Here is a 115,026-nt window from a genome sequence, read left to right as displayed (position 1 = left end):
GGATGGCCTGGCGCACTGCATAGCGGCTCAATCCCCATTTGGCGCACAGCTCCGCCTCGGTGGGCAGCAACTCTCCTATCGCAAAGCGGCCGTCACAGATGTCTTGCATGAGCGTGCGGGCGAGATCGAGGTGGCGCGGTTGTGGCGCATCCAGAATGTGCGGCTCGGGCGAATCGGAGAAGTTCGGCATGGCAGAGGCCCTGAAGGCAGAGCGCGTCGTTCGCGAGGGTCACGGAGATGGTAGCCAATATAGCGCAGTTTCGAATGTTCGAAGATTCGTCTTGCTCTCCGATCTTGTTTGCTCGCGAAACAGGGTATTTACGAATGTTCGAACATTTGAATATTTCATAAAGTACGTCTCACGAACCGGACCAGAGCCGGATCATCCCGATCCTTGGAGAAGCCTGCATGTACCCGATTGATTATCTGTGGCGCGCCGCGCACCGTCACCCCGACCGCACGGCCATTGTCAGCCCCGCCGGCGAGCTCAGCTTCAGCGCGCTTGCGCGGGATGTCCTTGCGCGTGCGGCCGCACTCGCGAGCCTGGACCCGACGCGACGCAGCCGCGTGTGCGTGGGCGCGGCCAACAGCGTCGAACATCTGGTCGCCATCCTTGCGATTCTGGCCGCGGGCAAGGTGTGGGTGCCGCTCAATCCTCGAAACGGCGATCCCGAGTTGCGGCGCATCGTCGATTTCGTCGAGCCTTCTCTGGTGCTGGCGGATGACGCGATGCTTGCGCGTCTCGCCGGCGTGGCTGCGCCGGTACGTCCGCTGGACGATCTGTGCCGTCTCCATGGAGATATCGGTGCTGTCGAATTCGGACCCTGCACGAGTGCCACGGTCGATCTGGGCGACGCGCAAGCGATCAAGTTCACGGGCGGCACGACCGGCTTTCCGAAGGGCGTGATCCAGCCTTTGCGTGCATGGAACGCGAACATCGCCACGCAGATCCATGAACTCGGTCTTACGCCCGACGACCGCTATCTGGTCGCGGCACCGATCACGCACGGAACGTCGACATATATGCTCCCGCTGCTCGGCGCGGGCGGCGCGCTCGTCTTTCCGGAGTACCCTAAGCCGTCCGCTCTGCTCGATGCCGCAAGCAGGCATCACGTGACGATCTTCTTCGCGCCACCCACCCTGGTTTCGGCACTCGCGGACGAGCAGCGGCGCTCGCCGCGCACGCTCCCGAGTCTTCGGTACCTCGTCTACGGCGGCGCGCCGATGCGCCCCGAGCAGATCCGGGCCGCGCAATCGGCGTTCGGGCCGGTGCTCTGCACGTCGTTCGGTCAAACCGAGGCACCGCAGATCATCACGTTCTTGCCGCCCGGGGACATGGTCGGGGAAAACCTCGCGTCGGTCGGCAAGCCGACATTGCTCACGCGCGTTGCGATTCTCGACAAGGAGGGCCGCCATCTGCCGTCCGGCGAAGAAGGGGAAATCGCCGTGCATGGCGATCTCGTGATGTCGGGTTACCTGAAGGCCGAAGAGGAAACGCGCAAAACGCTCGTGGACGGATGGTTACGCACGGGCGACGCGGGCATCCTCGATGATCGCGGCTACCTGTTTCTGCGCGACCGCATCCGCGATGTGATCATCACGGGCGGCTTCAACGTCTATCCCGGCGATGTCGAAGTCGTGCTGTCGAGTCATCCCGCGGTTGCGGAGTGTTCGGTCGTGGGGGTGCCCGACGACAAGTGGGGCGAGGCAGTGCACGCGGCCGTGCAAGTACGTGCCGGGATGGATGTGGACTGTGACGAACTGATGGCACTCGTCAGACGCGAACTCGGCGCCGTCAAGACGCCCAAGCATGTGCACCTGTTCGAATCGCTGCCGCGCAGCGCCGTAGGCAAGGTGCTCAAGCCGGCAATACGCGAAGTCATCCTCAACGCGCGGAGCAAGTGATGAAACAGCCAGGAGGATCGGGCGCGCCGCATACGAACCTTTGCCACTATACGACCGATTCGGTCTACTACGGCAGCGACGATCTCGTGTGCGATCTGGTCGGCAAGACGAGCTTCGTGGACGTGTTCATGAAGCAGACATTCGGCCGGACGATTTCGGAGGCCGAGCGACGCATCGTGGACGCGGTGCTTGTCACGCTGATGGAGCATGGCATGACGCCGAGCGCCATCGCGACACGCATGATCTATTCGAGCTCCCCGGAAAACCTGCAGGCGGGCGTCGCCGCCGGACTGCTCGCCGTTGCGAGCCGGTTCGTCGGCACGATGGAGCCCGCCGCGCAGTTGCTGGCGCGAATCGTCGCTGCCGGTTCCCAGGACGACGAGGCACGCGCCATCGCCCGGGATTTTCGCGCTCGCCGTGAGGCGGTGCCGGGGTTCGGCCATCACCTGCATCGCCCCGACGACCCGCGCGCAATCGCGCTGCTCGCGCTCGCCCGGGAAGCCGGCACCTATGGCGCCCATTGCGCGGCGCTCGAGCGTCTTGCCGCGCAGCTGGACGAAGCAGCGGGCCGTCACATCACTATCAATGCGACCGGGGCAATCGCGGCCCTGCTCGGCGACATCGGGATTCCAGCGGAACTGATGCGCGGCTTCGCCGTTCTGAGCCGCGCGGCGGGACTGATTGCACACATCGCGGAGGAGCAACGCGATCCATCGGGTCGGTTCATCTGGAAACTGGTCGACGAAGCCATGACGCTCGAGCCGCTTGCCCGTTGATCAACCCGTCACCGTGCACGACGAGGCTACCTGTCGTGCGGCGGTTCTCACATTCCTGGAGGAGACAACTCATGACTGAAGCACACGAAGCCATCATGCGGCACCATCACATCACCTTGTGCGTGGGGACGGCGCAGCAGGACTACGATTTTCATACGAAGGTGCTTTCGCTGAAGAGCGTGAAAAAGACCTTGATCTACGATGGAGTCGCTCCGTTCTATCACCTGTATTACGGCAATGACATCGGCGAGGAAAGCACGCTCATCACCTGCTTCCCGGTGGGGCATTTTGGCCGCAAGGGGCATCGCGGTGCAGGGCAGGTCGGCAGCCTGGCCCTCTCTGTGCCGGAATCGTCCATTGTCTTTTGGGAGAAGCGTCTTGTCGATCACGGCTTCGAGGTGCGACGGACCGAGCGCTTCGGCGAGCCGGTGCTCGCCTTTGCGCATCCCTGCGGTGTGCCGTATGAACTCATCGGCATTGCCGATGACGCTCGCGAACCCTATTCGAACGGCGAGGTGCCCGCCGAACTCGCGATTCGCGGACTGCATACGATCGGTGTCAACGTGCGCGAGCTCGAACCGTCGCAGGCGTTCATGCAAGAGGGATGGACCGCGCGCGAAGTTGCGCGCGACGGGCAGGCCGCCCGCTTCGCTTTCGGGGAGGGTGGCTCGGGCAAGCTGGTCGACTTCATTCTGACACCGGAGCTGCCGCAGGCGAGCTGGACTTATGGGGAGGGGATCGTTCATCACTGCGCATTCCAGGTGAAGGATCGCAGCGCGCAAGACAAGGTGAAAGCGAACCTCGAAGGCCTCGGCTTCACCGACACGTCCGAACGCAAGGATCGCGGTTACTTCGAATCGATCTACGTGCGCACGCCCGCGGGCGCAATGTTCGAAGCGACCGTCTCGAAGCCGGAGGGTTTCCTGATCGATGAGCCCTATGAAGAGATGGGCTCCCGCGTTCAGATTGCGCCGCAGTTCGAAAGCCAGCGCGCGACGATCATGGAATCGCTCGAAACGCTCGATTTCTGACACCGACGTACTGGAGCCGGCATGATGGCGGAAAACCCACATCTGAGCATTCCACCGCGCGAATACGGGTGCGCGGCGGGCGATGCCACCCTTGCGGTGATCCTCGTACATGGCAGAGGTCAGTCGCCTGAGTGGATGCATGACGCCGTGGTGCGTCGTTTGGCCCGATCGGATATTGCGTGGCACGCCCCGGCGGCTGCGGAGGCGTCGTGGTATCCGGAACGCTTCGTCGCGCCGCTCGAAGCGAACGAGCCGAACCTGACGCATGCGCTCGATGCTCTCGACGCGGTCTCCGATGGCTTGCGGGCACAGGGCATTCCATACGCATCCCAGGTATTGATGGGTTTCTCGCAGGGCGCGTGCCTGTGCAGCGAGTTCGTCTGGCGGCGCAGGCGCCGCTATCGGGCGTTGGTCGCGTTCACCGGCGGACTGATAGGCCCCCCGGGGATCCAGCGTGATATCGATACGCACGCGCTCGATGGCGTTCCCGTTTTGCTATCGACATGGGTCGACGACCCTCATGTACCCGCCGACAGCGTCCGCGAGACGGCGCTGCTCTTCGCACGCGCGGGCGCCAGCGTGACGCTCAAGGTCGAGCATGGTATCGAACATCGCATCCGGGATCAGGAAATCGACTATGCGCGTGCCTTGCTGTCCGAGCGTCGTTCATCGACTCCGTAGGCCGCGAACCTGCTCAAGAGAACCTTCGAATATGCAACCCTTTGTACATGAAACACGCGCGTCCCGTGTCGTGTTCGGCAGCGGCACGCGCAACACGCTGGAACGCGAACTCGATCAGCTTGATATCCGGCGGGCGCTCGTGATCACCACACCCGAGCAGATCGAGCTCGGCAACGAGATTGCGGCGACGCTCGGTGAGCGATGCGCCGGCGTGCATGGCCAGGCAGTCATGCACGTTCCTGTCGAGGTTGTCCGTGCCTCGATCGACACGGCGCGGCGGCTCGGGGTGGATGGATTCGTTGCCGTCGGCGGCGGCTCGACGCTCGGTCTTGCCAAGGCACTCGCGCTCGAATCGGGCCTGCCGATCGTCGCGTTGCCGACCACGTACGCCGGATCCGAAATGACGCCGCTCTATGGTCTCACCGATGCGGACGTGAAGAAAACCGGTCGCGACTGGCGAGTGCTGCCACGCACGGTGATCTATGACCCGGACCTGACGCTGACCCTCCCCGTCGAGATAAGCATGACGAGCGGCATGAACGCGATGGCCCACGCCGCTGAAGGCCTGTATGGCGCGAACAGCACGCCAGTCTATGACTCGATGGCCGAAGCGGGCATTCGTGCGCTGGCGCGGGCACTGCCTCGTCTGCGGATGGAGGCTTGCGATCTCGATGCGAGGGGCGACGCGCTTTACGGCGCATGGATGTGCGGCGCAGTCCTCGGCAATGTCCAGATGGGACTGCACCACAAGCTGTGCCATACGCTCGGCGGAAGCTTCAATTTGCCGCATGCGGAGGTCCATACGGTCATATTGCCTTACGCGCTGGCTTACAACGCGTCCAGTGCGCCTCGCGCGATGAGGCGTATCGCGAGCGCGCTCGGTGGTGAGAACGCCGTAAGCGGATTGCTCGATCTGAGCCGGACGCTGGGCGTGCCCCGCTCGCTGAAAGACATCGGCATGCCGGCGCATGGCGTCGATCGGGCAGTGGAACTGGTCATCGAGACGCCTTATCCCAACCCGCGGCCGATCGAGCGCGCCTCTGTCCGCGAGTTGCTGGCGCGGGCGTTCGAAGGTGCCGACCCGCTCTGAGATGGCATCGAGGTCACGAAATTCATGGAGGATTGTGATTCATGTTGATCGAGCATCGCGCTTACACCCTTCGCCCCGGTACTTCCGAGTTGTTCTGGGAGGCTCAGCGCGAACGCGGTGAGCATGGTCTGCAAGCAATACTGGCGCGCCTGATCGGGGCATTTTCGACCCGAACCGGCGTGAACGATCAGATTGTCAGTCTGTATCGCTATGACGATTTCGATGACTGGCAGTCGCGACTCTTGGGGTTATACGGACGGAAAGAACTGTTGCCTTATTTCGCTGCCGTGAGGCCGCTCATCGTGCGTCAGGAAAGCAGCTTCCTGACGCCGGCACCGCTATCCGGATGGACGCCGCATTGGGGTAACGGTCAGGACTGGCTTGGCGATCGTGGGCGTCGCATCATGTCGCGTCGCGGTTCCGGCGTGGTCGAAGAATTCACGCTGACCTTTTCGGCGGGCGGCGTCCAGATGTGCTGGGAAGCAATGGGCCGACATCGGGTCATCGACGATTCCGGCATTGCGGCCGGTCTGATCGGCGCGTTCAGCACGATCGCCGGTGAGTTGAACCGGGTCCTGTTTTACTGGCATTTCCCGGATCTCCATGCCTGGTCGGATCATTGCAATAGCCGACAGACGTCGGAACGATGGACCGGCTTCCTTCGGGAGCTGGGTTCACACACGCTGGCTGCCGGGAGCAGGCTGCTCGATCCTTCTCGCGTAGCGGATATGTCGCCGTTCTTCGATTTCGGCTGAGATCCCCGCCGCTCGATCACCTGGGCGATGAGGAAGTGGATAAAGATTCTCGCGTAATCGTTTTTCATTAATTTAGGCATGCGAAAAGAAGACAAAGGACAACGCAATGGAAATCAAGGTCATGAATGACGAACAACGAAAGGCGATCGCAATCGAGTATTTCAAGCGTATGGACAGAGGTGAAAGCATCTTCGATCTTTTCGACGAGCACGCGGAGGTGTACTTCCCGAAGTGGGGCATTGCACGAGGAAAACGCGAAATCGAGCGACTGTTCGGCGATCTGATGGGCATCCTGTCGGGCGTGTCGCACGACATCTCGTATGCCAATTTCATTCAGCAGGGAGACCTGGTGGTGGTCGAGGGTCTTTCCAGCGGAGCGTTGCGGAGCGGCGTCGCATGGCGTGCGGGCACCACCCATGCCGGAAGATGGTGTGATGTCTTCGAGATCCGTGACTTTCGCATTCAACGCTGTCATGTCTATCTCGATCCTGACTATGCCGGTGCGGACATCAAGCGTTACCCGTGGCTGGAGTCGGACCGCGCGCCTCGCTACTAGGCCACGCGTGGCCGACGCGACACACAGCGCCAGCGGCGTTCATATCAACGCGACATCAGTGGCACGGTTGAAGTCACGGGTAAGGAGAATGCGGGATGCAAAGACGATGGAGGAGCAGCGTCGGGATTGTGACGTGCGTGGCCGGCGTGCTTGCGGTTGATCAGGCATATGCGCAAAGCAGTGTCACCCTGTTCGGGGTGATCGATGCCGGATTGCTTTATACGAGCAAGACCCCTGATCCGGTAACCGGCCAGAATGCCGGCAAGCAATTCTCGCTGATCGATGGCGGAGCCTATTATTCGCAATTCGGGCTCGTGGGAACAGAGGATCTGGGCGGGGGATTCAAGGCGAAGTTCAGGCTGGTGAGCGGGGTCAGCATCGCAAATGGAGGACTTGCTCACTGCAACGGCAACTTCTTCGGTTGCGAGGCGTGGGTCGCCGTGAACGGACCGCCTGGCGAAGTGAAGCTGGGCATGCAGTTCTCTCCTTTTTTCCTGGCGGTATACGATTCCGATCCGCGCAGCCTGTCCTTGTTCGGCAGCGGTGGGATTCCTTTGGTCGACCATGTGCTTGGAACCGGAATCTTCAATGCCAACGCGGTCTCGTATACCACCCCGAGCATGGCCGGTTTCAAAGCAAGCGTCATGTATGCGTTCGGTGGAGAGGCCGGCAATTTCCAGGCAGGCCGTCAATATTCCGCCAGCCTGAAGTACCATATCGGCGAACTTACCATCGACGCGGCCCTCTACAACGGCAACAGCGGCGGTACGGTCGACACGCCCATTCCGACGACGCTGCAGTACGAGGGACGCATGATCGGCGCAGGCTACCGTTTTGGCGCTCTTACGGTGAAGGCTTCCTTCGTCAACTACAAGGTCGCGGGATCGTTCAATAGCCATGTCTATGGCGGCGGTATCGACTGGTTCGTGATGCCGACGCTGGACATCAACGGCGGTCTCTGGGTGACGAGCGATCGCAATGACACCGCCAATCACTCGATACTGGCGGCGTTGGGGACCAACTATTACTTGTCGAAGGCAACGACGCTCTATGCGCAAGCGGGCTTCGTCAACAATCACGGTGCGATGAACACGGGCTTGTCGATGACCGGTGCCTTGTATGAGGTTGCCGGCACGACGGTCGGTGCGGTGCTGGGCATCCGCCATACATTCTGATGTCCGAAGAAGTGGGGCGCAGACAAGAGAGATCAAAATGAACAGCAAGTGTTTATTCGCTGCGGTGAGCGCAATGCTCGTCTGGAACGGGGGCTCCGTCTGTGCCGACGATCGTGTCAATGCGCCGCAGGCACCCGCGCCGGCGAGCAGCATGTCGAAGAAAGCGTCGAGGGCGGAGAATCGCAGACTCGAGAAATCAGTGACGCATAGCTTGTCCGGTACCAGAGGGCTCGATGCGACCAATATAGTCGTTGTCGCGAGAGGAGGGCGGGTAACGCTGGCCGGATCCGTACCCGAGGCATCGCAAGCCGGACTTGCAGTCTCGGTGGCGAAGGGCGTTGCGGGCGTGATCGCTGTGAACGATTTGTTGACAGTCCGCCCTGAAGGCCTCTAGCCTCGACTCGGGCCAATAAGATCGGTCGCCTGGCGTCCATGGAAGTAAAGGGGAAATGGACAGGGCAAGCTGGTTCAGAGAGACCGACCGGGACGATGAGCAGGCTGCCGGGGCAGGCCAATGTCGAGAATGGCGATTCGCTCTTCGAACAGTTGACTTCTCGAGCGCCGATGTGCCCTCATTGCTTGCTATCACCTAAATTGCGACGACCGTTGCTCGCTCGAGAGCTGCCACTCAGACGGTCGGTGAACGGCGGAAGAGGGTCGACTCGTGCCCGACGCGGCCGATCGACGGCCGACCACGCCGGCCTTTCTATGTCAGCCCGGGTTCGGCCATAAAAGGACGTTCATCCGCTTTTACGACTAGACATTGGAACGACTGGTCGACCCTCAGAAGCTGCCCGCTGAACGAAGCTGTGGAGACGGCACCTAAAGCGCGGTCAAGCTTCATACGCGGCGTTCAACGTTGCTTAAATGCAAGAGCCATTGCTTCCGAGGTATCCCTCGTCGCGTCGAACGTTTGCGCGTAGCTGAGCTGCCGAAACTGTTCGATTACGAAGTCGATGAACGCGCGCGTTTTCCCCGGCAGAAGTCGCCGCGAGGCGTAGTAAAGCGAAATGGTGCCTGCGTCTGCATGCCATTCGGGCACCAGACGCACGAGCTTGCCATCGGCAAGATCCGGAAGTACATCGGGAAGCGCCAGCATTGCGACACCCAGCCCGAGCCTGGCGGCGTCGCGCATCGACGCGGGATCATTCATCACGATGTCTTCGTTGAGGGCAGCCGTGGCTTCTTCGCCATTCGGTCCTTGCAACGTCCATTTTCGGATGCGACCGGTGGCCGTGCCGCGCATCACCACACCGCGCAGGATCCCGAGATCATCTGGATGCGCAGGCAGCGCAACATCGCGCATATAAGCAGGCGATGCCACCGCGACGATATGTGCAGGCGCGAGCGCCCGTGCAACGATCCCCGGTGCAAGTTCGAAGCCGCCGCCTATCGCGAGATCGTAGCCTTCACGCACGAGATCGACTTGTCGTATTTCGAAATGCCACTCCGGCCGCACGCGCGGATACCGCCGCAGGAACTCCGGCAGCAGCGGAAGGATATAAGCGGGTCCGACCGTGGGACTCAAGCTGACTTTCAGCACGCCCGCTGGCTCTGCCGCGCCGGACGATGTCTCTTCGATGGCCGATTGCAGCGTATCCAGGCTCGCGCCAATGGAATCGAGGAAGCGCTCTCCGGCTTCCGTCAGCGTGATGCGACGCGTCGAGCGCTGCAGTAGCCGCACGCCAAGATTGCGTTCGAGCATCGCGACGTTGCGGCTGACGGCGGCGGGCGTCAGGCCGAGCCGACGGGCGGCTTCGGAGAAGCTCTGCAACTCCGCGCTCTTCACGAAGCTTTCCAGGTTGGCGAGCGTTTCCATCGTTTTCAACGATTGATTGAAGATGGATCAAGTCTAAACCATCTAATCAGTGCGCAATCTCCGGTTTATCGTTGACCCATGCAATCAACCAACCGGAGCAAAACCATGAACACCCAGACTCTTCCTCTTGCTGGCAAGGCCGCACTCGTGACGGGTGGATCGCGTGGCATCGGCGCGGCGATCGTGCGGCGCCTGGCCCGCGATGGCGCTGCCGTAGCCTTCAGCTACGCGGCATCGGCAGATCGTGCCAACGCGCTGGTCGCCGAAATTGAAGCGAACGGCGGCCGCGCTGTCGCGTTCAAGGCCGATCAGGCCGTCACGCACGAAGTTCGGGCGCTCGTCACGCAGGCGCATGCCGCGCTTGGCCGGCTCGATATCCTCGTTAATTCGGCGGGCGTCTTCGTCACCGGACTGGTCGGCGACGCATCGGCCGACGCGAGCGCCTTTGATCGCCAGCTGGACGTTAACGTGAAGGGTGTCGCGACCGCTGTGCGCACCGCGGCGCCGCTACTGAGCGATGGCGGCCGGATCGTTTCCATCGGAACCACCGGCGCGGTGCATATTCCATTCGCGGGCGTCTCGGATTACGTAGCCAGCAAGGCGGCCGTCGCCGCGTACACGCGCGGCTGGTCGCGCGATCTCGGCCCGCGCAACATCACCGTCAACATCATTCAGCCCGGCGCGATCAACACGGAGATGAATCCCGACGACGGCCCGTTCGCCGAAACGCTGAAGGGCATGGCTTCGCTCGGCCGCTATGGTCAGCCGGGCGAAATCGCCGCCGCCGTGGCGTTTCTGGTCGGCCCGGACGCGTCCTACATCACCGGCGCGACGCTGAACGTCGACGGCGGTCAAGCCGCCTAAGGGGACGACCATGGCACACGTTATCCGCATGCGTGAGGTCGGCGCGCCGGACGTTCTGCGCGTCGAACGCGAGGACGTCGGGATGCCCGGTCCGGGTCAGGTTCGCCTGGCTCAGGACGCGATTGGTGTGAATTTCGTCGATACGATGGTGCGATCCGGCCGCTACCCGGTCACGCTGCCCGCCATTCCAGGCTTCGAAGGCGCGGGGACGGTCACGCATATCGGCGCAGACGTGAACGGCTTCGCGCCCGGCGACCGCGTCGCGTATTTTTTCGCAGCGGGCGCCTACGCCAGCGAACGCCTGATTTCTGCCGATTCGCTCGTCAAACTGCCGCCTGACATTTGCACCTTCCATGCGGCGACGTTTCTCGCCAAGGGACTGACGTCGTGGATGGCCTTACGTGCGCTGCGTCCGCTGCGAGCGGGCGAGACGGCGCTGGTCATCGGCGCGTCGGGCGCGGTGGGCGGAATCGTCTCGCGATGGGCGAAGTCGCTGGGCGCGACGGTGCTGGGCGTGGCCGGTTCGCGCGACAAGATGGCAAAGGTGCGCGCCGGCGTGCATCACGCGTTCCATGCGGGCGATCCGGCCATAACGCAGAAGATTCGCGCCCTTGCGCCCGATGGCGTCGACGTGGTCTTCGATCTCGTCGGCGCAGCCACGTCGGCACTCGCCTCGCAATCCGTACGGAACGGCGGCGACATCGTTGCGATCGGCGCGGCCTCCGGCAACGCGCTCGATGCGCCCGACGAAGCTGCGCGGCGCGATGTTCGCATCATGCGCGGCGGCACGCCTCAGTTCGTCAATGCGGGGACCATCGATGCCGCATCTGCAGAACTGTTCTCGCTAATGCGCGCCGGCACCTTCGACGATCTCGATGTCGTGCACTTCGAACTGGCGGATGCGGTCTCGGCGCATCGTGCTATCGAAGCGCGATCGCTGTCCGGCATTCCGCTTCTCGTGCCCGGTGTCGTCTCTTGCTGATGCGAACCGGCGCAACTCCACGCTTCGTTTCAATGAAGGATGTTTCGATCATGTCGTCTGATCCCACTCACATCGCGCTGGAATTCTTCGGTCACTGGAGTGCCAACCGTATCGATGAAGCGCTCGCCATGCTCGCCGACGACGTGCTCTACGATAATGTTCCGTTTCCCGACATCGTCGGACGCGAGAACGTCAGGGCATTCCACGCCGACTTCGGCATCGGCCGAATCTTCACAGTCGATTGGCAAGTTACGCAGATGGCGGCATCCGGCGATGTCGTTCTGAACGAGCGCGTGGATATCTTCCGTCATGAAAATGGTGGTGAGATAAAACTGCCGGTGATGGGAACGATCACAGTCAAGGACGAAAAGATCATCGTCTGGCGCGACTATTTCGACCCGGCTGACTTTGATCGACAATTAGCCGCAGCGATAGCTAGAAGCAAATAGTAGTGGGCTCAGTTCATACCACTATGGGGCACGGCGGCATCCGCTTCGTCGCCCGCAGTGTTGGGCGGTCTCCGGCCACAAAGAGCCATTCGCTACTTGCCGCACAGGCACTCGCGCGACTTCCACACTTTGTGAGCGGACGTTCGCGTGCCCTCGGACACAACGAACGTTATGTTGCTACCGCTGCATACGGCATCACGCCGGAGCGTCAAGGTTGGCTATCGAACGTCTCCACACCATCCAGCAGAGACACCCAAGCGAATCGGCGCTGCGCCCAGATTTGCCTGACTGGTGTGCCGAGTTCGAAGCGCTGTTTCAGCGCACCTACGCGCAACGAGTAATGCGTGGGATCGACTTCCGCCGATGAATAGATAGGGCCGCCGCAGTTCTCGCAAAATGCGTGTATCCGTCGCGCACCGCTCGGCGCCACTTTGATATACCGTTTGGGAGTACCCCGGAGCAATCGAAAGGTATGTGCCGGCGCGGGAATGTTTGCCCGAAATGCCGATCCCGACTGCATCTGACAGTCAGCGCAATGGCAGACGACAACGGTTCCAGGTTGCACCTCGGCTTCGTACTGGATCGCACCACAGTGACAGCTTCCCTCCACCTTCATGTGCACCTCCCGGAATGTCGCGGTCACTCAGGATACCGGAACCGGATAGCCGCATTTCTCCGCGCGTTATGATCGCTTGGCCACGCTCGCCAGGTGCGCCTCGAGTGCGCTGCGCGCACGTGATGCTGCCTCCGCGCTGACACGGTCGGCCAGCACCTCCGTGAGATCGCGCAGGTGGTGCTCGCTCAGACCGACGTTCATCCCGATCCGCATATGCGCCTGCAGTTGAGAATCCAGACCTGGCAACGCAGACAGCATCCCGATCGTTGCCAGTTCGCGGCTTTGCCAGTCGAGATTGTCGCGCTCGAAGATATCGCCAAAAAGATGCGTCTTCAGATAGACGTCTATAGCAGGTGCAAACTCGAATAGCGCACCTTTGACCGGTCCGCCCGAAAGGCGGGTCTGGTTCGCGGTGCCGGCCTGGAGCAGGGCATCCCCGGTTGGCGCCACGTGGCTGGGCAAGCTGCCGCCGGCATCCTGAATGCCGCGAGCCTTGCGAGTTTCCAACATCTTCATCAGTTCGCCAAGCGCGTTGAGGCTGCGGGGAAAGCCTGCATACGCGTAGAGCTGAACGAGAATCTCCTTGGCGTCGTTTACGGTCAAACCCGCGTCCAAGCCTTCGTTCAGTGCCTCGCTCAGGTCTCCAATGCGCCCAGCGCTGGCGAATGCTGCAATAGGGATGATTGCCCGCTGCCGTTCGTCGAGGGTTGACGCGTCGCCGGGGGCGATCGTAGAGGATGCGTTCATATTTCTGCTCTCAGTCGTTGAAGAATGCGCCGATGCGGCGTCGATACACATCGCCAGCGCGACCACAGCCATCTGGCATCGCACCGGTCTTCGCTTAACGTCGGCCGTACTCTTCATCGGTGACTTTCTCCATCCAGTCTACATTCTTGCCTTTGAGCGTCCCGGTCACAGCAAGATGCGTCATCGCTGTGTTCGCCGTGGCGCCATGCCAGTGCTTGACACCCGGTGGGCACCAGACAACATCGCCTGGGTGAAGGATCTGGACGGGCTTGCCCCATTCCTGTGTCAGCCCCATGCCGGACAAAACAACGAGGCGCTGCCCTGCAGGATGGGTATGCCATGCCGATCGTGCTCCCGGTTCGAAGCTCACGTTCGCGCCTGATGCGGTGATTTCCTTGCTCGAAGGCCAGACGGGCTCTACGCGCACGCGTCCGGTGAAATACTCGGCGGAGCCTTCGCTGATGGCCTGGGTTCCTGCCCGCGAAATCTGTTGCACGTCAATGGGCGCACCGGCCGCGGCGGGCGTCGCCTCTGTGATACTCATCGGCAGAAAGCCGGCGGCGAAGCAAAGCTTGCAAAACGTTCTCATGGCGAATCTCGTTGCGATGGTTGGCTGTATGGACTCAAATTTACTGCCGCGACCATTAGATGAGAAGATCGGCAAATCCGCATACACTGGTGCATGTAACTCACCAATGACGATGGAAAATCTCAACGATCTGCAACTGTTCGTCACCGTCGCAAGAGAACGTAGTTTTACGCGGGCGGCGGCGCAAGCAGGCCTGTCGCGCTCGGCGCTGAGTCACGCCATTTCGGCATTGGAAGCGAGGCTGGGCGTGCGCCTGCTGACACGCACTACTCGCAGCGTGTCGCCCACCGACGCCGGCGAGCACCTGCTGAACGTGCTGGCACCACGGCTCGGCGAGATTGAAACCGAGCTTGCATCGCTTTCGCGCCTGCGCAATGCGCCGGCCGGCACCGTTCGCATCACCGCCCATGACCATTCGATCTCCACCATCCTGTGGCCGAAACTGCTGCCCCTCTTGCGCAAGTACCCTGACATTCACATCGAGTTCAGCGTGGACTATGCAATGACCGACATCGCGGCGGACCGCTTCGATGCCGGCATACGCAACGGCGATCGCGTGGACAAGGACATGGTCGCGGTCCGGATTGCGCCCGATCTGTGCATGGCAGTGGCCGCATCGCCCGCTTATCTGGAAGGAAGGGAGCTTCCCGCCACTCCGCATGACCTGACCATGCACCGTTGCATCAACCTTCGGTTGCCCACGCACGGCGGGCTGTATGCGTGGGAGTTCAAGAAGGGACGGAAGTCGCTCAGCGTGCGTGTGGAAGGACAGACGACCTTCAACAATACCTTGCTGATGCTGCAGGCGGCACTCGATGGTAACGGCCTCGCCTATGTACCATTCGATCTTGTACAGCCCTATATCAAGCAAGGCCTGCTGCTGCCCGTGCTGCAGGACTGGTGGTGCACTTTCCCCGGCTATCACCTTTACTACGCCAGCCGGAAGCAGATTTCGCCCGCCTTGAGACTTGTCATCGACGCTCTGCGCGCTCGCCCGGACGAGATGACAGCAATCCGGAAGTAGCCGCGCGCGGCATTGGATGGATCGTCATGCTTCTTTTCATCACAGTCAGGCGGTGTCACCCCTTGCGCGCGCTACAGGTCGAACGCGTTTCAACGACTGCAAAGCTTTGAGAACCGCCACCGGCCGATAGCCAGCGACTGTCCGGGAGGGGTCGAGTACTGAAGTCAGCGCGGCGGTCGCATCCGGTAGGGGGCACCCGTAATGCGAACTTCGGTAGCCGGCCATAAAGGGACGCTCGCTGTCACGCGCAACATGTCGCTCAACGACCGCTTCGCCGTTGGAAGCGACCATTGGGGCGTTATGGATTTCGATCACCCGAGTTGGGTCGCAGGCTGGCGCTGCGAGGACTGTGGCTTGTGTGCATTATCCGCAAACCAGATGAGAGGGCCACGCAAAAAATCCGACTCGTGAAGGAACACACGAATTCGGATGGGCGCTCTCATGCCGGTACCCTTCTGGTTTGTTCAGACGCATCAAGTGCTTTCCCGCGAGAAGGGAAGGCCACCAGCAACAGAGCCGCTCCGGCCAGAAGAACGATCCCTAGCCCGATCAGCCCGTACTCCGCGTTGCCTGTCTGGGCCTTCACCCAGCCGACGAAAGCCGGGCTGATAAATCCACCTGTTCCGCCGAGGCTCGTGATCATCGCAATACCTCCGGCTGCGGATGATCGCGGCAAGAACGTCTGCGGGATGGTCCAGAACACGACGAAGGCGCCATATGAGGCGGCGGCCGCGAGCGCGAGCAGGCCGATGCCCAGCGGCACGTTGTGACCCGCCAGCGGCAACAGAGCGAAAGCCAGTGCCGTGACCGCCGCGCTCGCAGCCACATGCCAGCGACGTTCCATGGTGCGGTCCGAGTGTGAACCGACGACATACGTTCCCAGCGCAGCCGCGACGAACACGAGCGACGAAAGCAGACCGACATCCAGCAGGTTCGTCACGCCCAGATCGCGAATGACCGTGGGCGCCCAGAAGCCGATGGCGTTGAACGGCATCATCACCGCGAAGTACACGAGCGCCGCGAGGTAGACGCGCGGGTTGGCGAGCGCGCCGCGCAAACCGTCGAGATGGCCAGTATGCTTCGACTTTTCTTCGGCGAGCAATTCTCCCCTGACGAGCGCCTTCTCATTATCGGTGAGCCAGTGAACGTCCGAAGGTGCATCGCCGAGCGCAAAGTACACGATGAAGCCGAGCATTACGGCCGGAATACCTTCGAGCAGGAAGAGCCATTGCCAGCCGGGAAGGTCGGCCAGGCCGGCGAGGCGCGTCATGATGAAGCCCGATACCGGGCCGCCGACGATGCCCGCGACAGCCGTCGCCATCATGAAGAACGCGGTGACGCGTGCACGCCGCGCGCCGGGAAACCAGCACGCCAGATAGAAGATGATGCCCGGAAAAAAGCCAGCCTCCGTCACGCCGAGCAGGAAGCGCATGACGTAAAACTGCGTCGGCGTGCGCACGAACATCATGAGGCTGGACATCACGCCCCACGCGAGCATGATGCGCAAAAGCGTGCGGCGCGCGCCAATGCGCTGCATCCAGAGATTGCTCGGCACCTCGAAGAGCACGTAGCCGATGAAGAACAGTCCCGCACCCAAGCCGTAAGTCGCCTCGGAAAACCCGAGATCGTGCATGAACTGCAGTTTCGCGAAGCTGATGTTGACGCGGTCGATGTAGCTCACGACGTAACAAAGAAACAGCAGCGGTATGAGCCGGAAGAAGATCTTGCGGTATGTGCGCTCGACTTCGCCGGGAGAAAGCTCACTCTCGGTCCGCGTGTCAGTGAAGGAAGGGTCGTGCATGATCGGATCGTCTCGCGGAAATTGGCCGGAATCGAAAATCGAAAAGGCGCGTCATCGTCCGCGCCTGCGGAAACAGCGAGGCGTGGCCTCACTATCCATCCATGGCTGCGCTTGCGCAATGCTCGTCTTCACTCGCGTCTCCGGCTCGCGCATACGCCTGATGCTTCGGCCGTGCAAGTGCATCGCCGGCGCGCACGCCCTGTCCTTGCGGCAGCACGAAGAGCGGATTGATGTCGAGTTCGCTCAGGCTGTCTTCCAGATCGAGCGCCATGTCTGACAGCGCGACGATCGTATCGGCGAGCGCATCGATGTCGGCGGCGGGTTTGCCCCGCACACCCTTCAGGATCGAGTAGGCGCGCAGCTCGCGGATCATCGCATGTGCTTCATCGCGCGTGACGGGCGCCAGACGAAAGGCCACGTCCTTGAGCACTTCGGCATAGATGCCGCCGAGGCCGCACATCACGGCCGGCCCGAACGACGGATCGTTCTCGATGCCAACGATGATCTCCACCGCATCTCGAATCTCTTCCTGCAGCAACACGCCCTCGATGCGCGCGCCGGGCACATGATGCCGCGCGCTGGCGAGAATCGCGTCATGGGATTCGACGAGCATCGCTTCGTCGCGAATGCCGATGCGCACGGCGCCCGCTTCGGTCTTGTGCGCAATGTCGGGCGACTGCACTTTGATGACGAGCGGAAAGCCGATCGAACGGGCAGCAACGCGTGCTTCGTCACGATCGCGGGCGAGCGCGCTTTTCGGTGCATCGATGCCATACGCGCGAAGGAGGTCTTGCGCGGCGTGCTCGGTCAGATCGCTGCTGCTTTGCCGAAGAAGGGCGCGTGCGTGAGGCACGAAGCGGGGCGCACGCCGGAGCGAATGGTGCCGAGTGCCGTGCTCGCGTTTGGCTTGCGCATACGCGGACAATGCGGCGAGCGCGCGGGCGCAGCGCACGGGCGTCAGAAAGAGCGGCACGCCGGCGGCGTCGAGCACGCCGTATGCATCGTTTGCCATTTCGCGCCGCGCGTTCCACGAGACGATCAGCGGTTTGGTCGTCGCACCATTCACGCGCGCGATCGCCTTGGCCATTGCGTGGGCGACGTCGCCGCTCGCAGCGGCCGCCATGATCGCGATGGAATCGATGTTCGGATCGTCCGCGATGATCTGCAGCGTATCGGCGAAGATGCGCGGATCGGCGAGAATGCCCGCCGTCAGATCGATGGGGTTGTTGAGCGACGCGAACGCCGGCACGAGCGGACGCAGACGTTCGAGCGTGTCGCATGCGAGCGATGGCAGCGACATGGCGTTCTGCACGCACACGTCCGTTGCGAGAATACCGGCGCCGCCCGACAGCGTCACGACGGCGACACGCCCGCCACGCGGCAGACGCCGCATGCCAAAGGCCTTCGCGTAGTCGCCGAGATCGGCTACGTCGCTCACTTCGATCACGCCCGCCTGACGAAACGCCGTCCGGTACAGCGCCGACGCGCCGCCGAGATTCGCCGTGTGCGAAGCCGCCGCTTTAGCGCCATCGGTTGTGTTGCCTACTTTCCATGCGAAGATCGGCTTGCCGGCGTCGAGTGCGCGCCGGGCCACGTCGACGAGACGCCGCGCGTCCTTGAGGCCCTCGATGTAAGCGGCGATCAGCGAAGTGTGCGGATCGTCGATGCACGCATCGACGAGATCGAGCAGGCTGACATCGGCTTCATTGCCGGTCGTAATGAAATGGCGCAGGCCGATGCCGAGCTCGTCGGCCATCAGCAGCAGCGCACAGCCGAAGCCGCCGCTCTGCGAGATCAGCGAAAGATTGCCGCTGCGGTACGGCACGCCGAAGGGCGCGCCAAATCCCGCATACACAGGCCCGCTCGTGCTGACCAGTCCCTGACAGTTCGGGCCGATCACGCGCATGCCGAAGCGCTTCGCGATATCCGCGCATTCCTGCTGCAGGGCCGCGCCAGCGTCGCCCGCTTCGGCGAATCCCGAGCTGTAGACGATCGCGTATGGAATGCCGCGCTCGCCGCATTCGCGCAGCATCTGCGGCACGCGTTTCGCCGCGACGAGAATCAGCGCGAGATCAGGCGTGTCCGGCAGCGCGGCGATGCTCGGGCTGCATGCGACACCATCGATTTCCGCGTACTTCGGATTGACGGGGAAGAGCGTGCCGCGGTACCCGTGTTGCATGAGAAAGCGCATCGGCTGGCCGCTGATCGAGCGGGCGTCGTTCGATGCACCGACGATGGCGATCGAGTGCGGATTCACGAGACGTTCGATCGAGAGTTTCGGACTGTGGTTCATGGCGGCTCCCTTCACGCGACGCAGGCGGCATCGTTTCCGACGCGCTCGTCCCGCGCCGACGCGGCACGCTTCAGCGTGATCTTCGCGATGTTCAGCTGGTGTATCTGTGTCGTGCCTTCATAGATGCGAAATGCCCGCACGTCGCGGTAAAAGCGTTCCACCGCATTGCCCGACAGATAAGCTCGGCCGCCCAGCATCTGCACCGCGCGGTCCGCCACGCGGCCGCACATCTCCGAGGCGAACATCTTGCACATCGAGGCTTCCAGCGTGACGTCCTCGCCGGCGTCGCGCTTGCGTGCGGCGGCCAGAATCATTGAGCGGGCCGCAAAGATTTCCGTCTGCGACTCGGCGATGAGTGCCTGAATGAGCTGAAACTCGGCGATGGGCCTGCCGAACTGCTCGCGCGTCATCGTGTAGGCGACGGCTTCCTCGAGCATGCGCATGGCCGGCCCCGTGCAGAGCGCCGCAAGATGAATGCGCTGCTTGTTGAGCACCTTCATGGCCGTGCGAAAACCCTGTCCTTCCACACCGCCGATGAGGTTCGCTGCAGGCACGCGACACTCGCGCAGGTAGACATCGCCCACGGGCGAGCCAGCCTGACCCATTTTCTCGTAGGGCTCGCTCGTCGAAACACCAGACATCGAGCGCTCGACGATGAACGCCGAAATGCCCGCCGCGCCGGGCTTCGACGAGTCCGTGCGCGCCATCACCGTGAACGCGTCCGCAATCGGCGCATTGGTGATGAAGCACTTGCTGCCGTTCAGGATGTAATTGTCGCCGTCGCGACGAGCGGTCGTGGCAAGCGCCGTGGCATCGGATCCGGCCTTCGGCTCGGTGAGCGCGAACGCACCCGTCATTTCGCCAGACGCGAGACGCGGCAGATAGCGGCGCTTCTGATCGCTCGTGCCGTCGGCGACGAGCGCTTCCGAGCCGATGCCCGTGTTCGTGCCGACGCGCGCGCGGAACGCGACCGAAGCCTGCGACAACACCATCGCGCCGCGCACCAATTGTTCGGTCGTGAGGCCGGCGCCGCCGAATTCGCGAGGAATGCTCCAGCCGAAATAGCCGAGCGCGCGCATCCGCTCGACGAGATCGGCCGGGACTTCATTCGTCTTTTCGACTTCGTTTTCGCGCGGCATCGCCTCGTCCCGCACGAAGCGTTCGACGCCCGCGAGCAGTGCGTCGAAAGTTGAATCGTTCTGCGTCATCTGTGTCTCCGACATGTGGATCGATGTGTGTAGACACTATCGGATAGAGCGCGCAGCGAAAGCGGGTTTGTTCGACTATGCTGAACGGAGTTTGGATATGCGGAACGACTTGGGCACAATCGCTCTACGAGTTGAGGAGAAACCTGGATATGTCCCGCAATGCGTCAGACACGCCCCCGCCGATCGGCGACTATGCCGACTCGAAAGTCCGTTACGAACCCGACGATTTCGAAGGCGATCGCCAGTTCGCGACGACACTCGCGCGCGGGCTCGACATCCTGCAGTGCTTCACGCCGCGCGAATCGCAGCTCGGCAACGCGGAGCTGGCCGCGCGCACAGGCATGACCAAGGCCACGATTTCGCGCTTCACTTACACGCTCACTCGGCTCGGCTATCTGCGCGTGAATCGTCTCAACAACAAGTTTCAGCTCGGCTCGGCCGTGCTCTCGCTCGGCTATCCGCTGCTTGCGAGTCTCACAGTCCGGCAGATCGCGCGGCCTTCGATGCGGGAACTCGCCGATCAGGTGCGCGGTTCCGTTTCGCTCGGCATGCGCGACCGGTTGAACGTCGTGTATCTGGAAAGCAGCCGCAGTGCGACGCCGCTCGGGCTGCCCGCGGATATCGGCCTGAGCTATCCGATCGTGCGCACGGCAATGGGGCGGGCGCTGCTCGCGGCCATGCCGCTCGAGCGGCGCGAGGCGGTGTGCAACGAGATTTCCGTCAAGACGTCCGGGGAATGGATGACATTTCGCGATCGTGTCATGACGAGCATCGAATCATTTCACCAGCGCGGATTTTGTGCATCGTACGGTGATCTGCGGCGCGAAGTGCATGCGGTCGCGGTGCCGATGAAGCCTGCCGCCGATGGCGAGATACTCGTCTTCAATTGTGGCGTGCCGTCGTATCTCCTGAAAGAAGGGCAACTGGAGGGAGATATCGGGCCACGCCTCGTTTCGATGGTTCGCGCGCTCGAGGGTGCGATGGGGATTTTCTAGTTTGAGCGTTGGGGTCCCACCCTCGAGCAATGATTCAGTTGCCTTCAGATCGGCGATAGAACTCCATCGTTGCCGCGATGTCGGCGTCGCCCAGACCACGCGACACGAGCCACCGATTCAGGTCCGCTGCGAGGCTCGTGAAGGGCAACGGTAGCCCGACCGATCGGCCGAGATCTTGCGCATTTTGCATATCCTTGAGCATGTTTGCGATTCGGCCCGTTGGCGTGTAGTCCCGATTAGCAAACTTGGCGAAGAATTCCCGGAAGATCACGGAGTCAGCACGGCCGCCAGTCAGCGCCTCGACCACGCGCTGCGGATCAAGATTCGCAGCGCCGGCAAGCGACGCTGACTCGGACAATGCGAACAGTCCAATGCCGACCAAAACCTGGTTGATGATCTTGACCGTCTGACCCGAGCCCGCCGGACCGAGGTGCGTCATACGGTTCGAAATGCTCGACAAGACACCTTCCGCTTGTTCAACATGCGCGGTTTCGCCGCCAAGAAACAGCGTAAGGCGGCCTTCCCGTGCGGCAGGCTCACCACCGGACAGCGGCGCGTCGACCCAACCTATACCCAGTTCTGCCGCACGCGCAGCGAATGCGACGGTCTGATCTGGCGCGATCGTGGACATGTCGATGATGAGCATTCCGCGTCTGCCCGCCGCAGCCAGCCCGTTTTCGCCAAACGCGATGCTCTCCACTTGCGACGCATTGTTCGCGCTCACGATCACAATGTCACAGTCTGCCGCGATGCTCGCCGGCGATTCAGCCCACTGTGCTCCCGCTTCAAGCAAAGCGGACGCGGCCGAAGGACGGCGCGACGTGACCGCCACCGTATGCCCACTTTGCAACAGACGCATCGCGATCGCTGTTCCCATTACACCCAGCCCGCTTACGCCGATACGTTGATTCGTCAGTTTGATTTGTGCCATTTGAATATGCATTTTTGAGTTGGTACGAAGTTGACGTCGTTGCGCGCACAATCATCTGGCGCGCCGCGTATCAGGTTCGATCGCTTCCGCGTCTCGAAGCCCAATAATCGCCTCGTAGAAATATCGCAAGACGCGCTGAATAAAGATGCAATCGCGTTGATCGGCGTCCGCAGCTCTAGGCCCAGTTTGCTGTTGGCAGTCGTGCGCGACGGTTCACGCGAACAACCGGGTGGCTGGCCGCGCGACCCGCTTGCTGAACTGGCACAGTCAGCGCTTTGATTGTTAAGAATTTCGATAGTTGCAATGAACGAGGTCGACATTTCCGTGCGCGCAAGAAACCTGAAAGGGTTACCATGCCTAGGCAGTTTGGGTAACACCGATAGCCGAATAAACCCCAAACCTGAAGTATCCGCGAGTTGCGAAGAACTGACCTGCCCATTTGCGAGTGAATAGCTTCCGGCGCATCAGCCGGAACAGGAGAGCGCCGTGAATGTTTCCGAGGTAGCCGTTGTTCATGTCATCGATGATGACGCGTCCATGCGTGCCGCACTGACGCGGCTTCTTACGCTTGCCGGCTTCGAAGTGAGGACATACGCTTCGGCCGGCGAATTTCTTGTGTGCGAGCCTGATTCGCGCTCGGGTTGCATTCTGCTCGATTTGGAACTTGGCGGCCCCGGCGGACTGGAAGTGCAACAGGCGGTGCTGCGCCATTCACGTGCTTTACCTATCGTGTTTATGAGCGCCTACAGCGACGTGCCTCGCACGGTCAAAGCAATGAAGGCCGGCGCGGTCGATTTTCTTTTGAAGCCGTTTGACCGCCAAACGCTTGTCGACGTGCTGAGTAACGCGATCGAGGCCTCGGGCAACGACCCCGTTTCCGCACCTCCCTCCGAGCTGGCATTGCTTAGCGAGCGGGAGCAGGCCGTATTAAGTGGCATCTCCGGGGGGTTGCGGAACAAGCAGATCGCCGCGGAGCTCAAGTTATCCGAAAGGACCATCAAGAGTTGTCGCGCGCAACTGATGCGAAAGCTCAAGGCGCAGTCTCTCGCACAATTGCTGCGGCAGGCGGACCAGTACGGAATAGGGCGCGGGGAACAGCGAGCGCCGGACAGTCGATACGCCGCCGATACGGGTGAAGAACGGATCAGTGCCTCAGTGCTCACACACTAATGCGCGTGGGCGTTATACGGGCGCAGTCAGGACGAAATAATCAGACAGCTACTCATAAAAGGAATATGCCTTGGGCCCAGAAGGCAAGGAAGAGAGTTTCGACCATCTGTTTTAATCAGAAACTGAGCGCGATGCCCAGTGATGCGCCCGTGACATCTTTACCAAACGCATAGCGCGCGACGATGCGCAGCCGCGAGAACAGACGGGTCACCGCGCCCAGCGATGTCAAATGATTGAAGCCCAGAATAGTCGCCTGGCTGCCGAGATACGTGGGATGGGACAGTTCGAGCTCGTAACGCAACGGCCGATCGAGTACGACCGCCCCGGTGGGCGCACGCCAGCGTGCATACAGGTTGGTCGATTGCGCTTCGGCCGAGCCGCGCACTGCACTTGACGAACGAAAGCTTTGCAGATGGCTATTCGTGTATCGAAGTTCTAGATCGAACTCGTACGGCTTGCGGCGCGGATACCATCCCAGCATCAGTGACCCGCCAAGCCCGTAGGCGCTGAGCGACCCGTTCCTGATGAAGGCAACGTTGCTGTCCGTTTTACGATTGACCGGAAACTGCGCAGCGCTCGCATCGCTGAATACTTCTCCAAGCGAGAAGTTGAAGATTGGCCGTATCACCAGGTCACCGCTCGCATTAAGGGGGAAATCCCAGCCAATACCGCCGGTTGCCGCGAGGCTCGTCCAGCGGGTAGGGATCGCCCGTTGTTCCTGACCGTCCGATGCGACAAACGTGGGGTCATAGCGCGAAGCGCCCAATGCACCTTCGAGATACAGTGGGAAGCTGCGACTAATGTAAAGCGCCGCCAAACTGAGTCATACTTAGGGACGGATTTCCGGTCTCGCCGTTTCTTATGCCCAGTGAGCTGGCGGAAAGATCTGGCGTCACGCTGAACGACAGGAGTGCGAGCACGGCATTCGCGCGCTTCTGGACATCCGGGCCGGTGATCACGGCGCTCGAGGAATCGCCCGGTGCGGCGACGGCCTCAGGCATGAGCGATTGACAGGCCGTCGTCAGGAGCGCGACTCCGAGCGAGATTGCTCGCAGGGATTGACGGAAGACACGTGTTGCCTGCATGGGGCGCGACGCCTTTGCAGGTTACGGCGGAGGAAGCGGACCAAAAAAAATCCTCTTCAGCCTGTCTCTGCCGAACGCACGGGCCAGTTCCGCGATGACGCAGTAGTTGAAGATCAGCGTGACGAGCAAAATCTGGATCGCCCAGAAGCGCGGCCAGTTGATCTCCGTCCATAGATCGTGATTCGCTGCGATGATATTGGGCGCTTCCTTCCAGTAGTCGTAGAGGCGCTCGAGAAAATGAACTATCAGCGCGACGACGGCATACATGAGTGTCTTCCAGGAGACGTTCCAGATCAGCGGCTTGTCGGGAAACCGGTTGATGAACGGAAGCATGTCTGCGACAAGCACCGACTTGCCCAGTATGAGTGATGCGAGCAGCACCGACGCCGACGAGGGAAGCGAGATGCCCGTGCCACGGACCATCAGCGCCCGAATGAGCGCGACGATGTGTAGGATCACGAAAAAGAAGATCGTCGGCGGCAGCGCCTTGATGATCTCGTGCTTGATCTTGCCGACCAGCGTGCTCATGATGCGGTCCTCGTGATCGACGTTTGCCTGAGTGGGGCGCCCGGTCGCGGGGCGCCTCGCAGCGCAGCGTGCGGAAGCGCATCTGGACGCTTTCGACAGTCACCGCGCATCAATACGGCGCGTTGACGACAATGTATTGACTGCCTTGAGGTTGATACCACGTGCTGCCACATCGCTGATAGATCATGCCGCCATAGTTCACCGGGGCGCAGTTCGGGGGAACCGAATTGACGATGGAGCCGACGATGGCCGACGTGACGCCCACGGCCGCGGTCACGGCGGCTGCAGTTGCCACCGGGTGATAGTCGTCATCCCATCCGCCGCGATGGTCGACATTCACATTGACATTTCGGTTGATATTTGTATTGCGGTTCACGTTGTTCACGCTCGTATTGCGCACATTGCGTGTGCGCGCGTCCGCCCGCGAGTTGTTCAACTGGCCGCCGTGCGGGCCATGCGCCATGCCGCCGCCACCTCGCTGCACATGACCGCCGCCGCCGCGTCCCACGGCATACGTCGACTCTGCCGGGACCGACAGGCACGCGACAAACGCCAATCCCATCAGGAGCGCTCGATTCCCTTTGCGTGGAATGTTCATGAGTCACTCCTTCGTCTTGATCGGGATGATGTCGATCTTCTTTGTACCCGCCGGTGGTTTGAAGGTGAACACGGCGTTGGTGAAAGCGGGCGAGACGTTCCAGTCGATAATCGAAGACGACTGAGGACGTGCGTCGTCATCCCGGCGCGTGATCACGAGCTTGCGCGGCAGTGGACTGGCGCCCGCCTTGATCCAGATCTGCCAGTCGAGGTCCTGCTGCCGGAACGCATAGTGATCGCACACGTCGGAACCGATGTAATCCTGGCCGGCATACATGGCTGACTCGAACTGGTCGATCGGCGCATCCGGGGTCCCCCAGACGAAGAGGTCCGCGAGTGGAAATTCCACCCCGAAGCGAATCCGGAATTGTTCGACCAACGCCTTGAGATTGCCGTCGAAGGGCACGGTCGAGTAGTACTTCTGTGCTGGCGTGTATAGCCAGACGGTGGTTCCGTTATAAAAGACCTCGCGCTCGCTGCGCGCGCTTCGCATCACGACGCGAATCTTGTTCGGTCGATCGACTTCGAGATCGGCGGTAGCGGTGTGTTGCAGTTTCTGACCATCTTCGAGCACGCGCTCGCCCGTCAGGTCCGTCGAGACGCTGAAGCGTTTCATCGACTGAAGATGCGCGCCCATTTTCTGAAGCGCCTGCACGGCCATGGGGTCCACGGCAGGCGCGGCGCTGGCGGCAACGGCCGCGGATGCTTCCTGTGCCTGGAGTTGAGGCGCAGACACTGTCCCGATGAGCAAAGCTGCGGCCAATATCTTTCGCCTCATGGTGCTCTCCCAGTGAGTGACAGAGTTATCGCCGGGCGTCCTCGAAAAGCGTTCGCCTGGGCGGCTGTCTCGGTGGCGCTTGCCCAGCAACGTTAATTTAGTAACCGATGTTAGGAAAGGGAAGCCCTTTTCATGCGATTGCCCCAAAGGGCAATTCGTTGCCCGAAACACCTATGGAAACAGGTGCGGACGTGTACAACAATTCGGGCAACGGCGAGGTCGTCTGGCATGAATGAGATCCCGAAACTGATCGTAATCATCGAAGACGACTTCGGCCTGCGGCGCGCTGTGGAGCGGCTGGTACGGCTGGCAGGATATGACGCCCGCGTGTTTGCCGACGGGGAAGATGCCGACGCGTTTGCCTTCGCATCGTCTGCTGCGTGTCTGGTGCTCGATGTCCAGCTACCGGGTCTCAGCGGACCGGCCTTCTACTCGACATTGCCCATCCCTCGGCCGCCTGTCGTCTTCATCACGGCGTTTGATACAGCAGGGACGCGCAACGAGTTGACGCGTGTTGGCCCACATCGGATGTTGAAGAAGCCGTTTCTCGGAACCGAACTCCTCGATGAACTGGCCCGCGCGATCAACCCGCAGGCTCAGGACGGCGCGCAATGAAAGCACTATGCCAACTGCCTCTCGACACGATATCGGTACGGAAACGTGAAATGCGGCTCATGAGCCTCGATCGATTGAGGCTCATGAGCGGGTCGTCGATATGAAGCTTCGATTGCTGAAGGTGATCTGGCATGCAACGTGGAGAGGTTGAGGTCGCAGGCTTCGGCTCCAGGAATATCCTTGTAACGCTGGCTGGCGCGAGCTTCGGGCTCGGCGCGCTGCTGACTGTGGTCGTATTCGCGCGTGCGACATGGACCGAGTTCCGCTGGCTGTGCCCCATCGCGGCGGCGGCGTTGAACGTCGGCCTCGTCGCGCTCGGCGCACAACGCTCGAGCGCGCCGGCGCGGCATCGCGCAAGCGCGACCGGGCAGGCCATCACCTGGACGCTTCTGCGTCCCACTTCCTGGCGCGCAGCCATTGCTCTCGCTGGCAAAAGGCTGCGCATGATCCGGGGTTGGCCCTGGCTCGTGATCCTCTGCGGAGCGCTTACGCTGCTTCTGTGCGTGGCAACCTGGATCGTATTCGAACGGCGTCCGCCCGCCGTTAGCCCGAACGCGCGCACGGTCGTCACGCTCGCATGCGGCGCGGCGCTCGCGCTCGCCTTCGTCACGCTGATCGCCGAGCGTTTCTTCGCCGCCGAAGCTTCCCGGAGCGCGGCGGGCGTGCCGCTCGCCGTCGCGTTGCGCGCCTTGCTCTTCGTCACGCTCGCGGGCGCCGCCAGCGCCGCGCTCTTTGCGTGGAGTCGCGCCGACGCGCGCTGGCTCGCGCTCGTGGCCGCGCTGCTGCCCGCTGCCATCGCCTGTGAGTTCGTGCTGCGCGCCGTGCTCATGTGGTTTTCACCGCCCGGCGTCGGCTCTGCGCCGCTCGATGTGGTGAATAGCGCGATCGGCAGGCTGCTGATGCGGCCGCTCGCGTCATCGGGCACGCTCGGCGAGACGATGCGCCATCGCTTCGGTATCGACCTGCGGCAAAGCTGGGTCATCCGCAGCACGTTGCGCATGGCGCCGGTGGCGTGCGTGACGCTCGTCGTCGTCGCGTGGCTTTTGAGCGGCGTAAGCGTATTGCAGCCCGATCAACGCGCCGTGTACGAGCGCTTCGGCGCGCCCGCGGCCGTCTGGCAACCAGGGCCGCATGTGGGGCTGCCTTGGCCGTTCGGACGCGCCCGGCTGCTCGAGAATGGCGCCGTGCATCAGGTCGTGGTGTCGAGCGCGGGCGGCGACGCCGGAGTCGCCAATGTGGCAGCGCCGCTCATTCACGCCGACGCCCGCACGCCCGAACAGCTCGACCGCCTGTGGGACGTCGCGCATCCGTGGGAAACGACGCAGGTGATCGCGGGCGGCAACGGCAAGCGGCAGAACTTCGAGATCGTCAGCGCGGATGTCCGTCTCGACTATCGCATCCGTCAGGACGATGCCGCCGCTCGTGCGTCGCAGTACCGCTTCGCGGATGCGCCCGCGCTCATCCGCGCCATCGCGAGTCGCGAGGTGGTGCGCTACCTCGCCTCGCATGCGCTCGACGCGCTCGTGCAGACGCGTCAGACCGTCATCGCCGACGCCATCCGCCAGTCCGTGCAGCAGCAGTTCGATACGCTCGGCAGCGGCATCGAGGTCGTCGCGGTGGTGATCGAAAGCGTGCATCCGCCGGCGGGTGCGTCGTCGGCGTGGCACAACGTGCAGGCCGCGCAGATTCGCGCGGCGGCGAGCGTCGCGCAGGCGCGCGGCCTCGCGGCGACGGTCGTGGGCAGCGCGCAGGAAACGGCCGCCGCGAGCATCGACACGGCCAGCGCCGCCGCCGCGGAGACCTTGTCGGCGGCTCAAGCGAGGCAGACCACTTTCACCGCCGACGTCGCCGCCCGGCAGGCGGGCGGGCCGGCATTCCCGTTCGAGTACTACCTGCATGCGCTGCAAAAGGGACTGCAGAACGCCAACCTCACGGTGATCGACGACCGTCTGGTGGGCGGCAACCGCGCGACCATCGATCTGCGTGCCTACAACACGGGCGATGCGGCGGGAGCGAAACGTCTGTATTGAGCAAGCGAGACGCGCCGCAGACACGTGGCATCGCAACATTCACGACGGAGCGAATCTTGAGCGCTTCACATAGTCATTCACACGGACATGGCGGCGGGCACGCCGACCATCACCATCATCACGGTGACGCACCCGCGGCAGGCGGAGGCCGTGGCTTCGCTTGGCGCGTGCTGCTGGCGCTCCTGTGCGTCGCCGTCGCCGCGCTGGTGGCAAGCGGCGTGCAGGTCCACGAGGGCGAAGCCGCCGTCGTCACGCGCTTCGGCGAGCCGGTGCGCGTGGCGCTCGATCCGGGTCTCGCGTGGCGCCTGCCCGCGCCCATCGAGGCGACCGTGCCGGTCGATCTGCGTCTGCACACGACGTCGAGCGGACTGCAGGACGTCGGCACCCGCGACGGTTTGCGCATTCTCGTGCAGGCCTATGTCGCCTGGCGCGTGCCGGGCGATGCCACCGACGTGAGCCGCTTCGTGCGCGCCGTGCGCAACGAGCCCGACGAAGCGGCGCGCCAGATTCGCTCGCTCGTCGGATCGGCGTTGCAGACCACAACGTCCGGCTTCGATCTCGCCGCGCTCGTCAACACCGATCCGTCCCAAGTGAGACTCGCGGCCTTCGAAGACGATCTGCGCCGTCAGGTCGACGCCCAACTCTACGCGACGTATGGCGTGCATGCCGTGCAAGTGGGCATCGAGCGCTTGACGCTGCCCGCCGCGACGCTCGCCGCCACCGTCGAGCGCATGCGCGCCGAGCGCGAGACCGTGGCCGCGCAGCGCACCGCCGAAGGCAAGCGCGAAGCCGCGCAGATCCGCTCGGACGCGGATCGCGACGCGCGCATCGCGGTCGCCGACGCGAGCGCGAAGGCGGCAGAGATCGAGGCGCAATCGCGCCGCGACGCCGCCGCGATCTACGGCAAGAGTTACGCGGACGATCCGCGGCTCTATACGATGCTGCGCTCGCTCGACACGCTCGCGGGCGTCGTCAACGCCAACACGAGCCTGATCCTGCGCACGGACGCCGCGCCGTTCCGCGCCCTCGTGCAGGGCCCGGCTGGACTCGACTCCGCCGACGCCGCCGCGCACGCGAGCATCCAGGCCCCGCGCACGCGCCGCTCGCCATGAACAGCGCCACGCTCGCTTCGCGACATTCCGCCGCCGCTCAGGCCGCGCGCGCGGCCTGGTGGTTCGGGGTCGCGCTCGCCGTCGTCGCGGCGCTCGTCTGGAGTGGCTCCAATATTCAGCGCGTGCCGCCGGACAGTCAGGCGGCCGTCATGCGCTTCGGCAAGCTCGTGCGCGTCCAGCGTGCCGGGCTGTTGCTGGCGTGGCCCCGGCCATTCGAAACGGTGACGTTGCTGCCTGGCCCGGCGCGCGTGCTCGAACAGGTCATCGCCACGCTCGTGCGCGATCCGCGTGCGCGCGCGCTCGACCCGACCGCTGCTGCGCCGCCGGCGGACACGACGCTGCCGTTCAACGACATGTCGTCTTGGGGGTTTCACCCGGATGCGGCGACGGGCGCGGGCGGCACGCCGTTCTCCGATGCGCTCGCGGGCTCCGGCTACGTGCTCACGGGCGACGCCGCTGTCGTGCAGCTCGCCGCCACGCTCTATTACCGTGTGAGCTCGCCCATCGACTATGTGCTGCAGCAGCCGCTGCTCTCTGCGGCACTCGATCGCATCACGGCGGCGGCCGTGGCGGAGGCGGGCGCCGCGCGCGATCTCGATGCGATTATCGTCGCGCGTCCCGAGCTGATCGCCGCCGATGCGCAGATGGCCGCGCGCCGCGAACGTCTGCGCGAGGACGTCGCGCGCGGGGTCGAGCGCCGCCTGCGCGCGCTGGACGCGGCCCATGCGGGACTCGGCGTCGAGGTCGCGCGCGTGGATGTGCAGGCGAACGTGCCCGCCGCCGCCGTCGATGCCTTCAATTCGGTGCTGAGCTCGCTGCAAACCGCCGAGCGCAATACAGCCGATGCGCGCACCGCGGCGGAGACGGCGCGCCAGGCGGCCCAGCAGCGCGCCGACCAGATCATTCAGGAAGCCGAGGCGGGCGCGACCGAGCGCGTGACGACGGCGCAAGCCGAAACGCAGACCATCCTGCAACTCGAATCCGCTCTTCATGCGAACAGCGACCGCGGCCTGCTCGCGCGCGCCTATCGCGACCGCATCACGCAGATTCTTTCCAAAGCGGGACACGTCACGACGATCGATCCGTACGACACATCGAGTCTCGTACTTCCGGGGAAGGCACCTTGAGCACGCAGGCAGAATCCATCGGTCATACCGGTCTCACACACGATGCCAGCGAGGCGGCCGCGTCGATGCCATCCACGACGGGAGTCTCGCCAGGCATGGTGCTGGCGCCGGCCGAGCGCGGCGCGATCACGCGCCGCATCGCGCTCGCGCTCGCGGCGGGCGGCCTGCTGGCGCTGTCGCTTGCCTGGCGCTTCGTGCCGTCGCAAGGTCCGGCGCTCGCGAGCGTGCTCGCCGGTCTCGCTTCGCTGCTCGTCGCGGGGCCGGTGTTCGCCAATGCGTGGCACAGCCTGCGCGCCCCAAGCCTGCACGGCGTGACCGACCGGCTGATCGCGCTGGCGATGCTAGCCGCGTGGGCCACCGGCGATATGACGACGGCGGCGCTGCTGCCCATCGTGATGACCTTCGGCCATGCGCTCGAAGAGCGCAGCGTGCTCGGCTCGCAAGAGGCGATCCGCGCGCTCGCCCGGCTCGCCGCCACGCGCGCGCGCCGCATCAGGCAGGATGGCTCGGTCGAGGACGTGCCCACGGAGGCGCTCGCGCGCGGCGATCTGCTCGAAGTGCCGGCCGGCGCGCGTATTCCCGCCGACGGCATCGTGAAGAGCGGACGCTCTGCCGTCGACAACAGTCCGATCACCGGCGAGTCGCTGCCGCAGGACGTCGCTGCCGACATGCCGGTCTATGGCGGCGCGATGAATCTCGACGGCGCGCTGCGCATCGAGGTCACGCACGTGGGCGAACAGTCGACGCTCGGGCGCATCGTCGAGTTGCTGGAGCACGCGGAGCGCGTCAAGCCGCCGGTGACTGAAGCGCTGGAGCGCTACATGGGCGGCTATCTCGCGCTCGTGCTGCTGGTCGCCGCGCTGGTCTGGTTCGTGAGCGTGGATGCTTCGACGATGCTGGCCATGATCGTCGCGGCATGCCCATGCGCGCTGGTGCTCGCCGCGCCCGCCACGGCCATCGCCGGCATTGCGCTCGGCGCGCGCCACGGCCTGCTGCTGCGTAACGCGGCGTTTCTCGACCGCGTCGCCGATCTCGACTCGCTCGTGATCGACAAGACCGGCACGCTCACGCACGGCGAGCTGCGCGTGGTGGAGCTCGCGCTGGAGCCGGACGCGGACGAAGCGCGCGTGCTGGTGCTGGCCGCGACGCTCTGCGCGGGCAGCGCGCATCCGGTTAGCCGCGCGGTGCAGCGCTACGCGCTCGAGCGCGGTTATCGCGCAGCGGATCACGAAGCGGTGCGCGAGGTGCGCGGGCGCGGGGTGATGGCCGACACCGCGCAGGGGCGCGCCGTGCTCGGCCGCGAAAGCCTGCTGCGCGACTACGCGCCGGTGCTGGGCGCTCCTCTGGCGCATCACGACGGTCCGCTCGCCGGCCTCCTGCTGGAGGGGCGCGTGCTCGCATGGTTCGCATTCGCCGACACCCTGCGTCCCGAAGCGGCGGCCACGCTCGCCGAGTTGCGCGCGCTTGGCTTCGCGCATCAGACCTTGCTGACCGGCGATCGCGAAGGCGTCGCGCACGACGTCGCGAAGCAGGTCGGCATCGAACGCGTGATCTCGGACGCGCTGCCGCAGGACAAGCTCGCCTTCGTCGAAGCGGAGCTCGCGGCCGGCCGCCATCCGCTCGTGGTCGGTGATGGCGTGAACGATGTCCTCGCGATCAAGGCCGGCGCGACGAGCGTGGCGATCGGCGGGCGCGGCGTGGATATCGCCGTGGCGTCCGCCGATGTGGTGCTGCTCGGCGACGATCTGCGCCGGCTCACCGCGTGCGTGAAGCTCGGCCGCCGCTGCCGCCGTACCGCGGCGGTCAATGCGGCGATCGGTGTGGCATGGACCGCCGCGATCATCGCCGTTGCGGCGCTCGGCGTGCTGGGCGCGGTGTGGATCGCCGTGCTGCATAACATCGGCACGTTCATCGTGCTTGCAAACGCGGGAAGACTGCTGCGCGTGGCCGAGCCAGGCTTCATTCAGGAGGCTGCGCGCGACGAGCCACACCGGAACCTGGTCTGATATTTGGAAAAATAATCTGTTTGGAATGCGAAGCACAGGAAATGTTGAACAGTAGCCACCACCAAGTGAGGATGCCATGAAAGCCCGCTTTATTTTGCCGCTCGTCGCTGTCCCGCTGTGCGTCGGTGCGACGCTCGCCGCCGAATCCACCAAGGACGCCACGCCTGCCACGCAGCAGGCCAATGCCGACCTGCTCAAGACCTTGCCGATGAGCGACCGGCAGGATTACGAGGATGCGAAGCGGGGCTTCATCGCGACGCTGCCCGACATCAACATCAAGACTCCCGACGGCAAGGTGGTCTGGACACTCAACGGGTACCAGTTCCTGCAGGCCCAGGACGCGCCGCCTACGGTCAATCCGAGCCTGTACCGCAACTCTCAGTTGAACATGAACAACGGCTTGTACAAAGTCACCGACGGGATCTACCAGATTCGTGGCTTCGACTTGTCCGTCATGTCCATCGTCGAGACCAACAACGGCATCATCGTGATCGACCCGCTCATCTCGACCGAGGTCGCGAAGGCGGGGCTCGATCTGTACTATCAACACAGGCCGAAGAAGCCGGTGGTCGCCGTGATCTACACGCACAGTCACGTCGATCACTACGGCGGCGTAAAGGGCGTCGTGAACGAAGCCGATGTGAAATCCGGCAAGGTGAAGATCTTTGCGCCGGAGGGTTTCCTAGAAGAAGCCGTGAGCGAAAACGTATTCGCGGGCAATGCGATGAGCCGTCGCGCGATCTATATGTACGGCTCGCTGCTGCCACGCAGCGCGCAGGGCCAGGTCGACGGCGGCCTCGGCAAGACGACCTCGAACGGCACGGTGACGCTCATACCACCTACCGACATCATCACGAAGACCGGGGAGAAGCGCACGATCGACGGCCTCGACGTGGTGTTCCAAATGGCGCCCGGCACCGAGGCGCCGGCGGAAATGCTGTTCTACTTCCCCAAGTACCACGCGCTGTGCGCGGCCGAAGACGCCACGCATACGCTGCACAACCTCTACACGCTGCGCGGTGCGCAAGTGCGCGACGCCAACAAGTGGTGGCAGGCGCTCAACACCACGATCGATATGTTCGGACCTCAGGTGCAGGTGGTCTTCGCGTCTCACCACTGGCCGATGTGGGATAACGCGCGCGTCAACGACTATCTGGCGAAGCAGCGCGATACCTACAAGTACGTTCATGACCAGTCGCTGCGCCTGCTCAATATGGGCTACACGATGGACGAGATCGGCGACATGGTGAAGCTGCCGCCGAGCCTCGACAAGGAGTGGTACAACCACGGCTACTACGGCACGGTCGTCCATGATGCGAAAGCGGTGTATCAGCGTTATATGGGCTGGTACAGCGGCAATCCGGCGGACCTGCATCCACTGCCGCCGGTGGAAACCGCCAAGCGCACGATGGACTTCATGGGGGGCGTGCCCGCCGTCATGAAGAAGGCGCAGGATGCCTATGCGAAGGGCGATTACCGCTGGGTCGCGCAGGTGATGAACATGGCCGTCTACGCCGAGCCCGACAATCAGGACGCGAAGAACCTGGAGGCAGATGCGCTCGAGCAACTGGGGTATCAGTCCGAGTCGGGCCCGTGGCGCGACGTGTATCTGATGGGCGCCTATGAGTTGCGCAACGGCATTCCGAAGGTGCCAGCAGTGCAGACCGCGAGCCCCGACACGATTCGCGCGATGACACCTGAAATGGCGCTTCAGTTCCTGTCGATGCACATCGACGGCGACAAGGCCGATGGCAAGAAAATATCCGTCAACTGGATCTTTCCGGATATCAAGAAGCAGTATTCGGTGCGTCTCGAGAACTCGGTTCTGGTCTACAACGAAGGCAAGCAGATGCAAAACGCCGACGTGACGCTGACATTGCCGAAGTCGAGCCTCGACAACATCATGCTTCACCAGACCAATCTCGACAAAGAGGTGGAGGCTGGCCGCGCGAAAGTGGATGGTGATCGCGGCAAGATCTCCGAGCTGCTTTCGTTGACGGACACCTTTAATCCACTGTTCCCGATCGTGACGCCACGCCCGCCCGCGCAGTAAGTTTTGAACCGGCGCTCAGCGCAGGCTGCGCGCCGGATAATCTTCTACGCGACGGAGGTTCATGTGGCGAGTTTTGTCAATCACCCGGCTGTTCTGTTTATTGTGCTGCTCGTGGTTTTCGTCGCGTGTGTGGTGTTCGGCGCTTTCGTCCTCCGAAGGATTGTCGCCTTGCCGGCGGACGAGCGGGACGACTTCGCAATGGTCCAGACATCGACGTTGACTTTGCTTGCGCTTCTTGTTGGATTCAGCCTGTCGATGGCGGTCGGTCGTTACGATCTGCGAAAGACGCTGGAAGAGAGTGAAGCGAACGCCATCGGCACCGAGTATGCACGGGCGGACCTGGTCGATGCGCAGACCGGGAGTGCGATGAAGGCAGCCCTGGCTCGCTACGCTCGGCTGCGGCAGATCGAATATCAGACACGTGACAAAAACGAGCTCGCTCAGATCGACAAGGAAATAGCCGATCTTCAAGCGCAATTGTGGCGTCTTGCCGTCCGTGTGGGCGATGACAAGCCAAATCCGATCGGCGCGCTGGTCGTAAACGGGATGAACGATGTTCTCAACTCACAGGACTACTCGGAGGCAGCACGAATCAACCACATCCCGGTCGGCGTATGGGTGCTGATGATCGCAATCGCGATGTTCGGCTGTACGGTGCAGGGCTATGGTGTCAAAGGAAAGCTGCGAAGAGGGTTCCTCGTCATCGTCCTGCCCACAACGATGGCGCTGTCACTGGCTCTCATAGCAGACATCGACAGTCCGCGTGGAGGCCTGATTCGCGTACAGCCTCAGAACCTGAGCAGACTTATCCTCTTATTGGAGAAATGATGTGCGGCGCGCTCCGATCAGAGTTCGTGACGCGGAGCACGCGCACTGAAGGCCGACCATGCACGCGGAGCGCGTTCCGTGCGCGCTGCGGGCAGCCATACGATAAAGACACTGCCTCCCCCTGACCGTGATTCCGCCGTGACCGTGCCACCATGACTTTCGACGATCGTGCGCACGATGGACAGTCCAAGCCCCATTCCGTTCGACTTGGTGGTGTAAAAGGATTCGAAGACCTTCTTCGCATTTTTTGGAACGCCATGTCCTCGATCGGCCACGCTCAGTTCGACGCCATCCTGCATTTCCCTCGTGGCGATGTTGATCTGTCGAATCTCGGGCTCGACGCCGTCCATTGCATCCATCGCGTTCATGGCCAGATTCAAGAGCACTTGTTGTAGCTGGATGCGGTCGCCAACGATCGGAGCACAACCCGCGCTCAGGTTCGCAGTGATCGGAATACCGCGACGCCTGCTTTCTGGCGCAAGAAGCGCGAGCGTTTCGTCAAGAACACCGTTGAGATCGAGTTGCGTGAATTCGACGGGCTGGCGTTGTAACAACGCGCGCAAGCGCTGAACGACCTGACTCGCGCGCACTGCGTCGCGCCTGATGTCAGCGAGGATGTGCTGGAGTTCCCCGACCTCGGGCTCGCGCTGGTCGAGCACCATCCCGGCTGCATCGGCATTGCTCAGAATGGCGCCGAGTGGCTGGCCCACCTCGTGCGCGATGGAAGCGCTCAGTTCTCCGGCGGACGCGAAACGTGCCGCGCGGGCAAGTTCACTTGCTCTGAGCCCGGCGGCTTCTTCAGCGATATGTCTTCTGCGGCGGTGCCAGAGCAGGCAGGCGATGGTGACTGCCTGAAGCATCACGACCGCGACTGCGACGAGGACGGTCCAGCGATACTGATTCCAGAGTGATTGAGGCACGTTGATTTGCTCACACTGACTGGGGATCAGAGCGGCGGAGACTTTGAGCCGGTCGAGCTGTGCCCGATCCACCGTGCAGCGGGATGGTTCTTTGGGCAGCGTTGCGCCATCGGCCGTCACCTTTCCCTGCAGGATCGATGCGGCCAGCTCACCCGCTCGTCGACCATTGGTTTCGTAGTCGATGACGGCGCCGCCTGCGAGGCCGTGGCCGAGATAGGTCGGATACCAGCCGTAGATGGGAACCGTCGACGCCTGGGTCATCGGCGCGACCGGCTCGAATGGAAAGTATGTGCGGGCATCACGGTCACGGTACATCGTCGTATAGATGACCGCCGTGTTTTGGTCGAGCTTCGCAAGCCGCTCCTTTAGCTCCGGCAGCGTCAGCCCGACCCATTCATCGGTCGTCCACTTTCGCGACGTTCTCGCGCGCGCTGCTTGCCTGGCGAGATCCGACGTGAAGCGATCGAAATTGCTGTTCCCGGAAACCACCACGAGCCGCCGCGCGTGTGGCTGCAACGCTTCGGCCAAAGCAATCGTGCCGTCTGCGTCGAAGTGCCATGTTAAATAGGCGAAGTTGGGCGGAATGTTAGGCACCCGGCTCTCATCGATACTTGTGATGAGGACGGGAACGTTCGGCCAGATTTCATCGTGATACCGTCTTGTGAATTCGAGGGAAAAGTCCGCAATCCCGATGACGATATCGACGTGGTTGCGTTCGTACTTCTTTTTCATCAACGCAAGAAACTCAGGAATCAGCTCGGTATTGTCGAAACGTAATTGATCGAGCGAATCCGTATAAAATTCGACACCGTTCGGTGCAACGGCGCTCAACGCGCTGCGAATGGCCCGAATCTGCAGCGCGACGGCGGGCTGCGTGGGATCCGCGCCGGGCAGAATAACAACACGCCAGCGATCCGCTCCGAGTGTGGAGATCGAAAATAGAAAAAGCGCCATCCCAAGCCATCGCCTCGCTCGAGGTCGAGTTGGTTTATTTTTTGATTGGAACCATTCGCTCATCGTTCTCGCCCACATCTCGACCCCTGTTTGTGATTCGGTTTCGGACGCGCTTAGATTCTTCACCGGTTAGAAATATCACAAATCCTTGGTTGTCGATTCAAGTCACCTCGAAGGCCGAACCGGCGTCGAACGAAGACGCTATGTCGAAACTCCGACCGAACAACTCCATCGAGCCGTTGTCACAACCGATTGAAGCTCCAATCGAAACCGACCGAAACAGTCCGGTTCGTCGCCGACGCCAGTATCTGTGCTCTCGCCGTCGTGGTCAGCGCCGGGGTGCTCACGGCAGGCGACGCGAGTGGAGGGCGCCGCTTCCTAAAGGTAGACGTCACGGAGACTTCTTCGGCGTGAGCCTAGTGTGAATCCGCGGGCTGCACCACGCCTCAGCGGTCAGAGCGCTCCCGGACGGCGTCGCTGACTTACGGAAACCGAGAGCACTGGGCGATGCCGGGTCAAGGGCGGCTATACCTTGTGACCGGTCGTTGCGGTAGCTTGAGTTCGAACGGCGGCTCAGGGTCGCCTGCAGCAGTCCGCGCCAGGTCCTCGGAGCGACGTAGCACTTGACCCGTCTATCTCGGTACTCAGCCATGAGGCGACGCCCAAGATCAATGCCTGTAAGACGTCGGCCTGTCTGCTCCATTGCCATTACCAGCCGTCCACCGAATCAGCTTCCGCAGGGGGCCAACCTAGCGGCGTGGTTTCTTTTTCCCTGCGTGCCACAGTTGAGAGAGCAATCGAGTTCCTCCCGGGTTCTTCCGGCAACTGATGCTGCAAACGCTTATTGAGATACGACGGCCGGTTGTCGGCTCATTCGTCCGCCTCTCAATCAGGGGCTTCCGCTTCTCAGCGCCTTTGCCGTGCAGCCGCACTAGCTGCTTGGCGGCAACTCGGCATTTCCGTTCCACGAACCGTTCGAACGGTGCGCGGAGCAATCGATCCGCGATTTCACTTTCAAAAAACAATAAACGTGTATTGCAACATGCAAAAATCTCGACTAGACTCCGGTCCATGGAGTCGAGCTAATCCATTGATTTCACAGACATTTAAGGGTTTTCACTTAGATCATGAGACGCCCCGTTGACCGCGCCCCCGCAGACGACCAGACGAACGGATGGAGCGGTCTGTTGCTTTCTCGTACGCCGCAGCCGTCCCTCTCTGGCGAACAGGTGTTCGATTACGTTGTCGTGGGTGCCGGCTACGCCGGTCTTGCCGCTGCTCGCGCACTTGCGTTGAAAAGTCCGAAGGCGTCTGTCGCTGTCATCGAAGCGGGCGTCGTGGGTGAAAATGCGTCAGGCCGCAACTCTGGCTTCGCCATCGACCTGCCGCATGCTTCCGGCATGACGGCGAAGTCCGTCGAGGAAGGCCGTGCTGCTATCCGTATCGGCCGCTACGCGTTGGACGAGTTGAACGCCCTTATCCAGCGGCACGGCATCTCGTGCGACTGGGAGCGTCGTGGTCGCTACCACGCAGCCGTCACTCAGGAAGTCGCCGACAGCGCGCTCAAGGTCTACGCATCGAATCTCGAAGCGTGGAACGAGCCCTTCGAATGGTTCAAGCGCAGCGAACTCGAAGAGCGCCTCGGCACCCGCTATTACGGCGACGCGATTTTCACGCCGGGCACCTATCTGCTGAATCCGGCCGCCTTGGTGCGGGGGCTTGCCGATAGCTTGCCGTCGAACGTGACGTTGTTTGAACGCTCGCCCGTAACGGAAGTTGAGTTCGACGGTTCGTCACCGTATGTAAAGACGGCACAGGGCCGGGCCCGCTTCGGAAAGCTGATCCTCGCTGTGAATGCGTTCTCGCAGTCGTTCGGCGTGTACAAAGAGCGGCAGATTCCCGTGCTGCTGTTTGCCAGCCTGACGAAACCGCTTTCGGACGAGCAAATCGCGAAGTTGGGTTCCGAAAAGTCGTGGGGCATCACGCCGGCTCATGGGGTCGCCGGCTCGACACTGCGCTTGACGCGTGACAGACGTTTGATGATTCGGCAAGGCTTTGAGTATTCGCCGACGTTGCGAACGACTGAGTCGCATCGAGAGGAAGCGCGGCACACGCATCAGCAACTGCTGGATCGCCGCTTTCCCCAGCTAGAAGCACTTGAGATGGAGCACTTCTGGATGGGCTGGCTCGCGGTGTCGCAAAACCACGCGCCCGCTTTCGGCCAGGTCAACGAGAACGTGTACGCAACGTCCTGCTGCAACGGCTCAGGCATCGTGCGTCATACGGCGTCCGGCATGCTCATCGCCGACCTTGCTCTCGGTAACGAAAACCCGCTCATCGATGACTTTCTGGTGCAAGGCACCGCCAACTACATTCCGCCGCGGCCCATTCGCGACGTAGGCGTAAGACTCACGATCTCTTGGGATACATGGAGAGGGAGGGGCGAACGGTAGTATCCAGCGCGAATCCGCAGTAAATCAATTGAATCAGTTCATTAGCATTGCTACAGGAGACACACGTGAAAAGCATCAGAATTATCGAAGGAAAGGACATTAAGACCGCTGATCGCGGCGGTGCAACGAACGGCGTGGCTGAAATCTCGTGGGCGATTGGCGACAAAGAAGGCGCTGCACTGCCGTGTGGATTCGGAACTTGGGACGAAGCGGTGTGCGAGCCGAAGACGTTGGGCTACGACGAAGTCATCCTCGTCCTCGAAGGCACATTCGGCGTCGAGTCCAGCGACGGCAAGCGCGTTGAAGGCCGGCCAGGCGACGTCATTGAGTTGACGAAGGGCACGACCGTCAAATATTTCGGCAGCAAAGCGAAGCTGTTCTTCGTGACCAACTAAGGGGAGACACCATCATGCACAGCGCCTCTTCGTCAGGACATCTTCAGCGCCGGCTGAAGAACCGTCACATTCAGCTCATCGCGCTTGGCGGGACCATCGGCACCGGCCTGTTCCTCGGCTCGGCTGGCATCATCGAACTGGCAGGTCCGGGCGTCATCCTCGGTTACGCCATCGGCGGTGCGATCATTTTCTTCATCATGCGTTTCCTTGGCGAAATGCTCGTCGAAGAACCGACGGCCGGCTCATTCAGTCACTTCGCCAATCGCTACGTCTCCCCCTTCGCCGGCTTCATGTCGGGATGGAACTGTATCGCGCTGTACGTCCTCGTTGGGATGCTCGAACTCACCGCAGTCGGAAAGTTTATCCAGTTCTGGTGGCCCGAGATACCAACATGGGTGACGTGCGCAGTATTCTTCGTGCTGATCAACGCGGTCAACTTCATTAACGTCAAGATCTACGGCGAGTTCGAGTTCTGGTTTGCGCTGATCAAGATCGTTGCGGTGTTGGCGATGATTGCGGTCGGTGCCTATCTCCTCGTGACGACTCACAATCCGACGCAAACCGTCAGCAACCTGTGGTCGCACGGCGGCTTCCTGCCGAACGGCATCTCAGGGCTCGGTATGTCTTTCGCGTTCATCATGTTTGCGTTCGGTGGCGTGGAGATGCTGGGCTTCGCCGCGGCCGAAACCGACGAACCGCGCAAGGTGATCCCGAAAGCGATCAACCAACTGGTCTATCGCGTGCTGGTGTTCTATATCGGCTCGATGGTAGTCCTGCTGTCGCTGACGCCGTGGAATACGCTCGTCGCCCAACTCAAGGCAGGCGGTGGTACGTACAGCAGCAGCCCGTTCGTACTCGTGTTCTCTGCTATTGGCGCGAACTACGCCGCACATATCCTGAACTTCGTGATTCTGACGGCCACGCTGTCGGTCTATAACAGCATGGTCTATAGCAGCAGCCGCTTGCTGTACGGCATGGCGCTCGAAGGCAACGCTCCGAAGTCGCTCATGCAGGTCAACAAGCGCGGCGTGCCGGTGCGTGCCATCGTCTATCCCGGCATCGTCACGGCGTTCTGCATCGTCCTGAACTATGTAGCGCCCGCTGGCGTAATCGAACTGCTGATGTCTCTGATCGTTGCTGCACTCGTCATTACGTGGGTTGTCGTGATCGTGGCGCATCTCGGCTTCCGCAAGACCAGCAAAGCGAACGGCGTCGCAGCACGGTTTCCCGCACCCTTTGCGCCGGTCTCGAACTACGTGTGTTTGCTGGCGATGGCAGTGGTTGTCATCGTCATGCTGATGACCCCGGCCATTCGCGTGTCCGCCTTCGCGATCCCTGTTTGGATAGCCATCGTCTACGTGTCGTACCGAATCGTCGCACCGAAGACGCTGCAGGTTACCGTCGACCTCTCTTGATCCTGAATCTGCAAAAGGAAAAATCATGACCGATCTTTTCGATAATCCGATGGGCTTGATGGGCTTCGAGTTCGTCGAGTTCGCGTCACCTGTCCCGAACGTTCTTGAACCGATGCTGGAAAAGCTCGGGTTCACGCTGGTCGCCAAGCATCGCTCGAAGGACGTCGTGCTGTATCGCCAAGGCGACATCAACTTCATCGTCAATCGCGAACCGAACAGCCCGGCAGCATATTTCGCGGCCGAACACGGTCCGTCGGCCTGCGGCCTCGCGTTCCGCGTGAAGGATTCGCACAAGGCTTATGCTCGTGCGCTCGAACTCGGGGCTCAGCCGTTGGAAACCCCTACGGGGCCGATGGAGCTTCGCCTTCCGGCGATCAAGGGCATTGGCGGCGCACCGCTTTATCTCATCGATCGCTTCGAAGACGGTCAGTCTATCTACGACATCGATTTCGAATTCCTGCCGGGAGTCGATCGTCGCCCCAACGGACACGGTCTCAAACTGATCGACCACCTCACGCACAACGTGTATCGCGGACGCATGACGCATTGGGCCGGCTTCTACGAGAAGCTCTTTAATTTCCGCGAGATCCGTTACTTCGACATCTCCGGTGAATACACCGGGCTGACGTCCAAGGCGATGACCGCTCCGGACGGCAAGATTCGCATCCCGCTGAACGAAGAGTCGGCTAAGGGCGGCGGACAGATCGAAGAGTTCCTGATGGCATTCAGCGGCGAAGGCATCCAGCACGTCGCGCTGCTGACGGACGATCTCCTCTCGACCGTTGACAACTTGCAAATGGCCGGCGTTCCGTTGATGACTGCGCCAAACGAGTACTACTACGAGGGGGTTGAAGCGCGCTTGCCGGGGCACGGTCAGCCTATCCCGGAACTCCAGGCGCGCGGCATTTTGCTCGACGGTTCCACGCAAGGCGGCCACAAACGCCTGCTGCTCCAGATCTTTTCGCAGCCGACGTTCGGTCCGGTCTTCTTCGAATTCATCCAGCGCGCGGGTGACGAAGGCTTTGGCGAAGGCAATTTCAAGGCGCTGTTCGAATCGCTGGAGCGTGACCAAATCCAGCGTGGCGCGTTGAAGGTGGAGGACGCGCAATGAAAATCGACCGCATACATCACGTCGCGTATCGCTGCCGCGAAGCCAAGGAAACCGTCCTTTGGTACAACCAGATGCTGAAGATGGACTTCGTGCTGGCGATCGCCGAGGACCAAGTCCCTTCGACCAAAGAGCCCGATCCGTATATGCACGTATTCCTTGATGCGGGCAACGGCAACGTGCTGGCGTTCTTTGAGCTTCCGACGAGGCCGCCGATGGGTCGCGATCCCAACACGCCCGAGTGGGTGCAGCACATCGCATTCCGCGTGAAGAGTCGGGAAGAACTGCTTGAATTCAAGGCTCACTTGCAAAGCAACGGCGTCGAGGTGCTCGGTGTCACAGACCACGGGGCGTTCCATTCGATCTATTTCTTCGATCCCAATGGGCATCGTGTGGAACTGGCTTGCCCGGACCCGCAAGAGGAGGAAATGATCCGCAAGCTCGACTCGGTCAAGTGGGCGATGCTCGAAGATTGGTCGAAGACAAAGCGCGCGCCGCAACATGCTGCGTTCCTTCATGATCGGGAGTTCAAAAAGTGATTGCCGCCACGGATGAAACACACGACCCGGCGCTGAAAAGCTGGGTGACTTCTGCGAACACGGACGGGAGCGATTTCCCCATCCAGAATCTGCCGTTCGGCTCGTTCCGTCGCAGTGGCACAGACGAACCTTATCGCATCGGCGTAGCTATCGGCGATCAGGTGCTTGATCTGCGGCTCGCGTCGGAACGCGCTGGGTGGCCGGATGAAGTCGCAGCGCTTCTTAAGCCGTTGGCCGCTGGCGATCTGAATGCTTTTATGACGTCTGGCCCACAGGCGCGCAGTATTGTGCGCCGCGCGCTGTCTGCAGCGCTCGCGCAAGGCAGCGCGCAACAGGCGGCGTTGATCGAATGTCTGGTCCCGCAGGCAGACGTGGAATTGGCGCTGCCGTGTCGCATCGGTGACTACACCGACTTTTACATCAGCGTTCATCACGCAACGACGATCGGCAAACAGTTCCGCCCCGACAACCCGCTGCTGCCGAACTACAAGTGGGTGCCTATCGGGTATCACGGCCGCGCATCCTCGATTCAGCCGAGCGGCAAGTCTTTCCATCGTCCGGTCGGGCAGACGAAGGCGCCGGACGCTGACGCGCCCGCGTTCGGCCCGAGCAAGCGGCTGGACTATGAACTGGAAATGGGCATCGTGATGGCGCGCCCTAATGAGCAAGGCGAGCCGGTGTCGATCGAGCAGGCCGAGGACCACGTTTTCGGCTTGACCTTGTTCAACGACTGGAGTGCGCGCGACATTCAGGGCTGGGAGTATCAGCCGCTTGGACCATTTCTCTCGAAGAACTTCGCCTCGACCCTTTCGCCGTGGATCGTAACGATGGAAGCGCTCGCGCCGTTTCGCCGCGCATTCAATCGGCCGGAAGGCGATCCGCAGCCTCTGCCTTATCTTGATTCGCCTGAGAACAGAGAAGCGGGTGCGATCGACGTAAAACTCGAAGTATGGCTTCAGACCGAAGCGATGCGCCAAGCCGGCCATCCAGGGGATTTGCTATCGACATCGAACCTCGCTGAAGCCTATTGGAGCATCGCCCAACTCGTCGCCCATCACACCGTCAACGGTTGCAATCTCAACGCCGGCGACTTGCTGGGCACAGGGACGCTGTCAGGGCCGAAGCCGGAACAGGCGGCATCGTTGATGGAACTGACATCGAACGGCAAACAGCCCATCAAGCTGTCGAGCGGGGAAGAGCGCGGCTTTTTGAATGACGGTGACAGCATCATCCTGAAGGGATTCTGCGAACGCGCGGGACGACAGCGCATTGGGTTCGGGGAGTGCCGAGGCACGGTCTTGCCAGCCCGCGGCACTCGGACGAACTGATATCGACGCTGACGTGATGAGGGAGGCTCAATGGGCAAGACCTGTAATGTGAGCGATGCGGTCGCTTCCATTCCGGACGAGGCGACGCTGATGATCGGCGGGTTCATGGGCGTCGGTACGCCGCGGCGGCTGATCGACGAACTGGTGAGGCAGGAACGTCGCGGATTGACCGTCATCGCCAACGACACGGCACGACCGGGCGTTGGTATCGGCCGACTGATTTCTGCGCGCCTCGTCAAGCGTCTCATCACCAGCCATATCGGCACCAATCCCGAGACGCAGCAGCAGATGCTTGCGCATCAGATCGATGTTGAACTCGTGCCTCAGGGGACGCTTGCTGAAAAAATCCGCGCCGGTGGACACGGCCTCGGCGGGGTGCTGACGCCCACGGGCGTCGGGACGGTTGTGCAGGATGGAAAGCAAACGCTCGAACTCGACGGACGCGTCTTTCTCGTAGAAGGGCCGCTGCGTGCTGATTTCGCGCTCGTCAATGCGTGGCGCGCCGATCATATCGGCAATTTGACTTACGCGATGACTGCCCGGAATTTCAACCCGCTGATGGCGTTGGCTGCCGATGTCGTCATTGCCGAGTCAAAAGAGATCGTCCCCACGGGAGTAATCGCCCCCGACGATGTCATGACGCCTGCCGTGATCGTAGATCGCCTGATCGGCAAGGAGCGGAACGATGGATGACAAGAAGCTGATCGCAACTCGCGTTGCAGGGGAGTTGCGTCCCGGATACCTCGTGAACTTGGGTATCGGTCTTCCTACGTTGGTTGCCGCGATGGTGCCGAAGGACGCCGATATTTTCTTTCAGTCGGAAAACGGCATCATCGGTATGCATGCCATCCCCGAAGAGGGTCTCGAAGCGGAAGACCTGACCGATGCCGGGGGAAGCCCCATTAGCGCGCTGCCCGGAGCGGCGACGTTCGATAGCGCAATGTCTTTCGGACTGATCCGTGGCGGTCACTTGGACGTGACCGTGCTCGGTGGACTTCAGGTCGATCGACTCGGCAGGCTTGCGAACTGGATGGTTCCGGGACACATGGTCCCGGGAATGGGCGGAGCGATGGATTTGGTCACGGGTGCTCGACGCGTCATCGTCGCCATGACCCATACCGCGAAGGGCAAGCCCAAGATCGTCGAGGAAAGCACGTTGCCGCTGACCTCACAGAGAAGAGTCGACCTGATCGTGACGGAACTAGCGGTCATCAGGCCTTCGGAAGATGGATTGGTCTTGCAGGAGCTAGCGCCGGGCGTCGATGTGTCGGCCGTCCAGCGGGCGACGGACGCGCGCCTGATTGTTCCCAAGGAAATTCCAACGATGCGCCTCGACGGAATGTAGTCACCCGGCGCCTGCCCGTCAGTGTCGGCCAGAGAACCGCGACTTAGGCAAGTGTCTCTCGCAACGCTGAACGCGTCGCGCTGGCTTTCCCCGCGTCAACGATCATCTGGGTGACAACGTCGAGCTGCAGCAACGTTGCCTTTTCATCAACACCGAAGATCCGCATGACAGACAGCCCCCTGAGCGCGGCAAAGACCACTGCCGCGAAGTGTTCGGGTTCGGGATGAGCCTCGGCGATTTCCGGGAAGACAGTCACAAAATGTTGAAAGAACAGCGGGTCATTCTTCGTCCGGTGTTCGTTTATACGGTTGAACAATTGAGGAGACGTTCTGCATCCAAAAAACAGACTCCAGGCGGCGACATAACTCGGTGGTGCATAGACCTTTTCCCACGCCGCGTGGACAAACCGACTCGCACGTTCTTCGAGCGCCACGTGAGCGGCGTTTTCCGGCCAGACCGATCCAAGTTCGCCCAGCGGTTTCATGACCTCGTCGACAACATGCTCCATGAGCGCAGTTCGGTTTCCAAACTGGTGCTGCACTGCGCCAAGCGTGACCTTTGCGCCGCGCGCGATGTCTTGCAGATTGGTCTCTTGGAATCCGACTTTTTGGAGCAGCCGGATCGCTGAAGCGATGATCTTTCGTTGAGTGGTCTCGCTTCGCTCCGATTGCGTGCGCCGTTTCGGCAAGGACTTTCTTGCCGGCGTTTTTGGCTCCTTCATGACGCTTCCTCGCAAGTTGCGATACACGATTAATGTTGATTGGATTTTACACAGTTGCGAGTCAGGAAGCAGGCGTTCTGATGGCAGGCGAACCGAACACCCATCGAACGTCCCATCGAACCACCCGTCAGGGCGCGGTCCAGCATGGTGTAGCAGACACGATTGCGTCAGGCGGTTCCAGTTCCAGATGAGCCGTTCCTAAGTTTTCTTTGTGCATCACATAGCCTATAGATAGGACAACACATGAAGGTAAAAACCTTGGCAGTAGCTTGTTTGGCTCTGTGCTGCAGTTCAGCGTTCGCTCAGTCATCCGTGACGCTCTACGGGCTGATGGATGCCGGCATCACCTATACCAACAACGTGGTGACACCTACAGGGCACGGTTCGAATGTGCAGTTCGTCTCGGGATCTTCCCAAGGCGATCGTTGGGGACTTAAGGGAAGCGCAGACCTCGGCGGCGGCATCAAGGCGATATTCGTTCTTGAGAACGGCTATCAGCTCGGCACGGGCGCACTCGGCCAGGGCGGACTGATGTTCGGGCGTCAGGCATACGTCGGATTGACCAGCCCGTGGGGAACCTTGACGTTCGGTCGGCAATACGACTTTATCGGCGACGACTTCTGGGCCTATGCAATGGGCGCGATGTCCCCGGCAGGTCTTCTCGCGTGGAGCTTGCCCGTATACGCTGCGGGCGGATACACCCTCGACAATCGTGTTTGGGGCGACGAGGTCAACAACTCGGTCAAGTATCAGTCCCCGACGATCGGCGGATTCACGTTCGGCGCAATGTTCGGATTCGGTAACGTGGCTGGCTCTGTGGGAACCAACAGTTCCAGCAACTTCATGATTAGCTACGGGAATGGCCCGTTCAGCGCCGCGATCGCCTACATGTCGATTCACAACGCGACACCGTCGGCAAATTCGACTGAGTATGCGGGTGGCGCGTCGTACGTCATCGGAAAAGCGACCCTTTTCGGTAACGTCACCGATGTCCAGCTGTCCGGCGGTGACAAGCCACGCGCCACGACCTTCGATGCTGGCGCGAGCTACATGCTGTTTCCCGACCTGCAACTTGCGGCAGCGTTTCAATACCAGAAGCGCAACAACGATCTCGGCAGCGCAAACCAAGTGATCGCGAGCGCGGACTATCTGCTCTCGAAGCGAACCGATGTCTATGTGGTCGGCGCACTGGGCCACGATCACGCTTTTGGCGCACAGATTCAGGCGGCCTATGGTGCTCCTTCTAGCTCAGACGTTCAGACCGGCGTCCGAGTCGGCCTTCGTCACCGATTCTAAATCGCGCCCCTTTGACAACGATACCAACGTATGGCTAACGACCTTACCCTTTACGACTATTTCAGAAGCTCCGCTTCGTTTCGAGTGCGGATCGCACTGAACCTGAAAGGCTTGACGTACGCGCAGGTCCCAGTGCATCTCCTGAGAGACGGCGGCGAGCAGTTCAGCGCGGCATACCGCGCGATCAATCCGGCGCAAGCGGTCCCCACGCTGATGATCGGCTCTGGCAGCGAGGCGATTCCAATCGCGCAGTCGCTTGCGATCATTGAGTATCTTGAGGAGGTGTATCCGCAACCGTCTTTGCTGCCCACGTCCCCAGAAGACCGGGCTTACGTGCGCTCCGTTGCTTACCAGATCGCCTGCGACATCCATCCGATCAACAACCTCAGGGTGCTGAAGTATCTTCAGGCAACATTCGGTGCGAACGAGGATCAGAAGAAAATCTGGATCGGAAACTGGATCACCACCGGGTTTTCTGCGCTTGAGGAAATGTTTTCAACGAATTCCCGGACCGGCAAATTTGTGTTCGGGGACGAGCCATCGCTCGCGGACATCTGCTTGGTGCCGCAGGTGTGGAACGCAAGGCGCTACGGCGTTCCGTTGGATGCGTACCCAACGCTCTTGCGTATCGCTGACGACGCCGGCGCACGGAAGGCTTTTGCTGACGCTGATCCATCTGTCGAGCCAAGACGCCGGATGCAAGGGTGACGGGATGGAAATCTGCCTTCGATGAGACGACGCAATGCCTGACTGCACGAAGGCTGGAGGCAATCCGAGTGGCGTTCCTCCTTTACCGTTGATGAAGGCGTCTTTATTCTGGGAGCTTCTGCTTCGTTTCGTCGGGCGCTTTTGCTGGAAACCCGGGCCAGCAGTTGGCTGCTCCGCCCCGGGAACCGGACGTCCAGGGTGAGAGACAGTGGAGGTCGGCTGTGGGTCGAAGATTGACCATTCCGCAAAGCGCACAATCGATCTCCCTTCGTTGAAGAGGAGATTGTCATGGAAACGCTTAATTCTTCCGGCGCTCGTCGGGTGCCATGGAATAAGGGAAGGCTAACCGGCCAGAAGCCTCCGCTGAAGCTCCGTGAAATCTGGGCGATTCGAACAAGGCTGCAGATGTTGTCCAACGCTCGCGAGTTGGCGATGTTCAACCTTGCGATCGACAGTAAGCTTCGAGCGTGCGATTTGACGCGCTTGCAAGTGCAGGACGTCTACATGGGAGGTCATGTCTTGGCTCGCGCGACTTTCATGCAACAGAAAACGCATCGACCAGTGCAGTTCGAAATCACGGAGCAGACTCGTCAAAGTGTCTCTGCCTGGATTTCGGCGCGGGGATTGAAGCCTGCCGACTATTTGTTTCCAAGTCGACTGCATGCCTCAGCGCACGTGTCGACGCGCCAGTATGCGCGCATCGTTCATCGTTGGGTCGCGTCGATCGGGCTCGATGACACCGCGTACGGTACGCACACCATGCGACGAACGAAAGCGTCGTTGATCTATCGGCGCACCAAGAACTTGCGCGCGGTTCAATTGCTCTTGGGCCATACAAAAATTGAAAGCACCGTGCGATACCTCGGGATCGAGGTAGACGATGCTCTCGAAATGGCTGAGCAAACCGAAGTGTGATCGCCGGTGGCCGGCGAGCGTGCGCTTGTCGGCCATCTTCCGTCGTTCGGTAAGAAGGCAGTCGAGACATTTGAGCGTCGCGCTATCTCCGAGAGGCGACATTCGTCAAGAAATCAGTGGACGGCCCGTCGACGCATTTGCTTTCGACGGAACGGCGCATGGGACGAGGCGAGCGCTTGGCGGATCCGTGGCTTACGCAGCATCCAGTGCTTTGGACGCACCGAGGGCTGACAGTCATCCTTCAAGCGAATGAAGCAATCGCGTCAAATTCTGTGGCTGCACCTTGATGATCCCACCGCGCGGGCTGTCGATGTCAGCGATCAAGGCTAACGACAGCGATACGGTGAAGGGCAAGATCGTGATGAGCAATCCTCGACGAAGCCTGCCCTTCGCACCGTAGCCCTGAACGACGCATCCGAAGAGCGCGATCAGTATCATCAGAACCCAGGTACCGGTTGGGACATGGTTGATTCGCGCGGCTTCCGAATAATCCTGCGAGTTGAGTGCATCATTCATTCCGGCAACGACCAACGCGCCGATCGGTGTTGGCTTTTCTTCGCTCGCTTGGACGGCAAGGCGCCAAAGTTCGGCTTGTGTCAGGCTGGTATCGTGGTTGATGCGCGCAAGCGCCTCAGGATCGCGCGTCTCGAACTCAGCGAGCCTGAGTTTTGTGTAGCGGATTAGCGCGGCCTTCATTGGCTGCCCCAATTGGGGCGATACCAGGTCGGCTCGCGCGTACTCAGTGCCGATCGCGTTGGCCTCCTCTTCTTCGAGACTTTTCCGTTGATCGTAACGACCGACGGCCATCGATAAGGTGAAGCCGATCAATAACGCCAAAAGGGTGAGGGTGGAGGTCTGAATGAGGTTGAAGTCTTCCCGTTCAGCTTCGGGCAGCGCGACGTGGCGGCGGAGGATAAATGCGCCAAACGCGACTGCGGCGACGAAAAGCGCGACGAGCACAACGAAAAGAATCGCAGGATGATCCACGAATGCTGGCATTCAGAGCTCCGCCAAGGCCCGATGGAGAGGTTCGACCTCGTTTCAAGTTTTCAAGTGACGGCGAGCGGTGGTTCCAAACGGATCCCGCCACCGTCGCTCTTGCTACTGGGTAATACGCTTGAGGTCGTCAGGTTTCCATGTCTGATCAAAGAATGCCTGCTTGGGGCTATACAGGCGCAGGATGATGAAATAGCCCTTGTCAGGTACCGTCTGAACCCAGTTCGCCTCTTTGCCAGACGGTGCCTTGGGTCCAAAGTAGAGGTCGTACGAACCATCTGCATTCGGCGCTGGCTTGTCCATCGAATTAAGCGACGGAAGTGGCTGGCCATTGTCCAGCCCGGACGCCGTGATCGGGTCATAGACGGTCACTGACCAGAAGTTTGCCGCTGGGATATTCGGCGGCAGGTGGAGTTGATACGACGAACCGCCCTGCAGGAGATTTCCGTCCGAGTCGCGCCATGTCGATGGATACTTGGCGCCTTTCTCGACCATGTCCACGACCATCCCCGGACTGGCAGCGTAAGCCGTCGTGAAATAGGCGTCGCGCTGTATCAGGTTCGTGAAGGTGCCGCTTGCCTGGAAATTCGGATTCTGTCCTGCAAACACATTTTCCCATTGCCGATCAGAATAGTACTTTCCGCCCGGCTGAGTGCTCAGACCGTCCCAGATCTCCGTCTTGCTCATCTTGAACGCTGTTTTTGCGGCCTTGTCCAGAAGCTCCCTTTGTCGCGCAGTCGGCTGAAAAGGCTTTCCCTTCTGAATGCCGATCGCCGCCATCATGCCGCGCCAGTCCATGTCCGCGGGGTCGACGGTCTCCTGTTCGACAAACTTCGCAAGCATGTCGAAGTAGGCGCCGTCGTGGGGAAACAGCATGTTCGCGGGATCCGTCGAACCGTTGGGGAATTGCATCGGCACGGCGGACGCGCGTTTGCCGTACGGATAGATGTGTGCAGCGGCGACCAGATCGTTCGCGGGTTTCAGATCTTTCGGGTCGGTGAAAAAGACCCGGAAGAAGACGAGCACGTTGTTGGTCCGAGACCGGTAGACGTAGTAACCCTTCGGCGTCGGACGATCGTAGTTCCACGGCACGATCAGATATTTGCCGCCTTTTCCGGCGTCGGGACCTACGAAGCCAAAGTCACCGCTGTACGCCTTGCCGCCAATGGTGGGGCCGGTGAGCGGGCGCTGGAAGAAGTCGTCCAGAATCCCCTGCGTCTTGGGTGGCACCTCGACCACGATCGGTCCGTCCTTGGCGAGGTTCACATAGCCCATTGCATACAGGCAATCGGAGTTCGGTGTGGTCACCTTCGTCTTTGCGTTCAACCGCTGTTTCCAGACGGGCAACACGTTATAGCCCGCGCCGTAAGTCTTCTCCGATCCTTCCTTCATGGCGAATAGGTTCACGGCCGGCAGCGACCACAGGTAGACCTGTACGGCACGCTGAAAATACAGCTCTTCGCTGAGCGCTTTGGCCGATTCCGCTGTAGGAAAGTCGCCGGAGAACGGTGCGTTGGCCAGCGCGTCGCGGCTGGACTCGAGCGTCTGCTCGAGCGTGCTTTGGGCGAACGCGTTACCAGCGTAGATGGCAGCGCCCGACATGAGGATCGCAATGGTGTACGGCAAGAGACGCGACGAGCGTTTCAGCTTGTTCGGATTCATTCTGTCACCTCTTCGGAGCGCAGATTACTGCGCTGTTGTCGTCATCACAGTTGCTCGGTGTTGCCCAGCCGTTGGCCCCGGAGCAGTACTCATCGAACTCTGGCTGCCGATGAATGGCGGCGGAGGGCGCCACGTGCTTCATCGCGCAAGCGGATAGGTCATTTCACGAATCAACCTCTCAAGCAAGCTCGAAATCGTTCAGCTTGAACGACTTGGTGTTGATCGCTTCGGTTGGACCGTAAAGGCGCATGGCGGGCAGTGGGCGCCTTCCTGCAGTCGGAATCCAGTTAGACTCCAACCCCTCAGGTGCTTTGGGACCGACGTACAACGTCACACCGCCGTCCGCATTTTTCTTCATGGCGTCGAGATCGTACGACGAGAGCGTTGTGCGATTGGACTCGCTGTAGATGAACGCATTCGTGGCGCGGTCGTACACGGTGAGCGCCCAGAATTGCTTGACTGGCATCTGCGCCGGAACATCGAGCTTGTATAGTTTTCCGGCTTCGAGCAGATTGCCTTTGCTGTCCGCCACGGCCATCAGATACTGGGTTGCGGGATCGGCGCTCAGGACCCTGGGCATGTACGTGCACCAGAAGTATTCGGCCGCGCGATTGATCAGGTCGATTCTGTCGTCGTATACGAAAGTGAAGGTCTTGTTGTCGTCGGCCTGAAGAAGCGAGGCGTAGTGTCGGTCCGGCCAGAACAGCTTTTCCCGCGGAAAATGGTCGTACCAGTATTGGAGATAGAACCACGCATCGATCGCCGCCTGACGCATGGCCTTTTTTGTTGTTTCATCCGGTGTGAAAGGCTTGCCTTTTTCGATTCCGAGCGACATCAGCATGCCCATCATGATCTTGTCATGCGGGTTGACCGGCTCGACGCTCATGATGGCGTGCATATCGTCGAAGTGACGTTCATCGAAGAAGGGAAGCGTCGGATAGCGATCGTGAATGGGATCGATGAAGCGCTGCTTCGGCGGATTCGCGGCCTCGGACAGGTAGTACATTCGGAGCCGCTGCGCGTAGTGATAGGCGTCCGTTGCGCTTTTGCCGGGCGCACGGACGGAGCGGAATGCCAGCGCGATCCTGAAGTTGGGCGAGGCGACGTGGAGATAGCCCTTGGGAACGGAGCTCTTGTAACCGGGCGCCGTGAAGAGAAATTTCGCACCTTTGCCCTTGTCCAGGCCCGAGGGCCCGACATCTGCGATCGTGAACTGCCAGGCATCGACGACCTGACCGTAGACGCTTCCATCGGCGCTTGCGGCGGGGACCTCCAGCACAACGGGCCCTTTACGCAGATCGGTAAATGCCGTGATGTACGGTGTTGTGCTATTGGCGGTGATCGCCTCGAGCTTGGGTGTGGCCGGCGCGGAGTACGAGATGATGTCGTTGTCTTTGACCCCTAGATTGTCAAAGGCCGCGCGCCGAAAACTGTAGATGGCGATCGCGGGCATGTTCCAGAGAACCGCTTCGAACGCGCGCTGGTACTTGATCTGGTAGTCAAAATCCTTGATCGAAGAGGACGAGCCGGCCGGAGGCTGGCCACCTAGCGGCTCCATGGGACTACCTGCGCCCGACGCCAAGGGCGTCGACGCCTCCTCGGCGGAGACGTCCGGAATACTCGCAGCGGCCGCACATGCCCCCACTACGGCGAGACTCAAGCGGTGAAAGTCTCTACGTGAAACTGTCATTGTCCTGCCTCCGCGAATGTCATCAACCTTACGTGCTTTAACGATACTGAAGAACACTCCGTATTGCGGCAATCGGATGCTCACGGACGAGTTTTGACCGACAGGCTCAAAAAGTTAATGTCTCGTGCAACTCCTCATTGGCATCATAAATATCAGAAGTCTCGATTTGAGACAACGGACCGCTGGCTGCGGCAAATTTTCAGCAATTGCGTCACCCAATTGATTTACATCAGTCGCCCAGGGCTATGCGAAAAGCAAGAGAGGCGCGCCAGCGATGGTAGCTTGGCGAACAGTGCAAGCTTCTTTCTCTCGCCCCAAAAAGCCGACGCGTTTTGCGGACGTCGCGCAATCTGATCACGAGCGAGCCAAGACACCTTCCAGTTGTTTTCTAGCGCCGTCGGCGCGATGGCAACGATCGCAATCCGCCACATTGACGACGCATACCCAATTAGCCAACCGAAACGTTCGACGAATCAGGAATGGTTCAGATTGTGGTGGCCCGAGGACCATCTTCTCCATTGCGTTGAGCGTCTCGCGTTTAGTAGCAGGATCTGGTGAGAGCTGACTTCACGACGGAACTTGTCGCGGCTCCCACCGCGGGTTCAGCCTCCGAAAGAACTTGCAGGCGCGCAAGATGGTGAGCCGGGGTTCGTGGCATCTGGAATGCCGTCGGCGCTGCATGAATCATTCAGCATCGGAGCAGTTTCAGATCCATTACGCCTGCAAGGCGTTAATCGTGCCATGCTCGCGCAGCCAGTCGGCCCGTCGCCGGAAAAGTCCGGGGACCACTCGATTAACCTGCGCAATCGCGTCTCTTAGGTCCCCCGATAAGAGTTGGCCGTTGTCCACAAGTACTTTCCCACCTACCATGGTCATGTCGACATCGCCTCCCTGAACCGCATGCACCAGGTTGTGATGGAGGTTCCCTTCGACACCACTGATCAAGGGCGTCATGCGAGGCGTATCCGTTCGCAATGCGATCAGGTCGGCTATCTTTCCGGCCTCGATGGAACCAATGTCGGCATCCAGACCGAGCGCACGCGCACCGCCAATCGTTGCCATGCGGCAGACCGACCAGGCATCAAGCGCTGCGGCATCGAGCGCGGTCAGCTTGGCAAGCAGCGACGCTGTCTTCATTTCCTCGAAGAGGTCGAGATTGTTGTTCTCTTTCTCGCCGTCCGTGCCCAGGCCAACGTTGATCCCGCGTGCGAGCATCGTCTCCACCGGGGCGGCGCCGCTTGCAAGCTTCATATTGCTGACCGGGTTATGGGCCACGCCAACGCCTCGGCGCGCCAGGATCTCCAGTTCCGCCTCGTCGGTCCAGACACAGTGCGCCAAGAGTACACGGTGGGCGTCAAGCAGACCGAACGCCTCCAGCGCCTGGATGGGCCGCAGGCCATGGCGCCGCAACGTTTCCTCCACGTCGAAGCGGCTCTCGTTGCTATGTGTATGAAATCCAACCGCGTGACGCCGGCTGATTTCCGTGCAACGTTGCCATGCGTCGGGCGTCGCGTAGAACATATGTTCCAGCCCGACCCAGACATGGACGCGACCGTCCGCTCCGCCGTGCCAGCGTTCGATCAATGCCTCGTTGATATCCAGTGTCTCGAAGTAGTTGTGTTCGGGATGTTCGGCCACGTACGGGACGAGCACTGCCCGCACCCCCAGTGAGTCGGCCGCTCGCGCGCTACCGTCCATGTGTCGCCACATATCGACGATCGTGGTAGTGCCAGACAGTAGCGCTTCGGCATAGCAGAGGCGCGACGCGATCTCCGCCTCTTCCGCACTGAGGACACGGTGCATCGGATCGATATGCTGCTGCAGCCACTCCCAGACTGGCAGCCCCTCTGCCGTGCCCCGAAGCAAGCCCGAGTGGCAGTGGGTGTTGACCAGTCCAGGCATGAGCAGCCGGTTACGCAACCGACGAACCGGACGTTCACGGTAGATGGGGTCGAGCTCCGCAATAGGACCAACCCAGGCGATACGGCCGTCGTCGTCGACAACCACCGCACCATCGTCGATAACGGAACTTGCGTCATCCATCGTGATGACGTGGTCAGCGTGCAGGATCTGTGTGTTCATGGTGATGTGTCTGTGGAGAAAATCAGGATGTAGTGTTCGGCAATTCACGCGTCGGCCAGGGCAGCATGACGAGCAGCGTCGGCATTCGCCTCGTCGCTCGAACGGACGCCATTGAAGAGCAGGTTCAGCGCAATGGCCGTCACGGTCGTGAGGATGATGCCGCTGTCGGTGACAACGCGGGTCCAAGGTGGAAGTTGCCCGAAGAACGTGTGCGAGAGCAGCGGGATCATGCCGACACCGATGCTGACCGCGGCAACCAGCGCGTTTCCACGTCCCCTTTCGAAATCGACGGTCGCCAGGATTCGGACACCCATGATCGCCACCATGCCGAACATCACCAGCGCAGCGGCGCCGAGAACGAACGGCGGCATCGCCGCAACGATATACGCCATCTTTGGAAACAGACCGAGCAAGATCAGGATCACACCGGCGGCGGCACAGACATAACGGCTCTTGACTCCGGTGAGCGTGACAAGGCCGATGTTCTGGGAGAACGATGTATAGGGAAACGCGTTGAAGACACCGCCTACCACGGCGCCGAGTCCGTCAGCCCGCAAGCCACGAACCAGGCGGCGCGGCGTCGTCGGTCTCTCGACGATCTGACCGAGCGCGAGGAACATCCCGGTGGATTCGACCAGTGTCACGACCATGACAAGACACATCGAGGCAATCGCCAGCGGATCGAAAACAGGCCAGCCAAACGCGAACGGCCGGATGGCGGCGACCCACGAAGCCGCTCCCAAGCCGCCAAGATCGACCTCCCCACACAGCCACGCGGCACCGAAGCCAGCTGTCACGCCGAGCAGCACCGCGACGTTGGCGAAGAAACCCTTTCCGTAGCGCGAGATCAGAAGGATTAGCGCCATGACGCCCAGCGAAATGCCGAGATACAGCGGACTGCCATATCGGGGATTGGGGCTGCCATCCGGCAGGGTGGGGTGACCGCCGGCGGACCACTCGATGCCGACTTTCATCAGGCTGATCCCTATCACCAGCAAGACCGAGCCCGTCACGACGGCAGGGAAGAACCGCAGGAAGCGCCCCATCAACGGCGCAGCCAAAATGCCGAAGATGCCCGACGCGATGATCGCGCCGTATACGCCAGGTAACCCCAGCGACGGCGTCGTGCCGATGGCGATCATCGGCGTGACGGCTGTGAACGTGACACCCATCATGACCGGCATTCGCATACCAAACCCGAAAAACCCAAGCGACTGCACCAACGACGCAATGCCGGCCGCGAACAGATCGGCGTTGATGATCAGCACGAGTTGCTCGCGTGCAAGACCCAGCGCAGCGCCGAGTATCAACGGCACGACGATACACGCGGAATACATCACGAGGACATGCTGGAAGCCGAGCAGGGCTGTGCGCCCGGCAGGAAGCCGCCTGTCGACTTCGTCAATGCTAGTGGCGTGTGAGTCCATGTCTTCCTCCCTGTTTTAGCATTGCCCGAGACCACGTATCGCGGCCGACATCCGGGGTTGAGCGCATTGTCACCAAGCGGCTGGCCGGTGTAAAAATGGGACCTATCAGGAATCGAGATGGATCGGCACCAGGGGACGAATTCGAATGCATTTATCGCTGGAACATGTGACGATCTTTGTGGCTGCAGCGCGCGGGAAATCGTTCTCCGAGACAGGTCGGCGGCTAGGCAAGACGCAGTCAGCCATCAGCACGGCCATTGCGGAACTCGAAATCGACCTCGGCGTGACGTTGTTCAGCCGGGACGGAAGGTACCCTGTCCTGACGCCGGCCGGAGAGGCACTGCTGGACGAAGCGGACGCGATCCTTTCGCGTTGCGTAAGCCTGCGCGAGCGCGCCGGCGCGCTGACCGGGGAAGCGGAAACGGCGCTCGCCATTGCGATCGAGGATGCATTCCCGTACGCCGAGCTTGCACCGGTCTTTGACCGGCTCAACGACAGGTATCCAGGATTGAGGCTGGACCTCCTTCAGCCGTCGACCTCCCAGTTACTGGAACTCGTTCTTTCCGGTAGCGCCGTACTGGGTCTCGGATGCGCACGGCCCAACTATCCGCCGGGCATTGGCTTCTGCAGGCTAGGGCATATCACGCTGGTCGATGTCGCCCACCACGAGCATCCACTCGCGAAAACACCAGGCGTGCGCTTCGCGCAGCTCGCCGATCACCTGCAGTTGATGCTGCCCGCGCAGACCTCGCATCTGCTGACGACCGAGTACCTGAAATCTCCACGAAGGTGGCATATTCAGAGCGAGGTCGCCCTGATCGAGTTGCTCAAGAGCGGAATCGGCTGGGCGGTCGTGCCGCGACGCCTCATTGAGGCAGAGCTGGAAAACGGAGAACTCAGGGAGCTGCAGTTGCAGTCCTACCCGTTTACAGAGTGGACGATTGGACTTGATCTGATCTGGCGCTCCGACGTCAAACCCGGCGTGATTGCCACGTGGCTGAAATCCGAGATCGCCAGAACGCCAATCTTTGCCTGATTAAGGGATTGACAGGTCGTCGCGTGCAGCATGACGGGGGGACACCCGCCGGACTACCTCTCATGTCGATGCGCGCGCGTCCGCAATTGATCGTTGCCGCCCCTGGACCTGTATGGCGGCCTCGACGAAAGGGGTGCTATGGATTGGAGCGGGGACTTTCGTATTGTGAGCACCGAACTTGTTGTTCCGGTGCTCACAGCCACGCCAGAGACGGTACGCTTCCCCCTGGACTACGGCAAGCTTGCCAGTATCTATCACCAGCTTCGGGTGACTTCAATATCGCGACATGTCGAGACTCGTTGGGCGAGCAATGCCGCGTCGATTGCAGCCATAGCGCCGACTTGTCCCATGAATGGCGACGTCGTTCAAACGGCAGGATAGCCGACTCGAACTGCGAATGTCCGCTGGCCGTTGGAATACGGCCGGCGGAGTATTGGCGGCCGTATGACCGTTCGGGGTCGCCTACTGCCCGACATGGTCGATCGCGGCCGCCGGTATAGGTCGAACCGGGGGCCGGCCATTTTCGGCCGATCGCGAATCTTCATAGAACGGCTGGATCGGTCGCGAAATCGGCCGTTCGACAAACCCGCTTAAGTTGGCGTGACTCTCGAGCCCCCAATACGGACCAGTTGCAGACTTGAGTCGGGTGTGGCGAACGCGAGTGCGTTTGCTTACGCTCGCTTCGTCACTCATCACGCGTTCGACCACCCCGAATGAGCGATGACCCTTGTTCGCTACGGAAAATCAAAAGGCTAAGCGCCGCAAGGATCCATGCACCGATTCCCCCATAAAGCATCGTCCACCCGAAGCCACAATTGAGAGCCTTACGCAGGACCGTCGCCGACGATCCCAGGGAGTCGAGCGCGGGCATCCCTGCACGAAGCGCGTCGACATTTCCAGCAACGATGTTCTCCACGAGCGGGCGAAGAACCGGCTCGGCAACCGCTGCCGGAAGAAGTGCTCTTAGCTCGCTCAGGATTCCGGTCGTCAGAATCGCGCCCATAAGCGAGATATTGATCGCCAGTGTGAGCATCCGCGTGGTCATATCGATGCCTGACGCCATGCCCGCACGGTCGGCAGAGACGGCCCCGGTAGTCGTGTTGGTGACCGGCGTATTCGTCAGGCCAAGGCCAGCTCCTGCGAGTGCGCAACCTGGCAACATCGTCAGCGCACTTGGATGCGACGCGATGCTCCCAAGCTTCATCAAGAAGAAGCCAAGCCCGATCGTGAACAGCCCTACAGGAATGGCAACGGCCGGACCCATACGCACGACGATGCGCTCGCCTAGCGGCGGGAAAATCAACGTAGGCACAGTGTAGGCGAGCAGAGCCACACCTGCGGTCGCCGGATCATAGCCGAGCGCAACTTGGAAGTAGATCGGGATATAGATCATGAACGGCCAGAAGCTGAAATTCATGCCGATCGAACCCATCAGCGCACCGGAAAATCTCGGCAGTTTCAGGAGGGAGAAATCAAATGCAGGGTGATGACTCACTTTTTCGGCGCCGACGAAAGCAGCGAAGGCCAGGGACGCGCAGGCAATGATCGACAACGTATAGCCGCTCGTAAATCCTTTTTCTGGCCCTCGCGTGATGGCATACACCAGCCCGAAGACCCCGAGTGAGAGCGCAAGGATGCCAAAAACGTCGAGTTTATGCGTGGCGGAGTTTTGTGTTTTTTCGACCCCAAACCATAGAAGCAGAAACGTAGGCATTGCGAGGAGAGCATGGATCAGGAACACCCATTCCCAGCCCATCATGTCGACAAGAACGCCGCCGATTGTCGGCCCGAAACCAAGTCCGATTCCAAGGAAAATGCCCCATGCGCTAAAAGCGCGTGCGCGTTTGCGTCCGACGTGGAACTGACCGGAGAGCACGGCGACCTGGCTGATCAGCATCGCCCCACCGCTTGCCCCTTGTAGTGCGCGTCCGACAATCAAAGTCGGAACGTCTTGAGCTAGGCCGCAGAGTAACGAGGTGAGCCCGAAGAGAGCAAGACTGCAGAGGAATACGACGCGCCTTCCAAAGCGATCGACGAGCGTGCCGACAGCCATGAGGATGGTCGAAACCGCGAGCGTGTAGGCGTTCACGATCCATTGCATGTCGCCAAAGCTACCTTTGAATAAATGCTGAATGATGGGTAGCGTCACCGGTACACTCGAAATCTCGAGGCCAAACATCAATGATGTGAGGCAGATGGCGACCAACGCAAAATTATTCTTGCCCAAGGAGCGACGTACGGAGACGGCTCCGCACTCCGGAGGTTCTGCTGATACCATGATCTATCCTTCAACGTTCACTGTGAAAAGGTCGCCAGAGTGATGCATGTGGAGACTCGTCTGGCGATCCATGCACCCCTCGCGGATTTTCCAAGACTGATCGCGTCTCCGAGCTCGTCGGGCTCAAACAGGTCCTGAGCGAGGCGTGGACGGCCGCGAGTAACTGCGTACGCACGCGGCTAACAAGATTGAGTCGGAGCGGACTCGGCACTGCGCCAGTGATTCCAACCCGCAATTGCCGCGAATCCGATACCCGCGACACAAACGCCCAGCCATCCGAAGTGGGCCCATACCACGGTCGCCGCCGCCGATCCGAGCGCACCTCCAAGGAAGTACGCGGTCATATAAATGGTGTTGATTCGACTACGCGCCTCTGGCTTTAAACCATAGATGCGAGATTGATTGGCGATTTGGCCGGCCTGAACGCCCACGTCCAGCACGACTACGCCAATGACAAGACCAGTCACGCTTCGTCCTGAGAATGCGAGGACGATGTGAGACACCACGACCAGGCAAATCGCAACGGAGATCACCGAGTATGTTCCGCGACGATCTGCGAATCGCCCGGCGATGGGAGCCACCAGTACGCCAGCTGCGCCGACTAGTCCGAAAAGGCCGGCGACTTGTGGCCCATAGTTGAACGGTGCATCTGACAAGAGGAACGCGAGCACTGACCAAAAAGCACTGAAGCTCGCAAATAGGGCCGCACCGGTAACGGCGCTTTCTCGTAATTCACGCAGCTCCACTGACAGGTGCCACAGCGAAGTGAGGAGCCGCTTATAGGAAAGTTCAGAACTCGGTTGACTCTTTGGCAGCCGCGCCACAATAAGAGCGCTGAGCAGAAGCAACGAAATCACCGACGCTCCGAACACGCTGCGCCAACCGAAGTACTCCGCAACCAGACCTGCTGCCGTGCGCGCCAGGAGGATGCCGAGAAACAGTCCGCTCATGACAGTACCGACAGCGCGGCCTCGCTCAGAGGAGGGCGAAAGCTCGGCTGCAAATGGCAGCGCATGCTGAGGGATGTGCCCGATGACGCCCATCGCAAGACTTGCGAAAATCAGTACCACCAGGTTGGGCGCCGTGGCGGCGACGATCAGGGTCGCGCACATTGCAATGACTTGTCCCAACATCAACTTCCGCCGGTCGTATCGATCGCCCAAGGGAGCAAGGAGTAGCATCCCGAGTGCGAAACCCAGCTGCGTCAGCGCTGGCACCAATCCTACCCATGAGGCTTGCGCGGGAAAAGAACGTCGAAAAGCATCCAGCAAAGGCTGGTTGTAGTAGATATTTGCGGCGGTAACCCCGGCGATGGTCGCTAGCAGCAACAACGTGCCACGAAGGGCACGGGCTGCGGAGGTAGTATCTGAGTTCAGCATCGTTCGAAAAGGCGGGTCTGCTTGCGATGTTGCAAAGTGCGAGCGCAATGAAAGCGCGAAAGGAGTTGATCGAATTGGTTGCCATTCTTCGGCAATACAAGAACAAGCTCAGCGAAGCGTTAAGCGTCGCAACAATCGTCAATCTGGATTTTCGATGCGCAGCGCCTGGATCATGGAGAACGCGTGGTGGGGCGTCCATACATCGGCGCCTCCAAGTCGGTCGGTCCAGAGCCGGCCGTCCGATGTGGGCGTAGAAAGCATTTCGTTCGTCGCTTCCTTGATGGCTTCCTCAAGATACCCGTCCATCAGCGCCCAAACATTCTCAGTGCCCGTTTGTGCGGCAATGTCTTCGATACGCACGGATGCCAAAGCTTTGAGCGACGCGGCGCGCAGTTGGTACACATATTCGCGTTGCGCCTCGACGTCAGCGCGCGTGCCGTAGCGCGTGAGGTGACCGCAGACGATTAGGTCGAAGTCGTATGACAGCAGGGTATCGTGCGCACGGAGATATTCGTGAACGTCATTGGCGACGGCCAGATGCCTGAATGGAACCCACCCGGGAAAAACAACATCAACAAGCATGAGGACTTTTTTATGAGGCTCGTAGATGAAGATGTTGCCAGGCTGATGAATGTTTCCGTGATATCGAAGCTCAAGCCGTGTCTCGCCTAGTTCAAGCACGTATTCGTCGTCGAAGGTGATGGTTGGAACGGGGCGTCGCGAGTCGGCGTAGTCTCGAAGTTTGTCTGCCGTACTCCGATGGGCGATTCGAATCACTCCCGGCGGAAAAATGTCGGCGGCACCTATATGATCAAAGTGAGTGTGGCTGTAGATGACGTGTGTGACCGGCTCGGCAGTGACGGACGCGATGGCGGGCAGCAAGGCATCACGCAAAGCAGGAGGGGCGTCGGCGACAATCACACCTTTGCCCGTGACGATGAACATTGCATCGTATCCGCCGGCACTGATCCAAAAGACGCCGGGCTTTATGTTCTCTAGTTGGTATCCCTCTGGCCCCGGTTGTTGACCGAGCGAAGACTTGGGTACGGCGGCAAACGCTCCTTCACAACGAACGAGTTTGTAACGAGGCGACAAACTCAGGGGGTGTTCTCCGCTATTTGCATCATTGGCGTCGTTAGTCATGGGATCTCCGTTGGATATTGAACAGGGCAGTTCGATGCGTTGGTAAAACAGTAATACTGCAGCCGTATACAAGGTCATCAACCGAATTGATGACCTGTACGATTACTTCACGGGCAAATAGTCGAAGGGGCCTTTAGACGTGACGAAGAAGATGCACTCTGTCTGGGAAATGCATTTTGTGACATGTTGTTCGCCCCCTTTCTGATACCAGTAAGAGCCAGGCGCAAGCGGATGATCTTGTTTGGACGCAGGCGGTTCGTTCGCGACCACGCCAGCGATGACGACACCGTAGTAGGAGTAGGTATGGGTGTGGACACCGCTCGCCGTGCCGCCCGCCATCTTGATGTAGTTGCTATGGGCACTTGCCGCCGGGTCACCCCATCCGTTTGCGATGGTGAGCCCTTCGTAAGCGGCTCGGCAACTCACCTTGAATGTAGCTGAAACAGTTGGGAGTATCGTGTCCACTAAAGCGAATAAGCGGACACGTGAACACTATCGAAGAAGAGGCGTTGCCGACGCGTCGCCGTCGTCGGCGCTACACCGAAGAATTCAAGGCGCGCGTTGTCGCCGCTTGCCAAGGCACCGGCGTGTCAGTGTCGGCCGTGGCGCTGGAACATCGGCTCAACGCGAATCTATTGCGCCGCTGGCTTGATCAGGCAGAAGGCAAACTTCCAAAGCGTTTGTCTGAAGGCCCGGCAGAAGCTCAATCGACACCCCTACCAGCGTTCGTCCCTGTTGCTATGGGAGTAAAGGAGGTAGCCTCGCCGGAGATCCGTGTCGAAGTTCGCCGGGGCAGTCAGTCGATAACCGTGAGCTGGCCGGTCTCCGAAGCCGCGCAATGCGCGACGTGGCTGCGCGAGTGGCTGCGGTGATTCGTGTCGACGAGATCTGGCTAGCAGTCGATCCGCTGGACATGCGGGCCGGCTTCGACACGGCGTTGGGGCGCGTGGTGAAGGTGTTCGGCGCCGCGCATCCGCACCACGCCTATCTGTTCACCAACCGCCGCGCCAACCGACTGAAGGTTCTCGTCCACGATGGCATCGGCATCTGGTTGGCAGCGCGCCGGCTGAACGAGGGGCGGTTCGTCTGGCCGCACGCTGGCAGCGAACCCAAGCAGCAGTTGCTCACGCACGAGCAACTGGCGGGCTTGGTGCTCGGGCTGCCGTGGCAGCGCATCGGCCAAGATGGCGTGATACGCATAATCTGACGCGTTAAGGGCGACGTATACAGTTCTGCTTCTCGCGTTTGCGGGGTTCTGGCAGACTGGTCTGCATGAACCCGCCGGCCGACCTCGACGACCTCAATCCAGAGCAGTTGCGCGCCCTCGCAGCGCAACTGCTCGCCGAGGTCCACGCCAAGGATCTGGAGGTAACGGAGAAACGGCGAGAGCTCGGTGAGCTAGAACGGGAGCTGCATTACCGACAAACTCGCATCGACCAACTGACTCACGAGATCTCCGTGCTCAGGCGCCAGCAGTTTGGCCGGCGCAGCGAACAGCTCAACAGCGAGCAAATGAGCCTGCTTGACGAGGCGATTGATGGCGACCTGGCTGCCATTGAGATAGAGCTCGAAGAGCTCGAGCCTTCACGCAAGCGCCAACACGAACCGTCCAAGCGCGCACCCTTGCCGCCGCAGTTGCCGCGTGTCGACATCCGTCACGAACCGGACAACACGGTGTGCCAATGCGGATGCGAACGTGTTCGTATCGGCGAAGACATCAGCGAGAAGTTAGATTACGCGCCGGGCGTGTTCAAGGTGGAGCGACACATTCGCGGTAAATGGGTATGTCGCCACTGTGAGACGCTAATCCAGGCACCCGTGCCCGCGCACGTCATCGACAAGGGCATCCCAACCACCGGACTTCTAGCGTCGGTACTGGTCAACAAATTCGCAGATCACTTGCCGCTGTACCGTCAGGAGCAGATCTTTGCTCGGGCGGGCCTGGCGATACCGAGATCCACGCTGGGAGCGTGGGTGGGCACATGTGGCGCGCAGTTGCAGCCACTGGTCGACGCCCTTCGTCGAGAGATCTTGCAGCAAGGCGTGTTGCACGCCGACGAAACGCCGGTGCAGATGCTCAGCCCCGGCAAGGGAAGACGCATCGGGCTTATCTGTGGGCATATACGTCCACGCAATTCAGTCACCTTCGCGCGGTGGTGTACGACTTCGCGGGCAGCCGAGCTGGAGAGCATGCCCGTACGTTCTTAGACGGCTGGCGTGGCAAGCTGGTGTGTGATGACTACGGCGGTTACAAGGCCTCATTTCTTCAGGGCATCACCGAAATCGGCTGCGCAGCTCACGCGAGGCGCAAATTCTTCGAACTGCACGCCAATCACAGCAGCCAGCTTGCTGAGCAGGCGCTACCGTTCTTCACCGAGCTCTATGACATCGAGCGCGATGCCGCGACCTTGGATGTCGAAGCTCGACGCCAACTTCGTAAAAGCCGAGCCAAGCCCGTGTGCGACGCGCTCTATGAATGGCTTGTCACACAGCGGAAACTCGTTTCTGACGGATCGGCCATTGCGAAGGCTTTGGATTACAGCCTGAAGCGCTGGGAGGCGCTGACGCGCTACCTCGATGACGGGCACGTACCAATCGACAACAATTGGGTCGAAAATCAAATACGCCCATGGGCCATCGGCAGGACCAATTGGTTGTTTGCGGGGTCGCTTCGCGCAGGCCAACGTGGGGCTGTGATCATGAGCCTCATTCGCTCAGCGCAACTGAACGGGCACGAACCCCACGCGTATCTGAAAGACATCCTGACACGCTTGCCGACCCACAAAGCGTGCGATATCGCATCTTTGCTGCCTCATAACTGGCAGCCTCTCACGTCTGTCGCGTAGCCCTTCGCCCGTCAAGACGGGTTCGCTGGCCGCTTACAGCCCTTCCTTGTTTTGATAGAACTGCAGTTCCGTGACCGGGGCAACTTTTGAGCTGTCGGAATAGAGATCTGCTTTCTCGCCCGCTGCTGCGAATACGGGCAGTACCGTGAGAAGCGCAGTCGCGGCTGCGATGCGTTTTGCTTTGTTTACGAATGACATTTTGAGTTCCTATGTGTAACAGGTTTGTCTGAAATTCCTTGTCCCGAAGACGAGGAATTGATAAGTCAATGTTTGCTGAGAGGGGACTTTCGTCTTGAGCTCAGCGGAGGTAGTCGGATCAAGACGAACTCTGATCTAATGTCCCTTTCCACGGCGATCGGTCGGATGTAGGGATCATGGGGTTGCTCCCCCTGAGAGCACGTCGGGCGTCAGGCCGCTTTTGTCCCCTGGCCATACAACTGTTTGCGATGCGCATCTGTTAAATCGGAAGGACGTACCGCTTCGCCGAGCGCATATGCACGCTGCACGGCGGGTCGGGTCCCGACACGATCAAGCCACTCGGCGACATGCGGGAACTCGTCGAGGGAGATACCCTGCGCGGTGTGCTGTGAAACCCATGGAAAGGTTGCCATGTCGGCGATCGAATATCCGGTCGCGATGTAGTCACGATCAGCTAGCCGCGTATTGAGAACCGTGTAGAGGCGCTTCGATTCTCTTGCGAAGCGTTCAATCGCGAGTGGCTGTTTTTCTGACGCGTAGTTCTGAAAAAATACGGTCTGCCCTAAAATCGGTCCCAGCCCCGCTACCTGCCAGAACAACCACTGGAGAACTTCGGCGCGACCGTGTGGGTTATCCGGGATGAATTGTCGGGACTTGTCGGCTAAGTAGAGGAGGATCGCGCCGGATTCGAACACGGAGATACCGAGCTGGCGGTCGACGATCGCGGGCATCCGGTTGTTCGGGGACAGCTTTTCGAAATCGGCCGTGAACTGGACGCCTTTACCAATATCGACTGGTTTAACCTTATAACTCACGTGCGCTTCTTCGAGGAAAATGGCCACCTTTTGACCATTCGGCGTCGGCCAGTAGTGGAAGTCGATGTCGGCGGATGATTGATTGGATGCTGTGTTCATGAGGGTCGTCTTCGCTAGTTCCGGTTCGGTGCGGGTGTCTCTTTGATGGATCCCAGTATGTGCCGTCAAGGAAACCTCAGAAACAAGGCACGGCAGAAAGCATCTTTCGCGAAACGCGAAAGCTGGGGATATGGACCGATGGAACGGAGAGGAAATCGACCTCGACTCGGACAGCGCAGCATCGAGGAATTCGGAAGGGAGAGCGTCAAATCATCTGAGAAAAGGTGCACCGCCCAATCAGCGTGCTTTTCACAAGAGCTTTCAGGTGAACCACAACGTTTTATCGGCTCTGAGTATCTCGACGGCGAGATCAACGAACACGCGTACTTTTTGATTGACGTGCCGACCTTCGCGATGCACAACGTGAATCGGCACCGTGGCGAGTTCATGCTTGGGCAAAACGACCCGTAGCTTGCCATGCGCTAGCGCTGATGCGACTTGGCAAGACAGCAAGCAGACAATTCCAAGCCCCGCTACGGCAGCCGACATCGCCGAATCGTTTGTCGTAGTAATCAGGCGCGGTTGAATCGGGACGACAATCGGCTTGTTTTCCGAGCGAAACCGCCATTCTGGGAAAGGCGTGGCGGGCGTGGCCTGAATCGTAACGTGCGACGCGAGATCTTCCAGGTCTTTCGGCTCGCCTCGCGCTTGTAGATAAGCGGGTGACGCGCACAGAAGGCTCCGTACTTTGCCGACCGCGATCGCTTGAAGTGATGAACTGGGCAGTTCTCCAATGCGCACGGCAACGTCGACTCCTTCGTCAACCAGATTCACGGGGCGGTCGAGGAACCAGCAACTGACATTGACGTCCGGGTATCTCGCCAGGAATTCCTGTACAAGCGGCGTGACGTGAGTGTTCCCAAGAACGATTGGTGCGGTAATGGTCAATTGCCCGCGAGGCGTATTGTGCGCGCCCGCTGCGGCCAGCTCAGCTGCTTCGATTGTCGCGAGCACGCGGCGACACTCCTCGAAGAATGTGGCGCCGGCTTCCGTCGTTCGTACAATGCGAGTTGTACGATTCAAGAGGCGCACGCCGAGGTGCTCCTCAAGTTCATTGACCAGACGGCTTATCACGGACGTGGAGACCTGAAGCTTGCGCGCCGCGGCCGAGAAGCCTTGCGTTTCGACGACCGTTATGTAGGTCGCCATAGCCTGTAGTTTGTCCATGTACGAAGCGATCGAAGGAGTCTACGTTCTGGCGGTTGCTTCACGGCAACGAGTCGATCGAGACAAACCGGGACCATTCATCCCGACTCAGCCCAAGACGGTAGAGATTGCCGCTGATGCGAGCTTACAGGAGTAATTCGCGTTGCGTTGTACATACCCGTCGTTGGATCAACGGTAGCGACCGCTCGCGCGGTCGACAAACTGGATGGCGTTCTGAATCGCGTGATGGTTGGACATTGACCTGTGGTTGGAACATATAAACCGTGGCACAGGCATAAGGTCATCCGGTAGCCGGAACTTATTCGACAAGATGTTCAATCGCATTTCGCACGTTGCTGCGTCGAATGACCGGTGTACCTCCAATCGCTGCCCCATCTTTCGGCCCATCCGGTCGGCTGCAATGGGTCGAAGTTTGACCATTCCGCAAAGCGCACAATCGATCTCCCTTCGTTGAAGAGGAGATTGTCATGGAAACGCTGAATTCTTCCGGCGCTCGTCGGGTGCCGTGGAATAAGGGAAGGCTTACCGGCCAAAAAGCCTCCGCTGAAGCTGCGGGAAATCTGGGCGATTCGAACAAGGCTGCAGATGTCGTCCAACGCTCGCGAGTTGGCGATGTTCAACCTTGCGATCGACAGTAAGCTTCGAGCGTGCGATTTGACGCGCTTGCAAGTGCAGGACGTCTACATGGGAGGTCATGTCGTAGCTCGCGCGACTTTCATGCAGCAGAAAACGCATCGACCAGTGCAGTTCGAAGTCACGGAGCAGACTCGTCAAAGTGTCTCTGCCTGGATCTCGGCGCGGGGATTGAAGCCTGCCGACCATTTGTTTCCAAGTCGACTGCATGCCTCAGCGCACGTGTCGACGCGCCAGTATGCGCGCATCGTTCATCGTTGGGTCGCGTCGATCGGGCTCGATGACACCGCGTACGGTACACACACCATGCGACGAACGAAAGCGTCGTTGATCTATCGACGCACCAAGAACTTGCGCGCGGTTCAATTGCTCTTGGGCCATACAAAAATCGAAAGCACCGTGCGATACCTCGGGATCGAGGTAGACGATGCGCTTGAAATGGCCGAGCAAACCGAAGTGTGATCGCTGGTGGCCGGCGAGCGTGCGCTTGTCGGCCACTGGCTGCCGTTCGTCGGGACCGTCGCACCGTCAATCAAGCGGCTGCTGTGCTCCAACCAGCGGTCTTCCAACCCGAATGCCTGCTCCTACGCGTTTGACCAAGCGTGGCAACCGCCGCCGCCGAGAATGCAATCGCGCTCTTGGCGAGGGGATCGGCGCTTAGCCAGCTCCCCGCGTCGCCGTAGCCACCTCAGAATCGAATTCTGGTTCCCGATCGGCTAACGCCTCTCCCGTGGGTTCGCACTCGTTTCGCAAGTGAGCCTCCGCGTAGTCAGCGAAAAGGCGGGTCTCTCGAAGCAAGTGGCGGCGCGCCGGACGGACAATGAACAGCTCCGTGTGTGGCTCATCAACAGAAAAGGCCGGCAGCAGGCGAACGAGGCGACCCGCCTCAATATCTGAGCGCGCCAGTGCGCGCGGAAGAATTGCGAACCCCACGCCGGCGAGCGTTGCGAGACGGGCAAGCTCCGCATCAGAAACCGAAAACGCCGGCGCAAGCCTGACGTCCGCCACCGCGCCGGTCGCATGGCGGAACGTCCAGACTTCTTCGCGCATCTCGTCTTGCAAGCAAATGCATGGAAGGTCTTGAAGATCGACGGGGGCCATAGGCGCGTCGTGCCTAATCAGAAACGCAGGCGTCGCCACGGCCAGAGACGCAAGCACCCCCAGAACGTGCCCCTCAAGCTCGGGGCCTTCCGGCTTGCCAATGAGAATTCCGACGTCGTGAGCATTCCCGTCGAAGTCGGCGCGCCGACCGGCAAGCGTCAGGCGAACCTCGATGGTCGGATGAAGCTTGTGGAAGTCGTCGATTAGCTGGGTCAAACTGAGCGCCGACACGCTTGACGACGCCACGACTCGCACCGTACCGCCCGGCGCATCGTCCAAAGCTACAACGGCCGTTTCTAGCCGATCAAGGTGCTGGAGAAACGCACGGCAGCCCTCTATGTACCGCACGCCGGAAACTGTCAGCGAGACCGCGCGAGTCGTGCGATTAAGCAGTCGAACGCCCAGGTGCCTTTCCAACAGGGCGATCGCGCGAGTGACCAGCGCGTTGGAGAAGCCAAGCTCCCGCGCGACGCCGCGGAAGCTCCTTGCATCCGCAACTTTCAAGAAAACGCGCATCGCATCGACAAGATTCGTATTCATGCGTTCCGTCCAAGCCGTTCAACCCGGTGCGGACCCGCACCCGGATTGACGGGTTTCTGGGCTCGCCACCATAGCCTACAGTGGCGGCAGTTGCGAGTGCCCCGGCGGTCGGCTGTGGAAAACTGTCTTGGCCACAATGCCGTCATCGAGCGACGACGTCTCAAGGCTCTCGGCCGCGTGCGCAAACACTCGCGCTCGCTCCGCCTCCACGATGACTCGTTTTTTGCTTAGCGAACGGCCAGCTGAGCCGTAGCCCATCACCGCGACGAATTCCTTGGGCCGGTGACGCTTGTACCTTCTGAAGAAGTCATCTCCTGGCAGTCCGTTGTCGAGCGCCATCAGGCAACCGTAGTCGAGCGCGGCACAGTCGCTCAAGAGCGAGATCGCATCTTCCAACGCCTGGTATCGCAAGCCGAGCGGTTCGCCCGCTGCGAACAGCCTGTGTATTTGCTGATACGGTACAACGCCATGTTTCGCCGCAGCGTTTCGCAAAAGAACGGCTATTGCGTTCGTTCGTTCGATACCGGACATGTGACCCCCCGGAACTGTGCAGGTTTTACCGGGCGGCTGAACGACTGAACGTGGAGGACAAGGCTATGCCGCCGAGTATCAAAATACGGATATACGGACGGAGATAAGTCGTCAAGTTAGCTTACATTTACCGCGGCCGCGGTCGCCTGCGCAAGTTTCCATGAGACTGCGTTCATTGCGGCGACACCTCAAGCTCGGTGGCGTGGAGGCGCTTTGCGGCGATCTGGCCGAGCCGTAGCCGCTCGGCAGGACTCCGCATCGAAGGGAAGCCGACGATGTTTAATGCAAAAGTGGGTCCGAAACTACGGAGACGAAAGAACGTCCGAAAGCGTTCGGAATCACGCACCGACAGTCGGATAACCGGAGCGGCGGTTGTGCGTTAGCGGCGTCTCGCCCCGAAGCTGGAGGTGGAAGGGGTGCCCCATGCCCACACTCAGTTGGTCGGGTTAGCACTGTTCACGGCGTAAAGACGGCAAAAGTCTGATTTAAAAGCGCGCTCCGGAACCGTAAGAAATTATAAAGTTTTCGCCTGGACGAAACCTAGACGGGTAATATTGGCCGCTCGCTTCAGTCCACTTTGTTAGAAAGAATAGACCGTCCGCCGCATGCGGTTATCTACGCAACGCCGTTTAGCACCAACGGCATCGACGAGTGCCGGGACGAACTTAATCTGAGAGAAAACATGATCATCTATCACGGAGGAGCGGCGTTCGAGCCGAACGCCACGCGTGACGGTAAGACATTCGTGGCAACGGCTTCGATTCTTGAAGAAGACGGGCATGCCACGTCGCTTGGGAAGTGGGGCTTTTTCGCAAACGAAGATTGCGCGATGCATTTCGCAATTCGATCTGCGACGGCCTTTATTGAGGGCGATGATTTGCCGGTGCCGCCGGTAAGGTTATCAGCGTAGCCGTTCACTTCAGCCGGGCGGCAGCGATCAGTATTCGGTCTATTGCCAGTAGTCCGTTCGCAGCCGAGCCCATGGCTCGTTCGCTGCTGGTCTTCCCGGCACTCGCCGAGGCGCCGATCGTGACGCCTGAGTCGGCGCCCTTGCCGCGGGCGGCGTCCGTGCTTATCGGTACACGCGTTGATGCGGCGTGGCCGGTGTTCTTGAAGCGGTCGCCGACTGAACGAGTGGAAGCGCGGTATAGCGTGCGGCGAAGGGCGGTTCGACCTGATCGACGCCATGTGCGAGCGACAGCAGCACGCCACGGAGTCTCAAGCGATGCCACAGCTCGTCGCGCGGCAGGTCAAGGAGAAATTCGGCGGGCTGCGCTTATACGTGCAGGCGGGTTCCGACGTCCAGCGAGGGATGATTACGCTCGCTGAGGCCATGAGCCATCGTATCTGTGACCTATACGGCGGGCCCGCGAAGCTTTTCGGCCCAATGCCCCCCCGGACACGCTGCGATCAGCACGCGGATGCCCTGCAACGATAGAACGCCGTCGGCGAGCCCGGAAAGTTATCTCTTCAGAGCTAATTGCGGTCGGCCGGCCCCCCGCGCGTCACTCGTCCAGGCGCGATACCTTCGTCCCTTCGAGAGAAGCGTCGGCCATGAGACCGGCGTTCGTCAACACAAACGCCTGGACCGGCTTGCTCGCGGTGGTCGTGTCGATTTTGCCATTCGCGCCCATCCTGACGAGTGCGACGGATGCGTCCGCGCCCGCCGACCAGCCACTTGAATTTCGGAATTTTGCGAGCGAGTCCTGGGTCATGAACAGGAAGATCAGCGCTTTCGATTGTGCGCCTGCTGTCAGGCCGAACGAGCCGGAGGTGGTGCTGTAGTAGCCCACGGTTTGGCCGCTTACCCGCAAAGAGCCTTTGCCGTATTGTGCGCCAACAACGAAGCCCGCTTGAATGACGTTGGGAAATACGAGCACTCCGCTCGCTTTCGCGACCAACTCGCGGGAGCCACTCACCGTGACATATAAGCGCTGAAGGGTGCCGTCAACGTCGGCGTCGATAGAGCGATGCAGATCGGCGGCGCCGGCAGCCTGCTCTTTTCCCGCGTTCCTATTGGTCGTGCAGCCCGCGAATGTGAGGCTACCCAGTGCCAGTACGGCTGTCGACTGCAGCATGAAGTTCCGTCGTTGCATCGATGTTCTCCAACGTGGATTCAAGGAAAACTCCCTTTAGAGCACTAGCGAGATGCACGCGAAGTTATAGCACAGCGAGCGAAGCCGTGACCAAATTCGACGAACAGGTGAGGCGCACGCGCATACGAAAAAAAACCCGCCGAAGCGGGCGAACACGATGGAGATCGCCTCCTTGAGGCAGGGGGAGGCAGGGGTAAGGGTAGGTCAGAATCCGAAAAATACAAGACCATGGCCTGTCATTGAAGTGTGCGTGCGTTCGTAGGCAAGCGTTTAGGGAAACTGAGCGTTATGCGGGTCGCAACGCAAGATTCGACGTCTGCGCTGTTGCGATTGAGCGACAGGCGCCGCCCGCAAGTAGCTTCGGATGCCGAATAGAAGTTATCGTTTTACGGACGACAGTAACTTCTCCGCAGAGAGGACGTGACGAAGCGTTTAAAGAAAATCAGCCTTCGAACCCTGGGAGTTACGAATGAAGAAAACCCTGATAGTCGGCGCGGCGCTAGCTACCTTGGCCGGCGCCGCGCAAGCGCAAAGCAACGTGACGCTTTACGGTCTGATCGACGCGGGCATCACCTACACGAACAGCCAAGTAACCGGCGGAGCGGGTGGTCACAGCAACTGGCAAATGACCAGCGGAGGCGTTCAGTACAGTCGCTGGGGGCTGCGTGGAGCGGAAGATTTGGGCGGCGGATTGCAGGCTATCTTCACTTTGGAAAACGGCTTCAACGTGAACAATGGCCAGTTGTCGTCGGCCAACCGCATCTTCAACCGCTTGGCCTACGTCGGGGTGTCCAGCCGTGACTTCGGCGCTCTGACGTTGGGTCGTCAAACCGACGGGATGGTTGACTTCGTAGGGCCGCTGTCGTTGACCGGAACGCAGTATGGCGGTACCCACTTCGCACATCCGTTTGACGTCGACAATCTGAACGATTCGTTCCAGATTAACAATTCGGTCAAGTACCAGAGCCCGGATTTCGCCGGCTTCAAGCTCGGCGCCCTCTATGGCTTCTCTAACCAAGCCGGCGGCTTCGCGAACAACCGTGCGTACAGTGTCGGCGCTTCCTACAACTGGGGTCCGCTGAAGTTCGGCGCGGGGTATCTGCACCTGAACAACTCGGCCGCCACCCTGGCACAGCTCAACACGGGCGGCGCCGTCACCGACACGTTGGGGACCTCGCTGTCAGGCGCCCTTACTCCGACCGCAGTGCCGTTGGGTGCACTCGCTCGCCGGCAGCAGACGTGGGGCGGTGGCGTCAACTATGCGTTCGGTCCGTTGGTGGCGGGCATCGTATATACCCAAACGAACCTGACCGAACTCTTTCTGACGGGCTTCAACACCCACTTCCAGAACTACGAAGGAAACATCCGATTTGCGCTGACGCCGGCCGTTATGTTGGCGGCAGCGTACACCTACTCGCGTGCCGGTGGAAATGCCGGTGGCGGCGCTCCGCACTGGAACCAGGTGAGCTCGCTTGCGAACTATGCCTTCTCGAAACGCACGGACGTCTATATCCAAAGCACCTATCAGAGCGTGAGCGCGCGTGCCGGCAATCCGCTGGGTGTGGCCTGGATCAACGGTGTGAGTTCACCGGCGTCGACGTCCAACCAGATCGAGGCCACCGTGGGCGTGCGTCACCGTTTCTGATTTGAAGCTGGAATCCGGAGAGGGCGCTACGAGCCGGGGGGCGGGAAGCACCGACCTACGGCTAAGCCGTTATAGCGGTCGGCGCGCCTTCCCCGCACCAGCCATCGGTGACGACAAGGTCCGTGCACTTGGTTGCGATCGAATGGCGATTCGAACAACCGGCGCGCACGGTGACGCTCGAAGTCAATCCTCGGAAAGGCGAAGTGGTTTTTGGTGCCTCTCGCCTCGGCAGCCTGTCACTCGCGCTGCGCAGCTTTGCCACGGTTACGCGCGAACCCGCCGTAGCTGAAGCGGCCGCTTCACAGCCCGTGGGCTGGGGACGTTTCTCGCGTGGCGCGCGATCTTCCCGAAAAGCACGCGCTCCAAGGCGTCGCTACGAATTAGCCCGTACGCGCTTCGCAGACCATCCATGCTTGCAGCGGTGCTCTGGACCTTCGCGACGCCGGTTGCGCGCCGACAAAGCCTTCATCCATAAAGCGAAGAAACCCGGCGGTAAGTATGGAGTGATTCAGTGCTCATGCTCCCGCCGCTTTTTGGCGATCTCGCAAGGACAATTCGATCGAGCAGTTCCAACAGAGGACGTTTATTTTTATTCGAATGGTTGTCCGACACTTGGGCCGACCACCGACCGACCGGCCGAACGTCCGAAGTATCTTCGCAAGCGGTCAGCCAAGCGAGCGCGGGCCGGACGGCTGAATTGGGTCGCAGAGCGACATTCGACTTCACAGCACGAACCGGTCATCGCCGTAAATCTGACCAGCTCGCCACAAATCGAACCAACAAGGCGGAGCAGCACAACGCCGAAGTTCGGCCGCCGATAAGCAGCATCCCAAGAAGCACCGAAGCGGCACACGCTCCCAAGCAGGCTCTTCCGATTCCAAGCCCGCTTCACTCAACCCGACATCACCGAAGACGGCACCAGCACGAACCCTTCCATCAGCCGTCGCGCGCTGCGGCTCATAACCGCCTTCGTGACCATCCACACCCCATCCCTCATCTCCGCTTCCGCGCCGACCTGAAGACTCCCCGACGGATGCCCAAAGCACACCGATCCCTTCGACTCCGCCACGAGCCGATTCACCACGGTGCCCGGAATGACCGCTGCGACAGCGATCGCCACCGCGCCGGTGCCGGTCATCGCGTGATGCAGCTTGCCCATCGAGAAGATGCGCGCATTGATGTCGAGCGTGCTTGCCTCGATTGCCTTCCCGCTCGACGCCACATAGCTCGCGGGCTTGGACACGAACGCCAGTTTCGGTGTGTGCGGGCGCAAGCGCGTCGCGTCTTCGGCGGTTGCGGCGAGCCCCATGCGCACGGACGCATGCGAACGGATCGCCTCGGCTTTCTGAAGCAAAGCGCTGTCGCCGTTCACGTCGCGCTGCAATTCGCTGCCGTGCAATCCGAGCGATGCCGCGTCGATGAAAATCGCCGGATTGCCCGCGTTGATCATCGTCATTTCGATGGGACCGACGCCGGGTACGTCGAGCACGTCGATGGCATTGCCGGTCGGGAACATCGCGCCGCCGGCATCGTCGCCATCGCCGCCCGGATCGAGAAACTCGATCCTGATTTCCGCAGCCGGGAACGTCACGCCGTCGAGCTCGAAATCGCCTTCCTCGACGACTTCGCCGCTTTTCATCGGCACATGCGCGATGATCTTCGCGCCGATATTCGCCTGCCAGATGCGCACGATGGCGACTCCGTCGCGCGGCGCATCGACGAGCCCTTGCGCGATGGCGAACGGGCCGACGGCCGCCGTGAGATTGCCGCAGTTGCCGGACCAGTCGACCACGGGCTTGTCGATGGCGACCTGCCCGAAGCGATAGTCCACATCGCAATCCTCACGCGACGAAGGCCCGACGATCACCACCTTGCTCGTGCTCGACGTCGCGCCGCCCATGCCGTCGATATGTTGGCCGTACGGATCGGGACTGCCGATCACGCGCATCAGAATGCGGTCGCGCACGGCGGGATCGGCGGGCAGCCAGTCGTCGCGAAAGAACACGCCTTTGCTGGTGCCGCCGCGCATATAGACGGCCTGAATTTTCGATTGACTCACACGACTCTCCAATGATGTCCCGATTCACTACGACGTCTTGCCGAGCGCCGTCCACAAGACGACTGTCGCCTTGCGGAACGCGGCGAGGTCGGGCGCGTTCCTTCCCGAGCGGCGCAGAAATACGATCAGCCCCTGCCAATGCGAATAAATCAGCGCGCCCCTGATGCGGCATTCGTCCGCAGCCAGATGCGGATTGATTTGCGCGACGAGTCCGCTGAATAGCGTCTGATATTTCGCGCTCACTTCTTCCATCACTTCGCGCACCGAAGGGTGATGTTCGGCCAGGCACCAGCATTCGAGCGCGAACGGACTGATGAGATTGCCTGGCTGAGTCAGCGTGTTGAAGGTCTCATCGAGCACGGCGTGAAGGCGCGATTCAGGCGTCAGACGGGCATCGTCTCCCAGCTCATGAAAGCGGCGCAGATAGCGTTGCGCCAGTTCCTCGATGGTCGCCTTGAGCAGTGAATCGCGGGTTCCGAAATAGTGCTGAAGCGTAGCGAGCCTGATGTTCGCCGCCGCCGCGACGCCTCGCTGCGTGAATCCGCCGTTTCCTTCGGCCGCAAACACGCTGATCGCGGCCTCGAGAATTTCCGGCACGCGCGTTTCGCGTCGCCCGCGTAGCGATGCCTTCTTCTCCGTGCCCGCCACGTCGGATAGTGCGATCGTCAGATTTTTCATGGCTCGGTCTCGTAACGTCGCCCGCTGTCTTACCGTGCACGCGACCTAGATAATTTAGTCATATGACCAATTCAATCGAATCTTATACCGCGTCGGCTCCATACGTGAAGGAACTCATGGTAAACGCCTAAAAGAAATGTCCTTGTTTATTGGTCAGCTGACCACTAGTATTTGGTCATGGGACCAATAAACAGCCGGTCCGGGAGTCGCGAAATGAACGATAGGTCGATGACGTTACGTGAGCTGGTCGAGAAATGGCTGGCGCCCTACCTTGCGGCTCCTGCGCGCGTCGCGCGGCTCGCGCGTGACGAAGCCGGTTCGCATCGCTGCGTGCGCGTGGAGGTCAGTCGCGCGTCGCGCAATCTGTCGATGCTTTTCTTTCGCCATGACGATGGCTCCTGGCAGGTCTATCCCCCGCAAAAGGCGCGTCCCTTCATCAACGCGTGGGGTGCTGCGGCGGCCCTTTGATCGTCGCTAGATTTTTCGTCTCAATGGATCGGAAAAACGTATTGGTCGCCTCATGCGTCGGCGCATAAGCTACCGGCAGACAAACGTATCCGGACAGACCGACCAGCGCGGCGCGCGCCAAGCGTCGCGCATGACCTTCAGCGAGCCAATCTGAACGCAGGGACCCCGAACTTTGTTTCGTGGCCCCGGGGCTTCGTCGTCTTCGCGATCCGCGCGAAGCCGGCAAGACCTCGTCTCGCGCCGCGCTGTCGAGCCCGTCCGACGTTTGCGCCATGCCGCCACGAAGAAGCGGTAAAGACAGTCGACAGTGCCCGATCACTCTCATTGGTGAGGAGACGATGCAAACCAATCCAGTCGCGCAAGGCGCCGAACGGTCCGACAGACACGCCGCCATCGAGCGGAAGATCTTCCTGAAGGTGACGCTGCGGATCATTCCGATCCTCATACTGTGTTTCTTCATCAACTATATCGATCGCGCCAATCTCGGCGTGCTGTTCTCGCCAATCTCCAAGGAACTCCATCTCACAGCATCCGCATTCGGTTTCGCGGCAGGCGTCTTCTTTCTCGGCTACCTCGTGTTCGAAGTGCCCTCGAACATGGCCATCGTGCGTTTCGGCGCACGGCGCTGGATCGCGCGGATCATGATCAGCTGGGGCATCGTGACATGCCTTCTCGCGGCAACGCACAGCGTTCCCATGCTCTACACGCTGCGCTTCTTGCTCGGTGTCGCGGAGGCGGGCTTCTTTCCCGGCGTGCTGTTCTATCTGACGTTCTGGTATCCGCGGCATCTGCTCGGTCAGGCGTATCTGACGCTCGAACTGAGCGTGCCGATATCGCTCGCGCTCGGCTCGGTCGTCACGGCCGCGCTGTTGTTGATGGACGGCGTAGCAGGCATCGCGGGATGGCGCTGGGCCTTTGCGCTCGAAGGCATTCCGGCCGTGCTGATGGGTATCCTCGTGCTGTTCATTCTTCCCGATGGCCCGAGGGAGGCGCGGTGGCTCACAGACGAAGAGCGCGACTATCTGCTTGCCAAGACCGCGTCGGGTCATGGGCATTCGAAGGCGAGTCTGGGCGAGCTCAAGGCCGTCGTATGCGATTCGCTGACCTGGCTCTATATCGGTCTCGAGTTCTGCATCATCATCGGCTTCTGGGCGGTCACCTACTTTCTGCCGAAGATCGTGCAGGAACGCTTTCACGTCGATGCCGTCGCAGCGGGCCTGATCTCTTCGATTCCGTGGCTGGCGGCGGTCTTCGGCATCGCGCTCGTCGCATGGACGTCGCGCAAGACCGGCGACCGGAAATGGCATCTGCTGATCGTCCTGCTGCTATCCGCGATCGGCCTGTGCATCACGGCGCGCGTCGAATCGCCCGTCATCGGCCTGATTGGCTTGTGCATCAGCGCAGCGGGCGTACAGGCTGCCGTGCCGCTCTTCTGGACCATCCCCGCAATGTCGTTCAGCGGCGCGCGGGCGGCGATCGCGATTGCCTTCATCAACTCGGTCGCGAGCACCGCGGGACTTGTCGGGCCGTGGATTCTCGGCATATCGCATGATCTGACGGGAACGAGCCGCACAGGACTCTACGTGATGTCCGGCTTCTTCCTCGTATCGGCGTTTCTCGCCTTTCATGTCAGCCAGTCGCGCTCGAAGGCGGATGCCGGCCGCAGCACGCTCGACGTGCCGGCGACGGGCAATGTCGGCCTGGAATGAAGGCTTCGAATCGAGGAGAACTACGCGTGCAAAACGATGCAGACGTGATGGCTCAGGATCGCGCCGAGCCAGCATTCCCCTTCGGGCGTCCGGACGCGCCGCTCAGTCCGCCGGCCGAATATGCGTGCCTGCGCGCGAATCAGCCGCTCAGCAAGGTCAGGCTGTGGGATGGCTCCATGGCCTGGATCGCGACGCGCTGGGAGGGCGTGCGCGCCATCCTCGGCAGTCCGTTCTTCAGCGTCGATCCGTTTCGGCCGGGCTATCCGTCCGTTTCACCCGCACGGGCCGTACAGGCGCGCTCGCGTCAGGCGTTCATCAACATGGACGACCCGGATCATGCGCGTTTTCGGCGGATGCTCACGAAAGACTTCATGCAGAAGCGCATGAGCGACTTGCGCCCGATGGTCCGGCAGTTCGTCGATGAACTCATCGACAGGATGATCGAGCACGGACCGCCGCTCGACTTCATCGCGCACTTTTCGCAGCCGCTGCCGTCGATGGTCATCTCCGCGCTGCTCGGCGTGCCCTACGAGGACCACGCGCGACTCGGCGAATGGAGCACGACGCGTAACGATCACACCGCTGCGCCCGAGATCGTGCAGGAAGCCGTGCGCAAGATGGAGGCGCATCTCGGCCGCATCGTCGCTCAAAAGGAAACCGATCCCGGCGATGGCCGCGACATGCTGAGCCGTCTCGTCATCGAACAGATTCATCCCGGACACGTGACGCGCGAGGAAGTCGTGCGGATCGCTTCGCTGCTGTACTCGGCGGGACATGGCACGACCGGCAGCCAGATCGGTCTCGGCACCCTGTCGCTGCTGATGAACCCCGATCAGCGCGCGGAACTCGACGCCGACCCTTCACTGCTCGCGGGCGCGGTCGAAGAGATGCTGCGCTTTCATACCATCGCGCATTTCAATTCGGCGCGCGTGGCGACGGCGGACGTGACGATCGGCGGACAGCTTATTCACGCCGGAGAAGGCGTCTATCCGCTGATCTTCGCGGCCAATCGCGATCCCGACGTGTTCCCGCAACCGGATACGTTCGACATCCATCGCAATCCGCAAGAGCATGTCGCGTTCGCCTACGGCGTTCATCAGTGCCTCGGGCAACCGCTCGCGCGTCTCGAACTCCATACCGTGTTCAGCATGCTCTTCAAGCGCCTGCCGGATTTGCGGCTCGCGGTGCCGGTCGAGTCGCTCGCGTTCAACAGCACATCGCAGGTTTATCGGCTGGAAGCGTTGCCCGTCACATGGTGAACGTGCCCGCCATGCCGTCTTTCTCCGGCAAGGTCGCGCTGATCACCGGTGGCGCGTCGGGCATCGGCCGGGCGACGTCGGCGTGGTTCGCGCGTGAGGGCGCGCGCGTCGTGATCGCGGACCGGAGCCGCGAGGAGGGCGAGGCGCTCGCATCACGTCTGCGTCGCGATCACGGCGATGCCCTGTTCATCGAGACCGATGTCACCCGCCGGGACTCCATCGAAGCGATGATCGCGCGCACGCTGCGCGAATACGGCCGCATCGATTGCGCCGTCAACAACGCAGGCTTGTCCGAGACGCCGATCGATCTGACCGACGCCACGCCCGAACACTGGACGCGTCTCATGTCGGTCAACCTGCGCGGCGTATTTCTGTCGATGCAGCACGAGATCCGGGCCATGCTGGAAAGCGGCGGTGCGATCGTCAACGTGTCGTCGCGCACCGGGCTGGTCGGCAAGCCTCGGCACGCGATCTACACGGCGGGCAAGCATGGTGTGCTCGGACTGACGCGTTCTGCTGCCGTCGATTACGCGCGGCACGGCATACGCATCAACGCCGTGTGTCCGGGGCTCGTGCGCACACCGTTCGTCGAACGGAAATTCGGCGTTGGTCTGCCCGCGCTGGCGGCGACGATGAATCCGCTGGGACGCATCGGCGAGCCCGAGGAGATCGCCGAATGCATCGCGTGGCTGTGTTCGGACGCGGCGAGCTTCGTCACAGGCATCGCCTTGCCCGTGGATGGCGGCGCGGCGGCATGAGCGCACCGCGCCGGCCGCTCATCGCTCACTGCGTTGGCGCGCGCATCGACCGGCACAGCTCGCCGAGACTCGCGGTGAGCCGTTCGACGGGCAAAGCATCGAGCGCCATCACCACGTCCGTCATCTCGCGCGCCGCGCGCTGAAGTGCTTCCGGGCCTTCGCCTGCCGCATCGAGCCCGGCCATCACGCCGAACTTGCCGCGGATCTGCGCATCGGAAAAGCGTGTCGCGTCGGTCCACGGGTCGCCCGTCGCATTATCGGCCGTGGCGCTGAAGACGGTGCCGCGCGCATGAATATCGACGCCGCCGGGCACGCCGCGCCATTGTCCGCCCGTCATCCATTCGGCAATGTTCGACGAGGACGGCTCGGCGGTCACCGTCACGCGTTCGCGGAACGCCGCGATGCGCGGGTCGTTCATGGTTGTCGCGTCGTACCAGCGCGGGCCCGGCGGAACGGCGTGGGCGAGGGCGGCGAGCGCGTGCGCATGGCTGAACTCGGCGCTCAGCAGATCGCGCGGCTGCTGTTCACGGAAGATGGGCGTGAGCGCGAACGGATTCGCTCGCACCACGACACGCGTGATGTCATCGGGCCGCAGCGCGTGCCGATCCAGCAGTTGCGCGAATGCGGTCAGCGGATGATGAATCCAGCGGCAGCAAGGCCAGGGCTTGTAGGTGGTATTCAGAATCTGCCAGTCTTGCCCGAGGCCGGCGAGCAGCGCGTGATCGTCGTGGCCGGGCGAGCCGTAGAACTTCCAGAAGGCATGCTCGCCGTCGAGTATGTCCTTGAAGCCGGTGCTGCCGAGCCGCGCGAGCAACGCCGACGATACGCCGATCTCCGCGCACCAGCCGGCATCGGCGTATTTGTACATCGGCTGCTCGACGGATTCCGCCCATTTGCGCAGCGTGGGTTGCGGCGAGTTGCTTGCGCCGATGCCGAACGCGTGATTGGCCTGCCCGCCATCGAGACGCGCGATGTTCACCGACGCGCCGATTGCCGCCCAGGCGATGGTCGCGGCCGGTCCGCCGAGTTCGTTCCAGCCGATCACCTTGCCGTTCTCGATCTGCATCGGCGCGCCCATCCAGCTTCCGATGCGTGCGCCGACATCGAAGCCCACCGCGATCGCGCCGAGTAGATCGCGGCCGTTGCGCCCATCGAGCTCGGCCAGCGCCAGCGCGGAAAACACCGTGGCATTGCCGAAGTGCGTCGATGTGGGAAAGGTGTCGTCGGCGTCGAGCACGTTGGCGAGCCGCGCGTTGGCATACGCGGCCGCCGTCGCGGAGCTGCGCCGCGACGCGCCGACGACGCTCGCATGCGGCGCGCCGCCGAGCATATCGACATAGTCGAGCGCGATTTTTCCGCTTGGCGTATCGACCGCGCCGAGCGCGCAGCCGATCGTGTCCAGCAGCAGGCGTTTCGTTTCATGCACGACGGGCGCGGGAAGATCGTCGAAGCGCGTCTCCACGGTGAAATCGGCCAATGTCTGCGTGAGCGAGGTCATGCGGCAAACTCCTGAATGGGCATTGAATGAGCGCGCGTCATAGCGCGTCGTGCAGTTGCGGTAGCGCTTCGAAGAGATCGCCGACGAGGCCGTAGTCCGCTACCTGGAAGATCGGCGCATCGGCATCCTTGTTGATGGCGACGATCACCTTCGAGTCTTTCATCCCTGCGAGATGCTGTATCGCGCCCGAGATGCCGACGGCCACATACAGTTGCGGCGCGACGATCTTGCCTGTCTGTCCGACCTGCAGATCGTTCGGCGCGAAGCCGGCATCGACGGCGGCACGCGACGCGCCCACCGCGGCGCCGAGCCTGTCGGCGAGCGGGTAGAGCAGCTCGAACTGCTCCGCGCTGCGCATGCCGCGCCCGCCGCTCACGACGATTTGCGCCGCGCCGAGGTCCGGACGGTCGGAGCGCGCCATCTTTTCGCCGACGAACATCGACGTGCCGCTATCCACCGCGCTCGCGACGGGCACGATGCCGGCGTTTCCACCGTCCGCATCGACAGGCGCGAACGCGGTCGCGCGCACGGTTGCGCACTTGATCGCCGCGCCCGAGCGCACCGTCGCGATCGCGTTGCCCGCATAAATGGGGCGCTTGAACGTGTCGGCGGAAACGACCGCGACGATATCGGAAACGGGGTCCGTGTCGAGCAGCGCGGCGATGCGCGGCAGCACGTTCTTACCGTGCGAACTCGAAGCACACAGGATGTGGCTAAAGTCCGCCGCCAGCGACACGACGAGCGGCGCGAGATTTTCGGGCAACGGGTGCGCATACTCGGCGTGATCGGCGACCAGCACCGTGTTCACGTGCGCAATGCGGCGCGCTTGTTCCGCCACGTCCTGTACATGCTGCCCGGCCACGAGCAGCGCGATATCGCCGCCGATCTCCCGGGCCGCCGCGACCGTGTTCAACGTGGCCGCGCCGAGCGCGCCGTTCGAATGTTCCGCGATGACGAGAATGGCCATCAGATCACCTTTGCTTCGTTCTTGAGCTTGTCGACGAGTTGCGCGACGGACGTCACTTTCACGCCGCCCTTGCGCTCGGCGGGCGGTTCGACACGCAGTGTTTCGAGGGAAGTCTCGACGGCCACGCCCAACGCGCTTGCCGCGAGCGATTCGAGCGGCTTCTTCTTCGCCTTCATGATGCTGGGCAGCGTCGTGTAGCGCGGCTCGTTCAGACGCAAATCGGCCGTGACGACGGCGGGCAGCCGCAGCGATACGGTCTGCAGGCCGCCGTCCACTTCGCGGGTTACGGCTACGCGTTGCGCCGCGACATCGACGTCGGCGCCGGAAGCGAACGTGCCTTGCGGCCAGTTCAACAGCGCGGCGAGCATCTGGCCGGTCTGGTTGTTGTCGCTGTCGATCGCCTGCTTGCCGAGCAGCACGAGTTGCGGCGCTTCCCGTTCGACGACGGCCTTCAACAGCTTGGCGACCGCGAGCGCGCCGGGCGTCGCGGACGTCTCGACCAGAATCGCGCGGTCCGCGCCAATCGCGAGCGCCGTGCGCAACTGCTCCTGCGCGGCGGCGGGCCCGACCGACACCGCGACGATTTCCGTCGCGATGCCTTTTTCCTTCAGACGCACGGCCTCCTCGACGGCGATTTCGCAGAACGGATTGATCGACATCTTCACGTTGTCGAGTTCGACGCCGCTGTGATCCGATTTGACGCGCACCTTCACGTTGTGATCGACGACGCGTTTGACCGTAACCAGTACCTTCATGCTGACGACCTCATTGCCTGACTCCTGTTTGAAAAATCGCCGCTAGTGCGTGAGCTGCGGGCTATTGACTTCCACGTAGCCTTCGTCGCGCGTTTCGGCGTTGAAGCGTTCGAGTTCGGCATGCGCGGCCGCTTCGCCCTGCAACAGCGAACGGCTCGCGAACAGCAGCGCGCCGATCGACACCGGCAGCACGCCGATGGCGAGAAGGATCGCGAGCCGCAGATCGCCGGATGCATCGCTGACGATGCCGACGAAGTACGGCCCGAGCCCCAGGCCGAAGATGTTCGGCCCGAGCGAAAACGCGGCGAACGCCGTGCCGCGCAGACGCGGAATGACGAGGTCCTGCGTGGTGGCTTGAAGCGGGCCGAACCACATCGGCACGAAGAACGTCGCGACCGCATACGCGCAATAGAACATCGTGACGTCTTGCGTGAGGTACTGCACGACGCTTGCCGCGCTGAAGGCCGTGGCGGTCACGCAGACGAAATAGAGACGGCCGAAGGCGTGCTTGCGCTTGGCCCAGTCGCACAGGTAGCCGCTCACGCTGATGCCCGCGCCGCCCGCAATGATCGCGATGATGCCGAGATGCAGACCGGCGCTCGCGGTCAGGCCGAGCGTGCGGCTCGCGTAGACGAACACGAAGGCGTTGACGGCATTCATCGCGAAGGCGAGGAATGCGCCCGCGACGGTGACGGCCGCGAAGGTCCGCGATCCGGTGATGAGGCGGTGCGCGTAGGCATCGCCGAGCCGCGTCGCCTGATACCAGTTGGAGCACACGTAGAACGCGACCGCGATGGCGATCCACTGCACGAGGTTGCTCGTGATGTCGACGCCGCCGACCGTCGCGATCACCGCCTTGCGCCCCGCCGAGAGCACCTGGTTCGTGCCCCACGTGGCCACGATCACGAGCGCGACGGACACGAGCAGATAGACGAAGTTGCGCGCGTACTCGCGGCGCGGCGCGCCGAGCGCCTGCAGCCGCAGCCAGCTCCACGGCGGCACCATCGAGCCGAGATCGCGCAACGCGCTCGCGAACGGATGCGGGTCCTTTTTCGCGGGCACGGTGTCGAGCCGGCCGCGCACCGGCTCGCGCACCGTGAGGATCACGATCAGCGCGAACAGCATGCCCGGCACGCCGACGCCGATGAACGACGCCTGCCAGCCCGTCAGTCCGAGCGGTGCGTTGCCGTTCGCGAAGGCGCGCTCCCACGCCGACACGATCGAGCCGCCGATTGCAAGCGATGCGCCCGCGCCGACATACACGCCGACGGAATAGAGCGCGAGCACCGTGCCGCGCCGCGCGCGCTCGAAGTAGTCGCCGAGCAGCGAGACGGCGGCGGGCGTCGCGCTCGCCTCGCCGATTCCGACGCCGATGCGCGCCGTACCCAGTTGCACGAAGTTGCGCGACAGGCCGGAGAGCGCCGTCATCAGCGACCAGAACGAGAGCCCGAGCGCGAGCGTGCGCACGCGGCTCCATCCATCGGCGAGACGCGCGAGCGGAATACCGAACACGCAGTAGAACAGCGCGAAGGACGTGCCGTAGAGCAGGCCGAGCTGCGCGTCGGACACGCCCAGATCCTTCTTCAGATACGGCGCGAGGATGGTCACGATTTGCCGGTCGACGTAACTGAAGGCGTAGATCAGCGTCAGGATGAACAGCACATACCAGCGATACCAGGGACGTTCATGGGTGGTCATGGTGAACCTTCGGAAGGCGGCGCCGCGAAAACCGAACAAATGCGGCGCGGAAGCGAATCGACGGCCGTGCGAGCGGACTCGCCGGTCTGAATGAAGAGCGGCTGCGAGGCGGAATCAACCGCTGCGGATCGTGGGCATGGCGTCGTGTCTCCTGATCTTGTCTTTTGTCGGCTGCCGGGGCGTCTCGGCCCGTCGGCTGTTTCACAGGATAGCCATGCCTGTCGGCCTGAAACCAATACGTTTTTCCGATCCATTGAGAGGAAGAAACTTGCGTGCGTATCAGAGGGAAATCCTCTGAATTCCTCTGCAAACAGTATTGGTCGAGGCGCGGGGGTGCTTGCTAGAGTGGCTTCACATCGAGGTGCCGCCGTCGCAAGGCCGGGCGGTGCGACGTAGGTTCTAACGACACGTGGAGCATGATGGAGCATTCAGCTATGGCGCAAATCGAAGCGAGCGGGCACGCCCCGGTCGTCATTATCGGAGCGGGGCCGGTCGGCCTTTCCCTTGCGGGCGATCTCGGCTGGCGAGGCATACCCTGCGTGCTCGTCGAGCGCGGCGACGGCATGGTATTCCAGCCCAAGATGGACATGGTCGGCATTCGAACGATGGAGTTCTGCCGCCGCTGGGGCATCGTCGACGATGTCGAAAACGCGGGCTATAACCGCGACTATCCGCAGGATTACGCCTGGGTCTCGCAACTGGCCGGCGGCTACGAATTCGGCCGTGAGCGCTTTCCGAGCGTGCGCGATGAAGCGCGCCCCGAGCAGAGCCCGCAAAAGCGCGAGCGCTGCCCGCAGAATTTCTTCGACCCCGTGCTGACGCGCTTCGCGAAGAAGACCGGCAAGGTGCAGATTCGCTACAGCACCGAATACGTGTCGCATGAAGAGCGTGACGACGGGGTTTCGGTCACCGTGCGCGATCTCGCATCGGGCAGGGAAGAGACGATCGAGTGCCAGTATCTCGTCGGTTGCGATGGCGGCGCGAGCCGCGTGAAGGAGACGCTCGGCATCCGCATGACGGGGACGCCCGCGCTGACCTATACGACCAACGCGATCATCGAGTGCAAGGGGCTCGAAGCGCTGCACGACAAGAAGCCCGGCTATCGCTATATCTTCATCGGACCGGAAGGCACGTGGAGCACCGTGGTCGCGATCAACGGACGCGACTGGTGGCGCTTTTCCATCGTCGGCGACGGCGAGATGCGCACGCTTTCCGAAGACGACGTGGCCGCGGCGTTCCGGCGCGCGGTGGGCCGCGACGATGTCGAGTTCAGGATCATCTCCGTGATGCCGTGGATTCGCCGCCAGCTCGTCGCCGACGACTACGGCACAGCGCGCGTGAAGATCGCGGGCGACGCCGCGCATCTGACCTCGCCGACGGGCGGCTTCGGCATGAACATGGGCATTCAGGATGCCGTCGATCTCGGCTGGAAACTGCAGGCGATGGTCGAGGGCTGGGGCGGCACGCATCTGCTCGACACGTACGAGTTCGAGCGCCGTCCGGTGGCGATCCGCAACGTGAACGAGGCGACCAGCAATCTCAAGCTGATGCTCACGCCGCGCAAGAACCTGAGCGCCGCCGTGTTCGAGCCGGGCGAAGCGGGCGACGAAGCGCGCCGCGTGTTCGGCGACGCCTACACCGCGATGATGAAGCGCGAGTGGTACACCATCGGCATTCATCTGGGCTTCCGCTACGAAGGGTCGTCGATCGTGGTTCCCGATGGCACGCCAGAGCCCGAGGACACGGTCAGCACCTATGCGCAGACTTCGCGCCCCGGCCATCGCGCGCCGCATGTGTGGCTCGCGCCGGGCCGCTCCACGCTCGATCTGTTCGGCCGGGACTTCGTGCTGCTGCGCTTCGACGCATCGCTCGACGTGGACGCGCTGCGCGACGCTGCGCAACGCGCGGGCGTGCCCTTCGCGGTCGTCGATATCGGCAATGACGCGGCACGCGCCGCATACGAGCGCGCACTCGTGCTCGTGCGTCCGGATGGCCACGTGGCATGGCGTGCCGACGCGGCGCCCGAAGAGTCGCAGGCATTGATCGACGTGATTCGCGGCGTGTATCCCGTCAGGCCGGAAGCGGTCGTGACCGAAGAGGTGGCCACGCGATGAAACTCGTCACATTCGATCGAGGCCGTATCGGGATGGTGGAGGGCGAGCGCGTCATCGATATCACCGATCTCGCGGGCGCGCAGCCGGGCACCTGGCCGCCCGTCGGCATGGTGCGTCTGATCGCGGACTGGCAGGCGCGCGGCCCCGCGCTGCGCGATGCGCTGACACGGCTCGACAGCAGGCCGCTCGCCGACGTGCGCCTCGAAGCGCCCGTGCAATGGCCGAACAAGATCATCGCGTTTCCGGCGAACTATCACGCGCATATCGACGAGATGAAGCACGGCGCGGGCAGCGGCGTGATCTCGACGTACAAGGCGAGCGGCCAAGGCTTCTTCCTGAAGGCGAATTCGAGCCTGAGCGGACCGGCGGACGACATCGTTCTGCCGCCGCTCGCGGGCCGCGAGATTCATCACGAATGCGAGCTCGGCATCGTGATCGGCAAGCGGGGGCGCGGCGTCGCGCGGGCCGATGCGCGCGACTACGTATTCGGCTTCACGTGCCTGCTCGACATGGTCGTGCGCGGCAAGGAAGAGCGCGTAATGCGCAAGTCCTTCGATACGTTCTGCCCGACCGGGCCGTGGATCACGACCGCCGATGAAATCGCCGATTTCGACAACATCGAGATGCGTCTCTTCGTGAACGGCGAGGAGCGTCAGTCCGCATCGACGCGCAATCTGATCGTCGATATTCCCGAGATGATCGCGATGTCGTCGGCCGTGATGACGCTCGAACCGGGTGACATCATCGCGAGCGGCACGCCGGCCGGCGTCGGTCCCGTCGAGGACGGCGACGTGCTGGAGATCGTGATCGACGGCGTCGGCGCGATGACGCTCCAGGTGCGTCAGGGCGAACTCGGCGCGCACGCCGTGTGGGACGAGGCGAAAGCCGGTCTCGCGGTGTAACGCGCGCCGCTTCGCATGCAGACAAACGAACAGGAAACCGCGATGTCGCACACCGTCACGCAGGCGCCCACCGCGCCCGAAGGTTACTTCGATGACTTGCAGGCCCGCGCGCTCTCGCCGGGCTGGGCGAAGAAAACGCCGCAGATGTGGCCGGCGCCGCGCCCGCGTTTCGTGCCCGCCGTGTGGCGCTATGCCGATGCCCGCGCCGCGCTCGATGCCGCGTGCGCTTTCGTCTCGCCCGAGCAGGCCGAACGGCGCAATCTGATCATGGTCGATCCGATCGCCGACAACATCTACCCGACCTGCCGCAATCTGGTGGCCGCGTATCAGCTCGTGCTGCCCGGCGAGACCGCGCGCTCGCACCGGCATTCGCCCAACGCGCTGCGTCTGATTCTCGATGCGGGCGAGCGCACCTTCACGATCGTCAACGGCGTGCAGATCGACGTCGCGCCGGGCGATGTGGTGCTCACGCCGTCGTGGCACTGGCACGGTCACAGCAACTTCGGCGACGAGCCCGCGTTCTGGATCGACTTTCTCGATGTGCCCTTGGTGCAGAACCTCGAATGCATGTTCTTCGAGGATCACCCGCAACGCAACGAACCGGTGACATCGCACGAACCGGATTCGCCGATGCGTCACAAGCGCGCCGACCTGGAGCGCGGTGCGCGCGAGCACGGCACGTTCGATCTCGCCGCCGAGTGTCTGAAGACCATCGGCGTGCAGTCGATCGGCCTCGCGCGTGGTTCGCGAAAGGAAGCGCGTCCGCGCATCGACAACAACCTCTACACGGTGATGAATGGCCGCGTGCGGTTCACGGTCGAGCCGCTCGGCGCCGTCGAGCTCACGCGCGGCGATGTGATCGCCATTCCTTGCTGGCATGCGTTCGCGATCGAAAGTCTGTCGGAACAGGCGCAACTGATTCGCGTAAGCGACGAGCCCGCGATGCGCGCGCTCGGCTTTCGCGACGTGACGCTGCCCTGACGCGGCGCATAGAGGAGAACACGGTGAAATTCAGCGAAGAACAGGCAATGCTGCGCGACATGGTGCGCAGGGTCGCCAACGAACAGGTGCGCCCGCTCGTCGCGGCGATGGAGGAGACGCGCGATTTTCCGGATGCGCTCGTCGAGGTGTTCGGCGATCTCGGCCTCTTGCAGATGTGGGTGCCGGAGGAATACGGCGGACCGGGCGGCGATCTGACCTCGGTGTGCATCGCGAAGGAGGAGATCGGCCGGGTGTCGCTGGCCGCATCGACGCTGTGCGCGAACAACTCGATCGGTCTCATTCTGCCACTGCTGCACTTCGGCACGGACGCGCAAAAGGCGCGCTATCTGCCGGAAGCCGCGAAGGGCCGCACAATCTCGTCGGTCGCGATCACGGAGCCGGAAGCCGGTTCCGACGTTTCCGCGATCCGCACGACGGCCCGCCGCGACGGCGATTCGTATGTGATCGACGGACAGAAGAGCTGGATCACATGGGCCGCGCAAGCCCACTTCATGCTCGTTTTCGCGCGCACATCCGAAGGGCGCGGGCACGAGGGCATCAGCGTGTTTCTCGTCGATACGAAGACGCCCGGCCTCAAGGTGGGCCGCAAGGAAACGAAGATGGGCCGTCACGGCTCGCCGACCTATCAGGTGTTCTTCGAGAACATGCGCGTCGATGCCGATTGCCTGCTCGGCGAGGAAGGCCAGGGCTTCAAGGCCTGTATGCGGATTCTCGATCTCAACCGGCCTTCGGTCGCGGCGTCGTCGCTCGGGCTTGCGCAGGCCGCGCTCGACGAATCCGTGCAGTACGCGAAGGACCGACGCCAGTTCGGCAAGCGCATCGGCGACTTTCAGGCGATCCAGTTCAAGCTCGCCGACATGGCGATGAAGATCGAGGCCGCGCGCACGCTGCTCTACACGAGCACGCAGGAAATCGACGCGGGCGACACGAGCCGCCTCACGCTGCTTTCGTCGATGGCGAAGTGCTATGTCACCGATGTCGCGATGGAAGCCGCGCTCGAAGCGGTGCAGGTGCACGGCTCGTACGGCTACTCGACCGAATATCCCGTCGAGCGTTTCATGCGCGACGCGAAGCTGAACCAGATTCTCGAAGGCACCAACGAGATTCATCGGCTGATCATCGCGCGGCAACTGCTCGGCAAGTGATGCGGGACAACGACATTGACCACGAAGGACACTGACATGACGACGAGTTTTCATCCGGCGCTGGGTGAGGCGGCCCGCGACTTCCTTTCGCGCGAGCACGGACTGCTGATCGACGGCCGCATGATGCCATCCGATGGCGGCAAACGCACCGATATCCTCGATCCCGCGACGGGCGACGTGATCGCGACGGTCGCCGAAGCGACGGCCACCGATGTGGATCGCGCCGTCGAAGCCGCGCGCCGCGCATTGGAAGGACCGTGGCGCAAGGTCACGCCGTCGGAACGCACGCGCATGATGCTGCGCTTCGCCGATCTGATCGAAGCGCGCGGCGACGAACTCGCGCAACTCGAATGCGTCAACAGCGGCAAGCCGCTGCCGTTCTGCCGCAACGGCGACGTGCCGGGCATCGTCGAGATGCTGCGCTACATGGCCGGCTGGACGACGAAGATGGGCGGCGAAACGCCGAACGTATCGCTCGCGGGCGAATGGCACGCGTACACGTTGCGCGAGCCGGTGGGCGTGGTCGGGCAGATCATCCCGTGGAATTTCCCGCTCAACATGGCGATGTGGAAGATCGCGCCCGCGCTCGCGGCGGGTTGCGCGGTCGTCATGAAGCCCTCGGAGCAGACGCCGCTCACGGCGCTCAGGCTCGGCGAACTCGCGCTGGAAGCGGGCATTCCGCCCGGCGTGCTGAACATCGTGACGGGCTTCGGCAATCCTGTCGGCTCCGCGATGGCAGCGCATCCGGGCATCGACAAGGTCGCGTTCACCGGCTCCGGCGAAACGGGGCGGCGCATCCTGCAGGCGGCGAGCGGCAACCTCAAGCGCGTCTCGCTGGAACTGGGCGGTAAGTCGCCCGTGATCGTCTTTCCCGACGCGAATCTCGAAGCCGCGGCCGCGGGCGTGTGCTCGTCGATCTTCTTTCATGCCGGGCAGATTTGCGCGGCGGGCTCGCGCCTCTATGTCCACGAACGCGCGTTCGAGCCGATGCTCGAACTCATCGCGAAGCGCGCGAACGGCATGAAGATGGGCCACGGTCTCGACGCCGGCACGGACATGGGGCCGGTCATCTCGCGCAGGCAACTCGATCGCGTCGCGAGCTACATCCACAGCGGACAGGAAGAGGGCGCGACGCTCTATGCGGGCGGCGGCTCGTCGGGCGAGCACGGCTACTTCGTGCAGCCGACCGTGCTGACCGGCGTTACGCCCGGCATGAAGGTTCACGACGAAGAAATCTTCGGACCGGTGCTCTGCGCGATGTCCTTCGCCGACGACGACCTCGACCGCATCGCCGCGACCGCGAATGCATCGACCTACGGGCTCGCGGCGAGCATCTGGACGAAGGACATCGGCCGCGCGCACAAGATGGCGCGCCGCATGCAGGCGGGCATCGTTAACGTGAACGCGTTGTCGTCGCCGGATGCGACTTTGCCTTACGGCGGCTACAAGCAATCGGGCTGGGGCCGCGAGCGCGGCTTCGAGGCGATCGAGCTCTACACCGAAGTCAAGGCGGTCGCGATCAATCTGAACAACTGACGCGTCGCGCACAGGACAGGAGAACACGCATGACAGGCAGCATCGAATACGTCGCGAAGGACGGCCGGGCTTACATCACGATCGATCGCCCGGAGAAGAAGAACGCGATGACGAGCGCCATGCTCGATCAACTGATGGACGGCTACGACCGCGCCGAAGCCGACGACGACGTGCGCGTGGTCGTGCTGCAAGGCGCGGGCGAAGACTTCACGACCGGCCACGATCTGGCCGAAGTCGGCACGGAATACGGCGAGACCACGTTCGACGACAAGGGCCGTCCGCGCAAGCCGAGCCAGCGTGCGCGCCTGTTGCACGACAAGCGGTATATCGAACGCTTCGAGCGCATCTTCAAGTTTCTCAAGCCGACGCTCTCGCTGGTGAAAGGCTATTGCCTCGGCGGCGGCCTGTATCTCGCCGAAGCGTCGGATCTCGTCATCGCGGCCGACACCGCGAAGATGGGGCATCCGGAGCAGAAGCTCGGGCTGTCCGGCGCGGCCTACTTCGCCGCCTGGGAAATGATGACGCTCGGCCCGCGCAAGGCGCGCGAGCTGCTGCTGATGGCCGACGTCTGGGACGCGCAGACCTGTCTCGCGAACGGGCTCGTCAACAAGGTCGTGCCGCGCGCGTCGCTTGCCGAGGCGGGCGAGGAATGGGCGGAGCGGATCGTGCGTTTGCCGCGCGACGGCATCGTGATGGGCAAGGCCGCGACCAATCTCGCGATGAACGCGCTCGGCATCGACGCGCAATTCTCGTACGGACACGTTCTGCATGCGCTCGCCACCAACGTGCGCTACGAGTCCGACGAATACAACTTCATGAAGCAGCGCCGGGACAAGGGCGTGCGCGCATCGAACCATGAACGCGAAGCGTTCTACACCGAAAAGGACAAGGCATGAAGACGGCGCTGCAGGGCCTGAAAGTGCTGGACTTCACGCAGATGATGACCGGCCCGTTCGCGACGATGATGCTCGGCGATTGCGGCGCGGACGTCATCAAGGTCGAGCAGCCGGAAGGCGATCCGTTCCGCCGCTCCGGCGAGACGACGCTCAACGGCGACGGCGCGTTTTTTCTCGGCGTGAACCGCAACAAGCGCGGCATCGTGCTCGATCTGAAAACGGAAGCAGGACAGGCCGCCGCGCGCGCGCTTGCCGCCGAGGCCGACGTGCTCGTCGAAAACTTCAGGCCGGGTTTCACGGAGCGTGTCGGGATCGGTTATGAAGCGCTGCGAGAACTGAATCCGCGCTTGGTCTATTGCTCGATCTCCGGCTTCGATCGAAACGGTCCCGACCGCAATCGCCCGGCGCTCGACATGATCATTCAGGCGATCTCGGGCGTGATGCAGGTCACGGGCACGGAAGAATCCGGACCGCTCAAGACGGGCTTTCCGTTCTCGGATCTCGTCACGGCGCTGCTCGCGGCGATCGGCATGCTGACCGCCTTGCAGGCGCGCGAGCGCACGGGCGAAGGGCAGCGCGTCGATCTGTCGATGCTCGATGCGAGCATCTTCAGCCAGGTGCCGCGCGACGTGTATTTCGATCTGACTGCGAAGACGCCCGTGCGCATGGGCAACCAGCACTGGGACATCGTGCCGAACAACACGTACGCGACGTCCGATGGCCGCGACATCATGATCATCACGATCAACGACAAGTTCTGGCAGGTGCTGTGCGATGCACTCGACGCGCCCGAGCTGAAAACGGACGAGCGTTTCGCGACGAAAGCCGCGCGCCTGGCGAACCGCGATCTCGTGAACGAACGGCTGGCCGCGATCTTCGCGACCCGCGATCTCGACGCATGGGAAGCGCGCCTCTCGGCGGCGGGCGCGATCTACGGCGCGGTGCGGACGTGGCCCGAAGTGTTCAGCGATCGGCATGTCGTCGACAAGCTGTTGAAGACGCTGCCGCATCCGAAGGGCGGCGAATTCAAGATCGTCAATAACCCGCTGACCTTCTCCGCGACGCCGACGCGCATCGACCGTTCGCCGCCGATGCTCGGCGAGCACAACGACGAAGTGCTGACGCGGCAGGGCGGCACGTGGCCCGCCCCGACGCAATGAGAAGGCAATGAGAAGGCAAGGAGAGATATCGTGGAGCGGACCTGCATCATCGTCGGCGCGAGCCATGCGGCGGCGCAACTCGCGCCCAGCCTTCGACAGGAAGGCTGGGAAGGCCGCATCGTCGTGATCGGCGACGAGCCGCATTTGCCGTATCACCGGCCGCCCTTGTCGAAAGCGTATCTGCTCGGCGAGAAGACAAGCGACGACCTGCACATCCGCACGGCCGATGCCTACGGGAAGTTCGGCATCGAGTTTCGTCTCGGCGAGCGGGTGGTCGCGATCGATCGCGAGCGCAAGCTGGTGACATTGAGCGATGGCGCATCGCTCGTCTACGACAAGCTTGCGCTGTGCACCGGCACGCGCGTGCGCACCGTCGCGCTGCCGGGCGCACAACTGGAAGGCGTGCACTATCTGCGCGGCATCGGCGACATCGACCGCATCAGGCGGCATGTGCAGCCGGGCGCGCACGCGGCGATCGTCGGCGGCGGCTATATCGGCCTCGAAACGGCGGCCGTGCTCAATCGGCTCGGCATGCAGGTGAGCGTGCTCGAAATGGCGCCGCGCGTGCTCGCGCGCGTTACGGCGCCGGAGGTGTCGGCGTTCTTCGAGCGCGTGCATCGGGAAGAGGGCGTCGATATCCGTACGGGCGTCACGTTGAGTCGTTTCGAAGGCGGCGCGCGTGTCGAGCGGATCGTGCTTGGCGACGGCACGGCGTTGCCCGCGAGTCTCGTCGTGATCGGCGTGGGTGTGGTGCCGAATGTCGAACTGGCGCAATCGGCCGGGCTCGATGTCGAGAACGGCATCGTCGTGGATGCATGCGCGCGGAGCTCGGACCCGGATATCGTCGCGGCGGGCGACTGCACGATGCATCCGTCGCCGTACTACGGGCGCATCCGGCTCGAATCGGTGCCCAATGCGACGGAGCAGGCGAAGGCCGCGGCCGCGGCGCTCTGCGGCAAGGACAAGCCCTACCGCGCGTTGCCGTGGTTCTGGTCCGATCAATACGACATCAAGCTGCAGATCGCGGGCCTGAACGCAGGTTACGACCAGGTGATCGTGCGCGGCGCGCGCGAAACGGGCCGCAGTTTCAGCGCGTTCTATCTGAAGGACGGCCGGCTCGTCGCGGCGGACTGCGTGAACCGCGCGCAGGAATTCATACTCAGCAAGCGGCTGATCGCGGAAGACATCGCGCTCGATGCAACGCGTCTGGCCGACGAAACGTTTTCATTGAAGTCGTTGTTCGAAACGGCACAACAGCAGTCCGATTGATTCAGCCAGAGAGAGGTGTGCAATGCCAGTCGTCAAATATGTGCAGGTGAGCGGCGAGACCACGGAAGTCGATGTGCCGCTCGGCAGTTCCGTGATGCAGGGCGCCGTCGACAACATGATCGCAGGCATCGTCGCCGAATGCGGCGGCGCGTGCAGTTGCGCGACCTGCGAAGTCTATGTCGATGATGCGTGGATGGGCGCGGTCGGCGAAGCGTGCGATATCGAGCGCGACATGCTCGAAGGTCTCGGCGAGCCGCGCAGCAACAGCCGCCTGAGTTGCCAGATCGAGATCACGCCGGAACTGGACGGCCTCGTCGTCGCGATTCCCGGCTGATGGTGAGTGATGGTGAGTGATCTGCTGGCGATCCTGCGCGTGCGCGAGACGAGCCGTCATGTTTTCATGGGCGAATCGCTCGTCGATGGCGTGCGGCGCATCTACGGCGGGCAACTGCTCGCCCAGTCGATCATGGCGATGGGGCGGACCGTGCGCGAGTCGCACGGTCTGCATTCGATGCACGGCTATTTCGTGCATCCCGGCGATGTGTCGAAGCGCATTCGCCTCGACGTGCAGCCGGTGCGCGATGGCCGCAGCTTCAGCACGCGCCGGGTGACCGTCACGCAGGATGAGCGCGTGGTGTTCATCGGCGCGGCCTCGTTTCAGGCGGCGGAGGGCGATCACGAGCGTCTCGCGCCGATGCCGGACGTGCCAGCGCCCGAACACATGCCCGCCGAAGCGGATTTCTACGCGGGCGAAGCGCATCTGCTCGAACGACGCCGTTCGCACGTCGCGACGATCATGAGGCTCTTCGAGCGGCGTAGCGAGATATGGCGGCCCTGGCTCGATCCGGGCGTGACGGCGTCCGTCAACGGGCTTTGGTGCCGGTTGCGCGAGCCGTGCGGCGATGATCCGCTGCTCTGTCACGCCGTGCTCGCCTATGCGTGCGATCTCGACCTGATGACTACCGCGATGCGTCCGCGCGGCTACGGCACGATGGACCGCCGCACGCGCTCGGCGAGCCTCGATCACGCGATGTGGTTCCATGCGCCCGTGCGTCCCGATGCATGGTTCTACTACGACATGAACGGGCCGTGCGCGACCAACAATCGCGGGCTGGGCGCGGGCGCGCTGTATCAGGAAGGGCGGCGGATCGGCACGGCGATGCAGGAAGGTCTGATGCGCGTCATCGAGGATGAGCGCCTTGCGTGACGTCGTCGGGCAACCTGTGGATGAATCATGGTGAGGACACGATGGGTCAGTGGGACGACAAGTTCGAACGCGCCGCGCGCCGATGGTCCGAATGGACGATGCACGACTATGCGCAGACGGAGCGCGTGATCGGACATATCGTCGAGGACAAGGCGCGGCGATATCCGCATCACGAAGTGTTCCGGTTTCGCGAGCGAACCATCACGTTCGAGGAGCTGAACGCATCTTCGAATCGCGCGGCGAACGGCTTTCGCGCGCTAGGCATCGGGTCCGGCGACAAGGTGGCGCTGATGCTGTCGAACCGCGTCGAATTCCTGTTCGCATGGTTCGGGCTGAACAAGATCGGCGCGGTGTGCGTGCCGATCAACGTCGCGCTGAAAGGCGAGGGCCTCGCGTACCAGATCGATCATGCCGATTGCGTGGCGCTCGTCGCCGAACCCGCATACGCCGGGGCGCTTGGCGCGATCGCCGACCGGCTGCCGAAGCTCAACTACACGATCGTCGTGGATGGCCGCGGGCATCCGCATCCCGCAGACTGGCCCGGACGCGAAACCCTGCATTTCGACGAACTGATGGCCCGCGCGGAGACCGCGCCGGGCGTTGCGGTGGACTTCAGGCAGCTATCGACGATCTCGTACACGTCGGGCACGACAGGGCGCTCGAAGGGCGTGATGATCAGCCATCACTACTGGTACGAGATCTGGTCGCAGGCGGTGCAATACTCGCGCTATACCGACGAAGACGTGCTGTACACCGGCCTGCCGTTCTTTCACACGAGCGCGCACGGCACGACGGGTCCCGCGATTCTGGCCGATGCGCAGGCGGTGTTCGTCGATCGCTTCTCGGCGAGCCGCATGCTCGACGATTGCCGCCGGTGGAACTGCACGTCGGCGAAGTTCATCGGCGGGATGCTGTCGATTTTGATGAAGCAGACACCCTCGCCACTCGATGCCGACAATCCGCTTCGTCTGATGGTGGGCGCCGCCGCGCCTCCGCATCTCTGGCATGCGTTCGAGGCGCGCTTCAACACGCGCTTGCTTGAGCTATACGGTATGACCGAATGCAGCAGTTGCCTCGTGAATCCCTACGATGACCGCCGCGCGGGCGCGTGCGGCAAAGCGATCACGGGCTACGAGGCGCGCATCGTCGATGATCTGGATAACGAAGTGAAACGCGGCGAGACGGGCGAATTGATCGTGAGGCCGCAACGCCCGTTTCTCGGCACGAGCGGCTATTACAAGGACCCCGACGCGACACTCGACCTGTTTCGCAACCTCTGGATCCATACGGGCGATCTCGCGCGGCAGGACGACGACGGCTACTTTCACTTCGTCGACAGAAAGAAGCAGGCGCTGCGAAGGCGCGGCGAGAACATTTCGTCATTCGAGGTGGAGGCGGTGATCGGCGCGCATCCGGCGGTGCTCGAATCGTGCGTGGTGGGCGTGCCTTCCGATCTGGGCGAAGACGACGTGAAGGCCGTCATCGTGCTTAAGAACGGCGAAACACTCACGGAAGCCGAACTGATCCGCTGGTGCGAGCCACACCTCGCCTACTTCGCCGTTCCGCGCTACATCGCGTTTCGGGAGAGCCTGCCGAAGACGCCGAGCGAGCGCGTCGAGAAGTATCGGCTGCGCGCCGAGGGCGTCACGGTCGACTGCTGGGATCGCGAACGCGCGGGCATCGTCGTTCAGCGCTGATGCGCGCCGTCACGAAGCGGCAACGATAGGAATTCGGTCTCACTCGCTCGCAAAACAGTATTGGACCTGCATCGCCTGACGGGCGAATCTTGAGCCTGAGCCGCTCGACGCAGAGCGTGCATGAAGATGATCCGGTTCAAGACCATATCGTGAGAAGAGGTGACACATGACTACAAACGTTGCAGTCGTTACGGGCTCGAACGGCCTGACGGGACAAGCCATTTGCAAGAACCTGAGAGAGCGCGGCTATAAGGTGGTCGGCTTGGACGTCGCCGAGTCGGGTAAGGGCGAGTACGCCTACCGCAAGTGCGACGTCACCGATATCGAGCAGATTCGCGCGGCCGTCGAAGCCATCGACGCGGAGCACGGCACGATCCGCGTGCTGATCAACAACGCGGGCGTCTGGCACGGCAAGACGTTCTTCGACATCTCGCCGAACGATTACGACTTCACCTACGGCGTCAACGCGCGCGCGCCGTTCTTCCTGAGCCAGGAAGTGGCGAAGCGTCTCGTGAAGGCGGGCGGCGGCGGCGTGATCGTGAACCTCGCATCGATCGTGGCGACGGCGGGCAGCGGCGTGACGGACTACGGCGGCTCGAAGGCGGCCGTCATCAATCTGACGAAGAGTCTGGCGAAACCACTCGGTCCGCACGGCATTAGGGTCGCGGCCGTGTCGCCGGGAACGATCAACACGGCCATGGGCGAGAAGGTGCCCAAGGAGATCCGCGACAAGCTCATCGCGGGCTCGGGCCTGCAGCGCGCCGCCGAACCTGAAGAAATCGCGTCGGCCATCGGTTTTCTCGTGAGTGACGACGCGCGCTATGTCACGGGCGCGACGCTCGACGTCAATGGCGGTCTGTAAGCGGCTTTCCCAAATGAACTCAAGCATTCAATCGATCTGACGGGAGGCGCGATGTCTGGATGTCCTTTCAGCAAGCCGGCGTTCCCGATGCCTCGGCAATGTCCTTTCGTTCCGCCCGCGGAGTATCGCGATTTTCAGCAGCAGCCGGGACCGGTGAAAGTACAGATGTGGGACGGCAAGGACGCATGGCTTTTCACGCGTTACGATGACGTGCGCGCCGTGCTCGGTGACAACCGCTTCAGCGGCGATCCGCACATCGACGGCTTTCCGAGCCTCTCGCCCGCGCGCAATGCCGTGCTCGATCTGGAGCCCGCGTTCATCCGCATGGACCCGCCGCAGCACGGTCACTTTCGGCGCATGCTGACCAAGGAGTTCATGATCAAGCGCGTGAGCGAAATGCGCCCGCGCATCGACTCGATCTTCAACCGGCTCATCGACGAACTGCTGGAGAAAGGTCCGCCCGCGAATCTGGTCGAAGATCTCTTCTTGCCGCTGACCTCCGAAGTGATCGCGGGCCTGCTCGACGTGCCCGCGTGCGATCACGGCTTTTTTCAGGAGCAAAGCCGCCTCAAGGTGCTGCTCGATGTCGATCCGTCGATTCCGAAGGCGGCATCCGACCGCATTCTCTCGTATCTCGACCGGCTGATCACCGAGCGCGCGAAAGACGCCGACAACCGCACGGACCTGCTGAGCCGGCTGATCGTCGAGCAGGTCCGGCCGGGGCATCTGACGCATCGCGAACTGGTGATCATGGCCGAGTTGCTGCTGATGGCTGGCCACGAAACGACCGCGAACCAGATGGCGCTCGGCGTGTTCAGCTTCCTCACCAACCCGGACCAGTTGCGGCTGCTGCGCGAGACCCCATCGCTCCTGCGCAATGCGGTCGAGGAAATGCTGCGCTTTCATACCATCGTTCACTACAACGCGTTCCGGGTCGCAACGGAAGACGTCGAAGTGGCGGGGCGGACGATCCGCAAGGGCGACGGCGTGATCGCGCTGATTTCCGGCGCGAATCACGACGCCACGGCGTTCGAGCAGCCGGATCGCTTCGACATCACGCGCAAGGCCGATCATCACGTCGCGTTCAGCTACGGGATTCATCAGTGCCTGGGCCAGCCGCTCGCGCGCGTCGAGTTGCAGGTCGTGTTTGCAACGCTCTTCGAACGCATGCCGGACTTGCGCTTTGCCGTGCCGCTCGAAGAGATCAAGGGCAAGGGCGATCATTTCGTGCAGGGCCTCGAAGCCTTGCCGGTCACCTGGTAATCAACTGGAAGCGCGCTCATCGTAGCGATGAAGGAGAGCAGGGCATGGCAAACGGAAACTTCAAACTGCGCGTCGCGGTGGATCAGGACGTGTGTGTCGGCGCGGGACTGTGCGTGCTGTCGACGGCCGATGTGTTCGACCAGCGCGACGAGGACGGCGTCGTGAAGCTGTTGCAGACGGAACCGGACGAGGCGCTCTATGAAAAGGTGCTCGGCGCGGCGCGCAAATGCCCGTCGAAGGCGATCAAGGTCGAAAAGCTGACCGGCGATGAAGGCGCGCAGGAGAGCGGGCAGTGAACGCGCGGCCCGAATCGGTGACGATCGTCGGCGCGGGGCAGGCCGGCCTGCAGGTCGCGGCTTCCTTGCGCGACGAAGGCTACGAAGGCGCGATCACGCTCGTCGGCGACGAAGCGGCGCTGCCGTATCAACGGCCGCCGCTGTCGAAAAGCTTCCTGACCGGCGATGTCGCGGCGGACAATCTCAGCCTTGAAGAAGCACACTGGTTCGACGATGCGCGCATCGAGCGGCTGGCCGGCGAGCGCGTCGGCGCGATCGATCGCCAGCGCCGTCGTCTTGCGCTGTTGTCGGGGCGCATCGTGCCGTACGATCATCTCGTCCTCGCGACGGGATCGCGCAACCGCTCGCTGCCGTTCGCGACGCAGCCGGCGCACGGCGTCGTGTCGCTGCGCTCGGTGGGCGATGCGCATCGGCTCAAGGCGGCACTCGGCGATGCGAAGCGCATCGTGGTGATCGGCGCGGGCTTTCTTGGCCTGGAAGTCGCGAGCATCGCGGCCGCGCGGGGCTGCGACGTGCATGTCGTCGAATCCGTGGACCGCGTAATGAAGCGCGCGATTTCGGCGGAGATGTCGACGGCGTTCACCGCGCATCATCAGGCGTCGGGCGTGCGTTTTTCCTTCGATGCGCGCGTCGAGCGCATTCTCGGCCGCGGCGATCATGCGTGCGCCGTCGAGCTGGCGGACGGCACACGGCTCGACGCCGATCTCGTGCTCGTGGCCGCCGGCGTCGTGCCGAACGGCGAACTCGCCACGGCGTGCGGTCTGTCCGCGTTCAACGGAATCATCGTCGACGAGCGTCTGCGCACATCGGACCCGGCGATCTCCGCCATCGGCGATTGCGCGGCGTTTCCGTACGCGTTCGACGGCGGCGATCTGCTGCGTCTCGAATCCGTGCAGAACGCGGTCGATCAGGCGCGGCATGTGGCGCGCGCGCTGCTCGGCGACGTGACGCCCTACGATCAAACGCCCGTCTTCTGGAGCGATCAGGGCGGCGCGCGGCTGCAGATCGCGGGCGTCGCACGAAGGCTCGACAGCAGCGTCGTGCGCGGCGATCCCGCATCCGGCGCGTTCTCGGTGTTCCGCTACCGGCATCATCGGCTGACGGGCGTCGAATCGTGCAACCGGCCCGCCGAGCACATGGCCGCGCGGCGCTTGCTGCACAGGCGCATCAGTCCGACGCGCGAGCAGGCCGCCGATCCGTCATTCGACCTCAAGCTGTTGCTGACGCTTGAGGAGGCAGTCTGACATGGCTGCACCGCCCATTCTCGACGGCATCCGCATTCTCGACATGACGTCGGTGATCTTCGGCCCGTATTGCACGGCGACGCTCGCCGAAATGGGCGCCGATGTCATCAAGATCGAACCGCTCGGCGGCGACGAGATCAGGCGCGTCGGGCGGCCCGCGAAAACGCGCGGCATGGGACCGGCGCACATGACGCTCAATCGCGGCAAGCGCTCTGTCGTATGGGATTTGAAGACGCTGCGCGGCAAGGCCTCGCTGTTGCGTCTGCTTGCGCGCTGCGATGTGTTCATCCACAACCTGCGGCGCGACGCAATCGAGCGGCTGGGTCTCGGATACGACACGATCCGCGCGCTGCATCCGCGCCTGGTCTACGTGCACTGCACGGGTTTCGGCGAAGGCGGTCCGTATTCGGGCAGGCCCGCGTATGACGACATCATCCAGGCGGCATCGGGTGCGGCGAGCCTGCTGCCGCGCGCCGACGGCAATCCCGCGCCGCGTTATCTGCCGATGGCGATGGCCGATAAAGTCGCCGGCCTGCACGCGACGTATGCCGTGCTCGGCGCATTGCTGCACCGGGAACGGACCGGGCAGGGGCAGAGCGTCGAGGTGCCCATGTTCGAGAGCTTCACGCATTTCCTGTTGCAGGAGCATCTCTATGGCCGCGCGTTCATTCCGCCGACGGATGCGGCCGGTTATCCGCGCCAGCTCGATCCGCTGCGCCAGCCGCTGAAGTGTCTCGATGGTTACATCGCGGTCGCGCCGTACACGGACGAACGCTGGGTGCGCTTCTTCGACGTGACGGGGCATGCGGACTTCCTCGAACAGGAAAAGCTGTGCACGGCGCGCGAACGCTTCCACGCGCTCGACCGGATGCACGCGGAGATGGCCCGCATCGTGGCGAACAAGCCGTTGCGCCACTGGCTCATGCTTTTCGCAGAGTGCGATATTCCCGCGTCGGAAGTGCGGAATCTCGATGGTGTGCTCGCGGACCCGCATCTGGCGGCAGTGGGTTTCTTCGAGCACGGGGTGCATCCGTCGGAAGGCGGCACGCTTCAGATGCGCCTGCCGGTGAGGTTTCACGGCACGCGGCCCGCCGACATGCGTGCGGCGCCGCGTCTGGGCGAGCACAGCGAAGAGATCGATGCTTGGCTGTGTCGAGCGCCTTAAGCAGCGGCGGCTTCGACGAGACGCGGCGACGAGGTATCGATGAAGTATTGCGGATGACGCGCGATCAGTTGCGCCGCGTTCGCGCGCGCGGCCTCGCGCCACGCGTTGAGCAGCGGCGGCACGCGGTCCTTGTGCCAAGCGAGCGACAGCGAGACACCCGCGGTTTCGACGGCAAGCGGCCGGTAGGCGACGCCGTGCGGCTGCATCAGTTGCATGATGGCCGGCACGACCGCGACGCCCACGCCCGCCGCGACGAGACACGCGGACGTATGCATGTCGTAGGCCTCTTTCGCGACGTTAGGCTTGAGGTTCGCGTCTTCGAAGATATCGAGAATCTTGTCGCCGTAGCCGCGCTCCGTCGCCGTGCCGCGCGCGACCGCAATGAGCGGCCACTTCGCGAGATCGCGCAGGTCGACGGGTCCCGGAACGTCGTACTCGCTCCCGGCGGGCACGGCCACCACGAGCAACTCGCGATACAGCAGCTCGGTCACGATGTTGTGATCGAAAACATGGCCGCGCACGAGCCCGACTTCGATCAGGCCTTCCTTGAGCCCCGCGATTTGCTGGGAGATCGTCATTTCCTGCAGGCTCACGTCCGAGTTCGGCGCGAGCGTATTGAAGATCCGCAGCGTGTTCGGCAGAAAGCAGTAAATGGCCGTGTAGATCGAACCGACGATGAGATGCGCCTGCGCCCCGCGCCCCGACGCGCGCACCGCCGCGATGGCCGCCGATGCCGTGTTGAGCACGCGCTGCGCGTGCTCGACGAGAATTTCCCCGGCGGGCGTGAGCAACACCTTGCGTTTCTCGCGCGTGAAAAGCGGCGTGCCCAGTTCGTCTTCCAGCGCGATGATTTGCGCGCTCAATGCGGGCTGCGCGATGTTCACGCGTTCCGAAGCGCGCGTGAAGTTCAGCTCGGCGGCCACGGCGAGAAAGTACTGGAGTTGGCGCATGTTCATGTCAGCGTTCCTTCCTTGCTGGTCGCGTGCGGCCGGTCGCGACGACCGCCTCACGCAGATTCGATTCCGGCTCGCCGACGTACGCCGCAACAAGGCGTTCGTCGGCCATCTGACGAATCGGGTCGCTCATATACAGCGCGAGAGACAACGTGCGAGCCAGGCGGCATGCCAGCATCGATTTCGCGCCGCGCGTGTGGGTCGCTCGCATCGCGTCACCGTGCTTGCGGTCAGTGGACGCCGCGCCACGCGAGCGTGCCGGCGTCGATGCTGAAGGTGCTGCCCGTCGAGAACGACGCTTCGTCGGACGCGAGGAAGCACACGAGCTTCGCGACTTCTTCGGGCCGTCCCAGACGTTTGAGCAGATGGGTGCCCCACAGGCGCGCGCGGGCCTTCTCGCGGTCCTGCGCGTGCTCGACGCTATGGCCGAGCATCGGCGTGTCGATCGCGCCCGGCGCGTAGGCGTTGCAGCGGATGCCCGCATCGGCGAGATCGAGCGCGATCGCCTTGGTCAGCATCACGACGCCGCCCTTGCTCGCCGCGTACGCGGGCAAACCCGGATACGCGACGCTGCCCGCCACCGACGCGCCATTGACGATGGCCGGACTCTTCGTGGATTTCCGCAGCCACGGCGCGGCAAACTTGCTCGCGAGCCACATCGCCTTGAGATTCACGCTCATGACCGTGTCCCATACCGCTTCGGGCAGGTCTTCGATCGTCGGGGCGCGGCCGGTCAGTCCGTCGTCGGTGACGCCGGCGTTGTTGACGAGCACGTCGATGCCGCCCGCGAGGCGCGCGGTTTCGTCGATCATGTGGCGGATCGCATCGGTGTCCGACAAGTCCGTGCGGATGAAGCAGCTTTTCGCGCCGGCTTCTTCGACCTCGTGAGCGGCCGTCGCGCCGCGGTCCGCCTGCAGGTCCGCGAGCGTGACCCATGCGGCGCCCTGGCGCGCTGCCTCGATCGCGATTGCGCGGCCCATGCCCTGCGCCGCGCCCGTGACCACGACGACCCGGTCCTTCAGCTTCATTGCGTGTCTCCGTTCTGTTTTTTTCTGCTTGATGAGAGACAAGGTAAAGCAACGAAGTGAGTTAATCTATAAGAGGCTGTCTCTGAAAGTTTATCGATCGTCTCAACATGGACATCCTCACCGACATCATCCGGCTCATGCGGCCGCAGGCGATCAGTTGGCGAACGGTCGACGCGCAGGGCCGATGGGGCATGAGCGTGCCGTGCCGGGACATACCCGTGTTCTGCCTCGTCGTCGCGGGGCAATGCTGGTACGTGCCGCGCCACGGCCAGCCGCTCCTGCTGCGGCAGGGCGACTATCTGCTGATGCGCGCGACGGCCCGCTACTGCCTCGTGAGCGATCCCGACGCCATCGGCACGCTGCATGCGATGGAAGCGCACGTCGCAAACGATCAATACGTGCGCTGGGACGAAGGGCTTGGCGGCGAGAAGGTGCGGCTCGTCGGCGGCTACTTCGAGATCGGACCCGAGCATACGGCGCTGTTCTCGGGCATGCTGCCGGACTTTCTGCACATCCGTTCGTCGGATGAAGAAGCGGGACGGCTCTCGCGTCTTATCGCGCTGATCGGGGACGAGTCCGGCTGGGACCTTCCGGGTCATGACCTCGTGATGAGCCGGCTCGTCGAGATCATGCTGGTCGAAGTATGGCGCCGTCCGTTGACGAAGATCGACGCGCGCGAAGCGGGCTGGTTCAGCGGCATGGCCGATCCCAACATTCACCTCGCGCTGCAGCGGATGCACGCGGACGTGGCGCGTCACTGGACCGTCGACAGTCTCGCGAAGGAAGTCGGCATGTCGCGTGCCGCCTTCGCGCGGCGCTTCGCGGAGCGTGTCGGCGTTGCACCGGCGACGTATCTGTCGAACTGGCGCATCGCGCTCGCCAAGGATGCGCTCATCAACAGCGAGCGCCCGATCATCGATATCGCGCTATCGATCGGCTACTACTCGGACAGCGCCTTCAGCACGGCATTCAGCCGTAGCGTGGGCGTCGCGCCCGCGGCTTTCAGGCGCGCGAGACGAAGCGAACAGCCCGCGCAATAGCGGGGGTTCGCAGCTATACGCCGATCTGCTTGAATCATCGTTTTTTAGTATTTCCCCTTTGGCAGGGCTCGCCCGTATCTTGTGCTCATCGCGGCGTCGGCAGTCGCTTCTTCCGGAAGCGATGCAAGGCGCGGTTCATCGAATTCGCAAGAGAGCGCACCATGCTGAGGGTATGCATTTTCGGAGGCGGGGCAATCGGCGGCTATCTGGCGGCGCATCTCGCGCGAGCCGGACGCTGCGAAGTGAGTGTCGTCGCGCGAGGCAGGACGCTCGACGCCATCCGCAGCGGCGGGCTGCGCGTCACGACCGCGAACGAGACATTCACGGTGCCCGTGCGCGCCACGTCCGACACACGCGAACTGGGCGTGCAGGACTACGTGTTCATCACGCTCAAGGCGCATCAGGTCGATGAAGCGCTCGAACAGATCGCGCCGCTGATCGGCCCGCGCACCACGGTGCTGCCGCCGACCACAGGCATTCCGTACTATTTCTTTCACGCGTTTCCCGGACCTTTCGACGGGCGGCAACTGCCCGCGCTCGATCGCGACGGGCGTCAATGGCGCGCGATTCCGCCGGCGCAGGTGCTGGGCTGTGTCTACTGGATCGGTGCGCATGCGAGCGCGCCGGGCGTCATCGTGCAGGACGGCGCGAAGGCAGGCTGTCCGGTCGGCGAACTCGACGGCAGCGACTCGCCTCGCGTGCGCGCGCTGAGTGAGCTGCTCTGCGCGAGCGGCATCGAATCGAAGGTGAACAAGGACATTCGCTCTGCGATCTGGGTGAAGTTCGTCAACAGTCTCGCGTTCAATCCCGTTGCGCTGCTCACGCAAGGCACGTTGGGAGAGATGGCGGAAGCGGGCGGCGTGCTGAACATCGTTCGCGCGGCGATGACCGAAGCCGATGCCCTTGCCGCGCAACTGGGGCTTGCGATCGGGCCGGCGCCCGACAGGCGTATCGCGCTGACCATCGGTGCATCGAATCACAAGATGTCGATGCTGCAGGACCTGGAGGCGGGCCGTCCGCTCGAACTCGAACCGCTGAGCCGCTCGATTCGCGCGCTGCGCGATCTCAAAGACGTGGATACCCCCGTTCTCGACGCCGTGCTCGCGATGGCGCAACTGCGCGCCGTCACCGCGGCGCATGCACTCAAAACACAGGAGCAACACGCATGACACACGCATCCACGACAGCCGCGACGCAAGACGACCACGACTTCCGACGCCCGCTCGCCGGCGTGAAGGTCGTCGAGGCATGCAGCTATATCTCGGGTCCGTTCTGCGCGCAGATGCTGTCGGATCTCGGCGCCGACGTCATCAAGGTCGAACCGCCAACGGGCGATCCGTATCGCAACTTCGGGCACGGCTGGAAGGGTGTGGGGACGGTGTGGACCAATGCGAATCGCGGCAAGCGCAGTGTCACGCTCGATCTCAAGTCAGCGGACGATCTCGCGAGATTCAAGACGCTCCTGCGCGACGCGGACCTGTATATCGAGAACTGGCGTCCGCATGTGTCGGCGTCGCTCGGCTTGAGCTTCGAGGCGGTGAGCGCGCTGAATCCGCGCATCGTTCAGCTTTCGATCACGGGGTACGGCGCGGACGGCGAACTCGCCGCCGAGCCGGCCTTCGACGCGCTGATTCAGGGCCGCACCGGCCTGCTCAGCTACGAAGCCGCGGGCGGCACGCCGCGCGCGACGAACACGTTCGTCGCGGACAAGGTCGCCGCGATCTTCGCCGCGCAGATGGCGCTCTCGGGACTGATCGCACGCGATCGTGCGCAGAAGGCGATTCATCTCGAGACGTCGATGCTCGACATGCTGTCCTACTACAACTTTCCGGACATGTTCCACAACCGCGCTTTCATCGACGACGCATCGCCCGAAACGCTCGCGCCGCAACCGGTGCTGGCGACGAGCGACGGGTATCTCGTGATTTCGCCCGTGTCGGGCAAGCAGTTGAGCCGCACGCTCGAAGCCGTCGGGCATCCCGAATGGAAAGACGAGTTGAAGAAGATCACCAGCAAGCGCGATATGACGCACGCGTTTTTCGAGCGCATCGCAGCACCGCTCAGGAAGCAGACGACCGCGCACTGGCTCGCGCGTTTTCGCGAGCTCGATGTGCCGGCCGGCCCCGTGAATGCGCCGGATGCGCATCTGAACGATCCACAGGTGCGGCATAACCAACTGTATTCGCAACTGGAAACGCCCGCGGGTGCAGTTCGGGCGATACGTTACCCGGCACGCTTCAACGGGCAACTGTTCAAACCCCGCCAGGCCGCGCCCGCGCTCGGCGAAGGCAATGCCGAACTGTTCGGCTCGTGACAAGAACCAGCGGCCGAACGTTGCCGATACGGAGAAACCAGTGCCTGTCATCCTGAGTGGCGTCGACGGCATCCGTGCCTGTCTGGGCATCCATCTGGGTCACAGCGACTGGTTCGAGGTCGATCAGGCCCTGCTCGATCGCTTCGACGCGTGGACCGATGACCGGACGACGGGACACATCGACGGCGCGAATCAGGCGTTCGTGCCGGGCAGCGTCCTGCTCGCCTTGCTGATTCCGATGCTTCAGCAGATCTACATGCTGGAGGACACGCTGAATGTCGCGCTTCACAGGATCGAGCAAGTGCAGTTCGTCGCGCCCGTTCCAACGGGCTCGGGTCTGCGCGTCGGCGCAATGGTCAGGTCGGTTCAGCCGGCGGGCGATCACTGGCACCTGCATCTCGAATGTGCAATGGAATGCGATGTTCTGAGCGGGCCGGTCATGCGTGCGAGCGTGCTGTACCGGTTCCGGTCGGCGGTTGTTGCAGGCGTGCCGAACCTGTCGTTGTGCGCGAGGTGAACCGGTTATACGACATCGGCGAAATCAGGATTTTAATGTAGTACTACAAATCAAAGTCTCGAAGATATGAGACATGGAGACAGCAATGAAATATTGGAGATGGCCGTCAGCCGCCGCGGTTTTGTTTGTATCGGCGCAGGCGTCGGCGCAAAGCAACGTGATGATTTACGGCATCATCGATTACGGTCTGAACTTCGTGAACAATGCGCAGACCGCGACGCCCGGCGGACGCACGGGCAGTCATCAATACGCGATGAGCAGCAGCATCATGCAGGGCAACCGTCTCGGGTTTCGCGGCACCGAAGATCTCGGCGGCGGCTATCAGGCGATCTTCGTATTGGAGAACGGCTTCGATATCGGCACGGGCGCGCTCGGTCAGGGCGGCAACATATTCGGCCGACAAGCGTATGTCGGTCTCGCGTCGCCCTACGGCACCGTGACGATCGGCCGTCAGTACGACTCGGCTGTCGATTTCATCGGGCCGATCACCGGCGCGGTGGGCAACGGCACGTATGCGCTGCACGGCAACGACATCAATAACTTCGGCAACACGTACCGGGTGAACAACGCCGTCAAATTCACCAGCAATACCTATAGCGGATTCAAGTTTGGCGGGTTGTACAGTTTCGGCGGGGTCGCGGGTTCGTTCGGCACGAACAGCATCTATTCCGCGGGCGCTTCCTATTCGAATGGCTCGTTCACGGGCGCCGTGGCTTATCTGCGCGCTCGCGATCCGAACCGGTCATTCTTCGGGAACAACCCGAACAGCTCGGCCACCGCGAATAACCTGGGCGCGACGAGCGGCGTTCAGACGAACCCGGTGTATGGCGCCTTCGCGTCGGCAGCGTATTACCAGGTCATGGGCGCCGCGGTCCAATACGCGCTCCAGAGTGTCACGGTCGGTTTCGACTATTCGCACATCACGTTCGGCGATCTGAACTCGCCTTCGTCGGGCAATCTCGCGCTGACCAATCCACGCGGTTATACGGGGAATGCCGCATTCAACAGCTACAACGTGTTTGCGCGTTACGCCATCACGCCGTTCCTCTGGCTGAACGGCTCGTACGACTATCTCGTGGGCGGCGCGATCGACGGCAAGGACAGTGCGAAGTACCACATGTTCAACGCCTCGGTCGACTACTTTCTTTCGAAGCGAACCGACGTCTATTTCATGGCGAACTACCAGATCGCATCCGGCGTGGATTCAACCGGACAACCCGCCGTGGCGTCCTATCTGACGATCACGCCATCCAATACGCCGCATCAGGTCGTGCTGCGTGTGGGCATGCGGCACCGGTTCTAGACCGCGATCTCCAACACATTGCGAGGAACGAATGAACATGCTCGAGACTACTGCTACATGCCCATTCGCCACGGAGCGCTTTCCGTGGCCGCGAGACGGCGCCGCGCCGCTGGCGCCGCCGAGCCAATACGCGACGTTGCGTGAGCAGGCTCCCGTCGTTCAGGTCAGTCTGTGGGACGGCAGTCTCGCGTGGCTCGTCACCGACATGGAGCACTTCCGCGAGGTCATGACGAGCCCGCATTTCAGCGCCTCGCCGCTGACGCCGGGCTTTCCGTTCGTCTCGCCGTCGCGGGCCGCGCAGTCGAAGTCGTACCAGACTTTCATCACGATGGATCCGCCCGAGCACGGCCATTATCGCCGGACGCTCACGAAGGAATTCATGGCGAAGCGCATGCAGGCATTGCGCCCGCTGGTTCAGCGTTCGCTCGATGAGCTCCTCGACGACATGGAGCGCCACGGCGCACCGGCCGACTTCATCGAGGCTGTCGCGCTGCCGCTGCCGTCACTCGTCATTTCGATCATGCTCGGCGTGCCTTATGAGGATCACGACAAGCTGCAGAAATGGAGTGGCAACCGGATGGATCTGTCGATCGCACCCGAAGAATTGACGCGGTCGGCGAAGCATATGAATCAATACATCGACGCGCTCTTGCTGGAAAAGGAGCGCGATCCCGGCGACGGCAGCGACCTGTTGAGCCGGATGGCGATCGAATGGATCAATCCCGGCAAGGTATCGCACGCGGACGCCGTGCAGATGGCGACGCTGCTCTATCTCGCCGGACACGAGACGACCGCGAATCAGATCGGCCTCGGGCTGCTGAGCCTCTTTCAGCATCCCGAGCAACGCGCTGCATTGATGGCCGATTCGTCGCTCGTCAAGGGCGCCGTCGAGGAAATGCTGCGCTTTCATTCGATCACGCACATGAATTCGAACCGGGTTGCGACGGAAGACGTCGTGATCGGCGGTCAGTTGATTCGCAAGGGCGAGGGCGTGCTGGCGCTTCTCCACGGTGCGAATCACGATCCGCTTGCGTTTCCCGAACCCGAAAGCTTCGACATACACCGCGATACGAAAGATCAATCGCATGTCGCATTCTCGTTCGGCATTCACCAATGCCTTGGTCAGCCGCTTGCGAGGCTCGAACTTCAGGTGGTGTTCGAAACGATCTTCAAACGCTTTCCGCATCTCGAACTGGCCGTACCCGAGGATGCGCTGCGTTACAAGGACAAGTCCTTCGTCTACGGATTGAAGGCCTTGCCTGTCCGCTGGTAGAGGGAGACCGCGATGAACAAGCAACCGTACAGAAAGGTCTGGCATGCGACGTTCGACGCGCTGATCGCGCTGTTTGCCAGTCTGGCGATAGCGGCATAACGAAAGAGGGAAGGCAATGAGTCGGAACCTGGCTGGAAAGGTGGCACTGGTCACGGGCGGCGGGTCGGGCATCGGCCGCGCCACGGCGATTGCATTCGCCCGCGGCGGTGCGGCCGTCGTCGTGGCGGACGCCGATGCAGCGGCTGGCGTCGAAGTCGTCAAGCTAATCGAAACACAAGTCGACGCGCGAGCGATGTTCATCCAGGTCGATGTCACCGATGCGGAGTCCGTCAAGGCCATGATGCGATCGGCTGTCGAGCGCTTCGGCGCGGTCGACATGGCGTTCAACAATGCGGGCGCGCCGGATCGCGCTGCAAGCCTGCATGTATCCACGCAGGAGAACTGGGACCGCGTGATGTCCGTGAACCTGGAAGGCGTGTGGCATTGCATGAAGGCCGAGCTCGATCACATGCTGATCGCGGGGAAGGGCGCGATCGTCAACAATGCGTCGCGCTCGGGTCTCGTTGGCGTGCCTTCCGATGGCGTCTACGGTGCGGCGAAACACGGTGTCGTCGGGCTGACGAAGGCGGCGGCGATCGAGTTCGCGGCGCGAGGCATTCGCATCAACGCGGTGTGTCCGGGGCTGGTCGAAACGGCGCTGACGCGCGCCCGCTTCGGCGACGAACTGCTCGCGCGTGCGCAGACGGCCAATCCGCTCGGCCGCATGGCGCAACCGGAGGAAATCGCGGATGCCGTCGTGTGGCTGTGCTCCGATGCCGCATCTTTCGTCGTCGGCGTGGCGCTGCCCATCGACGGCGGCGCGACTGCGCGCTGAATGACTGCAACGGTTCAGACAACAGGGGCTTTTCCGATGGCAAACGATACTTCCGCGCAATCCTGTCCGTTCGACAACGACACCTTCCCGTGGCCCCGTGCAGCGGAATGCCCGCTGCATCCGCCGCCGCGCTATGCGGTCGTTCGTGAGAGCGATCCCATCAAGCGCGTGAAAGCGTGGGACGGCAGCGACGTCTGGGTCGTGACGAAGATGAAAGACTTCCGTGACGTACTGACGAGCCCTCACTTCAGCGCATCGCCGGAGACGCTCGGCTATCCTTCCGTGTCGCCCGCACGCGCGGCGCAGTCGAAGTCCTATCAGACCTTCATCACGATGGACCCGCCGGAGCATGGTCAGTATCGGCGCACGCTGACCAAGGAGTTCATGATGAAGCGCATCGATGAACTGCGGCCGTTCGTGCAAGAGACGCTCGAAGCGCT

General features: G+C 62.0%; 106 protein-coding genes and 2 pseudogenes (2 of these 108 running past the window's edge). 68 read left to right on the top strand and 40 right to left on the bottom strand.

All coding sequences use genetic code 11. The features are described 5' to 3' along the window. Positions 1–190, bottom strand: partial view of a GntR family transcriptional regulator gene (locus LY284_RS27250; RefSeq protein ID WP_233389246.1) — the 5' portion only. It extends 584 nt beyond the left edge of the window; 190 of the gene's 774 nt are visible here — the first part of the coding sequence; it begins with the start codon at positions 188–190; its stop codon lies beyond the left edge, outside the window. A 218-nt stretch (positions 191–408) separates the two neighbouring features. On the opposite strand from LY284_RS27250, the gene LY284_RS27245 reads away from it, so the two are divergent. The 9 genes from LY284_RS27245 (at position 409) to LY284_RS39100 (ending at position 8,363) form a co-directional block, all read left to right on the top strand. Next, a complete protein-coding gene (locus LY284_RS27245) occupies positions 409–1,905 on the top strand; it encodes a class I adenylate-forming enzyme family protein (protein WP_233389243.1) in 1,497 nt (498 codons plus the stop codon). Further along, entirely contained in the window at positions 1,905–2,681 is a 777-nt protein-coding gene (locus tag LY284_RS27240; RefSeq protein WP_233389241.1) for a citryl-CoA lyase, read from the top strand. Before LY284_RS27245 ends, LY284_RS27240 begins: the two co-directional genes overlap by 1 nt. A 71-nt stretch (positions 2,682–2,752) precedes the next feature. Continuing rightward, positions 2,753–3,712 (top strand): VOC family protein, encoded by a 960-nt coding sequence (locus LY284_RS27235; RefSeq protein WP_233389240.1) that lies wholly within the window; start codon positions 2,753–2,755, stop codon positions 3,710–3,712. A gap of 21 nt (positions 3,713–3,733) precedes the next feature. Beyond that, positions 3,734–4,393 carry an alpha/beta hydrolase gene (locus tag LY284_RS27230; protein WP_233389238.1) on the top strand — a complete coding sequence of 220 codons (660 nt, stop codon included), beginning with the start codon at positions 3,734–3,736 and terminating at the stop codon, positions 4,391–4,393. A gap of 31 nt (positions 4,394–4,424) precedes the next feature. Beyond that, positions 4,425–5,483: a maleylacetate reductase gene (locus tag LY284_RS27225; RefSeq protein ID WP_233391011.1), complete on the top strand. Its 1,059-nt coding sequence runs from the start codon at positions 4,425–4,427 to the stop codon at positions 5,481–5,483. 41 nt (positions 5,484–5,524) lie between these two features. Next, positions 5,525–6,238 (top strand): NIPSNAP family protein, encoded by a 714-nt coding sequence (locus LY284_RS27220; protein ID WP_233389236.1) that lies wholly within the window; start codon positions 5,525–5,527, stop codon positions 6,236–6,238. 106 nt (positions 6,239–6,344) lie between these two features. Continuing rightward, positions 6,345–6,794: a nuclear transport factor 2 family protein gene (locus LY284_RS27215; protein WP_233389234.1), complete on the top strand. Its 450-nt coding sequence runs from the start codon at positions 6,345–6,347 to the stop codon at positions 6,792–6,794. 95 nt (positions 6,795–6,889) lie between these two features. Beyond that, positions 6,890–7,969: a porin gene (locus LY284_RS27210; RefSeq protein ID WP_233389232.1), complete on the top strand. Its 1,080-nt coding sequence runs from the start codon at positions 6,890–6,892 to the stop codon at positions 7,967–7,969. Beyond that, positions 7,914–8,363 carry a BON domain-containing protein gene (locus LY284_RS39100; RefSeq protein ID WP_309243218.1) on the top strand — a complete coding sequence of 150 codons (450 nt, stop codon included), beginning with the start codon at positions 7,914–7,916 and terminating at the stop codon, positions 8,361–8,363. The genes LY284_RS27210 and LY284_RS39100 overlap by 56 nt, the downstream gene beginning before the upstream one ends. A 459-nt stretch (positions 8,364–8,822) precedes the next feature. On the opposite strand, the gene LY284_RS27200 is transcribed toward LY284_RS39100, so the two are convergent. Then, a complete protein-coding gene (locus tag LY284_RS27200) occupies positions 8,823–9,788 on the bottom strand; it encodes a LysR family transcriptional regulator (RefSeq protein WP_233389230.1) in 966 nt (321 codons plus the stop codon). Between the two features lie 105 nt (positions 9,789–9,893). On the opposite strand from LY284_RS27200, the gene LY284_RS27195 reads away from it, so the two are divergent. Genes LY284_RS27195 through LY284_RS27185 form a run of 3 tightly spaced genes read left to right on the top strand, consistent with a single transcriptional unit; the run spans position 9,894 to position 12,083 of the window. Then, positions 9,894–10,652: an SDR family oxidoreductase gene (locus tag LY284_RS27195; protein ID WP_233389227.1), complete on the top strand. Its 759-nt coding sequence runs from the start codon at positions 9,894–9,896 to the stop codon at positions 10,650–10,652. 10 nt (positions 10,653–10,662) lie between these two features. Then, on the top strand, positions 10,663–11,634 hold the full coding sequence (locus LY284_RS27190; protein WP_233389225.1) for a zinc-binding dehydrogenase: 972 nt from the start codon (positions 10,663–10,665) through the stop codon (positions 11,632–11,634). Between the two features lie 50 nt (positions 11,635–11,684). Next, positions 11,685–12,083, top strand: a complete 399-nt coding sequence (locus tag LY284_RS27185) for a limonene-1,2-epoxide hydrolase family protein (protein WP_233389223.1) — start codon at positions 11,685–11,687, stop codon at positions 12,081–12,083. 208 nt (positions 12,084–12,291) lie between these two features. On the opposite strand, the gene LY284_RS27180 is transcribed toward LY284_RS27185, so the two are convergent. The 3 genes from LY284_RS27180 to LY284_RS27170 form a co-directional block, all read right to left on the bottom strand. Continuing rightward, positions 12,292–12,699 carry a GFA family protein gene (locus LY284_RS27180; RefSeq protein WP_233389222.1) on the bottom strand — a complete coding sequence of 136 codons (408 nt, stop codon included), beginning with the start codon at positions 12,697–12,699 and terminating at the stop codon, positions 12,292–12,294. A gap of 66 nt (positions 12,700–12,765) precedes the next feature. Beyond that, on the bottom strand, positions 12,766–13,446 hold the full coding sequence (locus LY284_RS27175) for a carboxymuconolactone decarboxylase family protein (protein ID WP_233391007.1): 681 nt from the start codon (positions 13,444–13,446) through the stop codon (positions 12,766–12,768). Between the two features lie 94 nt (positions 13,447–13,540). Beyond that, the gene (locus tag LY284_RS27170; protein WP_375294298.1) at positions 13,541–14,035 is read right to left on the bottom strand and encodes a cupin domain-containing protein; all 495 of its coding nucleotides are present in this window, start codon (positions 14,033–14,035) and stop codon (positions 13,541–13,543) included. 106 nt (positions 14,036–14,141) lie between these two features. Between LY284_RS27170 and LY284_RS27165 the strand changes: the two genes are divergently transcribed. Next, a complete protein-coding gene (locus LY284_RS27165) occupies positions 14,142–15,059 on the top strand; it encodes a LysR family transcriptional regulator (protein WP_233390997.1) in 918 nt (305 codons plus the stop codon). A 439-nt stretch (positions 15,060–15,498) separates the two neighbouring features. Here LY284_RS27165 and LY284_RS27160 read toward each other — a convergent pair whose 3' ends face one another. The 3 genes from LY284_RS27160 to LY284_RS27150 all read right to left on the bottom strand — a co-directional run bounded on the left by LY284_RS27160 (position 15,499) and on the right by LY284_RS27150 (position 20,361). Next, complete coding sequence (locus LY284_RS27160) at positions 15,499–16,860, bottom strand: MFS transporter (protein WP_233389220.1); 1,362 nt, start codon at positions 16,858–16,860, stop codon at positions 15,499–15,501. A 91-nt stretch (positions 16,861–16,951) separates the two neighbouring features. Continuing rightward, positions 16,952–19,153, bottom strand: a complete 2,202-nt coding sequence (locus tag LY284_RS27155; RefSeq protein WP_233389218.1) for an acetate--CoA ligase family protein — start codon at positions 19,151–19,153, stop codon at positions 16,952–16,954. Between the two features lie 11 nt (positions 19,154–19,164). Then, entirely contained in the window at positions 19,165–20,361 is a 1,197-nt protein-coding gene (locus tag LY284_RS27150) for an acyl-CoA dehydrogenase family protein (RefSeq protein WP_233389216.1), read from the bottom strand. A 149-nt stretch (positions 20,362–20,510) separates the two neighbouring features. Here LY284_RS27150 and LY284_RS27145 point away from each other — a divergent pair, with 149 nt between their 5' ends. After that, complete coding sequence (locus LY284_RS27145; RefSeq protein WP_233389215.1) at positions 20,511–21,356, top strand: IclR family transcriptional regulator; 846 nt, start codon at positions 20,511–20,513, stop codon at positions 21,354–21,356. 34 nt (positions 21,357–21,390) lie between these two features. On the opposite strand, the gene LY284_RS27140 is transcribed toward LY284_RS27145, so the two are convergent. After that, positions 21,391–22,338, bottom strand: a complete 948-nt coding sequence (locus LY284_RS27140; RefSeq protein WP_255724961.1) for an NAD(P)-dependent oxidoreductase — start codon at positions 22,336–22,338, stop codon at positions 21,391–21,393. Between the two features lie 435 nt (positions 22,339–22,773). Between LY284_RS27140 and LY284_RS39095 the strand changes: the two genes are divergently transcribed. Then, the gene (locus LY284_RS39095) at positions 22,774–23,457 is read left to right on the top strand and encodes a response regulator transcription factor (RefSeq protein ID WP_233389211.1); all 684 of its coding nucleotides are present in this window, start codon (positions 22,774–22,776) and stop codon (positions 23,455–23,457) included. A 115-nt stretch (positions 23,458–23,572) separates the two neighbouring features. Here the strand turns inward: LY284_RS39095 and LY284_RS27130 are convergent, their stop codons facing one another. The 5 genes from LY284_RS27130 to LY284_RS27115 all read right to left on the bottom strand — a co-directional run bounded on the left by LY284_RS27130 (position 23,573) and on the right by LY284_RS27115 (position 26,592). Next, positions 23,573–24,223 carry a hypothetical protein gene (locus LY284_RS27130; protein ID WP_309243217.1) on the bottom strand — a complete coding sequence of 217 codons (651 nt, stop codon included), beginning with the start codon at positions 24,221–24,223 and terminating at the stop codon, positions 23,573–23,575. Between the two features lie 31 nt (positions 24,224–24,254). Beyond that, a complete protein-coding gene (locus LY284_RS39090; RefSeq protein ID WP_309243216.1) occupies positions 24,255–24,542 on the bottom strand; it encodes a hypothetical protein in 288 nt (95 codons plus the stop codon). A 21-nt stretch (positions 24,543–24,563) separates the two neighbouring features. Continuing rightward, positions 24,564–25,070: a hypothetical protein gene (locus LY284_RS27125; protein ID WP_233389209.1), complete on the bottom strand. Its 507-nt coding sequence runs from the start codon at positions 25,068–25,070 to the stop codon at positions 24,564–24,566. A gap of 109 nt (positions 25,071–25,179) precedes the next feature. Then, positions 25,180–25,668 carry a hypothetical protein gene (locus LY284_RS27120; RefSeq protein WP_233389207.1) on the bottom strand — a complete coding sequence of 163 codons (489 nt, stop codon included), beginning with the start codon at positions 25,666–25,668 and terminating at the stop codon, positions 25,180–25,182. Positions 25,669–25,671: 3 nt separating this feature from the next. Next, positions 25,672–26,592 (bottom strand): DUF2092 domain-containing protein, encoded by a 921-nt coding sequence (locus LY284_RS27115; RefSeq protein WP_233389205.1) that lies wholly within the window; start codon positions 26,590–26,592, stop codon positions 25,672–25,674. Positions 26,593–26,673: 81 nt separating this feature from the next. On the opposite strand from LY284_RS27115, the gene LY284_RS27110 reads away from it, so the two are divergent. The 7 genes from LY284_RS27110 (at position 26,674) to LY284_RS27080 (ending at position 36,216) form a co-directional block, all read left to right on the top strand. After that, the gene (locus LY284_RS27110; RefSeq protein ID WP_233389203.1) at positions 26,674–27,060 is read left to right on the top strand and encodes a response regulator; all 387 of its coding nucleotides are present in this window, start codon (positions 26,674–26,676) and stop codon (positions 27,058–27,060) included. 131 nt (positions 27,061–27,191) lie between these two features. After that, complete coding sequence (locus LY284_RS27105) at positions 27,192–29,090, top strand: SPFH domain-containing protein (protein ID WP_233389201.1); 1,899 nt, start codon at positions 27,192–27,194, stop codon at positions 29,088–29,090. Between the two features lie 56 nt (positions 29,091–29,146). Next, a complete protein-coding gene (gene hflC / locus LY284_RS27100) occupies positions 29,147–30,202 on the top strand; it encodes a protease modulator HflC (RefSeq protein ID WP_233389199.1) in 1,056 nt (351 codons plus the stop codon). Then, complete coding sequence (locus tag LY284_RS27095) at positions 30,199–31,329, top strand: SPFH domain-containing protein (RefSeq protein ID WP_233389196.1); 1,131 nt, start codon at positions 30,199–30,201, stop codon at positions 31,327–31,329. The genes hflC and LY284_RS27095 overlap by 4 nt, the downstream gene beginning before the upstream one ends. Next, complete coding sequence (locus LY284_RS27090; protein WP_233389194.1) at positions 31,326–33,335, top strand: cation-translocating P-type ATPase; 2,010 nt, start codon at positions 31,326–31,328, stop codon at positions 33,333–33,335. Before LY284_RS27095 ends, LY284_RS27090 begins: the two co-directional genes overlap by 4 nt. A 76-nt stretch (positions 33,336–33,411) precedes the next feature. Continuing rightward, positions 33,412–35,388, top strand: coding sequence for an alkyl/aryl-sulfatase (locus LY284_RS27085; protein ID WP_233389191.1), 1,977 nt, complete (start codon positions 33,412–33,414; stop codon positions 35,386–35,388). Between the two features lie 63 nt (positions 35,389–35,451). Continuing rightward, on the top strand, positions 35,452–36,216 hold the full coding sequence (locus tag LY284_RS27080; protein ID WP_233389189.1) for a hypothetical protein: 765 nt from the start codon (positions 35,452–35,454) through the stop codon (positions 36,214–36,216). A 17-nt stretch (positions 36,217–36,233) separates the two neighbouring features. Here LY284_RS27080 and LY284_RS27075 read toward each other — a convergent pair whose 3' ends face one another. Further along, positions 36,234–38,153, bottom strand: a complete 1,920-nt coding sequence (locus LY284_RS27075; protein ID WP_233389187.1) for an ATP-binding protein — start codon at positions 38,151–38,153, stop codon at positions 36,234–36,236. A gap of 1,124 nt (positions 38,154–39,277) precedes the next feature. On the opposite strand from LY284_RS27075, the gene LY284_RS27070 reads away from it, so the two are divergent. The 8 genes from LY284_RS27070 (at position 39,278) to LY284_RS27035 (ending at position 46,673) form a co-directional block, all read left to right on the top strand. Continuing rightward, positions 39,278–40,543: an FAD-binding oxidoreductase gene (locus LY284_RS27070; protein WP_233389185.1), complete on the top strand. Its 1,266-nt coding sequence runs from the start codon at positions 39,278–39,280 to the stop codon at positions 40,541–40,543. 65 nt (positions 40,544–40,608) lie between these two features. Next, positions 40,609–40,938: a cupin domain-containing protein gene (locus tag LY284_RS27065; RefSeq protein ID WP_233389183.1), complete on the top strand. Its 330-nt coding sequence runs from the start codon at positions 40,609–40,611 to the stop codon at positions 40,936–40,938. 14 nt (positions 40,939–40,952) lie between these two features. Further along, a complete protein-coding gene (locus LY284_RS27060; RefSeq protein WP_233389181.1) occupies positions 40,953–42,353 on the top strand; it encodes an amino acid permease in 1,401 nt (466 codons plus the stop codon). Positions 42,354–42,378: 25 nt separating this feature from the next. After that, complete coding sequence (gene hppD / locus LY284_RS27055; protein ID WP_233389179.1) at positions 42,379–43,464, top strand: 4-hydroxyphenylpyruvate dioxygenase; 1,086 nt, start codon at positions 42,379–42,381, stop codon at positions 43,462–43,464. After that, complete coding sequence (locus tag LY284_RS27050) at positions 43,461–44,000, top strand: VOC family protein (protein ID WP_233389177.1); 540 nt, start codon at positions 43,461–43,463, stop codon at positions 43,998–44,000. The genes hppD and LY284_RS27050 overlap by 4 nt, the downstream gene beginning before the upstream one ends. Beyond that, a complete protein-coding gene (gene fahA / locus LY284_RS27045) occupies positions 44,000–45,328 on the top strand; it encodes a fumarylacetoacetase (RefSeq protein ID WP_233390992.1) in 1,329 nt (442 codons plus the stop codon). Before LY284_RS27050 ends, fahA begins: the two co-directional genes overlap by 1 nt. 30 nt (positions 45,329–45,358) lie before the next feature. Then, positions 45,359–46,021, top strand: coding sequence for a CoA transferase subunit A (locus LY284_RS27040; RefSeq protein WP_233389176.1), 663 nt, complete (start codon positions 45,359–45,361; stop codon positions 46,019–46,021). Then, the gene (locus tag LY284_RS27035) at positions 46,014–46,673 is read left to right on the top strand and encodes a 3-oxoacid CoA-transferase subunit B (protein WP_233389173.1); all 660 of its coding nucleotides are present in this window, start codon (positions 46,014–46,016) and stop codon (positions 46,671–46,673) included. Before LY284_RS27040 ends, LY284_RS27035 begins: the two co-directional genes overlap by 8 nt. A 43-nt stretch (positions 46,674–46,716) precedes the next feature. Here the strand turns inward: LY284_RS27035 and LY284_RS27030 are convergent, their stop codons facing one another. Next, positions 46,717–47,394 (bottom strand): TetR/AcrR family transcriptional regulator, encoded by a 678-nt coding sequence (locus LY284_RS27030; RefSeq protein WP_233389171.1) that lies wholly within the window; start codon positions 47,392–47,394, stop codon positions 46,717–46,719. Between the two features lie 243 nt (positions 47,395–47,637). Here LY284_RS27030 and LY284_RS27025 point away from each other — a divergent pair, with 243 nt between their 5' ends. The 3 genes from LY284_RS27025 (at position 47,638) to LY284_RS27015 (ending at position 50,313) form a co-directional block, all read left to right on the top strand. Next, on the top strand, positions 47,638–48,690 hold the full coding sequence (locus LY284_RS27025) for a porin (RefSeq protein WP_233389170.1): 1,053 nt from the start codon (positions 47,638–47,640) through the stop codon (positions 48,688–48,690). Between the two features lie 30 nt (positions 48,691–48,720). Continuing rightward, positions 48,721–49,398 (top strand): maleylacetoacetate isomerase, encoded by a 678-nt coding sequence (gene maiA, locus LY284_RS27020; protein WP_233389168.1) that lies wholly within the window; start codon positions 48,721–48,723, stop codon positions 49,396–49,398. A gap of 288 nt (positions 49,399–49,686) precedes the next feature. Next, positions 49,687–50,313 (top strand): tyrosine-type recombinase/integrase, encoded by a 627-nt coding sequence (locus LY284_RS27015; protein ID WP_233389166.1) that lies wholly within the window; start codon positions 49,687–49,689, stop codon positions 50,311–50,313. Between the two features lie 234 nt (positions 50,314–50,547). On the opposite strand, the gene LY284_RS27010 is transcribed toward LY284_RS27015, so the two are convergent. The 5 genes from LY284_RS27010 to LY284_RS26990 form a co-directional block, all read right to left on the bottom strand. Further along, positions 50,548–51,312, bottom strand: a complete 765-nt coding sequence (locus LY284_RS27010) for a hypothetical protein (protein WP_233389164.1) — start codon at positions 51,310–51,312, stop codon at positions 50,548–50,550. 102 nt (positions 51,313–51,414) lie between these two features. Then, on the bottom strand, positions 51,415–52,971 hold the full coding sequence (locus tag LY284_RS27005; RefSeq protein WP_233389162.1) for a DUF1254 domain-containing protein: 1,557 nt from the start codon (positions 52,969–52,971) through the stop codon (positions 51,415–51,417). 178 nt (positions 52,972–53,149) lie between these two features. After that, positions 53,150–54,661: a DUF1254 domain-containing protein gene (locus LY284_RS27000; RefSeq protein WP_233389160.1), complete on the bottom strand. Its 1,512-nt coding sequence runs from the start codon at positions 54,659–54,661 to the stop codon at positions 53,150–53,152. A 714-nt stretch (positions 54,662–55,375) separates the two neighbouring features. Next, positions 55,376–56,743, bottom strand: a complete 1,368-nt coding sequence (locus tag LY284_RS26995) for an amidohydrolase family protein (protein WP_233389158.1) — start codon at positions 56,741–56,743, stop codon at positions 55,376–55,378. A gap of 44 nt (positions 56,744–56,787) precedes the next feature. Further along, complete coding sequence (locus tag LY284_RS26990) at positions 56,788–58,170, bottom strand: nucleobase:cation symporter-2 family protein (protein WP_233389156.1); 1,383 nt, start codon at positions 58,168–58,170, stop codon at positions 56,788–56,790. 145 nt (positions 58,171–58,315) lie between these two features. Here LY284_RS26990 and LY284_RS26985 point away from each other — a divergent pair, with 145 nt between their 5' ends. Beyond that, positions 58,316–59,206 carry a LysR family transcriptional regulator gene (locus LY284_RS26985; RefSeq protein WP_233389154.1) on the top strand — a complete coding sequence of 297 codons (891 nt, stop codon included), beginning with the start codon at positions 58,316–58,318 and terminating at the stop codon, positions 59,204–59,206. Positions 59,207–59,891: 685 nt separating this feature from the next. Here the strand turns inward: LY284_RS26985 and LY284_RS26980 are convergent. The 4 genes from LY284_RS26980 to LY284_RS26965 form a co-directional block, all read right to left on the bottom strand. Further along, positions 59,892–61,484 carry an MFS transporter gene (locus LY284_RS26980; protein ID WP_233389152.1) on the bottom strand — a complete coding sequence of 531 codons (1,593 nt, stop codon included), beginning with the start codon at positions 61,482–61,484 and terminating at the stop codon, positions 59,892–59,894. Between the two features lie 179 nt (positions 61,485–61,663). Continuing rightward, positions 61,664–62,863 (bottom strand): MFS transporter, encoded by a 1,200-nt coding sequence (locus LY284_RS26975; protein WP_233389150.1) that lies wholly within the window; start codon positions 62,861–62,863, stop codon positions 61,664–61,666. Positions 62,864–63,001: 138 nt separating this feature from the next. Further along, a complete protein-coding gene (locus tag LY284_RS26970; protein WP_233389148.1) occupies positions 63,002–64,006 on the bottom strand; it encodes an MBL fold metallo-hydrolase in 1,005 nt (334 codons plus the stop codon). A gap of 102 nt (positions 64,007–64,108) precedes the next feature. Beyond that, positions 64,109–64,432 carry a DUF4437 domain-containing protein gene (locus LY284_RS26965; RefSeq protein ID WP_309243229.1) on the bottom strand — a complete coding sequence of 108 codons (324 nt, stop codon included), beginning with the start codon at positions 64,430–64,432 and terminating at the stop codon, positions 64,109–64,111. A 59-nt stretch (positions 64,433–64,491) separates the two neighbouring features. Here LY284_RS26965 and LY284_RS26960 point away from each other — a divergent pair, with 59 nt between their 5' ends. From LY284_RS26960 to LY284_RS26950, 3 genes and pseudogenes are all read left to right on the top strand, one after another. Then, complete coding sequence (locus LY284_RS26960; protein ID WP_233389147.1) at positions 64,492–64,878, top strand: transposase; 387 nt, start codon at positions 64,492–64,494, stop codon at positions 64,876–64,878. Further along, positions 64,845–65,213 carry an IS66 family insertion sequence element accessory protein TnpB gene (gene tnpB / locus LY284_RS26955; protein ID WP_014194149.1) on the top strand — a complete coding sequence of 123 codons (369 nt, stop codon included), beginning with the start codon at positions 64,845–64,847 and terminating at the stop codon, positions 65,211–65,213. The genes LY284_RS26960 and tnpB overlap by 34 nt, the downstream gene beginning before the upstream one ends. A 65-nt stretch (positions 65,214–65,278) precedes the next feature. Then, a pseudogene (locus tag LY284_RS26950) lies at positions 65,279–66,852 on the top strand (IS66 family transposase). Positions 66,853–66,885: 33 nt separating this feature from the next. Here the strand turns inward: LY284_RS26950 and LY284_RS26945 are convergent. The 3 genes from LY284_RS26945 to LY284_RS26935 all read right to left on the bottom strand — a co-directional run bounded on the left by LY284_RS26945 (position 66,886) and on the right by LY284_RS26935 (position 69,131). Beyond that, the gene (locus LY284_RS26945; protein ID WP_233389145.1) at positions 66,886–67,050 is read right to left on the bottom strand and encodes a hypothetical protein; all 165 of its coding nucleotides are present in this window, start codon (positions 67,048–67,050) and stop codon (positions 66,886–66,888) included. A 209-nt stretch (positions 67,051–67,259) separates the two neighbouring features. Beyond that, entirely contained in the window at positions 67,260–67,964 is a 705-nt protein-coding gene (locus tag LY284_RS26940; protein ID WP_233389143.1) for a glutathione S-transferase family protein, read from the bottom strand. Between the two features lie 261 nt (positions 67,965–68,225). Further along, the gene (locus LY284_RS26935) at positions 68,226–69,131 is read right to left on the bottom strand and encodes a LysR family transcriptional regulator (RefSeq protein WP_014253248.1); all 906 of its coding nucleotides are present in this window, start codon (positions 69,129–69,131) and stop codon (positions 68,226–68,228) included. Positions 69,132–69,598: 467 nt separating this feature from the next. Between LY284_RS26935 and LY284_RS26930 the strand changes: the two are divergent. Beyond that, positions 69,599–70,226, top strand: a pseudogene (locus tag LY284_RS26930) (tyrosine-type recombinase/integrase). A gap of 195 nt (positions 70,227–70,421) precedes the next feature. Here LY284_RS26930 and LY284_RS26925 read toward each other — a convergent pair. Together LY284_RS26925 and LY284_RS26920 are read right to left on the bottom strand one after the other, a co-directional pair. Beyond that, complete coding sequence (locus tag LY284_RS26925; RefSeq protein ID WP_014253111.1) at positions 70,422–71,405, bottom strand: LysR family transcriptional regulator; 984 nt, start codon at positions 71,403–71,405, stop codon at positions 70,422–70,424. 75 nt (positions 71,406–71,480) lie between these two features. After that, entirely contained in the window at positions 71,481–71,936 is a 456-nt protein-coding gene (locus LY284_RS26920; RefSeq protein WP_014253110.1) for a hypothetical protein, read from the bottom strand. 682 nt (positions 71,937–72,618) lie between these two features. On the opposite strand from LY284_RS26920, the gene LY284_RS26915 reads away from it, so the two are divergent. Beyond that, entirely contained in the window at positions 72,619–72,846 is a 228-nt protein-coding gene (locus LY284_RS26915) for a hypothetical protein (RefSeq protein ID WP_014253109.1), read from the top strand. A 595-nt stretch (positions 72,847–73,441) separates the two neighbouring features. Here the strand turns inward: LY284_RS26915 and LY284_RS26910 are convergent. Beyond that, entirely contained in the window at positions 73,442–74,032 is a 591-nt protein-coding gene (locus LY284_RS26910) for a YSC84-related protein (protein WP_014253108.1), read from the bottom strand. Positions 74,033–74,501: 469 nt separating this feature from the next. On the opposite strand from LY284_RS26910, the gene LY284_RS26905 reads away from it, so the two are divergent. Continuing rightward, positions 74,502–75,677 carry a porin gene (locus LY284_RS26905; RefSeq protein ID WP_014253107.1) on the top strand — a complete coding sequence of 392 codons (1,176 nt, stop codon included), beginning with the start codon at positions 74,502–74,504 and terminating at the stop codon, positions 75,675–75,677. Between the two features lie 892 nt (positions 75,678–76,569). Here LY284_RS26905 and prpF read toward each other — a convergent pair. Next, a complete protein-coding gene (gene prpF / locus LY284_RS26895) occupies positions 76,570–77,736 on the bottom strand; it encodes a 2-methylaconitate cis-trans isomerase PrpF (protein ID WP_233389141.1) in 1,167 nt (388 codons plus the stop codon). Positions 77,737–77,763: 27 nt separating this feature from the next. After that, positions 77,764–78,414: a TetR/AcrR family transcriptional regulator gene (locus LY284_RS26890; protein ID WP_045459541.1), complete on the bottom strand. Its 651-nt coding sequence runs from the start codon at positions 78,412–78,414 to the stop codon at positions 77,764–77,766. A 228-nt stretch (positions 78,415–78,642) separates the two neighbouring features. Between LY284_RS26890 and LY284_RS26885 the strand changes: the two genes are divergently transcribed. The 4 genes from LY284_RS26885 to LY284_RS26870 all read left to right on the top strand — a co-directional run bounded on the left by LY284_RS26885 (position 78,643) and on the right by LY284_RS26870 (position 82,608). Beyond that, a complete protein-coding gene (locus tag LY284_RS26885) occupies positions 78,643–78,882 on the top strand; it encodes a hypothetical protein (protein ID WP_233389140.1) in 240 nt (79 codons plus the stop codon). Between the two features lie 338 nt (positions 78,883–79,220). Further along, positions 79,221–80,591, top strand: coding sequence for an MFS transporter (locus LY284_RS26880; RefSeq protein WP_233389138.1), 1,371 nt, complete (start codon positions 79,221–79,223; stop codon positions 80,589–80,591). A 47-nt stretch (positions 80,592–80,638) separates the two neighbouring features. Beyond that, positions 80,639–81,850: a cytochrome P450 gene (locus LY284_RS26875; RefSeq protein WP_233390988.1), complete on the top strand. Its 1,212-nt coding sequence runs from the start codon at positions 80,639–80,641 to the stop codon at positions 81,848–81,850. Positions 81,851–81,861: 11 nt separating this feature from the next. Beyond that, entirely contained in the window at positions 81,862–82,608 is a 747-nt protein-coding gene (locus LY284_RS26870) for a glucose 1-dehydrogenase (protein ID WP_233389135.1), read from the top strand. Between the two features lie 25 nt (positions 82,609–82,633). On the opposite strand, the gene LY284_RS26865 is transcribed toward LY284_RS26870, so the two are convergent. The 4 genes from LY284_RS26865 to LY284_RS26850 are packed head-to-tail and all read right to left on the bottom strand — an operon-like array spanning position 82,634 to position 87,526. Further along, entirely contained in the window at positions 82,634–84,106 is a 1,473-nt protein-coding gene (locus tag LY284_RS26865) for an MmgE/PrpD family protein (RefSeq protein ID WP_233389133.1), read from the bottom strand. A 37-nt stretch (positions 84,107–84,143) separates the two neighbouring features. After that, positions 84,144–85,073, bottom strand: a complete 930-nt coding sequence (locus tag LY284_RS26860; RefSeq protein WP_233389131.1) for an electron transfer flavoprotein subunit alpha/FixB family protein — start codon at positions 85,071–85,073, stop codon at positions 84,144–84,146. Continuing rightward, positions 85,073–85,828 (bottom strand): electron transfer flavoprotein subunit beta/FixA family protein, encoded by a 756-nt coding sequence (locus tag LY284_RS26855; protein ID WP_233389130.1) that lies wholly within the window; start codon positions 85,826–85,828, stop codon positions 85,073–85,075. The genes LY284_RS26860 and LY284_RS26855 overlap by 1 nt, the downstream gene beginning before the upstream one ends. A gap of 42 nt (positions 85,829–85,870) precedes the next feature. Further along, complete coding sequence (locus tag LY284_RS26850) at positions 85,871–87,526, bottom strand: MFS transporter (RefSeq protein WP_233389128.1); 1,656 nt, start codon at positions 87,524–87,526, stop codon at positions 85,871–85,873. A gap of 434 nt (positions 87,527–87,960) precedes the next feature. On the opposite strand from LY284_RS26850, the gene LY284_RS26845 reads away from it, so the two are divergent. The 16 genes from LY284_RS26845 to LY284_RS26770 all read left to right on the top strand — a co-directional run bounded on the left by LY284_RS26845 (position 87,961) and on the right by LY284_RS26770 (position 105,284). Next, on the top strand, positions 87,961–89,640 hold the full coding sequence (locus LY284_RS26845) for an FAD-dependent oxidoreductase (protein ID WP_233389125.1): 1,680 nt from the start codon (positions 87,961–87,963) through the stop codon (positions 89,638–89,640). Further along, the gene (locus tag LY284_RS26840; RefSeq protein ID WP_233389123.1) at positions 89,637–90,542 is read left to right on the top strand and encodes a fumarylacetoacetate hydrolase family protein; all 906 of its coding nucleotides are present in this window, start codon (positions 89,637–89,639) and stop codon (positions 90,540–90,542) included. Before LY284_RS26845 ends, LY284_RS26840 begins: the two co-directional genes overlap by 4 nt. Before the next feature lie 15 nt (positions 90,543–90,557). Beyond that, the gene (locus LY284_RS26835) at positions 90,558–91,523 is read left to right on the top strand and encodes a cupin domain-containing protein (protein ID WP_233389121.1); all 966 of its coding nucleotides are present in this window, start codon (positions 90,558–90,560) and stop codon (positions 91,521–91,523) included. Positions 91,524–91,546: 23 nt separating this feature from the next. Then, a complete protein-coding gene (locus LY284_RS26830) occupies positions 91,547–92,689 on the top strand; it encodes an acyl-CoA dehydrogenase family protein (protein WP_233389119.1) in 1,143 nt (380 codons plus the stop codon). 36 nt (positions 92,690–92,725) lie between these two features. Further along, the gene (locus tag LY284_RS26825; RefSeq protein ID WP_233389117.1) at positions 92,726–94,225 is read left to right on the top strand and encodes an aldehyde dehydrogenase; all 1,500 of its coding nucleotides are present in this window, start codon (positions 92,726–92,728) and stop codon (positions 94,223–94,225) included. A 29-nt stretch (positions 94,226–94,254) separates the two neighbouring features. After that, complete coding sequence (locus tag LY284_RS26820) at positions 94,255–95,121, top strand: enoyl-CoA hydratase-related protein (protein ID WP_233389115.1); 867 nt, start codon at positions 94,255–94,257, stop codon at positions 95,119–95,121. After that, positions 95,118–96,281 (top strand): CaiB/BaiF CoA-transferase family protein, encoded by a 1,164-nt coding sequence (locus tag LY284_RS26815; protein WP_233389112.1) that lies wholly within the window; start codon positions 95,118–95,120, stop codon positions 96,279–96,281. The genes LY284_RS26820 and LY284_RS26815 overlap by 4 nt, the downstream gene beginning before the upstream one ends. A gap of 30 nt (positions 96,282–96,311) precedes the next feature. Continuing rightward, positions 96,312–97,550 (top strand): NAD(P)/FAD-dependent oxidoreductase, encoded by a 1,239-nt coding sequence (locus LY284_RS26810; protein ID WP_375294297.1) that lies wholly within the window; start codon positions 96,312–96,314, stop codon positions 97,548–97,550. 22 nt (positions 97,551–97,572) lie between these two features. Further along, positions 97,573–97,884 (top strand): 2Fe-2S iron-sulfur cluster-binding protein, encoded by a 312-nt coding sequence (locus tag LY284_RS26805; protein ID WP_045459565.1) that lies wholly within the window; start codon positions 97,573–97,575, stop codon positions 97,882–97,884. A 9-nt stretch (positions 97,885–97,893) separates the two neighbouring features. After that, positions 97,894–98,757: an acyl-CoA thioesterase II gene (locus tag LY284_RS26800; RefSeq protein ID WP_233389110.1), complete on the top strand. Its 864-nt coding sequence runs from the start codon at positions 97,894–97,896 to the stop codon at positions 98,755–98,757. Continuing rightward, positions 98,754–100,454, top strand: coding sequence for an ATP-dependent acyl-CoA ligase (locus LY284_RS26795; protein WP_233389108.1), 1,701 nt, complete (start codon positions 98,754–98,756; stop codon positions 100,452–100,454). The genes LY284_RS26800 and LY284_RS26795 overlap by 4 nt, the downstream gene beginning before the upstream one ends. Positions 100,455–100,620: 166 nt before the next feature. Then, complete coding sequence (locus LY284_RS26790) at positions 100,621–101,316, top strand: SDR family NAD(P)-dependent oxidoreductase (RefSeq protein ID WP_041733573.1); 696 nt, start codon at positions 100,621–100,623, stop codon at positions 101,314–101,316. 87 nt (positions 101,317–101,403) lie between these two features. Continuing rightward, positions 101,404–102,579 carry a cytochrome P450 gene (locus LY284_RS26785; protein WP_233389106.1) on the top strand — a complete coding sequence of 392 codons (1,176 nt, stop codon included), beginning with the start codon at positions 101,404–101,406 and terminating at the stop codon, positions 102,577–102,579. A gap of 44 nt (positions 102,580–102,623) precedes the next feature. Next, on the top strand, positions 102,624–102,875 hold the full coding sequence (locus LY284_RS26780) for a ferredoxin (RefSeq protein ID WP_233389103.1): 252 nt from the start codon (positions 102,624–102,626) through the stop codon (positions 102,873–102,875). After that, a complete protein-coding gene (locus tag LY284_RS26775; protein WP_233389102.1) occupies positions 102,872–104,119 on the top strand; it encodes an NAD(P)/FAD-dependent oxidoreductase in 1,248 nt (415 codons plus the stop codon). The genes LY284_RS26780 and LY284_RS26775 overlap by 4 nt, the downstream gene beginning before the upstream one ends. Position 104,120: 1 nt before the next feature. Beyond that, the gene (locus tag LY284_RS26770; protein WP_233389100.1) at positions 104,121–105,284 is read left to right on the top strand and encodes a CaiB/BaiF CoA-transferase family protein; all 1,164 of its coding nucleotides are present in this window, start codon (positions 104,121–104,123) and stop codon (positions 105,282–105,284) included. Here LY284_RS26770 and LY284_RS26765 read toward each other — a convergent pair. From LY284_RS26765 to LY284_RS26755, 3 genes are read right to left on the bottom strand one after another with little or no spacing between them, the layout of a single operon-like run. Further along, positions 105,281–106,240, bottom strand: a complete 960-nt coding sequence (locus LY284_RS26765; protein WP_045459578.1) for a LysR substrate-binding domain-containing protein — start codon at positions 106,238–106,240, stop codon at positions 105,281–105,283. The two genes, LY284_RS26770 and LY284_RS26765, sit on opposite strands and share 4 nt — an antisense overlap. Position 106,241: 1 nt before the next feature. Beyond that, entirely contained in the window at positions 106,242–106,448 is a 207-nt protein-coding gene (locus tag LY284_RS26760; protein WP_041733577.1) for a hypothetical protein, read from the bottom strand. 19 nt (positions 106,449–106,467) lie between these two features. Continuing rightward, positions 106,468–107,265, bottom strand: a complete 798-nt coding sequence (locus LY284_RS26755) for an SDR family NAD(P)-dependent oxidoreductase (RefSeq protein ID WP_233389098.1) — start codon at positions 107,263–107,265, stop codon at positions 106,468–106,470. A gap of 107 nt (positions 107,266–107,372) precedes the next feature. Between LY284_RS26755 and LY284_RS26750 the strand changes: the two genes are divergently transcribed. From LY284_RS26750 to LY284_RS26715, 8 genes are all read left to right on the top strand, one after another. Beyond that, positions 107,373–108,305: an AraC family transcriptional regulator gene (locus tag LY284_RS26750; RefSeq protein ID WP_233389096.1), complete on the top strand. Its 933-nt coding sequence runs from the start codon at positions 107,373–107,375 to the stop codon at positions 108,303–108,305. 161 nt (positions 108,306–108,466) lie between these two features. Beyond that, positions 108,467–109,474, top strand: coding sequence for a ketopantoate reductase family protein (locus tag LY284_RS26745; protein ID WP_233389094.1), 1,008 nt, complete (start codon positions 108,467–108,469; stop codon positions 109,472–109,474). Further along, the gene (locus tag LY284_RS26740) at positions 109,471–110,619 is read left to right on the top strand and encodes a CaiB/BaiF CoA-transferase family protein (protein ID WP_233389091.1); all 1,149 of its coding nucleotides are present in this window, start codon (positions 109,471–109,473) and stop codon (positions 110,617–110,619) included. Before LY284_RS26745 ends, LY284_RS26740 begins: the two co-directional genes overlap by 4 nt. Before the next feature lie 40 nt (positions 110,620–110,659). Then, the gene (locus LY284_RS26735) at positions 110,660–111,136 is read left to right on the top strand and encodes an acyl dehydratase (RefSeq protein ID WP_233389089.1); all 477 of its coding nucleotides are present in this window, start codon (positions 110,660–110,662) and stop codon (positions 111,134–111,136) included. A gap of 85 nt (positions 111,137–111,221) precedes the next feature. Then, positions 111,222–112,439 carry a porin gene (locus tag LY284_RS26730; RefSeq protein WP_077160434.1) on the top strand — a complete coding sequence of 406 codons (1,218 nt, stop codon included), beginning with the start codon at positions 111,222–111,224 and terminating at the stop codon, positions 112,437–112,439. A gap of 31 nt (positions 112,440–112,470) precedes the next feature. Then, positions 112,471–113,712, top strand: a complete 1,242-nt coding sequence (locus LY284_RS26725; RefSeq protein ID WP_233389087.1) for a cytochrome P450 — start codon at positions 112,471–112,473, stop codon at positions 113,710–113,712. A 115-nt stretch (positions 113,713–113,827) separates the two neighbouring features. Next, positions 113,828–114,586 (top strand): glucose 1-dehydrogenase, encoded by a 759-nt coding sequence (locus tag LY284_RS26720; RefSeq protein ID WP_233389086.1) that lies wholly within the window; start codon positions 113,828–113,830, stop codon positions 114,584–114,586. 36 nt (positions 114,587–114,622) lie between these two features. Continuing rightward, positions 114,623–115,026, top strand: partial view of a cytochrome P450 gene (locus tag LY284_RS26715; protein WP_233389084.1) — the 5' end (the start) only. The gene runs 838 nt beyond the window's last position; 404 of the gene's 1,242 nt are visible here — the first part of the coding sequence; the start codon lies at positions 114,623–114,625; its stop codon lies beyond the right edge, outside the window.

It is taken from the genome of Caballeronia sp. PC1, from assembly GCF_021353155.1.
Taxonomy (GTDB): Bacteria; Pseudomonadota; Gammaproteobacteria; order Burkholderiales; family Burkholderiaceae; genus Caballeronia; species Caballeronia cordobensis.
Note: the sequence above shows the minus strand (reverse complement) of the source record. Positions and strands in the feature narration are given on the sequence as shown.

Bases quoted from the DNA above. Each gene is read 5' to 3' on its own strand.
- LY284_RS27245 (WP_233389243.1), top strand. From the start codon at position 409: ATGTACCCGATTGATTATCTGTGGCGCGCCGCGCACCGTCACCCCGAC.
- LY284_RS27240 (WP_233389241.1), top strand. From the start codon at position 1,905: ATGAAACAGCCAGGAGGATCGGGCGCGCCGCATACGAACCTTTGCCAC.
- LY284_RS27235 (WP_233389240.1), top strand. From the start codon at position 2,753: ATGACTGAAGCACACGAAGCCATCATGCGGCACCATCACATCACCTTG.
- LY284_RS27230 (WP_233389238.1), top strand. From the start codon at position 3,734: ATGATGGCGGAAAACCCACATCTGAGCATTCCACCGCGCGAATACGGG.
- LY284_RS27225 (WP_233391011.1), top strand. From the start codon at position 4,425: ATGCAACCCTTTGTACATGAAACACGCGCGTCCCGTGTCGTGTTCGGC.
- LY284_RS27220 (WP_233389236.1), top strand. From the start codon at position 5,525: ATGTTGATCGAGCATCGCGCTTACACCCTTCGCCCCGGTACTTCCGAG.
- LY284_RS27215 (WP_233389234.1), top strand. From the start codon at position 6,345: ATGGAAATCAAGGTCATGAATGACGAACAACGAAAGGCGATCGCAATC.
- LY284_RS27210 (WP_233389232.1), top strand. From the start codon at position 6,890: ATGCAAAGACGATGGAGGAGCAGCGTCGGGATTGTGACGTGCGTGGCC.
- LY284_RS39100 (WP_309243218.1), top strand. From the start codon at position 7,914: ATGAGGTTGCCGGCACGACGGTCGGTGCGGTGCTGGGCATCCGCCATA.
- LY284_RS27200 (WP_233389230.1), bottom strand. From the start codon at position 9,788: ATGGAAACGCTCGCCAACCTGGAAAGCTTCGTGAAGAGCGCGGAGTTG.
- LY284_RS27195 (WP_233389227.1), top strand. From the start codon at position 9,894: ATGAACACCCAGACTCTTCCTCTTGCTGGCAAGGCCGCACTCGTGACG.
- LY284_RS27190 (WP_233389225.1), top strand. From the start codon at position 10,663: ATGGCACACGTTATCCGCATGCGTGAGGTCGGCGCGCCGGACGTTCTG.
- LY284_RS27185 (WP_233389223.1), top strand. From the start codon at position 11,685: ATGTCGTCTGATCCCACTCACATCGCGCTGGAATTCTTCGGTCACTGG.
- LY284_RS27180 (WP_233389222.1), bottom strand. From the start codon at position 12,699: ATGAAGGTGGAGGGAAGCTGTCACTGTGGTGCGATCCAGTACGAAGCC.
- LY284_RS27175 (WP_233391007.1), bottom strand. From the start codon at position 13,446: ATGAACGCATCCTCTACGATCGCCCCCGGCGACGCGTCAACCCTCGAC.
- LY284_RS27170 (WP_375294298.1), bottom strand. From the start codon at position 14,035: ATGAGAACGTTTTGCAAGCTTTGCTTCGCCGCCGGCTTTCTGCCGATG.
- LY284_RS27165 (WP_233390997.1), top strand. From the start codon at position 14,142: ATGACGATGGAAAATCTCAACGATCTGCAACTGTTCGTCACCGTCGCA.
- LY284_RS27160 (WP_233389220.1), bottom strand. From the start codon at position 16,860: ATGCACGACCCTTCCTTCACTGACACGCGGACCGAGAGTGAGCTTTCT.
- LY284_RS27155 (WP_233389218.1), bottom strand. From the start codon at position 19,153: ATGAACCACAGTCCGAAACTCTCGATCGAACGTCTCGTGAATCCGCAC.
- LY284_RS27150 (WP_233389216.1), bottom strand. From the start codon at position 20,361: ATGACGCAGAACGATTCAACTTTCGACGCACTGCTCGCGGGCGTCGAA.
- LY284_RS27145 (WP_233389215.1), top strand. From the start codon at position 20,511: ATGTCCCGCAATGCGTCAGACACGCCCCCGCCGATCGGCGACTATGCC.
- LY284_RS39090 (WP_309243216.1), bottom strand. From the start codon at position 24,542: ATGCAGGCAACACGTGTCTTCCGTCAATCCCTGCGAGCAATCTCGCTC.
- LY284_RS27125 (WP_233389209.1), bottom strand. From the start codon at position 25,070: ATGAGCACGCTGGTCGGCAAGATCAAGCACGAGATCATCAAGGCGCTG.
- LY284_RS27120 (WP_233389207.1), bottom strand. From the start codon at position 25,668: ATGAACATTCCACGCAAAGGGAATCGAGCGCTCCTGATGGGATTGGCG.
- LY284_RS27110 (WP_233389203.1), top strand. From the start codon at position 26,674: ATGAATGAGATCCCGAAACTGATCGTAATCATCGAAGACGACTTCGGC.
- LY284_RS27105 (WP_233389201.1), top strand. From the start codon at position 27,192: ATGCAACGTGGAGAGGTTGAGGTCGCAGGCTTCGGCTCCAGGAATATC.
- LY284_RS27095 (WP_233389196.1), top strand. From the start codon at position 30,199: ATGAACAGCGCCACGCTCGCTTCGCGACATTCCGCCGCCGCTCAGGCC.
- LY284_RS27085 (WP_233389191.1), top strand. From the start codon at position 33,412: ATGAAAGCCCGCTTTATTTTGCCGCTCGTCGCTGTCCCGCTGTGCGTC.
- LY284_RS27075 (WP_233389187.1), bottom strand. From the start codon at position 38,153: ATGAGCGAATGGTTCCAATCAAAAAATAAACCAACTCGACCTCGAGCG.
- LY284_RS27060 (WP_233389181.1), top strand. From the start codon at position 40,953: ATGCACAGCGCCTCTTCGTCAGGACATCTTCAGCGCCGGCTGAAGAAC.
- hppD (WP_233389179.1), top strand. From the start codon at position 42,379: ATGACCGATCTTTTCGATAATCCGATGGGCTTGATGGGCTTCGAGTTC.
- LY284_RS27050 (WP_233389177.1), top strand. From the start codon at position 43,461: ATGAAAATCGACCGCATACATCACGTCGCGTATCGCTGCCGCGAAGCC.
- LY284_RS27040 (WP_233389176.1), top strand. From the start codon at position 45,359: ATGGGCAAGACCTGTAATGTGAGCGATGCGGTCGCTTCCATTCCGGAC.
- LY284_RS27035 (WP_233389173.1), top strand. From the start codon at position 46,014: ATGGATGACAAGAAGCTGATCGCAACTCGCGTTGCAGGGGAGTTGCGT.
- LY284_RS27030 (WP_233389171.1), bottom strand. From the start codon at position 47,394: ATGAAGGAGCCAAAAACGCCGGCAAGAAAGTCCTTGCCGAAACGGCGC.
- LY284_RS27025 (WP_233389170.1), top strand. From the start codon at position 47,638: ATGAAGGTAAAAACCTTGGCAGTAGCTTGTTTGGCTCTGTGCTGCAGT.
- maiA (WP_233389168.1), top strand. From the start codon at position 48,721: ATGGCTAACGACCTTACCCTTTACGACTATTTCAGAAGCTCCGCTTCG.
- LY284_RS27015 (WP_233389166.1), top strand. From the start codon at position 49,687: ATGGAAACGCTTAATTCTTCCGGCGCTCGTCGGGTGCCATGGAATAAG.
- LY284_RS27010 (WP_233389164.1), bottom strand. From the start codon at position 51,312: ATGCCAGCATTCGTGGATCATCCTGCGATTCTTTTCGTTGTGCTCGTC.
- LY284_RS27005 (WP_233389162.1), bottom strand. From the start codon at position 52,971: ATGAATCCGAACAAGCTGAAACGCTCGTCGCGTCTCTTGCCGTACACC.
- LY284_RS27000 (WP_233389160.1), bottom strand. From the start codon at position 54,661: ATGACAGTTTCACGTAGAGACTTTCACCGCTTGAGTCTCGCCGTAGTG.
- LY284_RS26995 (WP_233389158.1), bottom strand. From the start codon at position 56,743: ATGAACACACAGATCCTGCACGCTGACCACGTCATCACGATGGATGAC.
- LY284_RS26990 (WP_233389156.1), bottom strand. From the start codon at position 58,170: ATGGACTCACACGCCACTAGCATTGACGAAGTCGACAGGCGGCTTCCT.
- LY284_RS26985 (WP_233389154.1), top strand. From the start codon at position 58,316: ATGCATTTATCGCTGGAACATGTGACGATCTTTGTGGCTGCAGCGCGC.
- LY284_RS26980 (WP_233389152.1), bottom strand. From the start codon at position 61,484: ATGGTATCAGCAGAACCTCCGGAGTGCGGAGCCGTCTCCGTACGTCGC.
- LY284_RS26975 (WP_233389150.1), bottom strand. From the start codon at position 62,863: ATGCTGAACTCAGATACTACCTCCGCAGCCCGTGCCCTTCGTGGCACG.
- LY284_RS26970 (WP_233389148.1), bottom strand. From the start codon at position 64,006: ATGACTAACGACGCCAATGATGCAAATAGCGGAGAACACCCCCTGAGT.
- tnpB (WP_014194149.1), top strand. From the start codon at position 64,845: ATGCGCGACGTGGCTGCGCGAGTGGCTGCGGTGATTCGTGTCGACGAG.
- LY284_RS26945 (WP_233389145.1), bottom strand. From the start codon at position 67,050: ATGTCATTCGTAAACAAAGCAAAACGCATCGCAGCCGCGACTGCGCTT.
- LY284_RS26940 (WP_233389143.1), bottom strand. From the start codon at position 67,964: ATGAACACAGCATCCAATCAATCATCCGCCGACATCGACTTCCACTAC.
- LY284_RS26935 (WP_014253248.1), bottom strand. From the start codon at position 69,131: ATGGACAAACTACAGGCTATGGCGACCTACATAACGGTCGTCGAAACG.
- LY284_RS26925 (WP_014253111.1), bottom strand. From the start codon at position 71,405: ATGAATACGAATCTTGTCGATGCGATGCGCGTTTTCTTGAAAGTTGCG.
- LY284_RS26920 (WP_014253110.1), bottom strand. From the start codon at position 71,936: ATGTCCGGTATCGAACGAACGAACGCAATAGCCGTTCTTTTGCGAAAC.
- LY284_RS26915 (WP_014253109.1), top strand. From the start codon at position 72,619: ATGATCATCTATCACGGAGGAGCGGCGTTCGAGCCGAACGCCACGCGT.
- LY284_RS26910 (WP_014253108.1), bottom strand. From the start codon at position 74,032: ATGCAACGACGGAACTTCATGCTGCAGTCGACAGCCGTACTGGCACTG.
- LY284_RS26905 (WP_014253107.1), top strand. From the start codon at position 74,502: ATGAAGAAAACCCTGATAGTCGGCGCGGCGCTAGCTACCTTGGCCGGC.
- LY284_RS26890 (WP_045459541.1), bottom strand. From the start codon at position 78,414: ATGAAAAATCTGACGATCGCACTATCCGACGTGGCGGGCACGGAGAAG.
- LY284_RS26885 (WP_233389140.1), top strand. From the start codon at position 78,643: ATGACGTTACGTGAGCTGGTCGAGAAATGGCTGGCGCCCTACCTTGCG.
- LY284_RS26880 (WP_233389138.1), top strand. From the start codon at position 79,221: ATGCAAACCAATCCAGTCGCGCAAGGCGCCGAACGGTCCGACAGACAC.
- LY284_RS26875 (WP_233390988.1), top strand. From the start codon at position 80,639: ATGGCTCAGGATCGCGCCGAGCCAGCATTCCCCTTCGGGCGTCCGGAC.
- LY284_RS26870 (WP_233389135.1), top strand. From the start codon at position 81,862: ATGCCGTCTTTCTCCGGCAAGGTCGCGCTGATCACCGGTGGCGCGTCG.
- LY284_RS26865 (WP_233389133.1), bottom strand. From the start codon at position 84,106: ATGACCTCGCTCACGCAGACATTGGCCGATTTCACCGTGGAGACGCGC.
- LY284_RS26860 (WP_233389131.1), bottom strand. From the start codon at position 85,073: ATGGCCATTCTCGTCATCGCGGAACATTCGAACGGCGCGCTCGGCGCG.
- LY284_RS26855 (WP_233389130.1), bottom strand. From the start codon at position 85,828: ATGAAGGTACTGGTTACGGTCAAACGCGTCGTCGATCACAACGTGAAG.
- LY284_RS26850 (WP_233389128.1), bottom strand. From the start codon at position 87,526: ATGACCACCCATGAACGTCCCTGGTATCGCTGGTATGTGCTGTTCATC.
- LY284_RS26845 (WP_233389125.1), top strand. From the start codon at position 87,961: ATGGCGCAAATCGAAGCGAGCGGGCACGCCCCGGTCGTCATTATCGGA.
- LY284_RS26840 (WP_233389123.1), top strand. From the start codon at position 89,637: ATGAAACTCGTCACATTCGATCGAGGCCGTATCGGGATGGTGGAGGGC.
- LY284_RS26835 (WP_233389121.1), top strand. From the start codon at position 90,558: ATGCAGACAAACGAACAGGAAACCGCGATGTCGCACACCGTCACGCAG.
- LY284_RS26825 (WP_233389117.1), top strand. From the start codon at position 92,726: ATGACGACGAGTTTTCATCCGGCGCTGGGTGAGGCGGCCCGCGACTTC.
- LY284_RS26820 (WP_233389115.1), top strand. From the start codon at position 94,255: ATGACAGGCAGCATCGAATACGTCGCGAAGGACGGCCGGGCTTACATC.
- LY284_RS26815 (WP_233389112.1), top strand. From the start codon at position 95,118: ATGAAGACGGCGCTGCAGGGCCTGAAAGTGCTGGACTTCACGCAGATG.
- LY284_RS26805 (WP_045459565.1), top strand. From the start codon at position 97,573: ATGCCAGTCGTCAAATATGTGCAGGTGAGCGGCGAGACCACGGAAGTC.
- LY284_RS26800 (WP_233389110.1), top strand. From the start codon at position 97,894: ATGGTGAGTGATCTGCTGGCGATCCTGCGCGTGCGCGAGACGAGCCGT.
- LY284_RS26790 (WP_041733573.1), top strand. From the start codon at position 100,621: ATGACTACAAACGTTGCAGTCGTTACGGGCTCGAACGGCCTGACGGGA.
- LY284_RS26785 (WP_233389106.1), top strand. From the start codon at position 101,404: ATGCCTCGGCAATGTCCTTTCGTTCCGCCCGCGGAGTATCGCGATTTT.
- LY284_RS26780 (WP_233389103.1), top strand. From the start codon at position 102,624: ATGGCAAACGGAAACTTCAAACTGCGCGTCGCGGTGGATCAGGACGTG.
- LY284_RS26770 (WP_233389100.1), top strand. From the start codon at position 104,121: ATGGCTGCACCGCCCATTCTCGACGGCATCCGCATTCTCGACATGACG.
- LY284_RS26765 (WP_045459578.1), bottom strand. From the start codon at position 106,240: ATGAACATGCGCCAACTCCAGTACTTTCTCGCCGTGGCCGCCGAGCTG.
- LY284_RS26760 (WP_041733577.1), bottom strand. From the start codon at position 106,448: ATGCGAGCGACCCACACGCGCGGCGCGAAATCGATGCTGGCATGCCGC.
- LY284_RS26755 (WP_233389098.1), bottom strand. From the start codon at position 107,265: ATGAAGCTGAAGGACCGGGTCGTCGTGGTCACGGGCGCGGCGCAGGGC.
- LY284_RS26750 (WP_233389096.1), top strand. From the start codon at position 107,373: ATGGACATCCTCACCGACATCATCCGGCTCATGCGGCCGCAGGCGATC.
- LY284_RS26745 (WP_233389094.1), top strand. From the start codon at position 108,467: ATGCTGAGGGTATGCATTTTCGGAGGCGGGGCAATCGGCGGCTATCTG.
- LY284_RS26740 (WP_233389091.1), top strand. From the start codon at position 109,471: ATGACACACGCATCCACGACAGCCGCGACGCAAGACGACCACGACTTC.
- LY284_RS26730 (WP_077160434.1), top strand. From the start codon at position 111,222: ATGAAATATTGGAGATGGCCGTCAGCCGCCGCGGTTTTGTTTGTATCG.
- LY284_RS26725 (WP_233389087.1), top strand. From the start codon at position 112,471: ATGAACATGCTCGAGACTACTGCTACATGCCCATTCGCCACGGAGCGC.
- LY284_RS26720 (WP_233389086.1), top strand. From the start codon at position 113,828: ATGAGTCGGAACCTGGCTGGAAAGGTGGCACTGGTCACGGGCGGCGGG.